Below are 111,150 nucleotides of genomic sequence, written 5' to 3' on the forward strand. Positions count from 1 at the left end.
GACCATACACCTCGATGGCCACCTGAGATTACACCGAAGACGGCGCTGAATTTACACCACGTCCGTGGACGCTACCTTCCTTATCTCACATCGCCTGACGAACATCCGTTCGATAGGGCGCTCTGTCGGCGTGTGCCGACAATTCTGAAGGAGCCATTCATGCCCGCAAAATTCCAGATCGCCGATGTGCGGTTCTTTCCGTGCGCCTCGGCGACAGAGATCGAAAACAGACTTCTGGAGGCGTTTGAGAGGTTTCGGCGCAAGTCTCTTGGGATCAGTGAACAGCAGTTCTATGAACTCGAGAAGGGAGGGGAATGGGCCGAGATCATGGATCTGATCTGCCCGAACCAGAAGCAAACAGCCAGAATGCGTCGACGTGCGCACAGGCTCCTGGATATCCGAGAGCGGGCGTCCGGCATGGGCCATCTCGGCCAGACCGAACGCAAGCGGCTTTCGAGTCTGCGGGGCGGGGTGCGGCTTGTTCAGCTTGAGCGCGAACACCGCGCCGATGAGATCGCGGCGGCGCTGCATGCCGAGATGCCGTGGATGGACAGGGCGACGAGCTTTGTTTGGGATGCCCTGCGCGCGAACCTGCGCTCGGGGGCTGCGACCGTGCGTCTGCCTCCTATGCTGCTGAGCGGTCCGCCGGGCGTTGGCAAGAGCTACTGGGCGCGGAGTCTGGCGGCCTTGATCGGTGCGCCCTTGGAACTCATCGATGCCGGGAATGAGCCCGCAGGGTTTGCGGTGGCAGGAAGCCAGAAAGGATGGGCGACAGCGCAGCCGGGTCGGCCCATCGAGCTGATCCGGCGCCAGCATATCGGCAATCCGATCAGTTCTTGGGTGTTTGCATCATGACCGTCTTGATCCGTTCTGCGATCGCATCGCTGCCAATCGGGGATGGATGCATCCGATCCTTGCTCATGTAGCTTTCCTCTCCGGAGGGAACGAGATCGGCCAGTGAAATAAATATTACATTAGGATCAAGTGCAGCCATACGTTCCGCGCGGCGGTCCATCTCGTCGCCTGTCGGGCCGCAATGCTCTACTGGGCTATCAAAGCCATTGGATCGCAGATACCCAACATAAACCACCCGAGCACCGGTAGCGCGTATTCTCGCTACCGTCGCAGGAATCGCGCCGCTTCGTCCGTCCGATGAGAAAAGACGATCAATCATCGGGCCGCAACCGTTACATCCGCAGCCAAACAAGATATCGTTGCCGCCACCATTCAGCACCACCCAATCGTAGCCGTTATCTCGAAACTGGGCTGGCACGGAGATAGGCAGGTAGTATCCTGCCCCAACGATGGAACGATTGATGACCGGAGTTCCAAGCTTTTGCTCGAGCGCGCTTCCCACATCTTTACCTGAGAGGCGGTTTACCGCGAGCAAGGAGTCTCCCATCACGAGGACATTTGCGTCGTTGGGGGCAGTCACGCCACAGCCACAGATCAACAGAGTTAGCATTGCTAAAATTACACGGATCATTCTGACCTCGAGAGTGCGTGCTTTTGGGTAGTCTCCTTTGGCTTCATCTAGAAAGGTTTAATTTCTCTCTTGATCGTTGGTCAAACTGGAAAAACGTGATGGATTTGTTGTGAGATTCCAAGGCGTCGGAGCTGTTGCGACTGTGACCTCGCCAGAAAGCCGCGCTTCCGTTGATAGATTGTGCATGCCGATCAATAGCCTCGCACAAAGACAACAGGCACGTTGAAACAAAGATTCCGTTCAGAACAGATGACGGACATCTTCGTTTTCAGGCGCAGTCTTACGTTTTGGGGATGAACCGTCTCCCTTGCGGAAATGGCATCGCTCTCGCAAAACGTCGTATAATACATATATTTCAATGGGTTGGTGGCGGAGACGAAGGGATTCGAACCCTCGAGACGGTTTCCCGCCTACTCCCTTAGCAGGGGAGCGCCTTCGACCACTCGGCCACGTCTCCGCCGACCCGTATATTCACCAAGTGCCAGACAAACAAGCGCTTTTCTGCGCACCGTGAATAAGTGGTTCTGCCCGTTGGTTTTGCGGCGTTTCCGCCTCGCCAGACGGAGATGGCGCTTTGCTCGGATCGGGTGGCGTTGGTTCGAATCGTCAGGCCGCGATGGTGTCCGCCCCGGCGCTGCCAAGCACCTGCCGCCGCGCCTGTGAAGCGCGACGGTCCGGGTGTGGTGCTGCGCGGGGTCTTAGCTGGCGATCAGATCAGCGAGGTCTTCTTTGCGGGCTTCCTGATAGTGATCGAAGGCGCTCGTGAACCATGCCGTCCCACGCGTCGCGCCGGCCAAAGCTGCGAAGAGCTCATCCTCGGCCGCCATCGGCAGCAAGAGTTGGAAGACATCCCAACCAGCCGCACTCGGATGGGCCTCGAAGCCAAGCACCTGTCCCTTGAGGCCTGACACGAGCGGCACCAGAGCGCCAGAGAATACCGATGGCACATGGATGTCTATCTTCATGATCGGCTGAAGAAGCTGCGTGCCGACTTCGGTCAGCGCCTCGCGGATCGCGTTCTTGCCTGCCGTTCGGAAGGCATAGTCGGAACTGTCGACCGAATGCGTCTTGCCGTCTTTCAGCTCCACCGAGACATCGACCACCGGAAAACCGTTCGGTCCTTCCGCCAGTGCCTCGCGCGCGCCTGCCTCGACCGAGGGGATATAGTTGCGCGGAACCGCGCCGCCTTTCACGCTCTCGGTGAAAGTAAACCCCGCGCCTCGGGCCTCGGGGCGAAGCTCCACGACGACATCTGCGAATTGCCCGGCACCCCCGGTCTGCTTGCGATGGCGATGGTGGATTTCCGCGCCGCGCCGGATCGTTTCGCGCAGCGCGGGCGGAACCGGGGCTTCGGTGACTGCAACGCCGAACTCGTCCACGATCTTCGCAAGGATACGGCGCAGATGGAGCGGGCCTTGCGTGGCGAGCACCGGGTTCCCGGTCTTTTCATCCTGCGAGACACGCAGGCCCGGATCGATCTCTGACAGACGCTCCAGTGCGGTCAGCAGGCGGCTGTCGTCTTTTTCATGTTCGGGCGTAACGATGCGCCGATAGGAGGAGGCATGCACCTGCGCCCAGCCGGGCAGCGGGGCGGACGTGTCGTCGCCGCAGGCGCGCCCGGCCGCAAGCTGATCGGATTTCACGGCCAGACCGATCTGCCCGGCAGCGAGCGTTCCAAGGGGACTCTTGGCGTCGAGATCGGTGATCGCGCCAAGATTGCCACCCGCCAATGTGGTGCCACTGGTAACCGCTCCGTCCATTGCGCGCAGAACCACGACCTTACCCAGATGCTTGATGACATCCGCCAGCGCCCCGACCGCCCGCGTTTCGTCTTCCAGCCGCGCCCGCGCCACCTCGACCGAAGGCGCATCGTGACGCAGTGATTTCATCAGCCGCGTGATGCCATGGCGCGCGCTGGCGGACCCCATGAAACAGGCCACGAGGTCATGGTGCTGAACTGTCTTCGAGGCGATCTCGTAGATCTCCTCGACCATCGGTTGCTTGTCCTCGATCAGCTCTTCCATCAGCGTGTCGTCGAAATCGGCATAGCTCTCAAGGAGGTCCGCGCGCGCCTCTTCCTCGCGGTCCTTCACGCTGTCGGGCATCTCGATCAGCACCGAATGTTTGCCGTCCTCGAATTTCCACGCGCGCTCCGAGACCAGATCGACGAAGCCGGTGATCTTGTCACCGTCGCGGATCGGCACTTCGCGCAGCACGATATGGTGGCGTGAATAGGTTTGCAGCGCCGAGACCACCTCGGAGATGCGGCTTTGCGGGCTGTCGATGCGGTTGATGAAAAGGATACAGGGCACGCCCGCCTCTTCTACCATTCGCAGATAGGGGGCCGAGAGGACGGCCGCATCCGCATCCGCAGGCACGCAGATCACGGCGATATCAGAGGCCGCAAGCGCCGGACCCACCGGGCCGAGGTTTTCCGACCCGCCTGCAATGTCGATGGCTGCCCAATCCTCGCCCATGAAGCCGAAGGTCCGCACCGAGGCGGTGTTCGCCACGGTCAGTGTCTTGCCGGGGCTGCCCTCCAGCGCGGCAAGCGCCTCGACGAGAGTGGTTTTGCCGGAATGGGACGGGCCGAGGACGGTGAAGACACGCATGGCAGTTCTCCTTCGCAATGGTGCGTGAAGTCTAGCGGATTACGCGGCCCGGACCTTGAGCGAAGTCAATCTCCGCGTGCGTCCAAATGGCGTCCAAGCATCGGCTCATTCCTGACATTTTTGTCCTCCATAAGTGAACAAACGGGTGTTTGGGCAGAGACAATGATCGGTTTTGGCAACGAAGCGATGGCCGGGAGGGCGCAGGGCGCGCGCGGGATTTCGGGGCTTTGGACCCTGTTGCCCGCGCTGGTCGTCTTGCTGATCGGCGGTGCGGTTCAAGGGCTGACCTTCCTCAACCATGACGTGGCCTGGGTGCTCAATTCCTCTGAGCGCTTGCTGCACGGGGGCACGTTCGGGCAGGATATCGTCGCGGCCAACCCGCCGCTGATCTGGTGGATTTCGGCGCTGGTGGCGGGGCTCGCGGAACTCATTGGCGTAAGCCCCGAGACCACGCTGCGCGTCGTTGTTCTGCTGATCGCCGCCGGGGTTCTTGCGCTGGTTGAACGCGCGCTCGCGCCGCGCATGGGGCATGTCGCGCGCGCTGGCTTCCTTCTGATGCTGGCATTGCTCGTCACGCTGGGCGTGCATCGCGATTTCGCGCAGCGTGAGCATCTGGCGGTGCTGCTTTGCCTGCCATGGCTGCTGGTCGCGGCGCGTCGGATTGAGGGTGAGGACGTTGGACCTTGGGGCGCGGCGCTGGCCGGAATTGCCGCCGGGATCGGTATCGCGTTCAAACCGCATTTCCTCGCCGTGCCCGCGCTGGTGTGGCTCTGTCAGGCGCTCAAGGCGCGCAGCCTGCGTCCGGCGTTGCGCATCGAGACGGCGACGCTGCTGATTACCGGGCTGGCCTATATCGGCGCGGTCTGGCTTTTTGCGCGCCCGTGGCTGACCGAGGTGCTGCCGCTCATTTCGGCGCTCTATTGGGGCTTCAGCTACCCGATCCTCGCCGTGCTTCAGGGCAAGATCGTTGTCATCGGTATCGTCTTGGTCGCGCTTCTGGGCGCGGCGGGCGGGCGCTGGCCCGCGCTGGCAAGCGTGATGGCGATGGCGGGGCTTGGCTTTTTCATCGCGGCACTCGCGCAGTCCAAAGGCTATTCCTATCATTTCTACCCGGCGCTGACCTTCGCGCTCATCGCGCTGATGCTGACGGTGTTGACCGATAGTCCCCGCGCTGCGCGGCTGGGCGCGGGTATTGCGCTCGGCCTTGGGCTCGCCTTTGTTGCGGCGCAGGCGCGCCCGACGCTGACGGATCGCTCCATGGCGGGGGCCTATGGCCAGCGCACGCAATGTCTCGTCGATCTGGTGCAGGCACACGCCGCGCCGGGCGAGGGGTTCATGGCTATCTCGACCCATCCCGATCCGGGCTTCCCGACCGCCAATTACAGCGAGCGGCGCTGGGTGGCCGAGACCAATAGCCGCCTGTTCCTGCCCGCCATCGCGCGGCTGCGCGCGAGCGCTGCGCTCACCCCGGATGAATCGCGCCAGCTTGAACTGGCCGAAGCGACCGAACATGCCGCGATGGGGCGTGACATGGGGCAAGCCCCCGCCGTGGTCCTCGTCGATGCCCGTCCCGACCGCCACGCCATTGGTCCGCTCGAGATGGATTTCGTCGCCTTCTACCGCGAAGATCCCGCCTTCGACCGGATCTGGAGCGGTTACACTGAAATTCCGTCCTGCGCGCCGGGCATCCGTGCCTTCGCCTTGAACAAGGATCGCTGAGCCATGCAAATCTCTTCGCTTTCGACCACTGCCGTCGTGATCCCCTGCTACCGCGCCGCGCGCACCATCCGCGCCGTCATTGCCGAGGTGCCCGCCGAGATCACCCGGATCTACTGCGTGAACGATGCCAGCGACGACAATCTCGCCGAGGTGCTGGACGCGCTGTCCCAAGACGATCGCCGCGTGCAGGTGCTCACCCATGCGGTGAATGGCGGCGTGGGCGCGGCCACGGTCACCGGCTACCGCGCGGCAATCGAGGGCGGCGCGCAGATCATCGTCAAGCTCGACAGCGACGGGCAGATGGACCCGCGTCTGATCCCTGCGCTGATCGAACCAATCCTGCGCGGAGAGGCGGATTATGTGAAAGGCAACCGCTTCTTCGACATCCAGAGCGTGCAGAAAATGCCCAAGATGCGGCTGATCGGGAACGCCGGGTTGTCTTTCCTGAGCAAGCTGTCCTCGGGGCTGTGGCATCTCTTCGATCCGACCAACGGCTTCACCGCGATCCATGCCGAGGTCGCGGCCATCCTGCCGCTCGACAAGCTGCACAAGCGCTACTTCTTTGAAAGCGACATGCTGTTCCGGCTGGGCACGGTGCGGGCCGCGGTCTGCGATGTTCCGATGGAAGCCGTTTACGGCGACGAAAAGAGCAACCTGAGCGAGATGGATGCGCTCTTGAAATTCCCCGGCCTGCATTTGCGCAACCTCGGCAAGCGGGTGATCTACAACTACTTCCTGCGCGATTTCAGCACGGCGAGCCTGAGCCTTCTGGCGGGGGTCGTGCTTTTGATGGGGGGTGGTCTATTCGGCATCGCCCACTGGATCGAGAGCGCGCGCACCGGCATCCCGGCGACGGCGGGGACGGTCATGCTCAGCGCCTTCCCGGTGCTGATCGGCGTGCAGCTTTTGCTCAACTTCCTTGGCTATGACGTGACCGCCTCGCAGCGGCCTGCGCTCTATCCGCAGATCCAACGGGTCCGGGTTCTGCGCGCGCGCAAGGCTCCTCCGCAGATCGAGGGCAGCACCGACGAAAGCGCCGCTGCCGAGCCGGTCAAGCGTCAGCGCTAAGGTCGCCTATCCGAGCGATCCCCTCGATCAGGGCCGAGGCCGCCGCGTTCGACAAAAGCAGGATCGGGCGCGCGATCAGCGCGATCCCGGTGGCTTCTGCAAGGGGCAGGCCAAGGAGGGTCAGCACGCCTGCGGCGCCCGCTTCGGCCACGCCCAGCCCCGCGACCGAGAGCGCAAGCGCGCCCGCGATATTCAGCCCTGCCAGCATGACCCATGCCTCCGAAAGGCTCAGCGGATGGCCCGCGGCGCGGAAGCCCGCCATGATCCCGCCCGAGGCGAAGAGCCAGAGCAGGATCGGCAGTAGAACCGGCAAGACGCGGGTGCGAATTGCGGGCCCGGTTGCGGGTGGGGGCGGTGGTGCCCGGCGCAGTTTGCGCAGGAGCGCGGCGATCAGGGTGACGCTCAGGTCTGCGCGATAAAGTGCAGCGGCGGCGAGCGCCGTGCCCAGCAGAACGAAAGGGGGCGCGAGCCCCGCACCGACAAGCCCCGCAGCCCCTAGCCCCAGAACCACAAGCATATCGCGCACCCGCGCCTCGGCGATGAGCCGGGTGGCCGCGCTGGTCGTGAGCCCCGTCATTCGCCCGGCGAGAAGCGGAAAGGCCAGATCGCCCGATCCGGACGGCGCGAGGATGAACACAAGCTGGTGCCGTGCGGCGAGCGTGATCCAGCGCCCAAGCGGCAGATCGTGCGCGGGGGCAGGGGCCATGGCCCTCAGGGCGGCCCCACGCAGCACAAGAACCGCGCCATAGGCAAGGAGCGTCGGGATCAGATAGGCGGGGCGGAGCGCGCTCAGATCAATCGCGGGCAGGTCCGCCACCCAAAGCACGATCCCCAGAAGCAGTGCGCTGATCGCACCCGCCTTGAGATATCGCCGGGCCTCAGAGGTCATAACCGTAGCGCCGCGCAAGCGGGCCGCAGATCGTCCGCACGGCTTGGGCGTCGCGCAGATCGTGACCGGAGGGCGCGGGATTCACCTTTTGCCCGAAGATCGCCGGGTCGATCTCGGACGGGGCCTCAAGGCCCAGCGTGTCGAAGATCGCCGTCAAAGCTGCCGCGCGGCGGTCCGCATCGGGACTAAAGACATCCTCCGCACGCACCACCGCGTAGCGCTCCGCCTGCGGCGCCAGCGCCTCGATCCGGGCGTTGCACCAGTTCCAGCGATGCAGGCTTTTCTCGAAGGGGCTAAGCCCCCGCCAGCCCGGCGGGCGCGGGGACGGGAAGGGCTTGGCGAAGGGGACGAAGTCGATGATGTGGCGGTATTTGCTCGACGCCTTGAACGTGGTCATCGACTGCGCCCATTCGCCCGGATCGCGCACCATATGAACGATGTGCAGCGGGCGGGTCGTATGCGGCAACAGGTCGGTCACCGGACAGAGGAAGGGGTTCAGCTCGATATGCGGGCGGGCGCGGTCGTGTTGTGCCGCCTGATGACGGCGCGCAAAGGCCCGCGTCGCGCCCTTGAGCAGCCCGGTATCGTTACGCAGATTTCCCAGCATCAGCAGGTAGCGCGAGGGCGATGGCTCATGCGTCGCGTCGATCTGTGGGAAGTAGCGCCGGATCAGCTTTTCCATGAACACGGTGCCGGTGCGCCCGGCCGAGAGCACATAAAGCAGTGGCCTGCCGGTCTGCTCGCTTTGCGGTTCCTGTGAAACGCCCATGGCCTGTGTTCTGCCTGCCTCTGATGCTCTTTGCCCGGACCATAACGAGGCGAGGCGCGTGACGGAACAGTTCACCGGTGGGCCGGACGCGCCAAAAGGCGTGACCGTGGCGGTAGGGCCACCGATAGGGGCGTCAGGCGGGCGCGGTGCCGGGCGCCTCCTCGGTGCGTTCGTGCCGATAGAGGCCCAGATCGTTGAGCACGAGAACCATCGCCGGCGTCACGAACAGCGCAAGCAGCGTCGACGCGCTGAGCCCGAACGCCAGGCTCGCCACGATCGGGCGCAAGAATTGCGCCTGCGTGCTTTGCTCCAGAAGCAGCGGCCCAAGCCCCGCAACCGTCGTCAGCGAGGTCAGGAAGATAGCCCGGAACCGGTCGGCTACGGCGGCCTGCGCGCTTTCAAGCAGATCGGCGCCCTCCTCGAACCGTTCCTCGATGAAGGCCACCAGCAGGATCGAGTTGTTCACGACCACCCCCATCAGCGTGGCCAACCCGACGAGGCTCGGCAGCGAGATTTGCAGCCCAAGCGCCATGTGCCCCCAAACCACCCCGATCACCGAAAGCGGGATCGCGACCAGCACCACCACCGGCAGCATGAAGCTACGGAACTGGAAGGCGAGGATCAGATAGACCCCGATCAGCCCGATCACCATGTTGCGCAGAAGCGACGAGCCGGTTTCGGCGGTGTCCTCGGCCTCGCCAAGGATCGAGACGTGCACGTCGGGGCGTTTCTCGGAGAGACCCGGCAGATACTCGGTCTTGAGCGCGACCATCAATTCGCGCGCGTTCGCCACATCGGGATTGATCGAGCCCTGCACGCTGACGGCGCGCTGCCCGTTCACCCGGTTGATCGTGGCGTAACCGCGTGCAAGCGTCACATCGGCCACGGCCGACAGCGGCACCTGCGCGCCGGAATTCGCGCTGATCGGCAGATCGAGGATATCCGCGAGGCCCGCACGAGAGTCGGGGGAAAGACCCACGACCACATCGACGCCACCCAGCCGGTCCTGGAATTCAAGCGCGGTGTCGCCCCGGAAGGCCGCGCGCAATTCGGCGGCGATGGATTGCGCACTCACACCAAGTGCATTGGCTGCCGCAGGGCGGGGCGTGACGATGAACTCTGGCTTGCCGGGCTGCAGGTCGTAGGTCACGTCGCGCACACCTTCGAACTCTCGGAAGAACTTGCGCATCTCTTTGGCCGTGGCGAAGAGGGCATCCAGATCCGGCCCTTGCAGCCGAATGTCGATGGGCTTGCCGCCCGCGCCGCGTTCCTTATCGGTGAAGCGCAGCGCCGCCATGTCGGGCAGGGGGCCGGTCAGCTTCTTCCAGCGGTCGAGGATTTCGGTGACCTCGGTCGTGCGCACGCCTGCGGGCAAGAGTTTCGCGCTGATCGTCGCCATATGCGGTCCGATCTCGGGCGTGTCGGCATTCGACGAATAGGTGATCGTGTAGCTCTGCACGAGGGACTGGCCGTCAGGCTGGTCGGGGCTCAGTTCGTCGTTCATCTGCTCAAGCGCGGCTGTCACCTTGGCGACGCGTGCCTCGGTGCGGGCCAGCGGCGAGCCCTGCGACAGGAGAAGCCGCGCCTCGACCGTGTCGCTTTCGAGGCTGGGGAAGGACTGATACTTGATGAAGCCGCCCGTGTAAGGCGCGACCGAGAACAGCACGAGCCCAAGCGCCACCCCAAGCGTGAGATACCGCGCACGCAGCGCCTTGCCTGCAAACGGCACGATCACCCGGTCGCGCAGCCGGTCAAAGGCGCCATTTACGGCCCGCGAGACCCGACCGGGCCGCAGATCATGACGCAGCGAGTGGCGCATGTGCGAGGGCAGGATCAGAAAGGCCTCGGCCAAGCTGACAAGCAGCGTCAGCACGAGAACGATCGGGATGTATTTCAACACGCCGCCCACGGCCCCGGTCAGGAAGCCGAGCGGGCCGACGATCATCGCGGTGGTCAGGAAGGAGGCGATGACCCCCGGCGCCACCTGCTTCACGCCGTTGATCGCGGCAACGGCGGGCGACTCTCCATTCTGGCGGCGGCGCACGATGTTCTCGGAGATGACGATACTGTCATCCATCAACAGACCCGTCGCCACCAAGAGCGCAACCATGGTCATCATGTTGATCGTATAGCCCAAAAGCTGCATCGCAAAGATCGCGCCGAGGAACGAGACCGGCAGCCCGAGCGCGACCCAGAAGCTCAGCCGGAAGCCGAAGAACAGCCAAATCACCACAAGCACGAGCAGCAAGCCCTGCGCGCCGTTCTCGGCGATGATGCGCAGCCGGTCGCGGATGTTCGAGGTCGAATCCTGCGAGATCGCAAGCGTGATGCCTGCGGGTGCGTTGGCCTGTGCACGCTCGATCTGGCGGTCGAGCGCGGCCTTGACGCGCAGCGCGTCCTGTGTCGCGGTCTTGCTGACGGCAAGGATCGCGGCGGGGCGGTTGTTGAAGAGCGCCTTTTGCGCGGGATCGCTAAAGGCGGGGCGGATCGTCGCCACATCGCTCAGCAGAACGGTGCCGCCCTCGGCGGTGCCGGCAAGGGGGATACGCGCGAGTTCGGCCGGGCTGCGTTTCTCGCCCAGAAAGCGCAGTGCGGCATCGCCCGCGTTCCCCTCGACGGTGCCTGCGGGCATGTCGAGGCTGTCGCGCCCGATCAGCGCCGCCACGTCCGAGATCTCCAGCCCGAAGCGCTCCAACGCGACCCGGTCGATTTCGACCGTGATTTCGCGGTCGGAAAAGCCCGAAATCTCGACCTGCGTGATCGCGGGGTCTGCGCGCAGGCGTTCGGCCAGATCGTCGGCATAGGCGAGCAGCACGGTGCGGTCTTCAGGGCCGGTCACGGCGACCGACGCGACCGAGGCCACCCGCTCGACGATGCGCGTCACCGGGTCTTCGACCTTGTCCGGGAAACGCGAGATGCCCTCGATGGCGGCTTTCGTGTCATTGTGAAAGCGGGTCATGTCCGCGCCTTCACGCATCTCGGCGGTGATGATCGCCATATTGTCGCGCGACAGGCATGTCAGTTCGACGAGGTTGTCGACACTGCGCAGCGGGTCCTCAGCCACCTGACAGATGCCGCGCTCAACCTCGGCGGGGGCAGCGCCCGGATAGGCCACGCGGATTTCGACCTCGGTCGGGGGCACCAGCGGGAAGGTGTCGCGCTGAAGCATCGGCAGGGCCACGACCCCCAGCAGGATCAGCGCAATCATCAGGATGTTCGCGGCGGTCGCGTGACCGGAGAACAGGCGGATCATTGTGCGCTGTCCTTCTTCTTGCCACCGCCGCCGCCTCCGGTTCCCGCGCCTGCGGCGGCGGGCTGACCCGTCGCTTCGGCCACCAATTGCGCCAGCGTTGCCGCATCTTCCATCGGCTTCACATCCATGCCCGGCACCGCAATCGTCGGATCGGTCACGACAAGCTTGTCGCCCGCAGCCAGACCCGAGGTCACTACCGCCAGATCGCCCATCGTGAAGCCGATACTGACCGGACGTTTCTCCAGCGTGTTGTCGGCACCCACCACGAGGGCGCTGCCTTCGGCCACGGCAGCGCGCGGCACGATCAGCGCGCGGGTTTTCGGCGCGCCGAGCGTCACCTCGACGAACATGTTCCGGCGCAGCGGCGGTCGCGAACCTGCCGCGGCTTGGCTGAGCGGGTCTTCTGCACGCACGACGATGGCGCTCGACTGCGTGCGGGCGTCGATGGCTTCGCCCTGACGGACGACCTCTGCTTTCCAGGTCACATCGTGATCGGCCGCCGGGAGCGAGACACGCGCGTTCAGGTCCAAAACCGTCCCGCCGCCCTCGATCGTGCGTAAGAGCGGGCCGATGCGCCCGATCGGAAACTGCGCGGCAATCTCGACGGCCTCGGTGCCCTCGCCAGACAAGAGCGTCTGACCACGCGCCATGTATTGCCCGATCTCGGCATTGGTTTCGGTGATGCGCAGATCGTAGGGCGCGCGGATTTCCACAAAGCCCAGATCACGCTCCAGCGCGGAGCGCGCGGTGCGCAGGACATTTCGTTCGGCCCCGGTCAGAGCCAGCTGGTTCTCGGCCTCGACCGCCTTGGCGCGCGCCGAGAGTTCCTGCCGACGGGTGGCCTCAAGGCTTGCGGCGGTGGCGACGCCCTGCTGGGTGAGCCGCTCTTGCCGCGCCAGATCGGCTTGGGCCAGTTCAAGATCGGCGCGCGCGATCTCCAGCGAGGCGCGGATCGTCGCTTCCTTGACATCGAGCGAGGCAAGTTGCGCGTCGATTTGCGCGAGGTCGAGCTTCAGATCGCTGTCATCCAGACGCAGCAGGAGCGTCCCTGCCGGGTAAACCTGACCGGGTGCGAGCGCTTCGGCGGTCTCGATGACCTCGCCCTCAACCCGCGCAACGGCACGCCAATCACGCGCCGGCGCGACCGTGCCGTAGCCGGTGACACGCGGGATCAGGTCTTGCTCGGCAAGTGTGATGACGCGCACCGGGGTCGGGGGGCGCGTGGTGGTCTTCGATCCGGGCGCGCCTGCGAGACTATCGGAGAGCACAATGCTTCCGGCTCCGAGCATAACTGGAATGGCAAAGGCGAGCCCACGCAGTGCCGCCGTCTTGAGTGAAGCCATTTGGTCCTCCCGGAGTCGTATTCATATTTTGATATATTTTCCTCGCATCATTGTGGGGGCCATGATTTCGATCAAGGGAAATCTCTTGAGTGGCGATTTGTGCTTTGCATTCGGGAATTTTGCCGGAATATCGCTTTGGCTAAATCTGATAGGAAAATCCTATGATCTCCAAGCTCGAGATGTTTCTCGCTCTCGCCAAAACACGTCATTTTGGCCGTGCGGCTGAAAGTCTGGGGATCACCCAGCCCACGCTGTCCACCGGGATACGCCAGCTTGAAGCGCAGCTTGGGGTGAAACTGGTCGAGCGTGGCGCGCGGTTTGGCGGGCTGACTCCCGAAGGACAACGCGCGCTGGAATGGGCGCGCAAGATTGTCGGTGACACGCGGCGCCTGCGCGAGGAGATGCGCGCGCGCCATGCCGGACTTGCGGGTCATGTACGGCTTGCGGTGATCCCGACGGCGCTCACTTGGGCAGCGCGGCTGACGGCGCGTTTTGCCAAGACCCATCCGAATGTGAGCTTTACGATCCTCTCGCGCTCGTCGGTCGAAATCCTCGGCATGATCGAGAATCTCGATGCCGATCTGGGGATCACGTATCTGGATAACGAACCTCTGGGGCGTGTCACTGCGCGCCCGATCTACCATGAGCATTATGCGCTGGTCTGTCACAAGGACCACCCTTTCGCCCAGCATGACCGAGTGCGCTGGGCCGATGTGGCCGCGCAGCGACTCGCGCTGCTGACGCCGGACATGCAGAACCGCCGGATCATCAATCGCTATTTCATGGAGGCGGGGACTGTGCCGAAGGCGCTGATCGAGTCTAACTCAACCATCGTGCTGGCGCGACAGGTGCTCGAAGGCGATTTCGTGACCGTGCTGCCCGAGGATCTGGCGGGCTTTCTGGTGCAAGGACAGGATTTGCGCATGGTCCCGATCGAGGGCAGCGGAGCGGGTCCCAGCGTCGGGCTGATCGCGCTGCATCAGGAGCCTTACACGCCTGTGGTGCAGGCGCTTGTCAGGACGGCGCAGGGATTGGGTGCGGGCAATCGCAAGTGATAGTGATTTCCTATTGCCTGACGGAAATGCAATATTGAAATTGCTATGATGCACGGGCAGTGACGGGGCGATAACCGGGAGGACCACATGCCCAAGGACATGCCGCAGGATATGCTCGAGACGCTGACGCGTCTGATCACGGGCCAGCTTCATCTGGAGGGGCCGCTGTTGCCGATCCTTCAGGCGATTCAGGCCGAGCTGGACCATGTGCCTGAGCAGGCGATTCCGATGATCGCGGATGCGCTGAACATCTCCGCCGCCGAGGTGCATGGCGTGATGAGTTTCTACCATGATTTCCGCAGCGCACCCGCTGGACGGCACATCGTGAAGATCTGTCGGGCCGAGGCTTGTCAGGCAGTGGGTGGTGCTGCGCTGGCCGATGCGGTGCTCGCAGATCTGGGCGTGGCATGGCATGGCACCACCGCAAGCGGCGCAGTGACGGTCGAGCCGGTTTACTGTCTGGGTCTTTGCGCGTGCGGTCCGGCGGCGATGATCGACGAGCGTCCGGTCGGGCGCATCGACGCGGCAGGGCTCAAACGCATGATCGCGGAGTTGGACCAATGAAGATTTATCTTTCCCAGGACAGCGCGGCCAAAGCGCTGGGCGCCGAAGAGGTCGCCGCCGCGATCCGCACCGAGGCAGAGGCGCGCGGTCAGGAGATTACGCTGGTCCGCACCGGCTCACGCGGGATGATCTGGCTTGAGCCGCTGGTCGAGATCGAGCGCGAAGGCATCCGTATTGGCTATGGCCCGATGACTGCGGACGGGGTGTCGGGGCTCTTCGACGGCTCGGCCCCCGATCTTGGTCCGGTCGAGGATATTCCCTTCTTCGCGGCGCAAACGCGGCTGACCTTCGCCCGTGTCGGGCGTATCGACCCGCTCGATCTGGCGGCCTACGAGGCCGAGGGCGGACTCTCGGGTCTGCGCCGGGCGCTTGAGATGACGCCTGAGGCTATCGTCGAAGAGGTCAAGGCGTCCGGTTTGCGCGGTCGTGGCGGCGCGGGTTTCCCGACCGGGATCAAATGGGACACGGTCCGTCAGGCCGAGGGCGCGCGCAAATATATCGTGTGCAACGCCGATGAGGGCGACAGCGGCACCTTCGCCGACCGGATGCTGATCGAGGGCGACCCGATGGCGCTTATTGAGGGGATGGTGATTGCGGGGCTGGCGGTCGGTGCGACCAAGGGCTTCGTCTACCTGCGTTCGGAATACCCGGACGCCATTGCCGTGCTGCGCGCGGCCATCGCGCGGGCGGAGGGCGCGGGCATTCTGGGCGATGTGATGGGCTCGGGCCGGCAGTTCGATCTCGAGGTGCGCGTCGGCGCGGGGGCCTATGTCTGCGGCGAGGAGACCTCGCTTCTGAACTCGATCGAGGGCAAGCGCGCGGTGGTGCGCGCCAAGCCCCCGCTCCCTGCCATCGAGGGCCTGTTTGGCCGTCCGACCGTGGTCAACAACGTGCTGTCCCTCGCCACGATCCCGGTGATCTTCGAGAAGGGCGCGGGCCATTACGCGGGCTTCGGGTTGGGCCGGTCACTGGGCACGATGCCGATCCAGATTGCGGGCAATGTGCGTTTCGGCGGGCTTTTCGAGACCGCCTTTGGCATGCCGCTTGGTCGGCTTGTTGAAGAGATCGCGGGCGGCACCGCGTCGGGACGCCCGGTCAAGGCGGTGCAGGTCGGCGGCCCCTTGGGCGCCTATCTTACGCCCGGCCAGTTCGACACGCCCTTCGGTTACGAAGAGTTCGACCGCGAGGGCGCGCTGATCGGTCATGCGGGCATCGTGGTCTTTGACGAGAGCGCCGACATGCGCGCGATGGCGCGGTTCGCGATGGAGTTCTGCGCGGTCGAGAGCTGTGGCAAATGCACGCCCTGCCGGATCGGCGCGGTGCGCGGCGTCGAGGTGATCGACCGGATCGGCGCGGGCGATGCGAGCGCCGTGCCGATTCTGCGCGATCTGTGCGAGGTGATGCGCGATGGCTCGCTCTGCGCGCTGGGCGGCTTCACCCCTTATCCGGTGCTTTCGGCGCTGGATCATTTCCCCGAAGAATTCGGTCAGCAACGGGAGGCGGCGGAATGAAGGACTTCATTATCCCCTGGGAGATGCGCGACAAGGGCACGCCCGCTAAAACGGGCGCACCCGTTACGCTGACCATCGACGGGATCGCGGTCACCGTTCCCGAAGGCACGAGCGTCATGCGCGCCGCCTCGGAAGCTGGCATCCAGGTGCCGAAACTCTGCGCCACCGACAGCGTCGAGGCGTTCGGCTCCTGCCGTTTGTGCGTGGTCGAAATCGAGGGGCGGCGCGGCACGCCCGCCTCATGCACGACCCCGGTGGCTCCGGGTATGGTGGTGCATACGCAAAACGACAAGCTGCGGCGCCTGCGCCGGGGCGTGATGGAGCTGTATATCTCCGACCACCCGCTCGACTGTCTGACCTGCGCGGCCAATGGCGATTGCGAGTTGCAGGACATGGCAGGCGCGGTCGGCCTGCGCGATGTGCGCTACGAGCCGCAAGCGACCCATTTCGAGACCCGCTCGGGCGAGGCGCCCAATGCGCGCTATATCCCCAAGGACGAGAGCAACCCCTATTTCACATATGATCCGTCGAAATGCATCGTCTGCTCGCGCTGCGTGCGGGCCTGCGAAGAGGTGCAGGGGACCTTCGCGCTCACCATTCAGGGGCGAGGCTTTGACAGCCGCGTGTCTGCGGGCATGGCGGGGCAGGATTTCCTGTCGTCCGACTGCGTGAGCTGTGGTGCCTGCGTGCAGGCCTGCCCGACGGCGACGCTTCAGGAGAAATCCGTGATCGACCTTGGCACGCCCACGCGCTCGGTCGTGACCACCTGTGCCTATTGCGGCGTCGGCTGTTCGTTCCGCGCCGAGATCAATGGCGACCAACTCGTCCGCATGGTCCCCCACAAGGGCGGCGAAGCGAACCGGGGTCATTCCTGTGTCAAAGGCCGGTTTGCCTATGGTTACGCGACCCACCCGGATCGTATCCTCAAGCCGATGATCCGCGAGCGGATCGAGGACCCGTGGCGCGAAGTGTCGTGGGAGGAGGCGTTGAGTTTCGCCGCTGGGCGTCTGCGCGCGGCGCAAGAGAAGCACGGGCCGCGTTCGATCGGCGTGATCACCTCGTCGCGCTGCACCAACGAGGAAACCTTCCTCGTGCAGAAACTGACCCGCGCGGTTTTCGGCAACAACAACACCGATACCTGCGCGCGGGTTTGCCACTCGCCCACCGGCTACGGTCTGGGCCAGACCTTCGGCACGTCTGCGGGCACGCAGGATTTCGACAGCGTCGAGCACACCGACGTGGTGATCGTGATCGGGGCCAACCCGACCGACGGACACCCGGTCTTTGGGAGCCGGTTGAAGAAGCGGCTGCGCGCGGGCGCCAAGCTCATCGTGATCGACCCGCGCCGGATCGACCTTGTGAAGTCGGCCCATGTTGCGGCCTCGCATCATCTTGCGCTCCGTCCCGGCACCAACGTGGCCGTGGTCAGCGCGCTCGCCCATGTGATCGTGACCGAGGGACTCGCGGACGAGGCCTTCATCCGCGAGCGCTGCGACTGGGACGACTATCAACACTATGTCGAGTTCATCCGCGATCCGCGTCACGCGCCGGAGGCGACCGAGGCGCTGACCGGGGTTCCGGCGGCGGAACTGCGCGCGGCGGCCCGGCTTTTTGCGACCGGCGGCAACGGTGCGATCTATTACGGTCTGGGCGTGACCGAGCACAGTCAGGGCTCGACCACCGTGATGGGCATCGCCAACCTCGCCATGCTGACCGGCAATATCGGGCGCAAGGGCGTGGGCGTGAACCCGCTGCGCGGCCAGAACAACGTGCAGGGGTCCTGCGACATGGGGTCCTTCCCGCATGAGCTTCCGGGCTATCGCCATGTGAAGAACGCCGATGTGCGCGCGATCTTCGAGGCGGCCTGGGGCGTCAGCATCGACCCTGAGCCGGGCCTGCGGATTCCCAACATGCTCGACGCGGCGGTCGAGGGGACGTTCAAGGGCATCTACATTCAGGGGGAGGATATCCTGCAATCGGACCCCGACACGAAACATGTCGCGGCAGGTCTGGCGGCGATGGATTGCGTCGTCGTGCATGACCTCTTCCTCAACGAGACTGCCAACTACGCCCATGTGTTCCTGCCGGGTTCGACCTTCCTCGAGAAAGACGGGACCTTCACCAATGCCGAGCGCCGGATCAACCGCGTGCGTCGTGTGATGACGCCGCTCAACGGAATGGCGGACTGGGAAGTGACGCAGGCGCTTGCCAATGCGATGGGGGCGAACTGGTCCTATGGGCATCCGTCCGAGATCATGGCCGAGATCGCGGCCACCACGCCGAGCTTTGCCCGCGTGACCTATGATTTGCTGGAGGAGAAAGGCTCGGTCCAATGGCCCTGCAACGACGCGGCTCCGGACGGCACGCCGCTGATGCATGTGGACGGGTTCGTGCGCGGCAAGGGGCGGTTCATCGTCACCGAATATGTCGCCACCGACGAGCGCACCGGCCCGCGCTTCCCGCTGCTTCTGACGACCGGGCGCATCCTTTCGCAGTATAACGTGGGCGCGCAGACACGGCGCACGGAGAACACGGCGTGGCATGACGAAGACGTGCTGGAAATCCACCCGCATGACGCCGAGAACCGCGGTCTGCATGACGGCGACTGGGTCCGGCTGGCGTCGCGCGCGGGCGAGACGACGCTGCGCGCGCAGATCACCGACCGGGTCAGCCCCGGCGTGGTCTACACGACCTTCCACCACCCCGACACGCAGGCCAACGTGGTCACCACCGACTATTCCGACTGGGCGACGAACTGCCCGGAATACAAGGTGACGGCGGTGCAGGTGAGCGCGTCGAACGGGCCGAGCGAATGGCAGGAAGACTACGCCGCCCAAGCGGCGCTTGCGCGCCGGATCGAGGCCGCGGAATGAGCGAGATGCCGCATCCGACTGTGGCCGAGGTCACAGGGCTCGCGCTGCGGCGCGGGCAGGGGCGGCATGTGGCGCGGGCCCTGCCCGAAGAGGTGCCGGTGGCGGTTGTCTGCAACGGCACAACGCAGGCGGTGATGATGGCGAGCCCCGCCGATCTCGAAGATTTCGCGCTGGGTTTTGCCTTGAGCGAAGGGTTCATCACGGATCCCGCCCAGATCGAGCGCTTGGAAATCGCGGATCACGCGCAAGGGATCGAGGCGCGGCTCTGGCTCGATGCCGAGCGTGCCGAGGCGCTGGCCGCGCGTCGGCGTGCGATGGCCGGGCCGGTTGGCTGCGGGTTGTGCGGAATCGACAGTCTGGATCAGGCCACGCGGCCTTTGCCGCATCTCCCGGCACCGGGCTGGACGATGACGCCGACGGCGCTTCTGGGGGCAGCCGAGGCGCTGCGCGCCCATCAGCCGATCCACGACCGGACGCTGGGCGTTCACGCCGCGGGGTTCGTGGCCCCAGACGGCACGATCCGCCTCGCGCGTGAGGATGTCGGGCGGCACAATGCGCTCGACAAGCTGATCGGGGCCTTGCGGCGCGCAGGGATTGACCCGGCGGGTGGCGCGGTGGTGATGACCTCTCGGCTGTCGATGGAGCTGGTGCAAAAGACGGTGGTCGCGGGGGTGCCCGTGCTGGCTGCGGTCTCGGTGCCCACCGGCTACGCGGTGCGGCTTGCCGAGGCGGCGGGCCTGACTTTGGTAGGATGCGCGCGTGGCGGTGGGCTCGAGGTCTTTACCCATCCCGCGCGGATCGAAACGGGAGAGAACGATGTCGCCTGACAAGATGGTGCGAATGGCCAACCAGATCGCGAAGTTCTTCGCTTCGCAGCCCGAGGCGGCGCGGGTGCCGGGGGTGGCGAACCATATCAATGACTTCTGGGAACCGCGGATGCGCGCGGCGCTGTTGGCCCATATCGCGGCGGGCGGCGAGGGGCTTGATCCTCTGGTGATCGAGGCCTCGGCGCAGCTACACGCCCCGGCCTGAACCGGGGCGCGAATGCCATCCCTCAGGCGGCGCGCATGAAGTTGGCGCGCGGTCCGATCGAGACCCAATTCGTGTCGACCGCGATATCGCCATCGCCCAAACCGTTGAGCGCCAGCGGCGAATTGCCAGCCGCGACCGGGTCGTAGCCATAGATACGCACCCCTTCGACATAGAATTCATGCGCCGGGAACCCGTCGTGATTGCCATGCAGCCGCGCCTCGACCTGTCCGCCATTGGCGCGCAGCAAGAGGCGCAGCCGTGCGTTGATATTGGGCGTCACCGAGGGCAAGAGCGGCAACCCGCCATCGACGTGATAGGTGAACATCGAGTCGTCCGAAATCACGCCATAGACCGCGTCCTGCGTGCCAAACCCGCCGGCCTCTACGCCCAGATTGTCGGGCGTGCGCGGCAGGGTTGCGCGCTCCAGCACGCGTGGGTTCTCGACCGTGTCACGCCACCAGCTTGGTTTACCGGGCACTTCGAGCACGTCCTCCATCGGGTAGCGCTTGCTCTCGCCCCAGCGGGCGGTTGAACTGACGACACGCGCATTCACGCCGCCGCCGCGCAACTGCACCCGCGCGTCAATCTGCGCGCGTGACGTGCCCGAGCCGTGCGAGAAGCTGCGCCCATCCCCCGAGAAGGCGCGCAGGTCCGTGCCGATCCCCGGCAACTCGACCATGATCGCGGGCGAGGGGATGAAGGCGCGGTAGCGCGTATCGAGTTGCAGCGTGGTGGCGGTTTGCGCACGCCCCAGATAGGCGGGCGCTGCGAGCCCGGCCCGGTGCAGGCTGCGCGCCTGAACCGTGCGCGAGCGGGTTTCCCATTCGCCGCGGAAGACCTCGATTGGAGACAGCCCCGCAGAGAGGGAAATCTCGCCGGTGATGCCGATGAACTCGCCCGAGGTCGAGAATATCTCATGGAAGCCGCCGCCGGGGCTGATCGGCTCGGCGGGGTTTTCGACGCCGGCAGTCACGCCCAAGGTGACCGAGCGCCCGTTGAAGGCGGCCAACCCGCCCCGGACGATGGACACTGTGACCGAAGCCGAGGCGGAGGCGACCCAGCCCATCACCGTGCCAAAGCTCGAGAAATAGCCGACGCGGCGCCCTGGTGCGAAGACGATGCCTACCGCCGATCCGCCACCCGCACCAAACCCGACGAGGTAGCCAACCCCGATCGAGATTGCCACGTCCAGCTCGTCGCACAACATAAAGAGCCCGTTGATCCACAGGCCCATCGGCGTCAGGCTGAGCGCATTGATGAAGGCACCCGCCGCGATTTCCGAAGCCTCGGTTGCGGTTGGCATCGTGACTTGTGGCGCCGAAAGCGCGCGCCCGAGGCTTTGGCTCTCGGCGGTTTGGGCCGCGTTGATCTGCTCGATCAGAGCCTGCGCCTGATCGGCTGGAACCCCGCGTGCGATCAGCTTTTGTGCGATCTCCGAGCCGAGATCACCCGACATCGCGCGCCCTTTGCGCAGACTCATGGCCGCGCCACGCCGCCGCGCAAGCGCTGCCGGGGCGGGGGTGTTGGCGGGTGCTGCTATGGGGTGCCGGGGTGCCTGGGCACCCAGTCCGTTGCGGCGGCGCTTGCCGTTCACACGGCTCTGAAGGTCGGTCAGCCTGAGTGCCATTTTAATCTCTCCCTGTGCTGTCGGCGCGGCGCGCGGGCGCAGCGTCGGATCTCTGTGATGTGTCGGGGGCGCTTGGATCGTCTATCCCCGCCTCGGCGGCGTCGAGCATCGCGTCGATTGCGTCGGTGGCTTCCTGCGGTGTGGCCTCGGCGGGGGACTTCGAACCATCTTGACGCGCGGGGATGGCCGCATTGTCGGTTTCTCGGGCGTCCTCGGTCGGCGTGCGCAGGTGGGCAGCCGGGTCCGAAGGCGCCTTAGCGCCGGGCTCGATATCGCCGCCCGCGCGCAGGGTCGCTTTGCGGATTTCCCCCTCGTCATCTCGCGCACGTTCGGGCGCCTGTGCGATTCCGGCGATGTCTTCGGGGCTGCCCGGGTTGGCGGCGGCGAACAACGCGTCAGGGGTTGAAAGTTCCTCGCCGAGCGAGGCGATTTCGCTCAGCAGGTCGAGATCAGCCATCGGATCGGCCTCGGCGGGGGGGAGCGGTGCCGGGGCGTCGCGGGATGCCTCGCGCGACAGCGCGCGCTCGATCCGGTCGAGATGCGCGTCGATATCAATGCTGCCCAGATCGAAACTGCGGGCGAGGCTCTGACCCTCGCCCATGCGCTCAAAGACCGAATGGGCTTCGGGCGTGGGCAGCGCGGGCGGGGCGGCGGGTTCGAACGAAGGCTCGTGCATCGGGGCTGGCATGGCGCGTGGCTGGGCCGCGTCGATTGAAAAGAGCGTGGCTTGACCCGGCACGGCGTTTTGCTCCGGGGGCTCCGTCGCGCCGATCCCGGACGGGGGCAGCGACCAGTCCGAAGCCGCGCGCGGGCCCGCAAAGGATTGGGCGCGGGCCGGTGCTGCGCGGATGACGGGAGCGGACGGATGGGAGATGGGACGTGGCGCAGAACAGGGCTGATCGGCGGCGAAGAAGGCGCTGGCAGAGAAGGGCGCAGGCGCGCGCGCCTCATGCTGGCGGGCGGCCATTTCGGACAGATGGGCGCGGCGCGGGCTCATGTCTTTGGCCCTCCGCGCTTCAGGTCGAGCCGCAGCTCTGCAAACGGATCAAGCGCGACACTCAGCGGATTCGAACCTGCGCGCAGGTTCTCGGGTCCGAGCGCGATCACCACACGTTCCGGGCGCGCCTCGGTCAGCTCTGCCGCCACCCCGTTCAGCGTCGCGCGCGGGTAGCCCTCGGGCGCGATGTCCGGGGCCAGATGCGATCCGGTCAGCACCAGCGACAGACGTCCATCGCTCCCCGGTTCCAGCGTCATCGACTTCACCATCGGTTGCGCCTTGCCGCGTTTGGCGGCGTTGATCTTGTCCGCGAGGTCCGCGTAATCGACCTTGGCCCGGCCCTCGGTGCGGTCCTGCACCACGGCCCCCAGATCGACATTGCGCTGCTCCAGCCGTTCGAGATCGCGCGCCGAGGTGACGCCGACTTTCTTAAGCTCCTGCTTCACCTCCGGCTCGATGCCCTCGATCTCGTCCAGCGTCAGGTCGTCGCCCGAGACGGGCGCCGTCGAGGTCTCGGTGATCTGGCGGTCAGTGATCGAGCCAAGCTGAAACGCGATCCGCGAGGCCCCCTCGTCACCGGGGCGCGCCACCCGGAACCGCAGCGCGCCACGGTCGTATTGCGGAAAGACATGCAGGTCGAAGCTGACATCCTGAACCGCGTAGGAGAGCTTGCGTGTTATCCCCTTGAGCGAAAGCGTGTCGCGCGCCTTGTCGAGCTCGTGGACGAGCGAGTCGATGAAGGATTCGAGTTTCCAGCTTTCGGCCGCCTCAGCCATCGTTCTGCACTCCTATCCGAAGCCGGACCCGATGCCAGACCGGCAGCACCGATGTCGCGATCTGCTGCGTGGGCGCGGACCCGAACAGCCCGAGCCGCCCCGCGTCTTCCGTCAGTTGCAGCTCGACCGGCAGATCGACGGTCATCTCTTCGACGCTCAGATCGCCCTCGGTCGCGAGCGCAGGTTCGACGAGCATCTCGATCAGTTCCGACAGGCCCGGCAGAAGGGTTTCGGGGGCGTAGTCACGCGACATGGCGGGCCCTCCGGCTGTGGGGGCGGGCGCGGCGCGATTGGGTGGCGACGAGATCGCTACGCGCAAGTGCCACGTCGGTCTGCGCGATCCAGGTGCCGTCGCCAAGCGCGCGTCCGGCCGTTCCACCCGTGTCCAGCGATCCGACCCGGAGCGCGAGCCTGCGCGGCACCGGCAGGCGGAAGCGCGCCTCGCCCATCGCGAGGACCTGCCCATGCGGGTCGATTTCGGAGGGCGTGCGGAAGACGCAGGTATCGAGCCCCATGACCGGGTAGGCGAAGACCTCGAACGGGTCCCCGATCTGGCCGCGGAAGGTCAGCCGCGCATGGCCCGCGCGGTTGAGGGCCTGCGAGAATTCAGGTGCGTGGAGGGCTGCCTGCGCGCGGGTGGGAAGCGCCTCGCCCGACGGGTCGAGCATCGTCCCAAGCCGCGAGAGGGCGGCGGGCGACAGCTCCATGCCGCTGCGCAACCGGGCCTGCATCCGCGCGATAGAGGACTCGACGGGTTGCTCGGCCAGCGTGGTCTCGATCCGGCGATGGGTGTCGCGGGACTCGGGCGGGATCACGTAGAGATAGCGGGTCTCGAGGTCGTAGCTCTTGGCGCCGTCCGCGAAACGCCCGGCCCAGATCTTGTGCCAGTAATCCCCGAACTTCGCCCGGTCCGAGAGCGCGACTTCCTCGGCGCCGGGTTCGAGCCGGTCAAAGATCATGCCCGGCGCGATCCGCCCGCGATGCTGGATCGGAGCCCCGCGCAGAGCCCCTTGCGCGTTCGGCCAGATCAGCGTGAAGCAGAAGATCAGGTCGCTGTCCGAGGGTAGCGTGGCCGAGACATCGGCGGGGATTTCCGGCACGCGGGGCAGCCGGCCCGACCCTTCGACCGTGCCGATTGCGAGTGTCGCATGGTGCAGGATTTCTAGCGTCTGGGCATGCTTCACCTGAAGCTGCACACGCGCATCCCGCAGCTTCGGCGTGCGACCGTCGGACAGCGTCGGCAGCGTCACCGACAGCGGGAAGGCGAGCCGCTGCCCCTGCGCGTGGAGGCTGATCTCGCGCCCGGCGACGGGCAGAGTCCGGATCTCGGGCAGTTTGAGCGAAACCGAGGCCGCGCGCACCCAGTCCGCGCCCGGATCATGCGCCGAGAGGCTGAGGCTCATCGAGGCCAGCAACTGGTCGAGCGCGGCATCGTCGACGCCGGGGTTCAACTCGCGCAGATGGCGCAAGTCCTGCTCATGGCTCTCGATGCCGAGCCGTGCGGCGTCGCGCATCGCGTTAAAGATCGTCTGCATGTGCTGGTTCGGCATTTGCAGGATCTGCTGCACCGTTTCGGGGGTGAGCACGTTTTGCAGGATCGGGCCGAGAACCTGCCCGGCGAGCGCCCCGGTGACGATGCCGCCGTCGATGATCATAGCGCGCGAGCGCGTGGAACTGCGGGCCAGCGGCTGCCAGCTTCCGCGCCGGGCGGCGGCGCGGGATTTTGCGCGCATCCGCATCAGGCTGGCGGAGCCGGACGCGGGCGCAGGTGCCGGCGCCGGGGCGCTCGCGGCGGCAGGGGCAGTGGCTGCGGCGGGCGCGCGTTGCGTCTCGCGCAGGATCTCGGTCAGGGCGCTGATGTCGCGGCGCAACTGCTCGTTCGACAGCCCGCCGAGTGCCTGCCCCGCCTCGCGCGCTTGCTGGCCACCCTGGCCCGGCAGAAGCGCGCCGAGAAGCTGGCCAACGACCGGGGCCGCGCCCCCCACGATGCCCGAAATCGAGGGCAGCGCCTGCAAGAGGACCGGACCGATCTGCGACAGGAGCGGGCCGATTGCGGCAGCAAGCCCGCTGGCGGCGCCGGTCAGCGCGCCAAGGAACATCGCGTTCGACTGCGGCACCTGCGGGCGGGTCCGCCAGCGCATCGGCACCGGCTCGGGCGCGGTATGGGCGCGGGCAAAGACCGGGCCGCGCGACATTGGGATCGGCCGGGGCGGGAAAATGGGTAGCTCAGCCCCGTTTCCGGGTTGAGGCCCGCGGATCGGCGGCAGGACGCGCAGCGCGGGTGAAAGTGGGGCGATGTCGGACACGGCGGGACCGTTCCGCTCGGCATCCGCATAGCTCATGAGCTGGATCGCCTCGGCCTCGTCTGAAAGGGCGGCGTCGGGCAGTTGGAACTGCGCGCGCCCCATGGCTTCGGCCGGCAGCGGACCGTGGAGTTCCGAAACCCAAACCGGGTCTGCCAGCAACTCGACCCCGTCGACCGTCTGGCGCCGGTCCGGTCCAACCGCCACGCGCCAGAACCGGTTCGCGCCGATCTCGATGCGAAATGCGCGCGGGTCCGGGTCGGTCGGGTCCTGTTCAATCCACGCCAGCGCCATGACTTAGCCTCCGCCGCCCTGTCCGCCGGAGCCGCCCGTGCCGCCGCCCCCGGCCGCGTTGCGGTCGGCATTGGTGACGGGACCATACATCTCGGCGAAGTTGTCGAGTTTGAAGTAGTCGGACTTGAAGGTGATATCGACGCTGCCCGCAATTTTCGCGGCCAGATCGGTCGAGGCCTCGCTCTTGACCGAGGACAGGCTGATCCGGGTCTTGCGCCGCGACCGCGTCGTCCCGGCATTGCCGCCGCCGATGATCTTGCCGATAAGACCCGTGCCGATGCTACCGCTGCGAGAACTGGACATCGACTCCTTCAAGGCCGCCTTGTCGCCCTTCTGGATCTGCTCAGACGCCTTGATGTCGAACAGCACCGAGGCCTTGACGTTACCACGCTCGACCACGAGCCGGGTGACGCCCATCAAGATCACCTCGCGCAGGAGCGCACGCTGCTCCTTGGCCATGGCGATCTTGGCATCCATGATCCGCGATTTGACCTCGTTGTCACCGATATCGAGGGGCTGGCCCGAACTGTCGGTCAGGATCGCGGCGGGCTGGCCGCTTGCATCGGTCTCGTCATCCGAGAAGTCGATGTTGAACTCGTCCGAATTGTTCTCGGCGAGGTAGCCGAAGGCGGCGGTGTCGTCGATCGCGTTCACGAATTTCGAGACACTCTCGGTCGCGGTCTTCAGCAGATCCTGAAACGAGTTCATCTGTTGCAGGGTCACCTCGAGGTTGGCATCAAAGACGCCCTTCAGGAGATCACGAACAAATCCAGGAAAATCAACATTTTGCACGAAATCCCCGGCCAGTTCGCCGGCCTGTTCGATGCGTTCGTTCTGGTGGCGCGCGTCATTGATCATGTCACCTGCGTTTTCCGCCATGGCGCGGGCGGGCAGACGGCTTTGCGACTGCGCGCGGGCGGGCGGTGCGGCGCCGTAGCTTTGCGCCAGATCGCGGTAATTCGCCTGATAAATGTCCTGGAACAGCGATTTCTGCTCGGCGACATCCAGCGTCATGAAACTGCGCGAGCGGCGCAGCGCATCGCGGGTGCGGGCGCGGGCGAGTTCCTTTAGGGCTTCGTGGTCCTGCATGGTCTGGCCTGTCCGTTCAAGGGCGCGGGCGCGCGGCCCGCAGGAGGAGTCAGAAATCGTCGAAATCTGCGAATTCGCTTTCGAAATCCTCGAACTCCGCGTCATCGGGGGCGGTCTCTGGCTCGCCGATCAGGCTGGAATTGATGATGTAGCTTTCGCCCATGCTCACCAGTTCCACGAGATCGTCGGGCGAGAAGGTCGCCTCGTCGAACCCGGCCGCGATCTGGTAGATGCGGTTGCCGTCGACCGCGACCCGGACCAGCGGCGCGACGGGCATGGTCGAGCCGAAGGTGCGCCGCGAGAGTTCCGAGATCACCGTCCACATATTGCGCCGCCGCACGCCGCCGAAGCTTGCGATCACGTCGGGATCGTTGAGCACTTCGAACGCGTCGTTGAGCTGCGCGTAGAGCTCTTGCGTCTGCATGAAGGCCATCCCGGTGCAATGTTCCGAGAGGTTGTATTGCAGCTCGCGCAGCGCCTGATAGATCGGCTTCGGCGAGACAGGCGACACGTCCGAGCGCCCGCTTTCGATCTTTTCGGACTTGTCGATATAGTCCGCGATCTCGCCCATGAGCGCGCCCCAGACGGTCGGGAAGCCCTTGTTGACGACGGCCCGGTCGAGCACACCCATGCCGCCTTTGTTCAACACGCGCTTGTAGAGCATCGCGCGCTCGTCGGGGGCGGAGCGGTCGTCGAGGAGCTTCCAGTAGCGGTAGAGTTTTGCGGCCGCCGGACCCTCGGCCACATCCACGGCCCCCGACGCCCAGTCGAGCACCAGCGCCTCGGCCAGATCGAAGATCCTCAGCCGCTCGCCCATTTCATAGATATAGTCGATGGCCCCTGCCGCCTTGATCGACACCGGCAGAACGCCTTGCTCTTCGATCGTCTCGAAGGTGTTGACCGAGAAATCCCAACTGCCGGGAACGCCCCCGCCATGCAGCGCCGAGAGCGGATCGGTTCCGCCCGTGCGGGCACGCAACGCCGTGTCATAGGCCGAGTAAAGAATCTCGTCATAGATGCCCTGATCGAGCTTACCCTGATCGAAGCCCGTGCGGATATTCGCGCCGCTCTTGTCGAGGTAGCTCCACATCCGGCGCTGAAGCGCGAGCGGGTCGTCGGTCACGCGGTCGATATCGACCTCGTTCTTGGCGATATAGCCCGAGACCCAAGCCGGGATCGCACCGAGCGAGGTCACCTCCGAAAGCGCGCCCTTCAGGCTGCTTTCGAACTGGCCGTCCGTGAATTTGATAGTCTCTGCCATGTCGATCACTCCTTACCGACGCTCAGGTGCTGGCGCAGATTTTGGCCTTGAGGATTTCGAAGCTCGCGCTCCCGGCAGGGGCGTCGAGTTTCATGTTGCGAACCGCGATGCCCGCGACGAGCCCGGCGAAGCGGTCGCGCATCGAGCCCGGCTCCTTGCTGTCGAGATCAAGCACGATTGTATCGGCGAGCCCGGTCACGTCCTTGGCGACCTCGACCTTGATCGGGAAGGTCTGCTCGGGGCGGCGCGGGACGGCTTGGGCGATGCGCTCGCGCAGCAGGACCGGATAGGCGCGGGCGAGGATCTCGCGGCGGATGTCCTTGATGCGGCGGCGGTTGAGTTGCTTGGTGACCTCACCGCAGGCGGAGCCGACGCCTGCTTCGAGCGCCGAGGCGCGCACGGCTTGCGTGGTGGCGGTTTGCTCCATCTCATCGGCAAAGGCGGCGAGCGCCTCGGTGATCCACGCGTCGAAATTGATCTTGCGGGTGCGGATCGAGAGAAAGTCGATCCGGCTGCCTTCGCCCTCTTTCTGGAATAGCTCCACCAGCTTCGACAGATGCGGCGGCATGGCTGCTGCGCCAAGTTCATTGCCCAGCTCGCGCATCGCGGCTTCGAGCGCATCATGCAGCGCCTCGGCCTCTTTGTCCTTGGCGGCTGCGGCACGGCGCGCGGCGGCGGCGGCCTTTCGGGCCGCGTCCAGCGCCGTGCCCTCGTCGCCAAGCGCGATCTCGATCTCCTGAACCATCTCATCCGCCGCCTCGAAGCGCTTCTCATAAGCTGCGAATTGCTCGCGGTTCTTCACATGGGCGGCGTGGCTTTCGATCAGCGCCTTGTAGAGGGGGGCGACGTCCTTATCGGAAATGCCTTTGCTGGCAGCGCCCTTCTCGAAGGCCGTCTTGGCGGCGTCCAGCGCCGTCGCGCTCTCTTCGAGCTGCTTTTGCTCTTTGGTCATCAGACCCTGCGCATTGGCGCGGCGTCTTTTGCTGACCTCATGCGCGCCGTCGAGTTGGGCGATACGGGCGCTGATCGCCCCGGCCTCGCTCTCGGCCTGCATCATCGCCTTGAGCGCGTCATCGCGCGCGGCGCGGGCCGCGTCGAACTGGCCCTCCAGATCGACCAGGGTTTGGAACTTTATCTTGGCGTCGCTCATGGTTTGCTCCGTCAGTTGATGCGCGCGCGCGCCAGCCGCATAGCGTCGGCTGCGTTGAGACGTCCGAACCCGGCGCGGCGATCGCGATAGCGCGGCCCCGGACGGTCGGCGGTGGAAATCAGGATCTCGGTCAGGTCGCGGGCGCTGAACCGCCCGCCCGCGCGATGCGCGAGGGATTGCAGGAGGGCCGCGGCACCCGCCACGAAGGGCGCGGCCTGCGAGGTCCCCGAGGCCGCCGCATAGCCACCGCCGGGCCTGGCCGAGACGATCTCTTCGCCCGGCGCGATCAGCTTCACCTGCGGCCCGAAGGTCGAGAACCCGGCGACGCGACCATCCTCGCCCGAGGCGCCGATCGCCATCACGCTCTCGAACGCGCCGGGGTAATAGAGGGTCTCGGTCCCGTCATTGCCCGATGCCGCGACGATCAGAACGCCCTTGCGGCGCGCGTAATCCACAACCTCCTGATGGGGCAGGCCGCCACCCTCATGGCGCACGCCGAGGCTCATGTTGATGATCTGCGCGCCGTGGTCGATGGCGTACTTGACGCCGGTGTTGATGTTTTCGATGAGGCCCGCACCAAGCTTCTCGCCGTCGCGTTCCATCGTGGCGAGCACGCGCACCGGCATCACCGTGCAGCCCGGCGCCACGCCGCTCGACATGCCAAGCCCGCGCGCGGCGATGATGCCCGAGACATGGGTCCCGTGACCGACCTCGTCGGCGGGGTCATGATCCGCGCCGATGACATCGCCGATGAACTCTTCGGCGCCCGAGAGGATATTCACGAAATCCGCGCCGTCGCGCATCCGGCCCTCGAATTCGGGGTGGCCGATATCGACGCCGGTATCGAGCACCGCCACCGTGACGGTGGGCTCGCCGCGCCCCATGCGATGCGCCAGATCGAGACCGATCTGCGCCTGTGGGCGGCGTTGGCGGCGGCTTTGGGCGACGCTTTGGCGCGGCGCGAGGCGCTCTGCGCCGATCTGACCCACGCGCAGGTCTTCGACTTCGGGCAGGAGCCGGATCTCGTCGATGAGCGCGGGCGGGATGCGTCCGTTGCGCTCCAGCACGAGCCGGTAGATCCGGTCGAGCCCGGCGGCCCGTTCGTCTTCCGACCACTGGCCACCAGCGCCGGGGCGATACTCGGCGGTGGTCCAAACGGGCAGGCCATGGCGTGCAAGGGCGGCGCCGATGGCGGGCGAGAGTGGCGCGGTCAGGGATTTGTCACGGATCGCCTCGGTCCAATGCGCGCGCCGGGGCGGCGGCGTGTCCGAGCGGGCAAGGCGCAGGATGAGATGCGGTTTCATGGGCCTTTGCGGCGTCGCCCGCCGCCCTCCGGCTCGTCCGTATCGAGTCCGATCCGCTGCGCGAGGAATTGCGTGAGGCCGGGCAGGTAGTTGAAGACCCAGCGGTCCTTGGTCTTGGGGTCGATGACGGTCGCAAACCATTCGAGCGTCTTGCCGCCCGCCGTCTGCGTGAGCTGAAAGCGCAAGGTGTAGCTGGCATGACGGGTGCGGATGGTGTTCTCCGCCTCCGGGCCGCCGATGGCTGTGCGCTTCGACATTCAGGGTCATCTCCCGTCCTCCGAATCAGACTTTCAGCGTGGCATGGCGGTGACACGGCGCTGTCACGGCGGGTCACCGAAGTGTCACGGGTTTGAAAGCAAAAGAAAAACCCGCGCTTTGGGGCGCGGGTTGCGGGTAGGGGACGGGCTGTGCGTGGCTTAGTCGGTAATCCGCGAGATCATCTCGAGCGCATCGTCGAGACCCGTCCGCGTCATGGTGAGCGAGCGCTTGGTGCTGCGCAGGCGTTGGGCCACGGCGCGCGCGATTTCGAGCGCGCGGCGGCTTTCGTCGGGGGCGCGACGACGGTCGGCGCGGGCGATCATCCGCTCGTAGAGCGCGCGGGTCTCCTCCATCGGTTCGAGCCCGAGGGCGCTGGCCAATTCGCCCTGACAGATGCGGTATTGCGCGATGGCCTTTGCGCGGGCGCCCAGCTCCAGATAAGAGCGCATCAGCAGCCGGTGGATGTCCTCACGCAGGGGTTCAAGTTGCGCCAGCCGCGCGCCGAAGCGCACCGAGCTGGCGGGGTCGCCTGCGCGCTCCGAGATCCGGGCGAGCAGGCCGAGGCCGTCGACAAAGACCATCCGCAACCGCTCGCGTTCGAGATCGGCCCAATCGGCATCGATCTGCTCGAAAGCGTCGCCCCGATACAGCGCGACGGCCTCGGTCGCCCGTGCGATCTGTTGAGCGTCGGGGGCATCGCGGTGATGGAGCAGCACCTCCATCGCGTCCTCGAACTCGATCAGATCGACCCGGATGCGGGCCTCATCATTGAGACGCAGCCGGGTGCTGGACGACGTATCGAACAGGTCCTCGAGCCCCGGGATCGTGCGGATGCGCCAGAGCGCGGTGGCAAGGCAGCGCCGCGCCCGCCGTCCTGGCTTGTCCGGCCAGAGCCGGTCGGCCAGCGCCTTGCGGTCGGCAGGGCGGTCGCGGTGACACAGCAGATAGGCGATGACGGGCGCGCAGGAATCCGGGATCGAGAGGGTCTCGCCCCGCTCCTGTTCGAGATCAAAAGCGCCCAGAAGGCGTAGAACAGCCATGCTTGCGATCCCCTCGTGCGCCCCAGTTCGGGGCAGCATCGCAACGCGGGTCGCTTACTCAAAATGCAAACCGGTATCGCCCGGCTTTTCGACAGAAAAGACCCAGTGTCGTTCGATGGTTTCGAATGTGAATTGTTCCCTGATCGCACAATCTTTGCGCGAGTCGGACCCTACGTCAAGCGGTCATCCGGCTGCGCCATTCGGATCGGCGGAAAGGCCCGGAAGGCTAGGGCATGGACAAATCCAGCCGAGATGACATTCTGCGAATGGGAGGGCTGGCGCAGGTTTTGTCTGGCCGGGAGTGAGGATCGCAGGATGAAGACACGCATTGCGCTTTTGCGCGCCATGGGCGCGGCGCGCCCCTATGACCAAAGCCGACCGCTCGAGATCGTCGAGGCGGAGCTGGCCGAGCCGGGACCGGGGGAGCTGCGGGTCAAGATGGCGGCGGCGGGGCTGTGCCACTCCGACCTGTCGGTGATCAACGGGGATCGTCCGCGCGATATGCCAGTGGCGCTTGGTCATGAGGCCTCGGGCGTGGTGGATGCGGTCGGTCCGGGTGTCACGCGTTTCGCGCCGGGCGATCACATCGTGCTGGTCTTCGTGCCGTCCTGCGGCCATTGCGTGCCCTGTGCCGAAGGGCGCCCGGCGCTCTGCGAACCGGCAGCGGTCGCGGCGGGGCATGGCACGCTTTTGAGTGGCGCGCGCCGGATCACGGCCGAGGGCGCGCCACTCAACCATCATATCGGCGTATCTGCATTTTCCGATTACGCGGTCGTCTCCGAGAATTCCTGCGTGAAGATCGACAAGGACATTCCGCTCGACCTTGCGGCGCTTCTGGGATGTGCGGTTCTGACCGGGGTTGGCGCGGTGCTCAATTCGGGCGATCTGCGCCCGGGCCAGTCCTGCGCGGTTATCGGGCTGGGCGGCGTCGGTCTGGCGGGTCTTTTGGGCGCGGTTGCGGGCGGTGCCGGGGCTGTCGTCGCTGTAGACCTTGCCGAGGACAAGCGCGCGCTTGCGCTCGACCTTGGGGCGACTCATGCCATCGACCCATCCGCACTCGGTGCAGTCGAGGAGGTTCGCAACCTGACGGGCGGGGGTGTCGATCTGGCGGTGGAACTGGCGGGTGCGGTGCCCGCGCTGCAATTCGCCTATGCCATCACCCGGCGCGGCGGAACGACGGTGACGGCGGGTTTGCCCAACCCTGCGCATGAACTCAAGATTCCGGCCGTATCTCTGACGGCGGGCGAGCAGGTGCTCAAGGGGTCTTATGTTGGCTCCTGCGTGCCCGTGCGCGATATCCCGCGCTATGCCCGGATGATGGTGCAGGGGCAGCTTCCGGTTGAACGGCTGCTGACGCATCGGATCAAGCTCGACGAGATCAACGAGGGGTTCGAGCGGCTGGCCTCTGGGGCGGCGATCCGGCAGGTGGTCATCTTTGACTGACGCATGAAGCCCGAGACCTTTCCTCGCGCGGCCATCCGCCTACATGCGGGGAAAGAGTTTCGCAGGAGGACCCCATGTCGCGCTATGCAAAAACCCCGGATGCGCTCGCCCGGCTGACGCCGGAGCAGTATCGCGTGACCCAGCAGAACGGCACAGAACGCCCCGGAACCGGAGAGCATCTGGGTGAGAAACGACGCGGCATCTATGTTGATATCGTCTCGGGGGAGCCGCTCTTTGCCTCTTCTGCGAAATACGAGTCCGGTTGCGGTTGGCCGTCTTTTACCCGGCCCCTTGTGAACGAGCATGTGGTCGAGCTGCGCGACACGAGCCACGGGATGGTGCGGACCGAGGTGCGCTCGCAGCATGGGGACAGCCATCTCGGGCATGTCTTCAATGACGGTCCGCCCGAGGAGGGCGGGCTGCGCTACTGCATCAACTCGGCGGCCCTGCGTTTCATCCCCTATGAGGAGATGGAGGCCGAGGGCTACGGCGCGTTTATGGCGCAGGTCGACTGATCGCCTCGTGTGAGCCACGCGCGAAGGCCCCGGATGGGGCCTTTTGTTTGTGCAATCCCTGTGGCAGGGTCGCGCCCAAACCACGAACAGGAGAAACGCATGCGCAAGATCGAACTGGGGCGCACCGGGCTGATGGTGAGCGAAATCTGTCTGGGCTCGATGACGTGGGGCTCGCAGAACACCGAAAGCGAGGGCCATGCCCAGTTGGACGCGGCGTTGGAGCGGGGCGTCGATTTCATTGACACCGCCGAGATGTATCCCGTGAACCCGGTGCGTGCAGAGACGGCCGGGCGGACCGAAGACATCATCGGCACGTGGCTGGCCAAGCGCGGCAAACGCGACGATGTGGTGATTGCGACCAAGATCGTGGGCGCCGGGTCGGTGGTTGCGGGCGGTGCGCCGATCGCGCCCAAACGGCTGCGGGAGGCCCTCGACGCTTCGCTTGCGCGGCTGAAAACGGATTACGTCGATCTGTATCAGCTGCACTGGCCGAACCGCGGTTCGTATCACTTCCGCAAGACCTGGAGCTTTGACCCGACCGGGCAGAAGACCGCGCAGGTGCGCGAGAATATGGAAGAGGTGATCGACACGCTGGGCGAGTTGGTGCGTGAGGGCAAGATCCGTCATGTCGGGCTCTCGAATGAAAGCGCATGGGGCACCGCGGAATGGCTGCGCCTCGCCGAAGCGGGCAAGGGGCCGCGCATGGCCGCGATCCAGAACGAATACTCGCTGATGTGCCGCTATTTCGATCTCGATCTGGCGGAGCTGTGCCACCATGAGGATGTGACGCTGCTGGCCTATTCGCCGCTCGCGGCGGGCATCTTGAGCGGCAAGTATTCCGGCGATGTCACGCCCGCGCCGTCGCGCCGGGCGCTGGTGCATGATCTGGGCGGTCGCGCCAATCCGCGCGCCTTCGAGATCGCCGATATTTACGCGGGCATTGCGCGCGAGGCGGGGCTCGACCCGGTGACGATGGCGGTGCGCTGGGTGATGGAACGCCCGGTGCGCACGATCCCGATCATCGGTGCGACGACGCTCGATCAGTTGCGGGTGAATATCGACGCGGCCGAGATTGCGCTGCCCAAGGATGTCTCGGACGAGATCGCGCGCGTTCACCGTGCGCATCCGATGCCGTTCTGAGGAGGGCGGTCTCGATGCGCGCAGTCATTCTCGGAGCGTTGACGGTTCTGGCGTTGGCGGCGTGCAAACCGCAATCCAACGCCCCCGATGCTCTCGAACCCGTGGGCGAGGCGCGCGTGGCGTTTGATCGTGCCAATTGCGAGGCCGCTGGCGGGGCTTGGCGGACCGGTGAGCGGGTCGCGTTCTGTCAGTATCAGACGCGCGACGGCGGCAAGTCCTGCACCAACGGTACCCAATGCGAGGGCGCTTGCCTCGCGCGCGCCCAAAGCTGCGCGCCGATCCGTCCTCTGATTGGCTGCAACGAGGTCATCACCGGTGCTGGACTACGGGTGACCGAATGCGTCGAGTGACCCCGCGCCTCGGCTGGCTTGCAATGCTCGCGCTGGCGGGCTGCATTGGGGCGAAGCCCGCGCCGCCCGATTATCTGGTGACGCAGGGGCGCATGTCCTCGGCGGCGTTGTTCGATCCTGCACGGTTCGGCGGTGACTGGCGGGTGATCCGCAGCGGGGCCGGGGGCTGTGCGGGCGCGCAGCAATCCTGGGGTTTCGACGGGGCGCAGACTTATTCGTTGAGCGGTGTCGATTGCTCCGGGGCGCGGCCTGCTGTGCTTGAGGGCACGGCGGTGGTGACCGGCCCCGGCGGGCGGCTGATGGCCCGGGGGGCTGCGTATCAGTCCAAGCCCGTCTGGCTGCTTTGGGTGGATCAGGACTACCGCATAGCGGTTTTGGGAACCCCGGACGGCAGTTTCGCGGTCGTCTTGGCCCGAGAAAACGTTGCGGCGCGTGGAGACCTGACGCGCGCGGCGCTGGAAGTACTTGATTTCAACGGCTACGATCTCGGGAAGCTGCCTGAATGAGTGCGGGCATCGGCTGGGCACTCTTGGTCGTGCTGGCTTCCGCGCTACAAACCGCGCGCTTCGTCTTACAAAAGATCCTCGCGGGGAGTGGCCTCTCGACCGGGGGCGCGACGTTTTCCCGGTTCCTGTTCGGCGCGCCCATCGCGACGGCGGCGGCCTTGGCGCTGGTCCTTGGCACCGGCGTATCTGTGCCCGAGCTGACGCCGCGTTTCTGGGGTTTCGTTCTCGCGGGCGGCGCGGGGCAAGTCTTTGCGACCTTCCTGACCGTCGCGCTCTTTCAGCTGCGCAATTTCGCCGTGGGTGTCGCCTTTACCAAGACCGAGACCGTGCAGGTCGCGCTGTTCTCGGCGCTGATCCTTGGCGAGGCGGTGTCGGGGCTGGGCTGGGTGGCGATCCTGATGGGGTTCGCGGGGGTGCTCTTGATGTCGCGGCCACCACAGGGCGGGCGTTGGCTGGGCCGCTCGGCGCTTTATGGGGTGCTGGCGGGGGCGGGTTTCGCCATCGCAGCGATCGGGTATCGCGGTGCCACGGTCGAGCTGGAACCGCTGCCCTTCGTGCTGCGCGCGATGATTGCGCTGGCGGCGGCGACCTGTTCGCAAAGCCTTGGCATGGCGCTTTATCTGCGGTTTTTCGAGCCCGGAGAACTGACCCGCGTGCTCCGGGCATGGCGGCGCACGGTCTGGGTCGGGATCACGGGGGTTGGCGGCTCGGCGGGCTGGTTTTGCGCCTTTGCGCTTCAGAACGCGGCCTATGTGCGCGCCTTCGGGCAGATTGAGATGATCTTCACGCTGATGGCTTCGGTGCTCTTCTTCAACGAGCGGCTGCACCGGCGCGAGGGTCTGGGGATCGCTCTGGTGGTGCTGTCGCTCTTGCTGTTGGTGTTGGGGGCGCGCGGCTAGATCAGGCGATCCGGCGGAACTCGGAGCGGGGGCCGGAATTATCGAAGAAGGGCACGCTTTCGGGCGGGGTGATCCGGGCGCCCGAGGCATCGAGCAACGCCTGCACTTCGGCCAGAACGACCTCGGTGATGAAGGGCAGGTTGAGCGCGCGCGCCTCGGCCATCGGCACCCAATGCAGGTGAGACAGCTCATCGCAGGCGCGCGAGAAATCCTCGGGGTCGCCGCAGATATCGGCCACGTCGCACAGGAAGAAGCGCGCGTCGAAGCGGCGCGGGCGACCCGGCGGGGTGATCGCGCGGAACACGAAATGCAAGGGCGCTGCGGCGGGCAACTGCCCCAAGGCGGCGAACTCGGCCCAATCGCCGGGCGGCGTGCCGGGCCAGCGGCCCTCAGTGCCCAGAACGAGGCCGGTCTCCTCCCAGAGCTCGCGCACCGCGGCGGTGGCGAGTGCCGGGCCAATCGCGTCGGGTGCCTCAAAGGCAAGCCTGCGCGCGCAGGTCTCGGAGAGGGCGGAGCCAAGCGGAATATCCCAGTCCTCGGCATCGAGCGCACCGCCCGGGAAGACGTATTTCGACGGCATGAAGGCCGCGCCCGCGCCGCGCATCCCCATCAGCACCGCGGGCCCGTCCGTCGCGTCGCGTCGCACGATCAGCACGGTCGCCGCATGCCGCAGCGCGGTTTTGTCGATCGGGGCGGTGGGGCGCAGCTCAGTCATGGACGATCTCGCCTGCGCCAAAGCCATGCATCCGCCGCGACCATTGGATCGCAACGATCATCCCCTTGAACATCGGCAGCAGCAGCAGCGAGAGCGCGAGCGTGCCCGCGCCGAACATTGCGATCATTGTCATCGGCGAAGGCCGATAGGCGATGAATACCCACAGGATTGCGGGCGCGAGGATATGCCCGACCACGAGGATCGTCAGATAGGCAGGCCCGTCATCGGCGCGGTGATGCGAATAGGTCTCGCCGCATTCGGGACAAGTGTCGCGCACCTTGAGGTAGCCATCCAGCATTCGGCCTTTGCCGCAATTCGGGCAGCGGCAGCGCAACCCGCGCAGGATGGCGGTCTTGACCGGGCGGTCGTCGATCATGTCGTCGCGGTAATTGTCCATGCGCTCTCCCTTTCGCTTCCTCTTTAGAGCCGAAATCGTCGGTCGGGAAAAGAGGGTGCTTGCGATCACGCCGTGTCACGGATGCGTGTGGTGATTGCCGGGTGCGACGGAAAGCCGGAACTGGGGCGTTTGTCGGATGTAAGCGGCGCAGGGGCCGCATGAAACAGGAGATGACAATGAAACTGAGCAGCAAATCCGTCATGCTGGCCCTTCTGATGGCCGGGACGAGCATCGCCGCCGTGGCGCCAGTCATGGCGCAGGACCAGACCCCGCCGCGTGTTCAGGCGCAGGACGGGACCGGGCCGGGCAATGGTCCGGGTGCGGGCAATGGTCCGGGCGCGGGGAACGGGCCGGGCGCAGGTCCGATGGATGGCACCGGTTCCGGCCCGATGGGGCGCATGCCGATGGGCGCGATGCCGGGCATGATGGACGGGCCGGGAATGGTCTTCGAGAGCTTTGACGCGGATGGCGACGGCAAGGTCACGGCCGAGGAGTTTCAGGCAAAGCGCCAAAACGACATCGCCGGGCTTGACGCGAATGGTGATGGCAAACTGAGCGCCGAAGAACTCGTCGCGCAAGAGATGAAGCGGGCGCAGGTTCAGGCCGAAGCACGCGTCAAGGCGCGCATCTCGGCGCAGGATATTGACGGGGACGGGCTGCTGTCGGTCGAAGAACTGGCGACGCGTTCTGTTCCGGCGGCGATGTTCTCGCGTCTCGACCGCGATGGCGACGGTGCCGTGAGCGCCGAGGAAATGGCTGCGGCCAGGGCGATGATGCAGTCGCGGATGGGCAGCCGCGATCAACGCGGCGACCGGATGGAGCGTGGGCGCGATGGGGGCCGCATGGGCGGGTATGATCATCACGGCGGCAAAATGATGCGCGGCGGGCACGATCATGGTGGTCAGCGCGGCCAGCGTATGGGCGGAAATGGTCCGGGCATGGGGCCGCAAGGCAATGACGGTTGGGGGCAGTTCTTCCAGCGCAACGCGCCCGGTCAGAGCGACTACTGAGACCGGCGGGACCCGGGCGCAACCGTCCGGGGCCCCCGATTGCGCCCTTTCCGCTTTCGCGTTAGGCCAGAGGCAGAATGGATATGGCACTCGATGCGCTCACCGATGTCTCGGACGAGACACTTCTGGTTCTCTATGGCAATGGGGACCGGGATGCGGCGCGCAGCCTGACGCTGAGGATGGGGCCGCTGGCCTATCGGGTGGCCTACCGAATGCTGTCGGATGCCGCGGAAGCCGAGGATGTGGCGCAAGAGGCGCTATTGAGGCTTTGGCGGATCGCACCCGAATGGCGCAACGGCGAGGCCAAGGTTTCGACCTGGCTCTACCGGGTCGTGACCAACCTTGCGACGGATCGGCTGCGCAAACGGCGCGGTGTCGGGCTGGACGAAGCGCCCGAGGTCGAAGATGGCGCGCCGTCGGTCGTGCAGGCAATGATCGCGCGAGACCGGATGAACGCGCTTGAGGCAGCGCTGTCGCAATTGCCGGACCGGCAGCGGCAAGCGGTCGTTTTGCGCCATATCGAGGGGCTTTCGAACCCCGAGATCGCCGAAGCGATGGAAATCGGCGTTGAGGCCGTAGAAAGTTTGACGGCACGCGGCAAGAAGGGGCTGGCGAAACTGCTGGCGGGCCAGCGTGCGGAATTGGGGTTTGGCGATGACTGAGCACAAGCAAGATCGAGATCACGGGTTGAACGCCCTGTTCGAGACAGCCCGCGCTGACGCGCCGATGCCGTCCGCGGCGTTCCTCGCGCGGGTTCTGCAAGACGCGGAGGCCGAGCAGCAAGCCTTTGGCGCGCGCGGACGGGACCAGACGGGTGTCCGCGATGACGGGCTCGGGCTTTGGGGAGCGGTCATGGGCCTGTTCGGCGGCTGGCGCGGAGTTGGTGGCATGGCGACGGCTGCGCTTGCGGGGGTCTGGATCGGCTTCTCGGGCGTTGATACGCTGAGCGGCTATCTGGGAACGAGCAGCACCGCGACGGCGAGCCTTGGTACGGTCGAGCTCTTGCCCGAAGGGGACGAATTCGCGGCATTGTTCGGCGAGGAGGGATGAGATGAGCACGCAGGCTACCGGGGCGGCCCCGAAAATGCGTGGATGGGTGCGGGTGCTGTTGATTGCATCGGTGACGCTCAACCTGTTGGTGGCTGGGGTCGTGATCGGTGGCGTGCTGCGCCATGACCGACATCCGCCCGCGCCGAATGTTGGCGAGGTATCTCTCGGCCCGCTGACCGAAGCGTTCAGCCGCGAGGATCGTGCGGCATTGCGCGACAGGGCGCAGGAGCGGGGGCAGAATTTCCGTGACATGCGCCAGCAAGCCAAGGCCGATATGGAGGCGCTGATCGCAGCGATCGAGGCGGAGCCTTATGATCCGCAGCGCGTGAGCGATCTGCTTGCGCGTCAGCGGGAGCGTACGCTTGAGCGCGCACAGATCGGTGGCGCGCTGATTGCGGAACGGCTGGAGGCGATGGGGCCGGAGGCGCGGCGCGCCTTGGCAGAACGGTTACGCCGGGGCGGGCGTCACTTTGGACCGCCGCGCGACAAGCCGGATAATCGCTGACGTCACCCGTTCAGGCCGCGCTCGCATTGACGAGTTGTACCTGATTGCGCCCGCCCGCCTTGCACCCCAGCAGTGCGCGGTCGGCCAGCGATATCAGCGTATCGACCGAGCCTTCGCGGGCCCGCCCGCCGCCAAGCGCCAAGCCGATCGACAAGGTGACCATGATCCGGGTGCCATCTGCGAGCTCGACGGGGCTGTGCTCGATTATGGCGCGCAGCCGTTCGGCCGCGCCATGCGCCTCTTCGAGTGTGGTTTCCGGGAGTGCGACGAGAAACTCTTCCCCGCCGATCCGCGCGATCAGGTCCATCGACCGCAAATTGGCACTCAGCCGACGCGCAACCTCGGTCAGGACGGTGTCGCCGGCTGCATGGCCAAATGTGTCATTGACCGATTTGAACCGATCCAGATCAAGCACCATCACCGCGAAAAGCCGACCCGTCTGTTCGGAGCGTTCGGCCATGCGCGCCAGATGGGGCATTGCGTAGCGCCGGTTGAAAAGCCCGGTCAGCGGGTCGATCATCGCCAAACGCAGGCCATCGGCGAGGTTGCTGCGATGCCGGTCATACCGGCGTTTGCGCCGCAGTTGCGCGCTGAGTCGCAGCGCGGCTTCCTGAGCCGCGAGATCATCGCTGAGGGCAAGGGGCAGCAGGTCGCTCGCCCCGAGATCAAGCGCCACGGCTGCGGTTTCGCGCGCCGTTTCGGCCGCAGCGATACAAATCACCGCATGGCGCGAGCCCGGACGTGAGCGCAGCTCCGACATCAGCCGAAGCCCTTCTGCGGGTTGCGCGAGATCGGCGGCGATGACGAAGGCGTCGGGCGGAGATTCACCACTGGTCGCGCTCAGCGCTGTGTTGCGGTCAAGGATCGAGATGTTGTCATTGGGTAAGCTGCGCTTGAGTGCCGCGCGCCACGTGATCGCACGTTCAGGGCGGTCAGCGATCAGGGCGATGCGCGCCGCAGGCACGAAGTCTTGCGCCTGCTCGGAAAAGCCGAGTTCACGGAAGGTTTGCTCGCGCTGGAACAGCTCTTCGTCGGTTTCTCGGGTGCGGAGCAGGCCACGCAAACGCGCGAGGAGCACCAACTCGTCAAAAGGTTTGCCGATATAATCCGCCGCCCCCGCGCGCAATGCCTCGATCCGGGCTTCGGAGGAGGGGCGCGCGGTGACGATGATAATCGGAATCGACGCCGTTGCTGGGTGTTTCATCAGCTCCCGGCAGACCTCGATACCATGAATGTCGGGCAGCTCGGCATCGAGCAGAATGAGATTGGGTCGCTCCGACCGTGCGGCGCGGAGCGCTTCGACGCCGTTGCGCGCCTGAACTGTCTCATAGCGCGCCCCCTTGAGCTTGGCTTTGAGCACAATTCGGTTGGTCGCAACGTCGTCCACGATCAGGATCTTGCCTGCCATGGCGCATCACACTCCTTTGACCCACTCGAAATCTACGGCCATCATGGCTACCAAGAGGTTAACAAATTGTTTCTATGAGGCGAGCGAATATGACGGATCGGCGGGATTCGGCTCACGTTTTGGCGATAAAGGCCCTTGGCTGGCTCGCCGCGCGCGATGATCTGTTCGAGGCATTTCTTGCGAATTCGGGTGCAAGTGCTTCTGATGTCAGGGAAAATGCTGCGAGTCCGGCGTTCTTATGTGGCGCGCTGGACTTTGTTCTGATGCAGGATCAATGGGTGTTGGACTGTGCCGGGGCGCTTGCCATAGAGCCGCAGAGCCTTGTCGAGGCCCGTGCGATTCTGGGCGGCGGCGATATGCGGCACTGGACCTGAGCGGAGAGGATATTAACGAATGCAGATCGCGGCGATCCTGTTCGACAAGGACGGAACCCTGTTTGATTTCGATGCAAGCTGGGGTGTCTGGGCGCGGGGGCAACTGGAACGGCTGGGCGCCGGAGATGCTGCGCTGACGGGGCGGCTGGCCAATGCGATCGGCTTCGATCTGGCGTTGGCGCGCTTTGCGCCAAGCTCTCCGGTCATTGCGGGCACGTCGGAAGAAGTCGCCGATTACCTGCTGCCGCATCTCGCCGGGCAAGATCGCGCAGCGCTGATCGCGGATCTGAACGCCGCGGCCGAGGATGTGCCGCTGGCCTCTCCAGTCGATCTTACCGCTTGCCTGAACGGGTTGCGTGCGCGCGGGTTGCGCCTGGGTGTGGCCACGAACGATTCCGAGGCCACAGCGTGGTCGCATTTGCGGCAGGCCGGGGTCGAGACAGCCTTCGACTTTGTGGCCGGATATGACAGTGGGTTTGGTGCTAAACCGGAGCCCGGGCCGCTTCTTGCCTTTGCCCGCGAGATCGGGATTGCTCCGGCACAGGTGGCGATGGTCGGCGACAGCCGGCACGACCTGCACGCGGCCCGTGCGGCAGGGATGCGGGCCGTGGCGGTGCTCTCGGGGCCTGCGACACATGCGGACCTTGCGCCGCATGCAGATGTCGTCCTGCCGCATATCGGAGCGTTAGAGCACTGGCTCGACGCGGGCACCTGAGCGAGAGGCTGTTCAGCCCCGCGGGACGCGGTTAGGCTGGCCCAAAATCTGGAGGCCGGGAATGAATTCCATTCGTATGCAGCATCTTATGCTTGGAGCGCTGGCAGGGCTGGGCCTTTGGGCGCTGATCGAACATGTCGATCTGACGGGGCGGCTCGATTTCGCGGCGCTGGTCTTTGCGATCATCTTTTTTGGCGGAGGCCTGGTCATGGCGGGACCGCTTGGGGTCTGTCGCGCCTTGATCGGCGCGGCTGGCGTCGCATTGCCGGTCGCCCTTCTGGCGCTTTGGGAAAGCACGAATTTTGCTACTCCGGAAGAGATGATGGAGAGCGGCCATGCCGTTCTGGCGCTTGTCGTACTGGGCGCGCTGCCGCTACCTTTCGCGATGTCGCTCCTGCGCCATGGGCGGGACGGTCTTTCCGAGTATCCGACCTTGTTCATGGAGTCCTGGGGCGTCGTTGTGCGCTATGCGGCTGCGGCCCTGTTCGTGGGCGTCGTTATCGCGGTGCTGTTCCTTTCGGCGCAGCTTCTCAAGCTGGTCGGGCTCGATATGGTCGAAGACTGGCTCGAGGAGCCGGTGGTGATCTGGACGCTGAGTGGCGCGGTGCTCGGCCTTGGGCTTGCGATCGTTTATGAACTCTCGGACATGATCTCTCCGGTGTTGGTACTGCGACTGCTTCGGCTCTTGTTGCCGGTTGTTCTTTTGGTTGTGCTGGCCTTCGTGCTGGCGCTGCCGCTGCGCGGATTGTCTTCGCTCTTTGGCCATATGTCGGCGGCGGGTATTCTGATCGTGACGGCGCTGGGAGCGATCTCGCTGATTTCGATTGCGGTCGATCAGGATGATGTCGAGGCGGTTCAGGCCCCGATCATGCAGTGGTGCGCGCGTGGGCTGGCCTTTCTGGTGCCGGTGCTCGGGGCGATTGCACTTTGGGCGCTGCATTTGCGGATCAGGGAGTATGGCTGGACGCCCGCGCGCGTGTCGGGCGTTGTGGGCGGGTTGGCCGTAATGGGCTATGGCATCGCCTACGCGGGGGCGGCTCTGGGCGGGCGGCATTGGATGGGCTGGACGCGGCGGGTGAATATCGCCATGGCATGCGCCTTGATCGCGACAGCGACGCTCTGGATGACGCCGCTCATCAATCCCGAGGCGATTTCGGCGCGCGATCAGATGCAGCGCCTTCAAGACGGGCGGTTGGCCTCGACGCAGGCACCGCTGTGGGAGTTCGCGCATGACTGGGGTGTGCCGGGGCGTGCCGCGCTAGCGACGTTGCGCGCCGAGAAGGCGCCGCAGGACCCGGAGTTCGCGGCGCTTCTGGAGCGCTTGGACGCGTCTGACCATCGTTGGACCTTTGAGCGCGCGCCCGAGACTGTGGCGGATGACCGGCTGGCCGGGTTTCGCGCCGAGCTTGGGGTCTGGCCCGAAGGCGCGAAGGTTCCGGACGGCGTCTTGCGTGAGGCGCTGCGTCTCGATCCGCGGCGCAGCGGTGATAGCTGCGCGGCATTGCGTCGCGGAGAGGTTCCCGGCTGTCTCGTGATCGTGGCCGATCTGATCCCGGGCGCGGAGCTTGAGGCGATTTTGATCACCGCGCGCGATGTCGGGCGGTTCTCCGGCGGAGAGCTCTATGTGTTCCGTGGGGGCGTCTGGGCGCGTGAGGGGGCGTTGACAGTGCCTTCACGCTTCGCGGCGAGCGACGCCGAGGTGATCGCGCAGCTTTGGTCCGGGGCGGGGGCCATCGTTCCGGCCGGGATTCAGGCGCTGTCGCTCGGGGACACGACACTGGTGCCGCAGGTCTATTCGCCGCTTGACCCCTAAGCGTTTCATGGGCTTGTGGCTTTTGGCGGTTTCTTAACCCGTGCGCGCTAACCTCCCGTCACGGAGGCGAAGATGCATGGTTTGATTAACAAGTCTATTCAGTGTTTTTTACGTGATTCTTATGGCACGGCCCTGTGGGAGGCGGTCGCGCGGGAGACCGGTCTCGATACTGTCGGGTTCGAGGCCATGTTGCATTACGACGATGCGGTGACGGAACGCATGATCGGTGCGGCTGCGGCGCTCAAGAACCGTCCGCGCGCGGCGCTCTTGGAGGATCTTGGCGCCTATCTGGCCTCGGTCGAGGGTTTGCGGCGCTTGCTCCGTTTCGGAGGAGGGGATTACTGGGATTTCCTGCGCTCGCTCGATGAGTTGCCCGGGCGTAGCCTTATGGCATTGGTCGATCTGGAGTTGCCCGAGCTGGATCTGCGCGAAGACGGGGGCGGACATTTCTCTCTTGTCGTTTCGGGTAAGGTGCCCGGCTGGGGCGCGGTCATGGCGGGGTTGTTGCGTGCCATGGCCGATGATTACGGCGCCCTCGCGGTGATCGAATGGGAAGATTCAGGAAGGGAGGAGCGGATCGATGTGACGCTCCTTGAGGCGCGCTATACCGACGGCCGAAGCTTCGAACTCGCCCGCCCGCAGCGCGAGGAGGCCCCGGCATGAGCTATATTCGCACAGGCATAGCGCGGCCAGAAAGTGGCGAGGATCAGGGTGGCCTTGGCAGCGGCCCCCGGCATGATCCGGCTCTTGCTGGCGTCACGCTTTCGGTGAAGGGCATCGCGCAACTGATGCCGATGTTCCTGAGGCTTGATCGGGATGGGCGCATTGTCGAAGTCGGCTCTACTCTGGAGAAAGTTCTGGGGGAAAACGTGTCTGGCCAGCCTATGGAGAAGGTCTTCAGGGTGGGGCGCGGCTGGGCACCGAATGGCGGGTTCAGGGGAGAGCCGGGGCACACCATGGGGGATGCTCAGTTCGAAGCATTGCCTGATCCGTTGCGAATTGGCGACTGGAGCGCGTTGCCGGGGCGGCGGGTGTATCTTGGCCTGACGCGGCATCCCGATATCCAGCTCCGCGGGGTTTGCGTTCCGCTGGGCAGTGACGCGGATGGCGTGCTGCTCAATCTGTCTTTTGGCATTCATCTGTCCGATGCGGTGCGCCGCTTCGCGCTGAGTGATGCGGATTTTGCCCCGACCGATCTGGCGATGGAGCTATTGTATCTGCAAGAGGCCAAGGCGGCGGTCCTTGGAGAGTTGCGCGGTCTGACAACCCGGCTGGAGGCTGCGCGCGCGGCTGCGCATGACAAGGCGATGACGGACGCGCTGACGGGCCTTGCCAATCGGAGGGCGTTTGATTTCGCGCTCGGGCGCTCTGTGGCCGGGGTCCGGCATGGTGGCGCGCCTTTTGCGGTCGCGCATCTCGATCTTGATCACTTCAAGGCGGTGAACGACACGCTGGGTCATGCCGCTGGCGATTTCATCCTCGAACAGGTGTCGCGCATTTTACGGGAGGAGACACGGCAGGGTGATCTGGCCGCGCGTGTCGGAGGGGATGAATTCATCCTTCTGCTGCGCAGTCCCGTCGATCCGGGGGCGATTGAAGCCATGACGCAGCGCATCATCGGACGGCTGGAGCGACCGGTGACGTTCGAAGGCCGCGAATGCCGGATCTCCGGGTCGTTCGGCGTCGCGCTATCCAGCCAGTTGGAGGTGTTAGAGGCAGAGCGGCTTCTGGCCATGGCCGACGCGGCGCTCTACCGGTCCAAGAGCGCCGGGCGTGGCTGTTGTTCATTTGCGGGCGATAACGCGTTGGAGGCATAGGCGCGGCGGGCTTGCCTTTGTGATATGTGCAGCCTGCCAATATGGGCTTTTCAGCCGGGCCTCGGATCGGATAGGGCTGGTTGCGATGAAACGCGGCTTTCCCATCGCCCGACCGGGGCAACGTATTGGCATCCTCGGCGGGTCGTTTGACCCGGCGCATGAGGGGCACGCGCATATCACGCGTGCGGCGCTCAAGCTCTTCGGTCTGGATCGGGTCTGGTGGCTGGTCAGTCCGGGGAATCCGTTAAAGGCCGAGGGTCCGGCGCCGATGCGCAGGCGTCTTGCGCAGGCACGCCGGGTGATGCCCGATCCGCGGGTCGATATTACCGATCTCGAATGTCGGCTTGGCACACGATACACGGCGCAAACCTTGCGCCGTCTGCGCGCCTTGTATCCGGGGGTAAGATTCGTCTGGCTGATGGGCGGAGACAACCTAGTGCAATTCGATCGCTGGGACCGCTGGCGCGAGATCATGGAGATGGTGCCGGTCGGGGTCATGGCCCGTCCGGGTGCGCGGATGCGGGGCCGCCGCGCGCGGGCCGCGCGCATCTTCCGTCGTGCGCAACTGCGACGTGCCAAGGCGCGCAATCTGGCGCTGGCCAACACGCCAGCCTGGGCCTTTCTTGACGTGCCGCTGAGCGATCTTTCCTCGTCGGAAATCCGTGCGCGCGGGGAATGGAAGCGGCATTCGCCTTGAAGCCCGAACCGCGCCCGAGATAGGGTGAGGGTAACGGGCTTGGGGAGCAGGGTACACGATGGACCGGCGGCGTTTTCTTGGCGGAACTGCGGGGTGTCTGATCGGCGCGGCCGGTCTCGTCAGCCCGGCTCTGGTGCGGGCGCAAACTGTCCAGGTGCGCGCGGGAAGCGACCTTATACGGACCGCGCAACTGGGCGGAGACGTCGGGTATCTGGTTGCGGATCTGCGTAGCGGGCTGGTTCTGGAGGAGCATAACGCCCGCAAGGCGCTTCCGCCGGCCTCGACCGCCAAGGCGATCACTTCGCTCTATGCGCTTGAGGCACTGGGGGCGGGCTACCGGTTCGTCACACGGGTGATTGCGACGGGGCCAATCTCGGGCGGAGTATTGCAAGGGGATTTGATCCTTGCGGGCGGTGCGGATGCGACGCTTTCAACCGATGATCTGGGAGCGATGGCCGCGCGGCTCGCCGCCACAGGCTTGCGTCGGATCACGGGTCGGTTTCAGGTCTGGGGCGGTGCGATCCCCTATGCTGAAGAGATCGCCACGGATCAGCCGATCCATGTCGGCTACAACCCGGCGATTTCGGGGATGATCCTGAATTACAACCGGGTCCATTTCGAGTGGCGGCGCGCGGGCAACGGCTATGATCTTGCGATGGATGCGCGTGGGGAGAGCCACCGCCCGCGCGCCTATACGGCCAGCGCCGCGCTGGCGAACCGACGCGATCCGCTGTTCACCTATCGCCAGCAGGGCGGCAAGGAGCAGTGGACGGTAGCCGCCGCACGGTTGGGGAAGGGCGGCAGCCGTTGGTTGCCGGTGCGCCAGCCGGAGCTTTATGCGGGCGATGTGTTTCAGACCTTGGCACGTGCGCAAGGCGTCGATTTGCCTGCGCCGCAGCCGGTGCGCAATCTGGCGGGCGGTACGGTTCTGGTCAGCCACGCGAGCGAAGCACTGCCCGGTATCCTGCGTGACATGATGAAATACTCGACCAACCTCACCGCAGAAGCCGTGGGCATGACCGCGAGCGCTGCGCGCGGCGCGAACCCGGCGCTGGGGCGGTCGGGCGCCGCGATGAGTGACTGGCTCGCTGCTCGTGCGGGCATACGCGGCGCGAAATTCGTCGATCACTCGGGCCTGAATGTTCAGACCCGTGTCTCGGCGGCGGACATGGTGCATGCGCTGCGCGTTGTGGGCGCGCCGATGGGGCTGCGCGGTTTGATGAAAGGTTTCAGTTTGCGTGACGATCAGGGGCGCACGATCAAAAACCATCCGATCCGCGTGGACGCCAAGACCGGCACGTTGAATTTTGTGTCGACCTTGGCTGGCTATCTGACCGCAAGGGATGGCACAGAGCTCGTATTCGCAATCTTCACCGGTGATGTGGCGCGGCGCGCGCGCGCGAAGAATGCCGAGGCCCCGGAAGGCGCTGGTGAGTGGGTGAAGCGCTCAAAGATCCTGCAAAGCCGGCTCGTAGAGCGCTGGGGGCTGCTTTACGGCTGAGCGATCAGACCGTGATGTGACGCACCCGAGCGCCCCACTCGATGGCGACGGCATGCAGACGGTCGATGGCCAACTCGCCGCGAATTTCTTCGAGCATACGCAATTCGGGTTGATGCAGAACGCCATCCGCAGCCGCGACATCGCAGGCCAGCGCATAGGCGGTTTCATAGAGGCGCTCGGGCAGGCCGTCTCGGACGAGACCGAAGAGCGCTTCGAGCCCTTCTTCCTCTTCAAAGAGCGCATAGACGGTTTGGGCCACTGTCGAGATGCGGTCGATGTCGTAGCTGGCGAAGATCGGCATGTGGTTGACCATGCGCTCGATCGCCACGAGTTCGGAGGTGCGGATATTTTCATCCGAGACGGAGACGGCGACCATGACGGCGACCAGCGCGTCCTGAGGCGAAAGCGAAGACAAAGAGTTGGACACGTTGAGCAGCCTCCTAAGGGGATTTGAGTGCAAATTATTGACGATCCGCCCCCCGTTCAATAGGTGGAGCGCGGATGGGCGCATTGGGCGCCCCGAAGAGGTATGACATGAGCACTTTGCGCGACGCAGCGATGAACTCCAAGGCTTGGCCCTTTGAAGAGGCGCGCCGGGTGCTCAAACGTTACGAAAAAGCCCCGCCTGAGAAGGGGTTCGTGCTTTTCGAGACGGGTTATGGCCCGTCGGGACTGCCGCATATCGGCACCTTTGGCGAGGTGGCTCGGACGACGATGATCAAGCACGCGTTCGAGGCGATCTCGGACCTGCCGACCCGGCTCATCTGCTTCTCTGACGACCTTGATGGTATGCGCAAGGTGCCGACGAACGTTCCGAACCAAGAGATGTTGCGCGAGCATGAGCAGAAGCCGCTCACCTCGGTGCCGGACCCGTTCGAGGAGTTTGAGAGCTTCGGGCATCATAACAACGCAATGCTGCGCCGCTTCCTCGATACGTTCGGCTTCGAATATGAGTTCTACTCGGCCACCGAATTCTACAAGTCGGGCCAGTTCGACGAGGTGCTCAAGCGCGCCGTCGAGCGCTATGACGATATCATGAAGGTCATGCTGAAGTCGCTGCGCGAGGAGCGTCAGCAGACCTATTCGATCTTCCTGCCGATCCATCCTGAGACGGGGCGTGTGCTTTACGTTCCGATGAAGGAAGTGAACGCACAGGATTACACGATCACTTTCGACGACCCTGACGGGCGCGAATGGACCCTCCCGGTGACGGGCGGAAATGTGAAGCTGCAATGGAAGCCGGATTTCGGCGCGCGCTGGGCGGCGCTGGATGTCGATTTCGAGATGTATGGCAAGGATCACTCGACCAACACGCCGATCTATGACCGGATTTGTGAAATTCTGGGTGGCAAGAAGCCCGAGCACTTCACCTATGAGCTGTTCCTCGATGCCAATGGCGAGAAGATTTCCAAGTCGAAGGGCAATGGCCTGTCGATTGATGAATGGCTGACCTATGCTTCGACCGAGAGCCTCGCCTATTTCATGTTCCTCAAGCCCAAGACCGCGAAGCGGCTCTGGTGGGACGTGATCCCGAAGATGGTGGACGAGTATCACCAGCAACTGCGGGCCTATCCCGATCAGACGCTCGAACAGCAGGTAGCGAACCCGGTCTGGCACATTCATGGCGGCAACCCGCCGGAGTCGAAAATGGTGGTGCCGTTCTCGATGCTGCTCAACCTCGCGTCGGTTGCGGGGGCTGCGGACAAGAGCGGGCTGTGGGGTTTCATCAAGCGTTATGCACCCGAGGCCAGCCCCGAGACCCATCCCGATCTGGATCAGGCGGCGGGTTTTGCCGTGCGCTACTTCAATGACTTCGTGAAGCCGGACCTAGCCTTCCGTGCGCCCGATGCGCAAGAGCGCGCGGCGCTGGAGGATCTGGCAGCGGCGCTGCGCAGCGAAGACGCGGCGCTGGCGGCGATTGCCAAGAAGAACGCGGCGATGGGCAATGACGAGCCGCTTCCGGTGGCGGATTTCCATAGCGACGAGTTCCTGCAATCGGTGGTCTTTGCCATCGGCAAGAACAATGGGTTCGAGAACCTGCGCGACTGGTTCAAGGCGCTTTACGAGACGCTGCTCGGCCAGAGCCAGGGCCCCCGCTTTGGTGGGTTCATAGCCCTTTACGGTGTTGCCGAAACCATCGCCCTGATCGAGCGGGCGCTGGCGGGTGAGCTGGTTCAAGGCTAACCCGGACACGGGAATGGATTGACGGGGCGAGGGCGCAGGCTCTCGCCCCGTTTCATTTGGAGCGCACGCTTCGGTCAGCACTTCTTTAACCTTTCGGGCTAGTTCTTGTCATGCGGAGGCAAGGCGCCGCCGCGGCACTCCCAGCATGAGACATGTCGCTTGAAGCGGTCGCGCGGGCCTCAGTTCGCGCCCGGCCTTGCTTTGCGCCGTGATCCTCAGGCGGGCCGGAACACCACGAGAGGATTTCTTGGATGAACAAGGCGATTACCGATGGGCTGGTGCTGACCCCGCCCGCATTCGAACTGGGGCTGGACGTGTGGTCGAGCGAAGATGGCACGCCGGGTTCGGATACCTATGACGGCGCGCCGAATGCGGCGATTGCAACGGCGGATGCGGATTTTGGCAACTGCCTTGAACTGATCAAGACGCGGAATGTGCAGAAGCTGCGCTATATGGGGCAGACCCCGATCATTCCGGGCTGCTATCTGCGGATCAAGGCGCGCGTAAAGGCGATCTCGGGGAACCTGCCGGAAGTGCGGGTCGCGGGCTATGCTTGCGCAGCGAATGGCACTCATGTCGCGGGGCTGACCGAGGTCGGGGATACGGTCGCGCTGCAAACCTATGGTTCGGTCGTCGAAGTGACGGGAATCGTTGGGACGGGCAGCCGCGGCGGGGTCGATATGCCCTGGGGGCGCACGCCGATTTATGGGCATTTCGGGCTTGATCTGACCGGCGCCAATGGCGGAACGGTGCGCATCGAGAATATCGAGATCGAGGATATCACCTCGGCCTTCCTGCGCGACATGATGGATTGGGTCGATGTGAAGGATTTCGGCGCGCTGGGCGATGGCAGCACCGATGACACGGCGGCGTTCCAGGCGGCAGATGCCGCAGCGAACGGGCGGCAGATCCTTGTACCCGCCGGGCAATATTATCTTGGGGCCTCTCTCGCGATCCAGTCGCCGATCCGTTTTGAGGGGACGCTGGTCATGCCGACCGCGGCGCGTCTGTCTTTGCTGGCAAGTTACGACTTCCCGACCTATGCCGAAGCCTTCGGGGATGAGCTTCTGGGCTTCAAGAAGGCGCTTCAGGCGCTGTTTGGCTATACCGATCACAATGCGCTCGACCTTAAGGGGCGGCGGGTGGAGGTGTCCGAACCGATCGTCATCAAGGATATCGCGCCCGACCTGAGCTCATTCTCCAACCGTCGCGTGCTGCGCAATGGCCAGATCAACGTGATCGAAGGGCCGACTTGGGATGACGCCGTGGTCACCTCCCAGGCGACCTATTCGACGGCTCAACAGACGCAGCTGACCAATGTCGCCAATATCGCCAATATCGAGGTGGGTGCGCTTGTCACCGGAGCGGGCGTCGGACGCGAGGTCTATGTGAAGGCGAAGAACGTGGGGGCGGGGACGCTTACGCTGTCGCAGCCGCTTTATGGCGGTTCGGGAACGCGGACCTTTACCTTCCGACGGTTCAAATATGTGCTCGACTTCTCGGGGATGGCGAAACTCGACCGGTTTAACATCGACGATGTGGAATTCCTGTGCAACGGCGCGGCGAGCTGCATCATGCTTCCGCCCGACGGGCAGATGTTCCAGATCCGCGACTCCTATGTCGTGCGGCCGAAGGACCGTGTCATCACCTCGATCGGGCGCGGCTGTCAGGACATTCTGGTGGACCGCTGCCAGTTCCTTTCGAACGAGATGCTGGTGCCTGCGCAGGACCGCACGTCGATCGTGATGAATGTCAACGCCAATGACAGCAAGATTCGCGACTCGCGCTTCGTGCGGTTCGGGACGACCTTCGTGCTGAACGGGTCGGGGCATCTCATCGTGGGCAACCATTGGTTCCAGGGCGATGAAGAGACCAATGGCGTCCGCGTTGCGGGTCTGGTGTTCACCCAGACCAACGTGCAGTCGGCGGTGACCGGCAACTATATCGACAACTCGGTGATCGAGTGGACCAACGAACATTCGGCAGAGCCCGATTTCGGCAATCAGTACTCCTTCGGGGGGCTGACGGTGACCGGAAACACCTTTGTCTGCATCAACGTCGCGCCCTGGTTCACCTGGTTCTCGGTCAAGCCCTATGGGGCAGGGCATTTCATTCACGGGCTGACCATTTCGGGGAACGTGTTCAAATCGCTCAACGCGATGGTGGATCGGATCGAGAAGGTCGATACGACCTTCGCTGCCCTCGACAACGGCCGGATGCGCAATATCGAAGTTCAGGGCAATATGTTCAACGCCGTGCGGGAGGTGGTATCGAACCCTGTGTTCCTCGAAGTCGAGCAGAACACTGCCCAGAGCACCTGGACGGCTGAGCCGGGTCCGTATCTGCCTTTCGGTGGCTGGGCGCGCAATGTCGAGAGCCTCGTGGCCGAAGGGATGATCACCGGAGCAGGTGGTCAGCGCGTCACGGCAATGCCCTTCATCAATGTCGAGCAGGGGCCGGTCTCGCAGAACGTAACCGTGCATTGGCCCGAAGCCGCGAAGGGGCGGGTGCATCTCAAGGTGCGGATGGACAACCCGAACTGAGCGAAATGATCGCGCCCTCTGTTGCGGGCCGGTGCCCCGGAATGGGGCGGATGCGGGCGCCTCAGGGCGCCCGCTTTGTCATGCGCGCAGGTCCTCGGCTTCAAGCCGATAGGCGCGGGCGAACCCGCCGTTGAGCATCGCGTCTTGCGGCTCGAAACGGACAAAAAAGAAATCCGGCAGGTCGATGTAGATCTTGGACTTCGGATGGCTCGCCAGCCACCATGCTCGCAGCGCTCCGGTGCGGGGGGCGCTTGGGGGGATCAGGGTTGCGTTGGCGCGCAGCGAGAGTCGGGGATGCGTGAGTGGGTCCCCTTTTGCGCCGGGCTCTCCGATCAGCAGGCTCGCGCGTGGGTCGGCGCGTAGGGCGCTGCTATGTACCGAGAGGCCAGAGACGAAGGTATAAAGGTCCCCGTTCGGATCGGTGCCGAACGCAATCCGTGTCACCATGGGAAAGCCTGTATCAGGATCGATGGTGCCAAGGCTCGCATGGCGAGCGCCTGCGATCAGATCATGCGCAAGCGCACGGGCCTCGGGATCGAGATCGCGTATCGGGTTGATGGGCTGGGTCATGGAACTGCACCTTCGGACCATTGTGTAATGCGCCAACGCTGCGACGCGGTGCCGGGCGCGTCAACCGCTCGATTCGAGTTCGTGGTGTCGTCCCGTCAGGGTGCTGGCAATGAGATGCTGCGGCGCGGCGTAAATCTTGATTTAAAGGTCAAGAAAAATGCTGCGCCGCTCTTCACCAGCTTGTGAACAGGCAAGCGCTTGAAAGATCATGTCAAAATAATGTCCGCCCGAAAAAAGTTTACAACGTTATCGCTACCTGTGTCAAAAACTTAACAGAAAAAATCAATACACATGGGGGGTTACATGGAGATTAAATTCTGGTTTACAATGGCGTCGGGGTAGAGCGTCTCCGGTTCCCCGGGGGCAGGGAGCGACTGGAAACGGTCGCGTGAGGAATTCTAGGGAGGTTGCCACATGGCCACTCAGGAACAGGCGAGCGTCGTGCCCGAAATCAAAGAGATTCCGGCAGGTTTTGAAAACGCTCACGCAGATACCGCGAAATACCGTTCGATGTATCAGGAATCGGTCACGAACCCGGAGGAGTTCTGGGGCCGTGAGGGCAAGCGCCTCGACTGGATCACGCCCTACACCAAGGTGAAGAACACCGATTTCACCTTTGGTCACGTCTCGATCAAGTGGTTTGAGGATGGCGTGCTGAACGCGTCCTACAACTGCATCGACCGCCATCTGGCAACCCGTGGCGACCAGACCGCGATCATCTTCGAGCCCGACGATCCCAAGGACCCGGCGCAGCACATCACGTATCGTGAACTCGCGGAAAAAGTGAACCGCATGGCCAACGTTCTGCTCTCGCAGGGCGTAATGCGCGGTGACCGCGTGGTGATCTACCTTCCGATGATTCCGGAAGCCGCCTATGCCATGCTGGCCTGTGCCCGCATCGGCGCGATCCACTCGATCGTCTTCGCGGGCTTCTCGCCGGACGCGCTGGCCAACCGGATCAACGATTGCGGCGCCAAGGTGGTGATCACCGCCGACACCGCACCGCGCGGTGGCCGTCGCACGCCGCTCAAGGCCAATACCGACGCCGCCCTTCTGCACTGCTCGGACAAGGTGCGCTGCCTCGTGGTCAAGCACACCGGCGACCAGACCTCTTGGGTCCAAGGCCGTGACGTCGACCTGAAATACCTGATGGAGCATGCGAGCCCCGAATGCCCGCCGCGCCCGATGAACGCCGAAGATCCGCTGTTCATCCTTTATACCTCGGGTTCGACCGGCAAGCCGAAGGGCGTTGTCCACTCGACCGGCGGCTACCTCGTCTACGCGTCGATGACGCATCAATACACCTTCGACTACCAAGACGGCGACGTGTTCTGGTGCACGGCGGATGTGGGCTGGGTCACCGGCCACAGCTACATCGTCTATGGCCCGCTCGCCAACGGCGCGACCACGATCATGTTCGAAGGCGTTCCGACCTTCCCGGATGCGGGCCGCTTCTGGGAAGTCTGTGAAAAGCACAAGGTCAACCAGTTCTACACCGCCCCCACCGCGATCCGCTCGCTGATGGGTCAGGGTCCGGAATGGGTCGAGAAATACGACCTGAGCTCGCTGCGCGTGCTGGGTTCGGTCGGCGAGCCGATCAACCCCGAAGCCTGGGCCTGGTATGACAAGTTCGTTGGCAAGGGCAAATGCCCGATCGTCGACACCTTCTGGCAGACCGAGACCGGCGGCCACATGCTCACCCCGCTTCCGGGCGCGACCCCCACGAAGCCGGGTTCGGCAACGCGCCCGTTCTTCGGCGTGAAGCCGGTCGTCCTCGACCCGCAGACCGCCGTGCGTCAGGACGAGACCGAGGCCGAAGGCGTGCTCTGCATCTCCGACAGCTGGCCGGGCCAGATGCGCACGCTCTGGGGCGATCACGAGCGCTTCCAGGAAGCCTATTTCTCGCAATATCGCGGCTATTACTTCACCGGTGACGGCTGCCGCCGCGACAAGGACGGCTACTACTGGATCACTGGCCGCGTCGATGACGTGATCAACGTGTCGGGCCACCGCATGGGCACTGCGGAAGTCGAATCCGCGCTCGTCGCTCACGCAGCGGTCGCAGAAGCTGCCGTGGTTGGCTTCCCGCATGAACTCAAGGGGCAAGGCATCTACGCCTATGTCACCCTGATGAATGATGTGGAGCCCTCCGACGATCTGCGCAAAGAGCTGGAGAAATGGGTCCGCACCGAGATCGGTCCGATCGCGAAGCCCGACTGCATCCAGTGGGCGCCGGGCCTTCCGAAAACCCGCTCGGGCAAGATCATGCGCCGCATCCTGCGCAAGATCGCCGAGAACGATTTCGGCGCGCTGGGCGACATCTCGACGCTGGCCGATCCGTCGGTCGTCGAAGAGCTTATCGAAAACCGTATGAACCGGGGCTGAGTGATGAGCACGGCAGATAACACCGTAGCCACCAAATCGGCGGTTCTGATCCTTCTCGGTCCTCCGGGCGCCGGGAAGGGCACGCAGGCCCGGATGCTCGAAGAGCAGTTCGGTCTGGTGCAGCTTTCGACGGGGGACCTGCTTCGGGCCGCCGTCGCGGCGGGCACCGAGGCTGGTCTCGCGGCGAAAGCGGTCATGGAGGCGGGCGGTCTCGTCTCGGACGAGATCGTGCTCGCGATCCTCAAGGACCGCATGGCCGAGCCCGACACCGCCAATGGCGTGATCCTCGACGGCTTCCCGCGCACTGCGGGTCAGGCGGCATCGCTCGATGCTCTGCTGGCCGATCAGGGTCAGGCGGTCACGGCCGCGATCAGCCTTGAGGTCGATGACGAGGCGATGATCAAGCGCGTCTCGGGCCGCTACACCTGCGCGGCCTGCGGCGAAGGCTATCATGATGAATTCAAGCAGCCCGCCGTTGCGGGCACTTGTGACAAATGCGGCGGCACGGAGTTCAAGCGTCGTGCCGACGATAATGCCGAGACGGCGCGTGCGCGGCTGGAAGCCTACCACGCCCAGACGGCTCCGCTGATCGCCCATTACGGGCAGCTCGGCGTTCTCGAAACGATCGACGCGATGGGTTCCATCGACGAGATCGCTTCGGGTCTTGGGTCGATCGTAAGACGCGTTTCGGCTTGATTTTGGGGAGGGGCGGGCCTGTGAGGGGCCCGTCTGGAGGATAACAACAGGGAGTTACGCTCATGGCGGACAAATCTTCGTCCAACGCCTACTGGAAAGCGAACATCAAGACGATCCAGGTTTTCCTGGTCATCTGGTTCGTGTGTTCCTTTGGCTTTGGCATCCTGCTTCGTCCGATGCTCGCAGGCATTGGTATCGGCGGCACTGATCTGGGCTTCTGGTTTGCCCAGCAAGGCTCGATCCTCGTGTTCCTGGTTCTCATCTTCGCCTATGCCGCGCGGATGAACAAACTGGACAAAGAACACGGCGTGGAAGAGTAAGGGAGAGCAGGGACAATGGATCAGTTTACCCTCAACCTGCTGGTGGTCGGCGCGACTTTCGCGCTCTACATCGGCATCGCGATCTGGGCCCGCGCGGGTTCGACCGCAGAGTTCTATGCCGCTGGTCGCGGCGTTAACCCCATCGTCAACGGTATGGCGACCGGCGCAGACTGGATGTCGGCCGCGTCGTTCATCTCGATGGCCGGGATCATCGCGTTCGGTGGCTACGACACCTCGGCCTACCTGATGGGTTGGACCGGTGGCTACGTGCTGCTCGCCATGCTTCTCGCGCCTTACCTGCGCAAGTTCGGCAAGTTCACGGTTCCGGAATTCATCGGCGACCGTTTCTACTCGCAGACCGCCCGTACCGTGGCTGTTATCTGCCTCATCGTTGCGTCGGTGACCTACGTTATCGGTCAGATGACCGGCGTGGGCGTGGCCTTCTCGCGCTTCCTCGAAGTGGATAACGCGACCGGCCTCTACATCGGTGCTGCGATCGTGTTCGCCTATGCCGTTCTTGGCGGCATGAAAGGCATCACCTACACGCAGGTTGCGCAGTACGTCGTTCTGATCATCGCCTACACCATCCCGGCGATCTTCATTTCGCTGCAACTGACGGGTAACCCGCTGCCGCCGCTCGGCCTGTTCTCGGATGCGAAAGCAACCGGCGAGCCGATCCTGACGACCCTGAACGGTCTGATGAACGACCTCGGCTTCGGCTCCTACACCGATCAGAAAGACACCACGCTGAACATGTTCCTGTTCACCGTCTCGCTGATGATCGGGACCGCGGGTCTGCCGCACGTGATCGTTCGCTTCTTCACCGTTCCGACCGTGAAGGACGCACGTTCGTCGGCTGGCTGGGCGCTGGTCTTCATCGCGCTGCTCTACCTCACCGCTCCGGCAGTGGCGGCCATGGCGCGCATGAACCTGATCAACACCGTCTACCCGGAAGGCACGCAAGCGGCTCCGCTCGCTTACGAAGCGCGTCCGGATTGGGTGAAGAACTGGGAAAAAACCGGTCTGCTGACCTTCGAAGACAAGAACGGCGACGGCCTCATCCAGTATGTGGCTGATGCGAACGCGAACGAGTTCACCGTGAACCGTGACATCATCACGCTGGCGAACCCGGAAATCGCGAACCTGCCGGGCTGGGTTATCGCTCTGGTCGCCGCGGGTGGTCTTGCCGCCGCGCTCTCGACCGCAGCGGGTCTTCTGATGGCGATCTCGTCGGCCGTGTCTCACGACCTCATCAAGTCGCAGATCAATCCGAACATCTCGGAAAAAGGCGAACTGCTCTCGGCGCGTATCGCGATGGCCGTGGCAATCGCTGTTGCGACCTACCTGGGTCTGAACCCGCCCGGCTTCGCGGCGCAAACCGTGGCACTCGCCTTCGGTCTGGCAGCCGCGTCGATCTTCCCGGCACTGATGATGGGCATCTTCTCGAAGCGCATCAACAACAAGGGCGCCGTGGCTGGCATGCTGGCCGGTCTGGTGGTGACGATCGTCTACATCTTCCTGCACAAAGGCTGGTTCTTCATCGCAGACACCGCGTCCTTCTCGGATAGCGATCCGCTGCTGTTCTCGATCAAGTCGACCTCGTTCGGCGCGATCGGTGCTCTGGTGAACTTCGTCGTGGCCTATGTGGTCTCCGGTGCAACCGAAGACACCCCGGAAGAAATCCAGGAACTGGTCGAGTCGATCCGCATCCCGCGTGGTGCTGGTGCGGCAGTTGACCACTGAGTCACGCTTCGGGCGGAGTGTTAAGCTCTGCCCGAACACTTAATGCCGGAGGCGCCCGACGGCGTTGGGCGCCTCCATCAGTTTCGGAGCAGGTCATGGGCGCGGATCTTCAGCCAGTTATCGCTTTTCTCGAAGGCGTCCATCCCTACGATACCCTGACGCGGGACGAATTGGTGCGGGTCGCCGGTTTCTTCAGCCGCAGGGTGCTTGCCAAAGGCGAGGCGGTTTACCGCCTGAACGAACCGCTCGAAGGCCTCTATCTTGTGAAGGCAGGCGGCGTCGAAATCACCGATGAGAACGGGGCGCTCGTCTCGATCCTCGGGCCGCGCAACTCCTTCGGTGAGCGTGGCCTGATGCGCGAAGGGCTCGCGCTGACCAATGCGGTCACCGCCGAGGACAGCGTGCTCCTCGAACTTCCCTCCAATGAATTCCTGCGCCTGCTCGAGACCGCGCCAAGCTTCAAGCGGTTCTTCGACCGCTCGCGCCGCGTCGAACCGCGCAAGAATGATATTGCGACGATGAAGGTCTCGGACCTGTTGGCGCGCAAGCCGCTCTCCTGCACGCCCGAAACGACGGTGCAGCAAGCGGCGCAGATCATGCGGGACGCTCGGGTGTCCTCGCTCGGGGTTACCAGCGAAGAGAACGGCGCGGGCGCGTTGCGCGGCGTCATCACCGTGCGGGATATGTCGAACAAGGTTCTCGCCGGCGGTATGGCGCCCGAGACCCCGGTGGCAACGGTGATGACCCCGGACCCGATCTCGCTGCCGCCTGATGCGCTTGGCTCGGATATTCTGCACATCATGCTCGAGCGCAAGATCGGGCACCTGCCGATCGTCGATCACGGGCGTTTTGCCGGCATGATCACCCAGACCGACCTGACCCGGTTCCAGGCCGTGTCCTCGGCGGTTCTGATCCGCGATATCGCCTCGTCGACCTCCATTGCAGACATGGCGCGGGTGACCGCACAGATTCCGCAGCTTCTGGTGCAGCTCGTCGGCGGGCACCAAAGCCATGAGGTCGTCACACGGCTGATCACCGACATCGCCGATGCAGTGACACGACGCCTGTTGCGGATGGCCGAAGAGCAACTTCGCGCGCCGCCCGTGGCGTATCTGTGGCTGGCCTGTGGCTCACAGGGGCGGCAGGAACAGACCGGTGTGTCGGATCAGGACAACTGCCTGATCCTCGACGATGCGGTGACGCCCGACGATATGGAGTATTTCCGCCAGCTGGCGAAATTCGTTTCGGACGGGCTCAACGCGTGCGGCTATATCTATTGTCCCGGCGACATGATGGCCACCGCCGAGCGCTGGTGCCAGCCGGTGCGCGTCTGGCGCAAGTATTTCGACGGCTGGATCAATAAGCCTAACCCCGAGGCACAGATGCTCGCCTCGGTGATGTTCGACCTGCGCGCCATCGGCGGGCCGGGCGCGCATCTGTTCCAGGACCTTCAGGCGGAAACGCTGGACAAAGCCGCGCAGAACTCGATCTTCGTGGCGCATATGGTGTCGAACTCGCTCAAGCATGCTCCGCCGCTCGGGCTGCTGCGTGGCTTTGCGACGATCCGCTCGGGCGAGCATCGCAACCATATCGACATGAAGCATAACGGTGTCGTGCCGGTGGCCGATCTTGCGCGCGTCTATGCCCTCAAGGGACGACTGACCGAGGTCAATACGCGCGCCCGGCTGCACGCCGCCGAAGAGGCCGGCGTCATCTCGGCCTCGGGCGCGCGCGACCTGATCGAAGCCTATGACCTGATTGCGACGATGCGGCTTGAGAACCAGGCGCATCTCGTCCGCTCGGGCCGCAAACCCGATAATTTCCTTGCCCCTTCCGATCTGAGCGATTTCGAGCGCTCGCACCTGCGCGACGCCTTCGTGGTGGTGCGCACGATGCAATCCGCGATCGGACATGGCAAAGGCTCCGTCAGCTAAAGGACCAGACCGCCGATGATCAACGACTTCATTTCGATGCTGGCAGCCGGTTTTCTGGCCGTGGCGATCGTCTATGCGGCGAACCATGCGGTGCGGAAAGTGACCGGCTCCAGGCTGCCGAAATGGGTGATGCCGGCGGCGGCGGGTCTCGCCATGCTGGGCTATACGATCTACGCGGAATACGACTGGTATCCCAAGACCCGCGCCAATCTGAATGAGGGAGTCGAGGTCATTATGTCGGCGGGCGAAAGCTCCTGGTGGCGGCCCTGGACCTATGTCGCGCCGATCACCACGCGCTTCATGGCGATCGACCGGAATGGGCTGACCCATCCGGGCGGCTCGGCGACGCTGGTTCGGGGCGAGTTGCTGCTTGTGCAACGCTGGGCGCCGGTGCGTGCGGTTCCGGTCGCTTTCGACTGCCTCGCCAATGCGCGGGCGGATCTGATCGACGGAACCGAACTCGACGCCACCGGGGCGTTGCGCGGAGGAGACTGGTTGCCGCTGGAGCGCGATGACGCCGCTCTGCGTGTGGCATGTAACGGAGGGTAAGATGGCCGATGGGGGGAGAAAGCATCGCGTCCTGATCGTGGAGGATGAGGACAATATTGCGATCGCGCTCGACTATCTGATGAGCCGCGAAGGCTTTGAGCATGACCGGATTGCGACCGGGGCGGGCGCGCTCGACAAGATCCGTGAATTGCACCCCGATCTGGTGCTCCTCGATGTCATGCTGCCCGAAGTGTCGGGCTATGAAATCTGTCAGGAAGTGCGGGCGGATGAGGGTCTGGCGGATGTGAAGATCCTGATGATGACCGCGCGCGGCTCCGCGATGGAACGGCGCAAGGGGCTTGCGCTCGGGGCGGATGGCTTCATCGCGAAACCCTTCGAATTGAAGGAGTTGCGCGAAGAACTTCACCGGATACTGGACCGGGAGGGCGCGTGATGGATCTGACGCGGTTGAGCCTGAGAATAAGGGTGTTCCTGTTCTTCGCGGCTCTCGCGGCAGGCAATATCGCGGCGCTCGTCGCGGGGCTTTTCTATGGCTATGAGCGTCTGGGCGATCCGTCGGTGCTCAATGCCTTCATCATCGGCGGCACGGTCGCAGGGTTTGTCATCCTCGGCCTGATTGCCGGGGTCTGGTTCCTGTTCGACGAGAATGTCTCGAAACCGATCGAACGTCTTGCGGGCGTGATGCGGGCGCGGACCCATGCCGAGATCGAGGGGGAACTGGACCAGCAGGCGGCGCGCTATCTGGGCGATCTGGCCCCGGCTGCGGCCGCCGTGACACAGCACCTCGCTGAAACCCGGTCGGCACTGACCGAGGCCGTGCAGCGCGAAACGTCGCGTCTGGCCGCCGAGAAGGAGCGCCTCGAGGCGTTGCTGTCGGACGTGCCCGTGGGGGTGCTGCTGTGCTCCGCGGACCATCAGCTTGTGTTCTACAACGGACAGGCGGTTGACCTGTTGGGCAGCAGCCACGCGCCCGGCCTTGACCGGCGGGTCTTCGACTACTTGCACCAACAGCCCATTGCGCATGCCTATCAGCGGCTGATGGAGATCGAAGATCCCGACGCGGCCTCGGATCTCCTCTGTGCGACCAAAGCCGACGGCAAGGTGCTGGCCGCGCGGATGCGGCTCTTGTCGGAGGGCGAGGATCACCATCTGGCGAAGCGTCCGGGCTATGTGCTGACGCTGCGCGACGTGTCGGGCGATATGCGGGCACATGCGCAGCGTGAGCAGTTGATGGATGAGCTGTTCGACCGTATCCGCCGCCCGGCGGCGGCGCTGCAATCGCTCACGGGCGTGCTCACCGACGATAATGGTCCAACCGGGCCAGAGCGTGATCGCGTGCGTGTCGCGGCCCGCTCAGAAGCGCGCCATCTGGCCGAGGCGATCCACACGCTCTTTGAGCGCCACGAGCAGAACCGTGCCGATTGGTGGCCGCTGGCGATGATCCGGGCGTCCGATCTGGGCGATGCTGTGCGCGCGCGGGTGGCGGCGGAGGGCGGCGAGATTCTCTCGGTGACGGCGGCGCTGATGCTGCGCTGCGAGGGGTTCGAGATGGTTGCGCTTCTGGCGAAACTGGTCGGGCATCTCACCGGGCGCAAGGATATCCGGCTTGAGATCACCGAGGATGGCGCCGGGGCGCTGATCGCTATCGAATGGGTCGGTGCGCCTGTTGGTGTGTCCGAGCTGGAACGCTGGCTCGAGGAACCGCTCGATACCGGGATGCCGGATGTGACCGGGCGGCGGGTGCTGACCAGCCATGCCTCGGAGCTGTGGCCCGAACCTTTGCCGGATGGGCGCGGACGTCTCTGTCTGCCGCTGCGTGAGGCGCGGCTTGTGACCTCGCGCCCGGCCCCGGTGCCGCGCGCGGTGGTCTATGATTTCGACCTGCTGGCCAAGGCGCGCGAGGCCGAGATCGTCGATAGCAAGCTCGAAGACCTGACCTATGTCGTTTTCGACACCGAGACCACGGGGCTTCTGCCGACCGAGGGCGATGAGATCGTGCAGATCGCTGCCGTGCGGATCGTGAACGGGCGTCGGGTCGAGACCGAGATTTTCGACACCCTGGTCAATCCCGGGCGCAAGATCCCCCCCGCCTCAACCGCCGTGCACGGGATTTCCGATGCGATGGTCGAGGGCGCCCCGGATATCGTCGAGGTCGGGCGGCGCTTCCATAAATTCGTCGAAGGCGCGGTTCTGGTGGCGCATAACGCGCCTTTCGACATGGAGTTTCTGCGTCGCAAGGAGTTGTTGATTGGCGAGAATTTCGACAATCCGACGCTTGATACGGTGCTGTTGTCCGCCGTGGTGTTTGGGCAATCCGAGACCCACAGCCTCGACGCGCTGACCCACCGGCTGGGGATCACCATCCCCGAAGAGGCGCGCCACACGGCCATCGGAGATACGGTGGCAACCGCGGATGCGTTCCTAAAGCTGTTGCCAGCCTTGCGGGCACGCGGTCTCACGACCTTTGGCGAGGTGGTGGCCGAGGTGCGCAAGCATGGGCGGTTGATCCGCGACCTGAACGACTGAGTCAGGGCGGGGCGCGCTGCCCTCTCTGGCGTTTGGCCATTCATCCCCGGCGTATTTCGGGCCTGATGAAATCAGAGAATATCGAGAACCGCTTCGGGCGGGCGCCCGATCCGGGCAACCGTGTCCGTCAGAACCACGGGACGCTCGATCAGTCGCGGATTGGCGCAGAGTGCATCTAGGATTTCGGCGTCGCTTGCGTCTTTGCTCAGCGCGGTGGGGCGGTCTTTTTCGCCCCAGCGCAGCAGATCGGCGGCTGGGCGGCCGAGTTTGCGCAGGGTCTCTTCAAGTTCCGTCCGGGTGGGCGGCATGTCCAGATAGAGCCGCACCTCGGGGGCAAGCCCCCGCTCGGTCAGAAGTGCGAGCGTCGCACGTGATTTCGAGCAGCGCGGGTTGTGCCAGATCGTCAAAGCCATGTGCTGCGCCCGGTTCCAACGGCCTCGGAGACCGAAGCGAAGCCGTCACGCGCCAGCAGCGCATCGAGGCCGCGCGCGATCTCTGCGGCCAGTGACAGACCGCCATAGACCATCGCCGTGTAAAGCTGCACCGCGGAGGCGCCCGCGCGGATCTTCTCATAGGCTTGGTCCGCGCTCGAAATGCCGCCCACACCGATCAGCGGCAGTTTCCCGGCGGTCAGGTGCGACATCTGTGCCAGCACGCGCGTGGACTTTTCGAACAAAGGCGCGCCAGACAGCCCGCCTTGTTGGTCGCGATGAGCAGATTTCAAACCTTCGCGCGAGAGGGTCGTGTTCGTCGTGATCACACCGTCGATGCCCGAACTCAGCGCGACTTCGGCGATTTCTTCCAGTTCTGCAGTGCTCAGGTCAGGTGCGATCTTGAGGAAGACCGGCACGCGTCGGTCGAGTTCCGCACGTGCGGCAATCACGCCCGCCAAGAGCGCCTCAAGTGCGGCGCGGCCCTGAAGATCGCGCAGCTTCTCGGTATTGGGCGAAGACACATTCACCGTCGCGAAATCGACATGCGGCCCGGCATGGGCGAGCACACGGGCGAAGTCGGCGGCCCGGTCGGCGCTGTCCTTGTTGGCCCCGAGGTTGAGGCCTACGGGGATGCCTGCCGGGCGCGCCGCGAGGCGGCGGGTGATCGGCTCCATCCCTTCATTGTTAAAGCCGAACCGGTTGATCGCGGCGCGATCTTCCTTGAGACGCCACAGGCGCGGACGCGGATTACCCTCTTGCGGGCGGGGCGTGGCCGCGCCGACCTCGAGAAAGCCGAAGCCTGCCCGCATCAGTTGCGGAAGCGCGACGGCATTTTTGTCGAAACCAGCCGCGAGCCCCACCGGGTTCGGCAGGTCAAGCCCGGCAAGCTGACATTTGAGCCGCGCCCCGGTGACCGGGCCCGGGAGCGAGACCAGTCCCGAGCGCAGCGCCTTGAGCGAAAGCCCGTGGGCGGTTTCGGGGTCGATCTGGTGAAACAGCGCCAGCCCGGCGCGTTCGAGAATGCTCACAGCAGGGCCTCGGGAAAGATATGGCCGGACGCGCCGAGCGGCAGGGATTTGTCCCAGACCACCTCGGAGAGTTCGAGCTTGCGGTAGAGATGCGGGAACAGCGCGCCGCCGCGCGACGGTTCCCATTTGAGGGCGGGGCCAAGGCGATCGGCGTCAATGGCGAGCAGCACGAGATCGCTTTCCGTGGCGAAGTGCTTGGCCGCCGTTTCGGCGACCTGCCCGGCGGTCGAGAAATGGATATAGCCATCGGCCAGATCGACCGGCGCGCCGGCGGTCTGTCCGGCCGCGCGGAACGCATCCCATTCGGGGCGGCGGAAAATCTTGTAGATCAGCATGAGGCCTCATTGCCCTGTGCCTGCGAAATGGTCAATCCCGCCTTTTGCCGAGAGGGGCCGTAACGTCATCTGCCCGTTACGGGCGGCTTGCACTCTGCGCCCCGCACGAGCCCTTTGACTCGTCACGCCAATGGCCGCAAGCTGTCGGCAGTCCAATAAGAACCGGAGGTTTCCATGCTCGCCCGCTATTTCGCGTCCGCCGCCGTCCTCGCGCTCAGCGCTGGTGCCGCGTCCGCCGATTACACGCTGCATGTTCTGCATATCAACGACCTGCACAGCCGTATCGAGTCGATCAACAAATACGACTCGACCTGCGGCGCCGAGGATGAGGCCGAGGGCAAGTGCTTCGGCGGCATCGCGCGGGTTGCCACCAAGATCAACGAACTGCGCGGCGAATTGACCGCCGCCGGTGAGAACGTGATCGTGCTCGATGCGGGCGACCAGTTCCAAGGCTCGCTCTTTTATTCGACCTACAAAGGCGCCGAAGTGGCCGAGTTCATGTCGAAGATCGGCTTCGACGCGATGGCGGTCGGCAACCATGAATTCGACGATGGTCCCGAGGGTCTTGCCGGCCTGATCGAGAAGGTGGAGTTCCCGGTGATTTCGGGCAACCTCGACCTGTCGCAGTCGAACCTGTTGAATGAAAAGGTGCGCGATCATGTCGTGCTCGAGGTCGGTGGCGAGAAGATCGGTCTGGTCTCGGTGCTTGCGACCGATACGGTCGAGACCTCTTCGCCGGGCCCGGCGGTCCTGTTCCAGGATGAAATCGAGAGCCTCAAGGCCGATGTGGCCGCGCTCGAAGCAGAGGGTGTCACCAAGATCATTGCGCTGACCCATGTCGGCTATAACAAGGATCAGGAGATCGCGGCGCAGGTGCCGGGGATCGACGCCGTCGTGGGCGGGCACTCGCACACCTATCTTTCGGCCAGCGATCCGAACCGTGCGGGCGCCTATCCGACTTGGGTCGATCAGGGCGAAGGCAAGATGGTCCCTGTCGTGCAGGCCTATGCCTATTCGAAATATCTCGGCCATCTGGAACTGACTTTCGATGACGCGGGCAATCTCAAATTCGCGGATGGCGACACGCTGGTGCTTGACGCCTCGGTGACCCCGGACCCGGAAATCGCCGCGCGCGTGGCCGAAATGGGTGCGCCCATCGAGGAGCTGAAAGCCAAGATCGTCGCCGAAGCTACCGCCGATATCGACGGCTCGCGCGACACATGCCGTCAGGTGGAATGCGCCATGGGGAACCTCGTGGCTGAGGCGATGCTCGACCGCGTTAAGGAACAGGGTGTGAGTATCGCGATCCAGAACGGTGGCGGTCTGCGCGCCTCGATCGGGGCAGGCGAGGTTTCGATGGGGGATGTGCTCACCGTCCTGCCGTTCCAGAACACGCTGTCCACCTTCGAAGCCAAAGGCTCGACCGTCGTGAAGGCTCTGGAAAATGGCGCGAGCCAGCTTGAGGACGGCGCTGGCCGTTTCGCGCAAGTGGCGGGTCTGAAATACACGCTCGACTCGACCGCCGCGCCGGGCAGCCGGATTTCGGAAGTGATGGTGATGGACGGCGGCGCGTGGGTGCCGATCGACCCGGAGAAAGTCTACGGCGTCGTCACCAACAACTACGTCCGTCAGGGTGGCGATGGTTATAAGATGTTCGATGCCGAGGGCATGAATGCCTATGACTACGGCCCGGACCTCGCGGATGTCACCGCCGAGTATATGGCCAAGGTCGGGCCCTACACGCCCGCGCTCGACGGGCGCATCACCCGCAAGTAAGCGCTTTGAGAAATGGATCGGCCCCCGCTAGTCTGGCGGGGGCTTTTCATTGGGGATACCATGGATCATCCGCTGATCGACCTGATCAACCAGCGTATCGCCGAGGCGGAAGCCGAGGGCGCCTTTGACAATCTCGAAGGCGCGGGCAAGCCTTTGCCCCCCTGCGATGATCCCGAAAACGCGGTGCTCAACCGGATCGTGAAGGAAAATGGCGGCACGCCCGAATTCGTCCTTCTGGCCCGCGAACTCGAGAAACTGCGCGCCGAGCTGCGTGAGACCGGGGATCGCACCAAGCGGCATGATCTGATGAAGGAAATGTCGATGATGGAAGCCCGCATCGAAATCGCGCGGGCGGCGTGGCGCCGCTGAGCCGGGCCGGGCGATACGCCCTTGCACTGGCGGTAAGGCGCGGCTAAATCAGGGGCAGAGCGCGGGTATGGTGTAGTGGTAGCGCCTCAGCCTTCCAAGCTGATGGGGCGGGTTCGATTCCCGCTACCCGCTCCAGAATTTCCTTTGATCATGGGTCGGGATACGAAAAGAGGGCCGGCGAACCGACCCTCTTCGGGACGCGTGGCGGTCTGTGGTGATCCGCCCGCAGGGATTACTTCGTCAAGATCAGCTTGCCCGCGCGGGTGATGCGCAGCGTGTAGACCTGACCGTGCAGCAGGATATGCGCCTGTCGACCACCCTCGGTCAGCGTTTCGGCATCATGGGCGGGCAGGGCCTGCGACAGGGCCTGAGTAAAATCGGCATTGATGGTCATGACACGCTCTCGATCCGGTCAAGCATCTGCTCAAGCCCTTCGGCACTGGGGCTCAGCCCCGCGCAGAGCGCCTGCACGATATCGGCTAGGCGCAGCGGGTCGTTGTGTCTGGTCATCGGGGCCCGGTCGGCCGGGCCGGGGAAGGGGGCGCGTTTCATCCTCGGTCTCCTGAATGTCTGAATGTCCGGCTGGTCGGTGTGACTGGCGATGCGGATAATCTGAGTGAAAGAATCGGATTTGTAAAGCCTGATTTTTTTACTCAGAAATAATTTTGCCCGCAACGAGAAGCCCCGCCGGAATGCGGCGGGGTCTCAAAGGGACTTGAAAGGGTTTAGAACCACTGACCCGGCTCCATCAGCCCCAGATCCATGAGCTGTTGGCTGCTCCATTCGAACGGCACTGAATTGTGCCATTTGAAACTGTGGATGTCATAGGTCGAGCCGGGGTTGTATTTCAGCGCCTTGGCCACGCGGAAGGACACGATCGCAGCCGTCAGGTTGTGGTGCCACGGGCAGGAATAGGTATTGTATTCCTCGACGTTGAACGTGTGATCGGGGCGCAGCCTGAGACCGGGCCGGGCGCGGAACAGCGCAATGCGGTCGATCTTGCGCCGGGCCTCGGGGATATGTTCCTCAAATCGCCAGCGCAACCCGCCATGGAAATCGAGCTGGCGTTCCTTGGGGTGATTGTCATTGGCCGGATCGGGGCGGGCCAGCGCGTAATAGCCCGCGCGGTCCAGCATCGCCTCGTCGAGATTGACCGCGTTCGGGTTCTTCGAGAGGTCCGGCGCATAGAGGTCAATGACATAGCTCAGCATCGCGCTGCGCCGTTCCTCGGTGTGGAAGGTCAGCAATTCGCGGATATTGCGGGTCTCGGAGAACGGGTAGAACAGATACTCGCCGTTGAAACAATAATAGAGCCATGTGCCGGGCGCGCAGGCCTCGTTGACCTTGTTGACGGCTTGCGCCACCGCATCCGTGCGATGCGCGTCATAGGGGATCTTGTGGACCCGCAGGTCGATTTCGGGCGGCAGTGACAGGTCTTGCGGCCCGAGCACCAGCACCGTCGGGAACCCCGCCCGCATATGGTGGCGCAGTGTCGAGACGACCTCGACCTGATCTTCGACGAAGATCATCGCAACCGGCCCGGGGGCAAGCACCTCCTTGGCCTCGGTCAGAAACGCGTCGAGAGATTGATAGTCCATGCCTGTCCCGGTTCGCCCTCTGTGGGGCCTCAGATTTGGCGCAGGATCGGCCAATGCGCGTGCCATTGCAAGACCTGCGCGCGGCAATGGTTGCGGCGTGGGCGGCTTTCGCAGTATCACGCGCCCTGCAACCGAGTTGGGAGGCCCGCGATGGCTGACGCGCCGAAGAAGCTGCATATCAAGACCTATGGCTGTCAGATGAATGTCTATGACAGCGAGCGTATGGCCGAGGCCATGGGCGGCGAGGGCTATGTGCTGACGGATGATGTTGCCGAGGCCGATATGGTGCTGCTCAACACCTGCCATATCCGGGAAAAGGCCGCCGAAAAGGTCTATTCCGATCTCGGGCGGTTGCGCCCCTTCAAAGAGGCAAAGCCCGATCTCAAGATCGGTGTCGCCGGTTGCGTCGCGCAGGCCGAGGGCGAAGAGATCCAACGCCGTATGCCATTGGTCGATCTGGTGGTCGGCTCGCAGAATTACCACCGCCTGCCCGCGATGGTGAAGGCGGTCGATGCAGGCGAGAAGCCGGTCGACACCGAATTCCCCGCCGAGGACAAGTTCGACCACCTGCCGCAGCGCCCGGTTTCGGCGCGTCCCACGGCGTTTCTGACGGTGCAGGAAGGTTGCGACAAGTTCTGCGCCTTCTGCGTTGTGCCCTACACCCGCGGTTCCGAGATTTCGCGCCCCGTCTCGAAGGTTCTGAGCGAAGCGCAAAAGCTCGTGGACAAGGGTGTGCGCGAAATCACCCTGCTTGGTCAGAACGTGAATGGCTATCACGGTGAAGGCCCGGACGGGGACTGGGGCTTGGGGCGTCTGGTGCGCGAACTGGCCCGGATCGAAGGGCTGGAGCGCATCCGCTACACCACCTCCCATCCCAACGACATGGATGATGACCTGATCGCGGCCCATGGCGAAGAGCCCAAGCTGATGCCCTATCTGCACCTGCCGGTGCAGTCCGGCTCGGATCGCATCCTCAAGGCGATGAACCGCAAGCACAGCGCCGAAGCCTATATCCGCCTGATCGAGAAGATCCGGGCCGCGCGCCCCGACATGATGCTTTCGGGCGATTTCATCGTCGGCTTTCCGGGCGAGACCGATCAGGATTTCGAGGACACGCTCGCGCTCATCCGCGAGGTGCGCTACGGCGCGGCCTTCTCCTTCAAATATTCCGCGCGGCCCGGCACCCCGGCGGCCGATCGCCCTCCGGTTGAGGCCGCGATTGCCGATCAGCGGTTGCAGGCGCTTCAGGCGCTTGTCACCGAGCAACAACGGGCGGCGCAACTGGCGATGGTCGGGCGTGAGGTCTCGGTGCTTTTTGAAAAACCGGGCCGCCTTCCCGGACAATGGGTCGGCAAGTCCGATTACCTGCAAGCCGTGCATGTCGCGGGCGAGGGGATCGGACCGGGTAGCCTGCGCCGGGTCCGCATCACGGCCAGTGCGCCCAACTCTCTGGCTGGTGAGTTGACTGCCGGGTGAGTCGCGCTGCGCTAGGCGAAAGGTGCGGCAAAAACATGACCTGATGTTTCCACTTCGACTGTGATGCCGCGTTTTTTGTTCATTTGTCCTGTGTTCGGCTACGATATGTTGCGGAAGTGGCTTTCTAAATTGCTGGATTTTGATAAATTCCGGCTGGAAATGTGCGGATCGTCACCTTGGCGACCCGCATTGTCTCATTCCGAGGAGGCGAATGCTGTGGATATGACGATTACCCGATTTCTCAAGCCGATCGCGGCGCTGACGGCTGTGGCCGCTGTGGCCGTATCCAGCCTTGCGGCGCCTGCCATGGCGCAGAGCGGGCAACAGGTGAGCCGTGACGAACGCTATATTCCGACCATCTGGATCGATCCCGATGGCTGTGAGCATTGGGTGATGGACGACGGTGCCGAAGGGTATATGGATGCCCGCAAGACCCGCGACGGTCGCCCGGTTTGCCACCGGAACGTGTGCGGTGTCGTGCCGACCGATCAGCTTTTCGCCACCGACAAATCGGCGATTTCGGCTTCGGGCCGCAAGTATCTCGAAAGCTTCTTCCGTAACGCGCAGGCCCGCGCCTTCATCATCACCGGGCACACCGACAGTCGCGCCTCGGACGAATACAACATGCGCCTGTCCAAGCGCCGTGCCGAAGCGGTTGCGTCGGTGGCCTCGTCGATCGGGGCAAATGTGCTCTCGGTCAACTGGTATGGCGAGCGTCAGCCGCGTGCCACCAACGGCACTGCCGCCGGCATGGCGCAGAACCGCCGCGTTGAAATCATTTGTGTGAAGTGAGGCAGGCCATGAAAACGATTTCCAAACTCGCCCTGCTCGGTGCGGCTCTTGGACTGGCGGCCTGTGATGGCGTGTCGATCGACAAGACCTTTGACCGCGGCACCGACCGCAAGCACCTGAGCCAACTTCAGGCGGGCGTCTGGATCGACCCCGAAGGATGCGATCACTGGATCATTGACGATGGTGTTGAGGGCTACCTGACCGCCCGAGTCGACGACTATGGTCGTCCGATCTGCTCGGGCGCAGGTCCGGCCTCGACGGCGGTTGGCCCCTACAAATCGGGTTCGGCAGTCCGCGACCCGCTGTGAGATCGTGCAACTGCACAAAAAACAGGCCGTGCGGGTTCCGCGCGGCCTGTTTCATTGCAGAAACATGAAATCTGGGGCGTGATGGGCGAAGATCAAAACAAGGGCTTGCGTGAAAAGGGGGGTGAAGGCACCATATCTTTACCAACCTCTGCCAGGGAGACGTATTTGGGCTTTAGCGCGATCACACCCCCGCCGAACACTCAGGACACGCATGAGACGCTTCTTGAGTTCCCCGACAACCGGCTTCTGATCGACCTGTGCGGTGAATTCGACCGCAACCTGTCCCAGATTGAGCACAAACTCGGCGTGCATATCCTGCGACGCGGCAACCAGCTTGCCATCGTTGGGGCCCCCGAAGCGAAGATGCAAGCCGCGGGCATCCTCCACCACCTCTATCAGCGCCTCGAACAGGGCAAGCCGATCGACGCTGAGGAAATCGACGCCTCGATCCGCATGGCCGATCTGGGCGGTGCGGGTGTCAGCGTGGACGAACAACTCGAAATGTTCGCCGCCGGAAAATACGAGATCCGCACCCGTAAGAAACAGGTTGAGCCCCGCACCGAGGCGCAAAAGCAATACGTCAAGCATCTCTTCGAGCATGAGATGGCCTTCGGGATCGGCCCCGCCGGGACCGGGAAGACCTATCTCGCGGTGGCGGTCGGCGTGACCATGCTCATCGGCGGTCACGTGGACAAGATCATCCTTTCGCGCCCGGCGGTCGAGGCGGGCGAGCGACTGGGCTTCCTGCCCGGAGACATGAAGGACAAGGTCGATCCCTACATGCAGCCGCTTTATGATGCGCTGAACGACTTCCTGCCTGCCAAGCAGCTGGCCAAGCTGATGGAGGAGAAGCGGATCGAGATCGCGCCGCTGGCCTTCATGCGCGGCCGCACCCTGTCGAACGCCTTCGTCGTTCTCGACGAGGCGCAGAACGCGACAACGATGCAGATGAAGATGTTTCTGACGCGTCTGGGGCAGGGCTCGCGCATGGTCATCACCGGCGACCGCAGCCAGGTCGACCTGCCGCGCGGGATGCCCTCGGGGCTCGCGGATGCCGAACGTATTCTGGGCGATGTGTCGGGGATTTCGTTCAACTACTTCACCGCCAAGGATGTCGTGCGCCACCCGCTCGTGGCCAAGATCATCGACGCCTATGAGAAGGGCGAGGAAAACATCTGAGAGAGGGGCGCTGCCCCTCTTCGCCTGACGGCGAATTCACCCCGGGATATTTCCCGCGATTGGAGCCATGCGTTTAACTTCCAATTGCTCCAAATATCCCGGGGGTGAGGCCGCAGGCCGAGGGGGCAGCGCCCCCTTTCCTTTTTTCGGTGGGCGCAGTAACGCGGGCATATGGATATGCAGATCGACATCGACCTTGAGGACCCGCGCTGGGCGACGCTCGACCTTGCGACTCTGGCGGCGCGCGCGGCAATGGGCGTGGCGGCGGATCGTGCCCTTGCGCCGGATCAGTGCGAATTGTCGGTGTTGGGATGCGACGATGCGCGGATCGCCGAGCTGAACGCCGAGTTTCGGGGCAAGCCGGCGCCGACCAACGTGCTAAGCTGGCCCGCCGAGGAGCGAGGCGTCGACCTGCCGGGGCAGGTTCCCGCGGCGCCGGTGCCCGATATGTTCGGCATGATCGCGCTTGGCGATGTGGCTATTGCCTATGAAACATGCCTGCGCGAGGCCGAGGAGCAGCAAAAAACGGCGCAGGACCATGTGACTCATCTTTTGGTCCATGCGATCCTGCATTTATTGGGATACGATCACATCGACGACCAAGATGCCGCACTTATGGAAGAAACTGAGCGGCGTATCCTTGATCGGATGGGGATTGTTAACCCATATGAGTAAGACTGGCGGTCAATCTGGCGGCCTGACGCAATAAATTTGGAAAGGATTCATGGGACAAGTCGCTGACGGAGCATCCTCCGCCAACGCGCCCTCGTCGGAGACCGACGCGGGCGAGAGTTCGTCCGAGCCCGCCTCGCGCGGGTTCTTGGGACGCATTTTTGATGCCTTCGGCTCGGGCGAGGCCGAACCCGCGTCGGCTCCGCTGATCGAGGTGGCCAAGGTCGGCCCGCTGCCCGGTCTGGGCAATCTGCGCCGGATGCGGGTGGGTGATGTCGCGATCCCCAAAGTGGAGATCGTGGCCGTTTCCTCGGACATCACCCGTGATGCCCTTGTCGATGTGTTCCGTGAGCATGGCTATTCGCGCCTGCCGGTCTTCAAGGACACGCTCGACACGCCGCTCGGGCTTGTGCACCTCAAGGATCTCGCGCTGGAGCATGGTTTTGGAAAATCCGGCTCTGGCCGGTTCTCCGTGCGCAAGATCCTGCGTCCGTTGCTTTACGTTCCGCCGTCGATGCCGATCGGCGTTCTGCTTCAGAAGATGCAGGTTCAGCGCATCCACATGGCCCTTGTCATTGACGAATATGGCGGCGTGGACGGGTTGGTCACGCTTGAGGACCTGATCGAGCAGGTCATCGGCGAGATCGAGGACGAGCACGACGAGGCCGAGGGGCTTTACTGGAAAGAGGAAAAACCGGGCCAGTATCTTGTGCAGGCCCGCGCGCCGCTGAGCGAGTTCGAGACCGAGATCGGCCTCAAGCTCGCGCGCCCCGAAGAGGATGACGAGGTCGACTCGCTTGGCGGGCTGGTCTTCATGCAGATCGGTCGCGTGCCCGCGCGCGGCGAGGTGATCGTTGCCGAGAACGGGGTCGAGTATGAGGTGATCGACGCCGATCCGCGCCGGATCAAGCGGCTTCGGGTGCGACTTCCGGGCGTGGCGCCGGCCGAGTGATCATGCAGCTTGCGCGCCTTTTTCGGCCCCCGCTGCGCCCGTGCTGGGCGTCTTTGGGCATGGCTTTGGGTGCGGGTTCGGCGGTGGGCTTGGGGCAGGCGCCGTTGGGCTGGTGGCCAGTGGCGCTGATCGGTCTCGCGGGACTTCTTCGCATGATGGCCGCATCCTTGCGTCCGGGCCAAGTCGCGTGGCTCGGTTTCGCGGCGGGGTTTGGCTATGCGCTCAGCACGCTCTACTGGATCGTGGAGCCCTTCTTCGTCGAGCCGGAGATTTACGGCTGGATGGCACCTTTCGCGCTGGTTCTCATGGCGGCGGGCATGGGGGCGTTCTGGGCGCTGGGAGCAGGTATCGGTGCCTTGGCCGGACAGGGGCGCGCGGCGCGAGGGCTGGGTGCGGCGCTTGGCTTGGCGGGGATGGATGCGCTGCGATCCTATGTTTTCACCGGGTTTCCATGGGCGCTTTTGGGACATGTCTGGATTGATACGCCGGTGGCGCAGGCCGCGGGCTGGATCGGGCCTTTGGGGCTTGGGGCGCTGACGGTCTTGCTCGCGGGCGGTCCGATTGCCGTCTCGACGCGGGGTGCCCGATTGGGCGCGGGCGCGGCTGGAGTGGCCGTCCTCGCGGGGCTTTGGATGTGGGGGGCAGAGCGGCTTTCCGAACCGATGCCTGAACGTTTCGATGCGCCGGTGATCCGCATCGTGCAGCCGAATGCCGAGCAGCATCTCAAATGGTTGCCCGAGCATCGGCTGGAATATTTCTATCGCCATCTCGACCTGACCGCTGCACCGCCCGCCGAGGGTGAGCCGCGCCCCGATCTGATCGTTTGGCCCGAGACGGCCGTGCCTTTCCTGCTTGATCGGGCGGGCGAGGGGCTGGAGATGATCGCGGAGGCCGCAAATGGACGACCTGTCGCGTTGGGCATTCAGCGTTCGGAAGGCGCGCGGTACTACAACTCGCTTGCGGTGATCGCGCCCGATGCAACGGTCGCGGGCCTCTATGACAAGGCGCATCTGGTGCCCTTCGGCGAGTATATCCCCTTTGGCGACGTGATGGCGCGGTTCGGGATCGCCGCCTTTGCCGCACAGCAGGGCAATGGGTATAGCGCCGGTCCGGGCGCGCGGTTGCTCGATCTCGGGGCCTTGGGGAAGGTTGCACCGCTGATCTGCTACGAGGCGATTTTCCCGCAGGATTTGCGTGGCCTTGGCGCGCGGCCCGACTGGCTGTTGCAGGTGACCAATGACGCGTGGTTCGGCAATACCTCCGGCCCGTGGCAGCACCTCGCGCAGGCACGGATGCGGGCGATCGAGCAGGGGCTGCCCATGATGCGCGCGGCCAATACCGGCATCTCGGCCCTGATCGACGCGCGCGGGCAGGTGGTCAAGATGCTGGGCCTTGGCGAGATCGGCACGATTGACGCGCGCCTGCCGCCGGGGCTCGATCAGCCGCCCTATGCCCGCTGGGGGGATTGGCCCGCGCTGGGCTTTATTGTCGCGCTTTGGGCTTTCCTTGCGTTCACCGCGCGAAATCGCGTTGACCGAAAATCAACCTCCCTGTAGGCAAGCTCATCGAACCGTCACAACGGCTTCCTGGCGTGACGGGGATCAACCAATGGAGCACCTCCCAATGACCCGACAGAATTACATCTTCACTTCCGAATCCGTTTCGGAAGGGCACCCCGACAAGGTCTGCGACCGGATTTCCGACGCCGTTCTGGATGCCTTCCTCGCTGAGGAACCCAATGCCCGCGTCGCCTGTGAGACCTTTGCCACCACCAATCAGGTCGTTGTGGGGGGTGAGGTCGGCCTGTCCGATCAGGCGCGCCTCGCCGAGTTCATGGGCCGGATCGACACGATCGTGCGCGATTGCGTCAAGGATATCGGATACGAGCAGGACAAGTTCCACTGGGCGACGCTGCAATTCGCCAACTACCTGCACCCGCAATCGGCCCATATCAGCCAAGGCGTCGACAAGGACGGGGCGGGCGATCAGGGCATCATGTTCGGCTATGCGACCGATGAGACGCCCGAGCTGATGCCGGCGCCGATCCAATATGCCCACGCGATCCTGCGTCGTCTGGCCGAGGCCCGCAAATCGGGCGCCGAGCCGACGCTTGGCCCCGATGCCAAGTCACAGCTTTCGGTGCGCTACGAAGGCGGTAAACCCGTCGGCGTGAGCTCGATCGTGCTCTCGACCCAGCATATGTATGAGAGCCAGACCTCGGACGACATTCGGCAGATCGTCGAGCCCTATATCCGCGAGACCCTGCCCGAGGGCTGGATCACCGAGGAGACCGAGTGGTGGGTGAACCCCACCGGCACTTTCGTGATCGGCGGGCCGGATGGCGATGCGGGTCTGACGGGCCGCAAGATCATCGTCGACACTTATGGTGGGGCCGCACCTCATGGTGGCGGCGCGTTCTCGGGTAAGGACCCGACCAAGGTGGACCGCTCGGCTGCCTATGCCGCGCGCTACCTGGCCAAGAACGTCGTCGCGGCGGGTCTGGCGAAGAAATGCCTCATTCAGGTTTCCTACGCGATCGGCGTGGCGAAACCGCTCTCGATCTACGCTGACACCTACGGCACGGGCGAGGTTCCGGACGAAGAGATCGAGCGCATCGTTGGCCAGTGCATGGACCTGACGCCGCGCGGCATCCGCGAGCATCTGGACCTGCGCCGCCCGATCTACGCGCGCACTGCCGCCTACGGCCATTTCGGTCGCGCGCCCGAGGCGGATGGCGGTTTCTCCTGGGAGAAGACTGACCTCACCGAAGCGCTGAAAAAGGCGCTTTGAGGGGTTTGGCAATGAGATGAAAAGGCGGGCTTCGGCCCGCCTTTTTGTTTGGGCGGAACCCGGGGGGCGCTTCTCCCGGGTTCCGCCTTCGTCCGGAGTAATTCGGGCTTGATGAAAAGGCTTGTTTGCGGGGGGCGGCGCGGGCAGGGTGTGCCGACTGATGAGGGAGGGAACGATGGGTGAGACGGTGCGCTATGCCGCGATCATGTTGGCGGCAGGGATCGGCATTCCGGTTCTCGCGGCGCTCAATGCGCAGCTTGGCGGGCGGATCGGGTCCCCGGTCGTGGCGGCGGTGGTGCTGTTTTGCGTGGCGCTGACGGGGGCGGTGATCGTGATGTTCGCGACCCAGGGGCCACTTGCCTTCCGCCATGTTCCCGCGCAGCCCAAGCATCTGTTCCTTGCGGGGCTTCTGGTGTGCTTCTACGTGCTCTCGGTCACTTGGGTCGCGCCGAAATTCGGGGTGGGCAACGCGGTCTTCTTCGTGCTGATGGGCCAGATGATTTCCGCCGCCATGATCGACCAGTTCGGGTTGTTCGGCGCGATCGAGCGTCCGATCACGCTCATGCGGGCGGCGGGGCTCGGGTCGATGGCGATGGGGCTTGTGTTGATCCTCAAGGCTTGACCGGCGGGCGGGGCGGCGCTAGAGGCGCGGGCCATGAGTGACACGCCCAAAACCCCCGATCATCCCGAGCGCGGCTGGCGCAATTTCTATGGCCGCCGCCATGGGAAAACGCTCAATCAGGCGCAAAAAGACTATCTCGACGAGGATCTCGCCGCGCTGTCTCCCGGTGCGGTGAGCTGGGAGGCGAACCCGACCCGCGAGCCTCTGGACATGGCCGCGCGGTTCCACGGCAAGCCGGTCTGGCTCGAGGTCGGCTTCGGAGGCGGCGAACATCTGGTGCATATGGCCGAGACCTACCCGGAGGTCGAGATCATCGGCTGCGAGCCTTTCATAAACGGTGTCGCGATGCTGCTGGGCAAGATCCGGCGGCTGGCCGTTCAGAACGTGTCCGTGCATCCGGGCGATGCGCGCGACCTGCTGGATGTGCTGCCGGATGGGTCACTAGAGAAGGCGTTTCTGCTTTACCCCGATCCCTGGCCGAAAAAGCGCCACCACCGTCGCCGGTTTGTCACGCAAGAGCATCTGGAACCCCTCTTCCGCAAGCTCAAGCCCGGCGCCGAGTTCCGCATCGCCACCGACATCCCCGATTACGTGCGTCAAAGCATCGAGGAAGTCCCGCAAGCTGGCTTCGTGGCCGAGTTCGAAGTGCCCGCCGCCTTCGATCCCGAGAACCCGGCGGAGGTCTCGGGCGACTGGGACACGCCTTGGTCCGACTGGATCTCGACGCGCTATGAGCAAAAGGCGCTGCGCGAGGGCCGCAAGCCGCATTACCTGACCTATCGCCGCCCCTGAGGGATCGGTTTTTTCGTCGGGGCCAAGGGGCGGGAATTGCCGCCCCTTTTTTCATGCGCTAACAGGGGTCGACCAAAAGGGAGTGAGTGCATGTCCGGCCATGGCGATCCGATTCCGATGACGTCCCGCAAGGGAGGGGCGCTCCGTGGCGTGGCCGAGGTGCCGGGCGACAAGTCGATCAGCCACCGCGCGCTGATCCTTGGGGCGCTGTCCGTTGGCCGGACCGAGATCACCGGGCTTCTTGAAGGGCAGGACGTGCTCGATACGGCCAAGGCGATGCGGGCCTTTGGCGCGACCGTGACCCAGCACGGGCCGGGCGCGTGGTGGGTCGAGGGCGTGGGCGTCGGCGGTTTCGCAGAACCCGATCACGTCATTGATTGCGGCAACTCGGGCACCGGGGTGCGGCTCATCATGGGTTGCATGGCGACAAGCCCGATCACCGCGACTTTCACGGGCGATGCGAGCCTGCGCAAGCGGCCGATGGGGCGGGTGACCGACCCGATCGCGCTGTTCGGGGCGCAGTCCTATGGGCGCGCGGGCGGGCGGCTGCCGATGACCATCGTTGGCGCGGCGGAGCCGGTTCCAGTCAGCTACACCACGCCGATGGCCTCGGCGCAGGTAAAATCGGCGGTTCTGCTGGCGGGGCTGAACGCGCCGGGGCAGACCGTTGTGATCGAGAAGACGCCGACGCGCGATCACACCGAGCGCATGCTGCGCGGCTTTGGCGCCGAGATTACGGTTGAGGATACTGCCGAAGGCCACAAGATCACGCTTCAGGGTCAGCCGGAGCTCAAGGCGCAAACGGTTGCCGTCCCGCGCGATCCCAGTTCGGCGGCCTTCCCGGTCTGTGCGGCGCTTCTGGTGCCGGGTTCGGATATCCTCGTGCCGGGGGTGAGCCAGAACCCGACCCGAAACGGGTTGTTCCTGACGCTCAAGGAAATGGGCGCGGATATCGAATTCCTCAATGAGCGCGAAGAGGGCGGCGAGCCCGTCGCAGACCTGCGCGTCCGTTATTCGGAGCTCCACGGGATCACCGTGCCCGCCGAGCGTGCGGCGGCACAGATTGACGAATATCCGGTGCTTTCGGTGGTCGCGGCCTGCGCGACCGGCACCACGATCATGCCCGGCGTGCATGAGTTGCGCGTCAAGGAAAGTGACCGGATCGACGCCATGGCGCGCGGGCTCGAGGCCTGTGGCGTGCGCATCGAAGAGGATGAGGACACGCTGATCGTGCATGGCATGGGGCCGGGCAATGTGCCGGGTGGGGCGACCTGCGCGACCCATATCGACCACCGGATCGCAATGTCCTTCCTTGTTCTGGGGCTGGCCTCGCAACAACCGATTTCGGTCGATGATGGCTCGCCCATCGCGACCTCCTTCCCGGTCTTTGAGGATCTGATGGCGGGGCTCGGCGCCACCATCGAGCGGGGTGTGGCATGATCACCGGGCACTGCCTCTGTGGCGCGGTCAGCTACCGCGCCGAGGGTTTTGCCAGAGGCGTTCTCGCGTGCCATTGCAGCCAGTGCCGCCGCCAGTCCGGGCATTACGCGGCCTCGATCAAGGTCGACGGACCGCTTGAGGTCACGGGGGACATTCGCTGGTATCACGCTTCGCCAGAGGCGCGGCGCGGCTTTTGCCCCAATTGCGGCTCATACCTGATCTGGACCGATCACGTAGCGAGCTGGGTTACGGCGGGCACGCTGGATGCGCCGACGGGGCTTGAGATCGAGGATCATATCTTCGTTGCCGACAAAGGCGATTACTATGAGATTTGCGACGGTCGCCCGCAATATCCGGGCACGCGCCACGGGGGGACGCCATGAAATTTACCGTGGCCATCGACGGGCCGGCCGCTGCTGGCAAGGGGACGATCTCGCGGCTGATCGCAGCGCGGTTCGGCTTCGCGCATCTCGATACCGGGCTGCTATACCGTGCCGTGGGTGCGAAGGTGGCCGAGGGTGCGGAGGCTATCGAGGCGGCGCAATCTTTGTCCGAGTCTGACCTCGCGCGGGACGATCTGCGCTCGCTCGAGGCAGGGCAGGCGGCCTCGAAAGTAGCGGCGATCCCCGAGGTGCGCAGGGCGCTTCTGGAATTTCAGCGCCGGTTCGCGCGCGCCGAGGGCGGCGCCGTGCTCGACGGGCGCGATATCGGCACGGTGATTTGCCCCGAAGCCGATGTGAAGCTGTTCGTGACTGCGAGCGCCGAAGTTCGGGCGCATCGCCGCTGGCTCGAGGTGGGTGGCGATGAGGCGCAGGTTCTGGCCGAGGTGCGTGAGCGCGACGAGCGCGATATGAACCGCGCCGATGCGCCGCTGCGACCCGCCGAGGATGCGGTGATCATCGACACCTCGGATCTGAGCATCGACGAGGCGGCTGATCGCGCCTGTGCCGAGGTCTTGCGCCACCGCGGGTGATCGGAGACGAAAGGCCACTCAACGGGAAAAGGCTCTTTGCCGGACCCGCGCACGGCGGTATGACTCTGCTCTCTAGATGTTTCGAGGCCCCGCATGTCCCGTTCGACAGGTTACCGCCGCATTCTGTATCGCTCGATTCCGGCAGAGGCGGATTTTCACCGCTCTGATATCGCTATCCTGCGCAGCGCGATCCGTAACAATGCGCGGGTGGGTATCACCGGCTATCTGTGGCGCGCGAATGGTCAGTTCTTTCAGGCGCTTCACGGACCGGAGGCCGCGCTCGAGGTATTGATCGCGAAGATCAAATCCGATCCGCGCCATGCGGAGATGGAGATCCTGCTCGATACCGAGGCTGATCCGCAGACCCCGTTCGCGGAGTGGTCCATGGGGTATGATCACTTTCTGGCGATGGAGCTGGGGGTCGATCTGGAGGAGGGTGACGAACGCCCGTCGCTCTCGCGCGCACAGGCCGAGGAGATCTACGCCCGCATCGCCAGCGCCGCCGAGACCGCGCGGCTGTTCGGATCGGGCTTTCCCTATGCGCGGCGAAGCGGCGAGACCACGGAGTCCTATCTCGAACGTCTGGCTGAAATCGGCTGAGCAGAGCGGCGCGAGAAAAACCACGAAACCCCTTGTGACATTGGTCGATCGCGCCTATACGGGCGCGGTCCGGCAGGGAATGGCGAGTCCATTCCCCGTTTGGCATTTGGATAAGAGACCGGCGGAGCCAACCGCATGGCCAGAAAACTCATGTAAAGGAAACTGAGACGCATGTGCGCTAAAGCAACCATGGAAGAATTCGAAGCCCTCTTGAACGAGAGCCTCGAGATCGACACCCCCCAAGAGGGTTCGGTCGTCAAAGGCAAGGTCATCGCCATCGAGGCGGGCCAGGCCATCATCGATGTCGGCTACAAGATGGAAGGCCGCGTCGAACTCAAAGAATTCGCAAACCCGGGCGAGGCCCCCTCGATCGCCGTTGGCGACGAAGTGGAAGTGTTCCTCGACCGCGTTGAAAACGCCCGCGGCGAAGCCGTCATCTCGCGCGAGAAAGCTCGCCGCGAAGAGGCTTGGGATCGTCTGGAGCAAGCCTATGCGAAAGAAGAGCGCGTCGACGGCGCCATCTTCGGCCGCGTCAAAGGCGGCTTCACGGTCGATCTGGGCGGTGCTGTGGCCTTCCTGCCCGGCTCGCAAGTCGACGTGCGCCCCGTGCGCGACGCTGGCCCGCTCATGGGTCTGAAACAGCCGTTCCAGATCCTGAAAATGGACCGTCGCCGTGGCAACATCGTTGTGTCGCGTCGCGCGATCCTCGAAGAGAGCCGTGCCGAACAGCGCGCCGAAGTCATCGCCAACCTCACCGAAGGCCAAGTGGTCGACGGCGTGGTCAAGAACATCACCGAATACGGTGCGTTCGTTGACCTGGGCGGCGTGGACGGCCTGCTGCACGTCACCGACATGGCATGGCGCCGTGTGAACCACCCGTCGGAAATCCTGACGATCGGCGAAACCGTCAAGGTTCAAGTCGTCAAGATCAACAAAGACACCCACCGCATCTCGCTGGGTATGAAGCAGCTCCAGAACGATCCGTGGGATTCGGTCGAAGACAAGTTCCCGCTGGGTTCGGTCCACAAAGGCCGCGTCACCAACATCACCGACTACGGCGCATTCGTCGAACTCGAAGCCGGTGTCGAAGGTCTGGTCCACGTGTCCGAAATGTCCTGGACCAAGAAAAACGTGCACCCCGGCAAGATCGTTTCGACCTCGCAGGAAGTCGACGTCATGGTGCTCGAGATCGACACCGCCAAGCGTCGCGTGTCGCTCGGCCTCAAGCAAACCATGCGCAACCCGTGGGAAGTCTTTGCTGAGACCCACCCGGTTGGCACCGTCATCGAAGGCGAAGTCAAGAACATCACCGAATTCGGTCTGTTCATCGGCCTCGAGAACGACATTGACGGCATGGTTCACCTGTCGGATCTGAGCTGGGAACAGCGCGGCGAAGACGCGATCCAGAACTACCGCAAAGGCGACATGGTCAAGGCCGCTGTCACCGAAGTGGACGTCGAGAAAGAGCGTATCTCGCTCTCGATCAAGGCGCTCGATGCCGACACGTTCTCGGATGCGGTTGACGGCGTGAAGCGCGGTTCGGTCATCACCGTCGAAGTGACGGCGATCGAAGAGGGTGGCGTCGAAGTCGACTACAACGGCATGAAGTCCTTCATCCGCCGTTCGGACCTCGCCCGTGACCGTGCCGACCAGCGCCCCGAGCGCTTCCAGGTCGGTGACAAGGTCGACGTGCGCGTGACCAACGTGGACTCGAAAACCCGCCGTCTGGGCGTGTCGATCAAGGCCCGCGAGATCGCAGAAGAGAAAGAAGCCGTGGAACAATACGGCTCGTCGGACTCGGGTGCATCGCTGGGTGATATCCTCGGCGCAGCGCTCAAAGGCGACAACTAATCGGCCCCACAGGTCGGTTGCAGCCCCGCCCCTCGCAAGGGGGCGGGGCTTTTCCATGCGATTCGCAGATCGTGGTGCAGCGGCCCCGTTGCGCCGCTTCAAGCGGCCCTTCGATGCGGCCTTTCCCGACGGCAACCGGCGCCAATGCGCCGATCTATCCATTCGGCACCCGCGAATTGGATAGTATTTCAAGCCTTTGCTGTTTGTGCGGCGAAAACTTTTCCGTATAGTCAGCAAAACAGAAAAAGATCCGGGTTCTGCCGCCCGGGGGCCCTTGGGGGGAAACCAGATGATCCGATCCGAATTGATCGCCAAGATTTCGGAAGAAAACCCGCACCTGTTTCAGCGGGATGTCGAGAAGATCGTGAACACCATTTTCGAAGAGATCGTTTCGGCGCTCTCGCGGGGCGACCGGGTCGAACTGCGGGGCTTCGGGGCGTTCTCGGTGAAGAAGCGCGACGCGCGCACCGGGCGCAATCCGCGCACCGGCACCGCCGTTCAGGTCGATGAAAAGCACGTGCCCTTCTTCAAGACCGGCAAACTGCTGCGCGACCGGCTGAACGGTGACGAGGGCTGAGATGTTCAAACTGCTTCGCCTGCTGTTTCTGGGCGCGATTGCCCTGATCCTGATCGCGGTGGCGCTGGCCAACCGCTCGGTGGTGACGTTGCAACTCCTGCCCGATGAGATCGCGCCCTATGTCGGTTCGAACTGGTCGCTGCCGGTGCCGCTGTTTCTTGTGATTTTTGCGAGCATTCTGGTCGGGCTGCTGATCGGCTTTGTCTGGGAATGGCTGCGCGAATACAAGATCCGCTCGACCGCAGTGAAGGCGACGCGCAAGGCGCAGTATCTCGAGAAAGAGGTCGACCGGCTCAAGACCCGGACCCAAGGTCCCAAGGACGAGGTTCTGGCGCTCCTCGACGCGCCCTCGCGCTGATCCGATGACCACCCGTGTCAAGATCTGCGGGCTGCGAGAACCGGCCCATGTGGCCGTGGCCGCAGAGGCGGGCGCGGCCTATATCGGGCTTGTGTTCTTCGAGAAATCCCCGCGCCATGTGAGCATTACCGAAGCACGTAATCTGGCCCTCGAAGTGCCGCCGGGTGTGGCCAAGGTCGCGCTGGTCGTGAATGCGAGCGACGAAGAGCTCGGGGCGATTCTGGATCGCGTGCCGCTCGATATGCTCCAACTGCACGGCCGCGAGACGCCCGCACGTGTGGCAGAGATCCGCGCGCGTTTCGGTCTGCCGGTGATGAAGGCTCTGGGCGTGGCCGAGGCGTCCGATCTTGCGGTGCTGCCCGACTACGAGGCCGTGGCCGATCAGATCCTGCTCGACGCCAAGGCTCCCAAGGGCGCGGCGCTGCCCGGCGGGAATGGGCTGGCCTTTGACTGGCGGCTGGTCGCAGGGCAGGTCTTCGAGAAGCCTTGGATGCTCGCGGGCGGCTTGACGCCCGACAACGTTGCCGAAGCCATCGCCCGCACTGGCGCGCGTCAGGTCGATGTCTCCTCTGGCGTCGAAAGCGCCCCCGGCGTCAAGGACCCGGCCTTGATCCGTGCCTTTATCGCCGCGGCGCAGGGCTGAGCCCGCTTTACCCCGCGGCCCATTCGCAGTAATCCCGCTAGAACCCAAGCGCGAGGAAGTCCCATGCCCGAAGATCGCCCCAACAGCTACATGACCGCGCCCGACGAGAATGGCCGTTTCGGCATTCATGGCGGTCGCTTCGTGTCGGAAACGCTGATGCCGCTGATCCTCGAACTCGAGGCGCAGTACGAACATGCCAAGACCGACGCGACCTTCTGGGCGCAGATGGACGATCTGTGGAAGCACTATGTCGGGCGGCCTTCGCCGCTCTACTATGCGCCGCGCCTGACCGAGCATCTGGGCGGGGCCAAGGTCTATCTCAAGCGCGACGAGCTGAACCATACCGGCGCGCATAAGATCAACAATGTGCTGGGGCAGATCCTTCTGGCGATGCGTATGGGCAAGACCCGGATCATCGCGGAAACCGGCGCGGGTCAGCACGGCGTTGCGACGGCGACGGTCTGCGCGCGCTTCGGGCTGAAATGTGTGGTCTATATGGGCGCGACCGATGTCGAGCGGCAGGCACCGAACGTGTTCCGCATGCGGCTCTTGGGCGCCGAGGTGGTTCCGGTGACCTCTGGGCGCGGCACCCTCAAGGATGCGATGAACGACGCGCTGCGCGACTGGGTGACGAATGTGCGCGACACGTTCTATTGCATCGGCACCGTGGCAGGGCCCGCGCCCTATCCGGCGATGGTGCGCGACTTCCAGTCGATCATTGGCAAGGAAGTTCGCTGGCAACTGGCAGAGCAAGAGGGCGAGGGGCGACTGCCCGACACGGTGATCGCCGCGATCGGGGGCGGCTCGAACGCGATGGGCCTGTTCTACGAATTCCTCGATGAGCCGAGCGTGAATATCGTCGGCGTCGAGGCGGGCGGCAAGGGCGTTGACGAGAAGATGGAGCATTGCGCTTCGCTGACCGGCGGCCGTCCGGGCGTGCTCCATGGCAACCGCACCTATCTGCTTCAGGACGAGGACGGGCAAATCCTCGAGGGGCACTCGATCTCGGCGGGTCTCGATTATCCGGGCATCGGGCCGGAGCATAGCTGGCTCCATGACACCGGCCGCGCGACCTATGTCAACGCGACCGACAAGGAAGCGCTCGAGGCGTTCCAGCTCTTGTGCAAGCTGGAGGGAATCATCCCCGCACTGGAGCCGAGCCACGCGCTCGCGCATGTGATCAAGCTCGCGCCGACGCTCCCCAAGGACCATATCATCGTGATGAACATGTGTGGGCGAGGCGACAAGGATATCTTCACCGTGGCGAAGCATCTTGGCTTCGATATGTCAGTCTGATCCGAAAATACAAACAATTACAGGGGCCTGCGTCAAAAGCGCGGGCCTTTTTCATGTCATAACCCTGAGTTTATCCGCGTCCTCCAGTGGGTTAAATCCGGCCTCTACCCCGTTTGGCGGATAGCGGCGTCGGGTGCGGCGCGTCCAACTGGTCTCACAGCGCGGCCAGCGGGGCCGCCAACCAAAGGGAGACCAGACATGAAACGCAAACTGACTATCCTCGCAGCGGCCGCCGCCTTGATCGGCACTGCCGCATTCGCCGAAGTGTCCACCCAGTCGATCATCGACGATCTGACCAGCAAAGGCTTCGACCGGATCGAGATCAAGCGCGGCCCGACCCAGGTCAAAGTCGAAGCGATCAACGGGACTACGCAGGTCGAGGTCGTCTATGACCGCGCCACGGGCCAGATCATGAAGCAGGAACAGCATCGCGTCCGCGCCGGTGAAGATATGGGCCGCGGCGTCACCGTCCGGGATCGCAATGACGATTTCATTGATGACGATGATCGCGATGACGACGACAGCGACGATGACCGTCGCAGCGGGCGCGACGATGACGATGATGACGATGATCGCTCGGGTTCGGACGATGGCCCCGATCACGATGCCAATGACGACCATGGCGGGGATCGTGACGACAGCGATGACGACAGCGACGATGACGACGATTCCGGCTCGGATGACGACGATTCGGATGACGATTGATCGAGCAGGCGCCTTGCAGACTTGCGGGGCTGCCCCGCGCCCCCGCATAATGGGGGCGCGGTTATCTGCGGTTAGGGAACCTGAGGCGGGATGATGGACAGGCGCGTATTCCTATTGCGACTGAGCGGTGCGGGCGCGGGGCTGATGCTTGGCGCGGGGGCCGCAATGGCCGAAGCTCCGGTGGACGCGGTGATCCGGCAACTCGAGTCCTTTGGCTATCGGAATGTGCGGGTGAGCCGCACGCTTCTGGGCCGGATGCGGGTGACGGGCCGGCGCGGGCAATCCAGCCGTGAGATCGTTCTCGACCCGCGCACCGGGGAAATCCTGCGCGATCTCGTGCGGGAGGGCGGCGGCGGCGGACGCGCGCCTGAGTTACGTGATGACCGTGGCACCAGTTTCTCGGATGACGGTGATGACGACCGTGACAACGAGGATCGGGACGACGATGATCGGGACGACCGCGACGATGATCGGGACGACGACCGGGATAATTCCGGCTCGGGCAACAGCAATGACGACGACGATGACGACGACAATTCCGGCTCTGGCGGAGGGTCGGATGACGACGATGATGACGATTGATCCGGTTCAGGCGATCGAGGGCCTGCGATGAAGCGGGTGCTGCCTCTGGTCCTTGTGCTGCTGATCCAGCTTGTCTGCGCGCTGTTCTTCGTGTCGGACATCCTGCTGTCGATACTGGGGCTCTACGTCGCCCCGCTGAGCTGGCAAAGCCGGGAGATACTGGAGATCGGGGCGGCGATCGGGTTGATCCTCGGGCTCGTATTGGGGGGCTGGATGCTCTGGCGCGCGATTGGCGAGAGCCGCCTTGCGCGCGAAAAGCTGCGTCGCGCTTCGACAGCCTTTGCCGAGGTTCTGGAGGAGCATTTCACCCAATGGGGCCTGACCCCGGCGGAGCGTGACGTGGCGCTGTTCGCAATCAAAGGGATGAGCACCGCCGAGATCGCCGGGCTGCGCAACACCTCGGAAGGGACGGTCAAGGCGCAGACCGCCGCCATCTATCGCAAGGCGGGGGTGAATGGCCGGAGCCAGTTGCTCAGCCTGTTCATCGAAGACCTGCTTGAGGAGATGCCCGAGACCGCCGCGCCAGGCGCGCCGCTGACGGGCGCTGTCGTGCCGATGGCGCGCGAGGGCTAGAGCGCGCTGGCGCGTGCCAGCCCTGCGTGCAGCGCAGCCTCCCCCGAACCCAGCGTCAGCGGCACGCCCTGCGCTTCGAGCGCGGCGGCGCAAAGGGTTGCCCAACCGGGTGCACGCGGGTGATCGAGTACGATCACTCTTTGGCCGAGCCACCAAGGCCGGGCCGCTGCCAGTTCTGCGCCCAGTATGGCACCGCTTGCCGCATCCGCGCCTTCGAACCCCTGCGCGGCATTTGCCAGCATGCGCAGCATCCGTTCGGGCCGCGACAGGCAGGTTGCGCAGCTTTCCGAGAAGGCGGCGCCATCCGTCGGCACGATCCCCAGCCCGCTAAGCGTCGCGTAACTCGCGGCACGGGTGACGCTCACGATCTCTTCTGCGGATACATGCGCCCAAAGGCTGGTCGGTCCGGCCAGCCAGATCACCCCGTCGAAATTGGGTTGCACGGCCAGCAGGCCGGCGATCCGCGCGGCTTCGACCGGGTGGATGCGCTCGGGCGGATTGGCTTGGGTCAGGGCGGAGATATGGCCCTGCGTTACCGAGAGCGGCTTTGCGGGCAGGGCGCGCGGGGCAGGGGCGTCGGGGCCCGTCGTGGCCCAAAGCCGGGTGACCCCGGTCGCCTGTAACGGCGGGGCCGCGTCAAGCGGGGCCTGCGCGGTCTCGACCACGGTCCCGCGATGATCGAAGGCGCGCGCCGTCCAGCGCCCGCCTTCGTCGTCAATGCTGATGAAGCTGATCGTGCTCATGCGCCCTAGAAACCATGTCCGGGCCGCGCGTTCAATCCTGCCCGAGGCAGTCCGCAATCGCCGCGCCCATGCCCCGGATCAGGGCATCATACAAGCCGGGACCGGGGTCTTGCGCGCTGCCCGCAGGGTCAAGCGTCGCCCCAAGGCGCACCGCGCTGCCCTCGACGAGCTGTGCGAGCAGCTTGGGGTCGTGTTGCGCCTCGGGGAAGGCGCAGACCACACCCGCCTGCGCCAGCGTTTCGCGCAATTCGCCCAGATGCTGCGCCCCCGGAGCCGCCGCATCGCCAAGCGCGACCGCCCCCGCCACATGCAGCTCGAAACGTCCCGCGAAATAGCCATAGGCGTCGTGGAACACCACGAAGGGCTTATCGGCCACCGGCTCCAGCATCGCGGTCAGATCTGCCAAAAGCTGATCGGTGCGGTCCTGCGCCGCTTGGGCATTCGCGCGATAGATGGCCGCGTTGGGCGCATCGAGATGGGCAAGTTCTTCGGCGATCAGGCCAAGCCAGATCCGGGCATTCGCAGGGTCGAGCCAGGCATGCGGGTCCAGCCCGTCGTGATCATGCTCCGCCGCGTCATGCGTGTCATGCGCATGGGTGTCGTGCTCGGCATGGTCCTCTGCGTCATGGGCTTCGGCTTCGCTCTCATGGCCGAATTCGCGGATCAAGGTGCCCGGCGCGTGCAGGAGCGACAGCGCGTGCCGGTCGCCATCCGAGGCATTCCGGGCAAGCCATGGCGTCATTTCCGGCCCGATCCAGATCAGCAGATCCGCCTTGGAGAGCGCGCGGGCCTGCGACGGCCGAAGCTGGTAATTATGCGCATTGGCCCCCTTCTCAAGCAGCACAGTGGGCGTCCCGAGATCGCCCATGACCTGGGCGACAAGCGATTGCACGGCGGGAATATCGGTCACCACCGCGGGCGGCGCGGCAGCGGCGAGACCGGGCAGGGCAAGAAGGGGGAGCGAAAGCAGGGTGGGACGCATGAAAACCTCTGTCATCTTCGGCTTGTGGATCGGGTGCTTGTTATTTATGTTATATCGTAACAGGTCAAGAGAAATGTGATAAAATAACATGCCCGCTGCTGAAACTCCGCTCGATCCGCCGCTTGCTTTCGCCCATCACGACCATGCGCATTGCGCGGATGCGCTTCTGGCCAAGGCCGAGGCGGTCGCAGCGGATCGTGGGGCGCGGCTGACGCCGGTGCGGCGCCGCACGCTTGAAATCCTGCTCGAAGCGCATCGGGCCATGGGGGCGTATGAGGTGCTCGAACGGCTGGCCGAGGAGGGCTTTGGCAGCCAGCCGCCGGTCGCCTATCGCGCGCTCGAATTTCTTGTAGATCAAGGTCTTGCACATCGCGTTCGACGGCTGAATGCGTTTGCCGCCTGTATGCATCCGGGGCAGGATCATGCGCCGGTCTTTCTGATCTGTCGGGCCTGTAACGCGGTGGCCGAAGCTGCGGGCGGGGCGACCCGCGCGGCGCTTGATGCCGCCGCCGCCGAAGTCGGCTTTACCGTCGAACGCAGCAATATCGAGGCGCTCGGGCTTTGCCCGGCCTGCGCGGAGACCGAGGCATGACCCCCCTGATCGCGGCGCGGGGCCTCAGCATCCGGCATGGCGAGACAACGGTGCTTGCCCATGTCGATTTCACGATCCATCCGGGCGAAATCGTGACCGTGGTCGGGCCGAACGGGTCGGGCAAATCGACCCTGATCCGGGCGCTGATCGGCTTGGAACCGGCGGCAGAGGGGCGGGTAGACCGGGCCTCCGGCCTGCGGATCGGATATGTGCCGCAAAAGCTGCATATTGATGCGAGCCTGCCGATGACCGTGCGCCGTTTCCTCTCGCTCCCCAAACGTGTGTCCGACCGCGCGGCGCGGGCGGCGCTTGCGCGGACGGGCGTCGAGGGGCTGGAGATGCGCCAGCTTGCGCGTCTTTCGGGCGGGCAGTTTCAGCGGGTTCTGCTGGCTCGGGCGCTTCTGGCGGAGCCGCAGATCCTGATCCTCGATGAGCCGACGCAGGGCCTCGACCAGCCCGCCACGGCGGCCTTCTACCACCTGATCGAAGAGGTGCGCGCACAGACCGATTGCGCGGTGCTTCTGGTAAGCCATGACCTGCATGTGGTCATGTCCGCCTCTGATCGGGTGATCTGTCTGAATGGCCATGTCTGCTGCGAGGGCACACCAAAGGTCGTATCGGCTGCGCCCGAGTATCGCGCGCTCTTCGGCCATGGCACCGGCGGGGCCTTTGCGCTTTATCGCCACGAACATGACCACGATCACGAGGCGGGCGCTTGCGCGCATGACCACGGCGACCACGATCACCATGAGCACCATCATGACCCTGCTTGACGATTTCCTGATCCGCGCGGCCCTCGCGGGCATCGGCCTGACCCTGGCGACCGGGCCGCTCGGCGCATTCGTGGTCTGGCGCCGGATGGCCTATTTTGGCGACGCCACGGCGCATGCCGCGATCCTCGGGGTCGCGCTGAGCTTTGGTTTTGGCCTGTCGGTCTATATCGGCACGCTGGCCGTGGCGCTTGGCATGGCGCTGACGGTCGCGAGCCTGTCGGGACGGGGGCACGCGATGGATACGGTGCTGGGCGTGCTGGCCCATTCCGCGCTGGCCTTCGGGCTTGTGGCGGCGTCCTTTTTCTCGGGGCTTCGCGTCGATCTGAGCGCCTGGCTTTTTGGCGATATCCTCGCGGTCAGCCGCGCCGATCTGGCCATCGTCTGGGGCGGGGCGTTGGCGGTGCTGGGGCTGATGCTTTGGCGCTGGCAGGGATTGTTGACGGCGACGCTTAATGAGGAGCTGGCGCAGGCTTCGGGGCTGAACCCACGTCGGGAGCGGCTGGCGCTGACGCTGGCGCTTGCGCTGACGGTGGCGGTGTCGATCAAGATTGTCGGAGCGTTGCTGATTGCCGCGCTGCTGATCATCCCGGCCGCGACCGCGCGTCAGCTCGCCCGCACGCCCGAGGCAATGGCCATGGGCGCGGTCGGTTGCGGGGCGGCATCGGTGATGGCGGGGCTGCTGGCATCGATGCAGTTCGACACACCGGCGGGGCCGTCGATCGTGGCCGCCGCCGCCTGTCTCTTTGTGCTCTCTCTGGGGGTTCGGCGCAGGGCGTGAGGCCCTGCGCGACCTTCAGCGCCCGACGCCGGTATAGGCTTCGAACCCGGCCTTCTTGGCGTCCTTCGGGTGGTAGATATTCCGCAGGTCGGCCATGCGCGGGCTCGCCATCTTTTTGGCGAGCTTTTTCAGATCGAGGCCCCGGAACTCGTTCCATTCGGTCAGGATGACGATGCAATCGGCCTTGGCTGCGGCCTTGTAAGGGTCCTGCACCCAATGCACGCCGGGCAGCAGATGCTCGCCCTCGGTGCGGCCCTGCGGATCAACCACCTTGACCTTGGCCCCCGCACCCACAAGGGCGGGCACGATGGTCAGCGACGGCGCATCGCGCATGTCATCGGTATTCGGCTTGAAGGTCACGCCGAACACCGCGATGGTCTTGCCATTGACAGAGCCGTCACAAAGATCCTCGATCTTGTCGATCATCCGGCGCTTGATGTCCTCATTGACCTTGATCACCGTCTCGACGATTTCCATCGGGCAGGAATAGTCTTGCCCGATCCGGGCCAAGGCTTTGGTATCCTTGGGGAAACACGACCCGCCATAGCCCGGTCCGGCATGCAGGAACTTATTGCCGATCCGCCCGTCGAGCCCCATGCCCCGCGCCACCTGTTTCACATCGGCGCCGGTTTTCTCGCACAGCCGCGCGATTTCATTCACGAAGGTGATCTTGGTCGCAAGGAAGGCGTTGGCGGCGTATTTGATCATCTCGGCGGTTTCGAGATCGGTATACTGGATCGGGAATTCACGCAGGAAAAGGGGGCGGTAAATCTCGCCCATGACCTCTTGCGCGCGCTCCGAGGTGACGCCCACGACGACGCGGTCAGGACGCATGAAGTCGTCGATTGCCGCGCCTTCACGCAGGAATTCCGGGTTCGAGGCGACATCGAATTCGAGATCGGGGCGGGCCTTCTTGATGACCTGTTTCACCTGCCGGTTGGTGCCCACCGGAACGGTCGATTTGGTGACCACGACCGCGTAATCGGTCATCGCATGCGCGATCTCTTCAGCGGCGGCCATCACATAGCTCAGGTCCGCATGCCCATCGCCGCGCCGTGTGGGCGTCCCCACCGCGATGAAGATCGCCTCCGCGCCATCGACAGCCGCCGCAAGATCGCCGGTAAAGGACAACCGCCCCGCCGCCACGTTCTTGGCCATCAGCTGATCGAGCCCCGGCTCATAGATCGGCACCTGCCCGGCTTCGAGCATCTCGATCTTGCGCGGGTCCTTGTCGACACAGATCACCTCATGGCCGAAATCCGAGAAGCACACCCCGGAAACGAGCCCGACATAGCCGGTGCCGATCATCACGATTTTCATGACATAGCCTTTATTGCGGAAACACTATCCTAAAGTTGATTCTCGCGTTCCGGGTGTCAATCGCCCAACGTTCCGCAAGCCGCCGGAATCATTTTATTTTCTGGTCCGATGCGCAAAAATGGGCAGGTCTTCGTGCCGTGCCTTGCGCGGTTGAAGGTTTCTCTCGTCAAAATCTGCCCTGAAAACGTTAAAGCCGTGCTAAACTGCAACAGTATTGATCGCACTGTTTTCGTGCGCAGCGATTCCCCCTTTGCAATTCACAGAGTGTATGCAACTGTCCCTTCGATGCTGCCGAGCGTTGGCGGCTCTCTACAGTAATGACGGAGATTACTATGAAAAAAATCGCTACCCTCGCCCTGGCCCTCGGCCTCACCGCGTCGACCGCTTTTGCTGGCGGCTACACCGCGCCGGTCGTTGAAGCAGAACCGATCGTCACCGAAGGTGCATCGTCGTCGAACGCTTCGCTCCTCGTCCCGCTGCTGCTGCTCGTCGGCATCGCAGTCGTGGCTTCGGGCGACTAATCTTTTGGCGTAAGCCAAATGAAGGGCCGGGAAGCACCGCTTCCCGGCCTTCTCATTTTCGGCTGAGGTGCTGGCTGGATGGCGAGCGACCGACAGGCCTATCCACCGCGCGTCGCGCGGTTTTTTCATGCGTGGGAGTCGGAAATCAGTCGCGCAGGACCTGAAGCGACAGGTAGCCCAGCTTGGGGCCGATCCATTGCCGAGAGGCGACGATCTGCCCGGCCTCATTGACCAGATAGCTGTTCTGAGCATCAACCGGGGCGCAAAGTTCGATCATCTGCGTGGCGGTGATCGGGCCTTGGGTGACTGTCTCGCCGCGGCGGATTTCACAGGTCATCGGAACGGGGCGCTCGGTGCCGCTGCCATCGAGATAGCGCTGCACGCGGCGCGCGGTGCCTTCCTGACGCGCGAGGATCAGCGCCGCACTTTCCTCGGTCTCGGAGGACATCAGATCGCGGCCAAATCCGCGCGTCGCCGCCAGCATCCCGTCACGCAGAACCAGCCCGCGATTGTCGGGTGTCGCATAGCTGCGCATCGCGCCGTTGCGGCCTTGCTGGCCGAAAACGGTGGTTGCCCCTGCGGCTTCCAGCGTCGCGAGAAGCACCGGGCCCTTGATCGACTGGAGTGCTGCGGCGGCGATTTGCTCGGGCGTCACGGCTTGCGCCGCTTCGGCCTGTGCCTTGGCCTCGCGGCTGGGCAGCACCTTGGAAACGGTCGCCTTGACCACGCCACCTGCGGAGGGACTGCCACCGCCGATATCGGCGCTGTCACGGCTACAGGCGCTTGCCAGAAGCGCCGCGCAGAGGAGAAGAGGGAGGGGGCGCATCACGGAACCGCTCAGCGCCAAACCCGGCCCCAATCCTCATACAGCGCGCCAACATGGCCATCGCGGATCGTCTCGTAGAGGCGGCCCTCGACCTCGACGCGCGCGCCACCATCCCCCGTGAACGGGCGGATTGTCTGATCGAAGGTGGCCAGCGTCGGCTTACCCGAGGCCCAGCTCAGCGGGATCGAGATGCGCAGGCCCTTGTCGAAGGAACCCGGCCCGAAATCGGCACTATCCATATCGGTGACGGTCGCAAAGGCGCCCACGGTCCAGCCATTGGCCAGACGGCGATCAACCGAAACCGTCGCGCCCCAGTCCTCTGCGAGGTAGCGGCCGACATCAAGCTGACCGGTGATGCCTTTGCCGAAATCGTAATAGGCCGAGAGGTGCCCGCTCACCGTGTCATAGTCGCGGAAGCCGAAATGCTGGTCGAAATCGCGCTGCTTGACGTAGTTCACCTCGGCTCCGAGCGCGAGACGGCTGTCGACCGGCTTCCACAGGATCTCACCCGAGACGCCGCCATACATCCGCTCCAGATAACCCGCGGTCACGCGCGCATAGAGGTTCTCGGCCGGGCGGCCATACCAGGCGAGCGTCAGGTTCTGAACCGTCAGATCGCCCTCTTTCTGGTATTCCGCGAACTCCGAACGCACATGCGGCACCGGCGAAGGCGAGACATAGGTCGACTCGTCAAGGTTGCCGAGCGCCTTCTGGCGCAGCGTGCCTGACAGCACGAGATTCGGCGCGAGTTCGTAGCGGCCCTTGAATTGCAGCCCGACATCGGCGCGCTGATCCTGACCCTCGACATGGTTCGACAGTTCGAGATAGGGCGAGATTGCCCATTTCAGGCGCGGATAAAGGTCGTCGTTCGGCGAGAAGGCCGCGCCCGTGACACTCGCCGCCCCTGCTTCGCCGATCTCGGCGCGGGCGAGCAATTCGTTCGAAGCCCCGTTTTCCAGCGCTTCGATATCGCTGCGCTTGAGCGTGGTCGAGGACACCGGCATGCCGCGCTCGACCAGCGTGATGGTGAAGGTCTCGACGGTTGCGGGCATCGCGCGGGTGAGCATCCGGGCGATATGGCCGATGGCCTGCGGACGCGCGTCATAGGTTTCGTTGCGCACGCGCAGTTCGACCGCGTCGGTGCTCAGCGCCATCGCCTCAAGGACTTGGCCGTCCTTGGCCATCGCTTCGGCCAACGTGCGCTGGATCACCGGGCGGGCGGTCGGATCGGCGCTCCACGCACCGGACCATGCTTCGGCATCGGCGCCCGGCGCGGGGCGCGGGCGGACCGGGAGGGGTGCCTTTTCCAGCCCCGAGGGCGCGGGCGGGTCGCGCGGATCGAGCGCGATGTTGAATTGCAGCCCAACCTCGGAGCCATGCAGGTAATAGGCCCCGAGCGAGAGCATCTTGTTGAAGCGGTAATCCGCGCCAAGGTTCACCGAGGTCTTGCGGTCGAAGCCCGCGCCAACCTCGTCGAGATAGGCGTCAGAGCTGACCTCGGCCTTGAGGGTGAGTTTGTCGGTCGCCTGCCATGCGAGGCCCGCAAAGGGCGCGACCGGGCCACGGAACCATGCGTCAGAGTTCAGGCCGCCATTCGCATCCGCCGCCGGGCGCGTGCCGCCGCCCGACCCGCCCTTGGTCGCAAGCCGACCCCAGCCAAGGCCCGCCGTCGCGCGCAGGCGTGGCGAAAGCGTCTTGGTCGCAACCAGATACTCGCTGCCGTAATGCGCATCGCCCAGAATATCGCGCATGCCGATGGCGACGGCGGGGCGCCAGCCATCCTCTTCGAGCACTTGCCAATGCAGGTCAAAGCTGCGGTCGTCACGCGTGGTGCCGCCGGGCCCCAGATCGTCGCTGGTCGAGAAATGCAGAGCGCCGCTCAGCCGCGGAAGGATCTGAAACGCGAAAGAGCCGCGCGTATCGCCCGAGCGCGCCGCGACCGTTGCCCCGAATTCGCCATCGGGCCGGGTTTCGGCGGTCGGCATGTCGATCAGGCCGGGGGTGCCGAACGTGCCATAGCCGAAGCTGGTCAGCGGCTCTGCGCCCGCGCGCAGGCCAATCGCCAGCGGCGCCGTGCCCGCCAGAAGTGCGATCACGCCAACGGAGCTGAATTTGCGCAAGTTGCCAGCCATCGGTCCCTCCACGATTTTGCCCTCTTTAACGTGCTTCGCGCCCGCGCGCGAGGGGGCAGGGAGGCAAAAACCGGAGTTTCGCGCGATGTGTTGCGCGAGATGCGCACCGCCCGGTATCGTCGCCGGGCAGTGCGATCTGTCTCAGAGGCAGGCCTCGAACAGCGCGCGGGTGTTCTCGCGCGTCATCTCGATCGGGTTGCCGCCACAGGACGGGTCCTCGAGCGCCATCTCGGTCAACTCGTCAAGACGGCTGGCTTCAACGCCCATTTCCGAGAGGCTCTCGGGGATCGACAGTTCCGAGCGCAGCGAGATGATCCGGGCGCGGAAACCGTCGAACCCGCCAGCGATGCCCAGATAGGCGGCTGCGCGGGTGATCCGGTCCTCGATCGCGGAGCGGTTGAAGTCGAGCACCATCGGCATCACCACGGCGTTGGTCGTGCCGTGATGGGTGTTGTAGACCGCGCCGATCGGGTGGCTGAGCGAGTGGATCGCGCCGAGGCCCTTCTGGAAGGCCACCGCCCCCATCGCCGCCGCCGACATCATATGCGCGCGCGCCTCGAGGTCGGTCGGATTGGCATAGGCGCGGGGCAGGTTCTCGAAGACCAGCCGCATGCCTTCAAGCGCGATGCCCTGGCTCATCGGGTGGTAGAAGGGCGAGCAATAGGCCTCAAGGCAATGCGCGAGCGCGTCCATCCCGGTGCCTGCGGTGATGAAGGCGGGCATGCCGACGGTCAGTTCCGGGTCGCAGATGGTGACCACGGGCAGCAGTTTCGGATGGAAGATGATCTTCTTCTTATGCGTCGCCGAATTGGTCAGAACGCCCGCGCGCCCGACCTCGGAGCCGGTTCCGGCAGTGGTCGGCACGGCCACGATGGGCGCGATTTTCGAGCTGTCCGCGCGGGTCCACCAATCGCCGATATCCTCCAGATCCCAGACGCTGAGCGCGGCGTCCTGATCGGCCATCAGTGCGATCATCTTGCCAAGATCCAGCGCCGAACCGCCGCCAAAGCAGATAACGCCGTCATGGCCGCCTGCCTTATAGGCCGCGATGCCCGAGGCCATGTTCGCTTCGTTCGGGTTCGGATCGACCTCGGAGAATACCGCGCGACCCAGCCCGGCCGCGTCGAGGATATCGAGCGCAGCCGCCGTGATCGGCAGGCTCGCCAGCGCCTTGTCGGTGACCAGAAGCGGGCGCGCGATGCCCGCCGCCTTGCAGTGATCGGCGAGTTCCTTGATCCGGCCCGCGCCGAATTTGATCGCGGTCGGATAGGACCAGTTCATCGTGGGAACGCTCATTTCGTCACCTTCTTGAGATGGTAGGATTTCGGGCGCGTGACCGAATAGAAGCCGAGCACCGACAAGGAGCCGCCCCGGCCCGTGTCCTTGCAGCCGGTCCAGCACAGTGCCGGGTCGAGATAGTCGCAGCGGTTCATGAACACGGTTCCGGTCTCGATCCGTGCACCGATGGCCTCGGCCCGCGCCGGGTCCGAGGTCCAGAGCGAGCAGGTCAGCCCGTAATCGCAGTCATTCATCACCGCGATGGCCTCTTCGTCGTCCTTGACCTTCATGATGCCGACGACCGGGCCAAAGCTTTCCTCGCGCATCACCCGCATCTCGTGGTTCACATCGACGAGGATCTGCGGCGCGAGATAGGCGCCCCCGTCATCCGCCGGGAAAAGTGCCGGGTCGATCAGCGCGGTCGCGCCCTCGGCCACGGCTTCGGCGATCTGGGCGCGCACGATATCCGCAAAGCGCTTGTTGGCCATCGGGCCGATGGTGCTGTCGGCGTCGAACGGGTTGCCGAGTTTTAGCGTCTTCACCCAAGCCACGGCCTTTTCGACGAAGGCGTCATACAGGCTTTCGTGGACATAGATCCGCTCGATCCCGCAGCAGCACTGGCCCGCGTTGAACATCGCGCCATCCATAAGACTGTCGACGGCGGCGTCGAGATCGGCGTCGTCCATCACGTAGCCCGGGTCCTTGCCGCCGAGTTCAAGGCCGAGGCCCACGAAAGTGCCCGCCGCCGCGCGCTCGATGGCCGCACCCCCGCCGACCGAGCCGGTGAAGTTGATGAAGTTGAACGCGCGGTTGCCGATCAGCGCCTCGGTCACGTCATGCGAGAGGAAGACGTTCTGGAACACGTCCTCGGGGATGCCTGCCGCGTGGAAGGCTTCGGCGATACGCTCGCCCACCAGCATGGTTTGCGTGGCGTGCTTGAGCACCACCGTATTACCCGCGATCAGCGCCGGAACCAGCGTGTTGATCGTGGTGAGATAGGGGTAGTTCCACGGCGCGATGATCAGCACCACGCCCACCGGCTCACGCGCGATCTGGCGTTTGAAGGCGGGGCTTTCCTCGACCACCATCGGCGCGAGCGCCTCGGCTGCGATCTCGGACATATAGGCGGTGCGGTCGTTCACGCCGCCGAATTCGCCGCCAAAGCGGGTTGGGCGGCCCATCTGCCAGGCGAGTTCCTCGACCACCTGATCCTTCATCTCGTTGAGCTTCGCGACCCCGGCCTGGACCAGCGCGATACGCTCGGCCAGAGGGCGCGCGGCCCATGCGGGTTGAGCGGCGCGCGCGCGGGCCGCCATCGCCTCGGCATCGGCAAGCGAGAGAGTGGCGCGCTCGGCATAGACGCTCCCATCCACCGGCGAGATACACTGTAGCGTTTTCGTCATCATGACCTTCCTTTGGCCGCGCGCCCTGCGCAGCCCTGTCCTCATCACGCCCCCTTGGCGGGCGCTGCCATTCTGTTTCGGCCCTCAGGCCCGTTCGAACCCGCGCGCGCGCTCGTAATCGGTGACGGCGCGTTCGAATTCCTCGATTTCCCAGCGGGCGGCATGGGCATAATGACCGACCACATCGGCCCCGAAGGCGCGCGCCAGCATATCGCTTTGCTCAAGCGCGGCGACCGCCTCATGAAGCGTGCCGGGCACAGAGGGCGCCTCGCCCGCCTGATAGACATCGCCCTCGATCGCAGGGCCCGGATCGAGTTTCTTCTCGATCCCGTCGAGCCCCGCCGCCAGAAGCGCCGCGCAGGCGAGATAGGGGTTCAGGTCCGCCCCGCCGATCCGGCACTCGACGCGCACGGCTTTGGTATGCTCGCCGCAAATGCGGAAGCCCGCAGTCCGGTTGTCGAGCGACCAAACGATCTTGGTCGGCGCAAACAGCCCCACGCAGAACCGCTTGTAGCTGTTGATATAGGGCGCGAGGAAATAGGTGATATCGCGCGCATGGGCGAGCTGCCCGGCGAGGAAATGCCGCATCAGATCGGACATGCCATGCGGCTTGGTGTCATCGACAAAAGCGTTCTGACCGTCTTTCCAGAGCGACTGATGAACGTGGCTCGACGAACCCGCCTTGCCGGTCTGATATTTCGCCATAAAGGTCACGCTCGCGCCATGGGCCTGCGCGATTTCCTTGACGCCCTGCTTGATGAGCGTGTGCATGTCGGCCGTGTCCATCGCGTCCGAATATTTCGCGTTGACCTCTTCCTGCCCGCGCTCGGCCTCGCCCTTCGAGCACTCGATGGGAATGCCCGCGCCATAAAGCCCGTTGCGGATGTCGCGCATGATCGGCTCGCCGCGCGCATTGCCGAAGATCGAATAGTCCACATTGTAGCGCGCGATCGGAGTGGGCGTCGGGTAGCCCGCGTCGAACAGTTCGGGGAAGCTTTCCTCGAAGAGAAAGAATTCCAGCTCGGTCGCCATCATCGGCTCGAAGTCCATCGCGCGGGCGCGCTCGATCTGGCGGGTGAGGACGGTGCGCGGCGCGTGCGGCACAAGCTCATGCGTGTGATGGTCGAGCACATCGCACATCACCAGCGCCGTGCCAGCGACCCACGGGATACGGCGCAGCGTGCTCAGATCGGGGCGCATCACATAGTCGCCATAGCCCCGCGACCAGCTCGACGCCTCGTAGCCCTCGACGGTATACATCTCGAGATCGGTGGCGAGCAGGTAGTTGCAGCAATGGGTTTCTTCCCAGGCGCCATCGACGAAATGCTGCGCGTGGAACCGCTTGCCCTGCAGCCGGCCCTGCATGTCGACGAGGCAGGCGATCACAGTGTCGATTTCACCCTCCGACACGGCCTGTTTCAAGGCATCGAAGCTCAGATTGGCGGGCATTCACGAGTCCTCCTGAAACGCGCCGCCCACGGCTTGGGGCGGCGTCCTAGTTTGATCTTGCGCGCGGGACGGTCAAGGCCCCGCGCGCCTTGGTGCGGTGATTAGCCGTAGCGATAGGGCCGCCCGGCTTTGGTCATCGTGTCGTTATATTTCTTGATGATCTCGACGACCTTGGCCTTGGTCTCGGACTCGGCCGCGATTTCGTCCCAGAAGGTGGCGGCGGCCGCTTCGACCTGCGCCCATTCGGCATCGGGGATCGTGGTGAGTTGCATATCGGTGCCTTCGACGCGCAGCTTCGCCTCTCCCGCCCAATACCAGTGCTGGCGGTAGTAATGCGACTGCTCGAAGCAGACCTTCAGCAGCTCTTGCAGATGCGGCGGCACCGCGTCCCAACGCTCCATATTGGCGAAGAAATGCCCGATCCACGCGCCCGAGATGTTGTTGGTCAGGAAATAGGGCGCGACCTTGGACCAGCCGACGGTATAGTCCTCGGTGATGCCCGACCACGCGATGCCGTCCAGCTCGCCGGTCTGCATCGCGACCTCGACGTCTTCCCACGGCACGGTGACCGGCACGACGCCGAACTGCGCGAGGAAGCGGCCTGCGGTCGGGAAGGTGAAGACGCGCTTGCCTTGCAGGTCCGCGAGCGAGTTCACCGGCTCTTTCATGGCAAAGTGGCACGGGTCCCACGAGCCTGCCGAGATGTGCTTGACGCCGACCTTGGCGTATTCCTCGCCCCAGATCTCGTTCAGGCCCCATTCGTTGAACAGCGCCGGCACGTCGAGCGAATAGCGCAGCCCGAGCGGGAAATAGCCGCCGAACACGGTGACCTCGGTGGGGGACGCCATCGAGTCGTCGTCCGACTGGACCGCGTCGATGGTGCCGTTTTGCATTGCGCGGAACAGCTCTGAGGTTGGTACGAGCTGATCCGCATAGAACAGCTCGATCTCCATCTGGCCGTTGGCGATGGTATTGAACGCGTCGATGGCGGGCTTGACCACATGCTCGGCCAGCGCCGGGCCGGCATAGGTTTGCATCCGCCACTTGATCGTCTCCTGCGCACGCGCAGGCGCTGCGAGCCCCGCAGCCGCGGCCCCCAACGCGCCGGTGGCGAGGAACTTCCGTCTTGTCGTCGTCATCTTCTCTCTCCTTGTTGGTTACGCCCCTGATTTTGCGGGGTCTGTTATCGTCCAAGAACCGTTTGCGGCAGCCAAAGCGCGAGCTGCGGGAACACCATCACGAGGATCAGCGTCAGCACCATGACCAGCACGAAGGGAAAGACCGAGCGGTAGATCACCGGCAGCGTGAACTCCGGCGGGGCCATCGCCTTCATCAGGAACAGATTATAGCCGAAGGGCGGCGTGAGATACGCGATCTGGCAGGTGATCGTGTAAAGCACGCCATACCAGATCATATCGAAGCCAAGCGCGCGGGCGAGGCTCACATAGACCGGGGCCACGATCACCAGCATCGCCGTGTCGTCGAGGAACATCCCCATCACGAGGAAGCTCAGCTGCATCAGGATCAGGATTTGCCACGGGCCGAGGCCCAGATCCTTGAGGAAGAAATTCTCGATCGCGCGGCCTGCGCCCAGCCCGTCGAACACCGCGCCAAAACTGAGCGCCGCCGTGATGATGAGCATGAACATCACCGTGATGGCGAGCGTGTTGCGGGTGGCGGTCTCGAACACGGCCCATGTGAAGCGGCGCTTCACGACCGCCGCCAGCACCGCCGACAGCGCGCCGATCACCGAGGCCTCGGTCAGGCTCGCCCAGCCGTTCAGGAAGGGCACCATCATCGCGGCGAAAATGAAGATCGGCAGCAGCCCCGCGCGCAGGAGCCGCAGCTTTTCGGGCCAGGTGATCTGCGCGCGTTCCGCGGCGGACATGGCGGGCGCAAGTGCGGGGTTCAGGCGGCAGCGGATGGTGATATAGGCGATGAACAGCACCGCCATCAGCAACCCCGGCACCGCGCCTGCGAGCCAAAGTTCCGACACCGGCTGGCGCGCGATCAGCGAGAACAGCACCAGCACCACTGAAGGCGGGATCAGGATGCCAAGGCTCGATCCCGCCTGAATGACGCCCGAAATCATCAGCTTGTCATAGTTGCGCCGCAACAGTTCCGGCAGCGCAATCGTCGCTCCGATCGCCATGCCCGCGACCGACAGCCCGTTCATCACCGAGATCATCACCATCAGCAGGATCGTCCCGATGGCAAGCCCGCCCGGCATCGGCCCGAACCAGACATGGAACATGCGGTAAAGGTCCTCGGCCAGTCGGCTCTCGGACATGACGTAGCCCATATAGACGAACATCGGCAGCGTGAGCAGCGGCGTCCATTTCATCAGCTTCATCACGGCGGAGAAGCCCATATCCGTGCCGCCCGGCCCCCAAAGCGCCATCGCCGCGACCACCGCCACAAAGCCGATGGCGCCAAAGACCCGCTGCCCCGTCAGCATCATCAGGAGCATCGTCGAGAACATCAAAAGCGCGATCAGATTGTAGTCCATCAGATCTCCTCCCCGCGGATCACGGCGATGTCGCGGATCAGATGGACACTCGCCTGCAACAGCATCAGCAGGAACGAGACCGAGATGATGACCTTGATCGGCCAGAGCGGCGGCCGCCAGGCGGTCGGGTTGCGTTCATTGAATTCAATGGCATAGGCGGTAGAGTCCACCGCGCCGTAGAGCATCACGCCGAGGTAGAACATCAACGCGAAGATCGTGAACACGTCCCAGATCGCCTGCCCCTTCGGCGAGAACCGCGAATAGAGCAGGTCCATGCGCACATTGGTGCCCAGTTGCAGGGAGTAGGGCGCGCCCAGCATGTAATAGGCGACCAGCGTGAACTGCGCCATTTCCAGCGTCCAGAGCGCGGGGATATGGATGAATTTCGTGACCGACGACCAGAGCAGGATCGCCATCATCGCGTAGAGCAGATACATCGCGAACCGTCCGACGCGATAGTTCAGCGCCTCGATCCAGCGGACATAGGTCTTGGTCCAGCCCGGCATCACGCGGCCCCCTCGACATTTGCGGCCCGCGCCAGCGCGCCTTCCAATACCGGGGCAAGGCGATCAGCCATCTCGACCTGCGCCTCGGGCGTTGCGATTAGATCGTTGCGCAGCTCCAGCATGACATTGGCGATCCCCATCGGGGTCGCATGAAGCGCGAGGGTATGGGTGACCTCATCGGCGGCGGAATAGGGTTCGTTCAGGCGCGTGACGAGCGGCGTACGCGCCTCGGCCTCGGCCAGAACGGCACGCGCCAGCGTGGGGTCGGCATCGTGAATCACGCCCAGCTCGACCGCGCGAGGCTTCCCGGCATAGACGGGGGTGAAGCTGTGCACCGTGACCAGAACCGGATCGAGCCCCAGCGCCAGCCGCCGCGCGATCTCGGCCCGGACCGTCGCGTGGAAGGGGACATATAGCGCCTCGGTCCGCATCAGACGGGTCTCTGGCGCAAGCGCGCGGTTGCCGGGGATGTCATGGATCTCGGAGCGTTCGGCCATAGCACCCCGCGACTGGGGCGGGCGGTTCAGATCATAGATCAACCGCGAGGCCCCGGCATGGATCAGCACCGATCCAAGCCGCTCCGCCAATCCCCGCGCGAGCCCAAGCGCCCCCGGGTCCCACGCGATATGCGCCGCGCGCTGCGCATCACTCAGCCCAAGCGCGCCCCACGGCTCGGGAAAGGCGTTCGAAGCGTGCTCGCACACGATCACGCACCGCCCCGCAGCGTCGCGGTTCTCAATGGCAACAGCCAAAGGATGCGCGTGTCCCGTCATGTCTCTCCCAGCGTCGATTCTGATTTTTGATCTTTTGATCAGGCTGTGCGCTGGAAACGTGTCTGTCAACATTATTTCAAAAATGAAAATTCTGTTACAATCTGTTCTCTGGCGAGTCGCTTCCCGCGGAGCGCCCCGGATCGAAAGGTGCTCAATTTGGCGGCAGTCACGCAAACGATCGAAGACATGCTGCGCGGGTCCATCGACACGATGACCCGGGCCGAGCGGCAATTGGCGGGCCACATCCTGCGCCACTATCCAGTGGCGCTTCTGGGGTCGGTCACGCAGCTCGCAAAGGCCGCCGAGGTCAGTTCGCCTACGGTCGTCCGGCTCGCGCAGAAGATGGGGTTCGGCGGCTATCCGGGCCTGCAATCGGCCGTGCGCGACGAGGTCGAGGCGCGGCTCGAAAGCCCGCTGGCCAAGCATGACCGCTGGGCGGGCGACGCGCCCGATACGCATGTCCTCAACCGATTTGCCGATGCGGTGCTGGGCAACCTTCAGGCGACACTGGCCCAAATCGACCACGCGCAATTCGACGCGACCGCCCAACTGCTCGCCGATCCGGCCCGTAAGGTCTTTGCCACGGGCGGGCGGATTACGCTCGCCATGGCGGAGTATTTCGTGGCCCATATGAAGGTGATCCGCTCGAACGTGGAACTCTTGCCTCCAGTCTCGAACGCCTGGCCGCCCGCACTTCTGGAAATGAAAGCCGGCGATGTGCTGCTCGTCTTCGACATCCGCCGCTACGAGAACAACGTGCTGCAACTCGTGGAGCTTGCTGCCGAGCAAGGGGCCGAGGTGATCCTGATCACCGACCCTTGGGTGAGCCCCGCCGCCGCCCATGCCCGCTACCGCTTCTCGGCTCAGATCGAGGTCCCCTCGGCCTGGGACTCGACGGTGGCCATTCAGGTGCTGGTCGAAACGCTGCTCTCGGCAGTGCAGTCGCTCACATGGTCGGAGACCGAGGCGCGAATGAAACGCCTCGAAGACCTCTACGCCCGCGCCCGGTTCTTCCGGGGGCGCAAGTAAGCCTTCCAATCGCGTCAAATATCCCGGGGGTGAATGGCGCTCTGCGCCAGAGGGGGCAGGGCCCCCTCACGGCTCGCCTTTCACCCCTCGATGACCAGAAGGTCGCCCGCGTCGATCCCCAACTCAACCCGATCCCCGACTTTCGGCGGCGCAATGCGGTTGGTGTTGAACGTATCGAAGGCGAGCGATTGCCCACCCAGATCAGCGCGCAAGCGGATCACCGAGCCAAGGAAATCCACCTCGGTGATCGTCCCGCTCAGAGCGGTGTCATGCGTGCCGCGCCCAAGGCTCACCATCTCGGGACGCAGGCCCAGCGTCGCGGTCGGGCCGGGCAGGGGCCGGTTCAGCGCGATCTCCGTCTGCCCAAGCGTCACCCGCCCGCTCGCCGGATCGAGAACCCGCGCTTCGAGCGTGTTCAGCGTGCCCACGAAATTTGCCACGAAGCGGGTGGCGGGGGCGTTGTAGATCTCGAACGGCGTGCCGACCTGATCCGCGATGCCCTCGTGCATCACCACGACCCGGTCCGACATCGACAGCGCCTCTTCCTGATCGTGGGTCACAAAGATCGTCGTGATGCCAAGGCGGCGCTGGATCTCGCGGATTTCGTTGCGCAAAGAAACGCGGATCTTGGCGTCGAGCGCCGAGAGCGGTTCATCGAGCAGCAGGACCTGCGGACGCGGCGCCAGCGCGCGGGCCAGCGCCACGCGCTGCTGCTGCCCGCCCGATAGTTGGAACGGATAGCGTCCGCCCAGATCCGACAACCCGATCAGGTCCAGCATCTCAGCCACGCGCGTGTCGATCTCAGATTTCGGAGTGCCCTTCACCTTGAGGCCAAAGCCCACATTCTGCGCAACCGTCAGGTTCGGGAACAGCGCATAGGCCTGAAACACCATGCCGATATTGCGCTGGTTGGGCTTGAGGCGCACGACCTCTTGCCCGTCGATCCGGATTATGCCCGAGGAAGGCGTCTCGAACCCGGCCACCATGCGCAGCACGGTGGTCTTGCCGCAGCCCGATGGCCCGAGCAGCGAGATGAACTCGCCCTTCTCGACGCTCAGGTCGAAATCCTTCACGACGCGGTTCGCGCCAAAGGATTTCTCTAGGTTTTCAATCGTCAGAAAGGACATCAGCCGGCCGCCTTGGTGTGTTTCGAGAAGCGCGTGACAAGCTGGAAGAGCCCCATACAGGCCCAGGTGATGGCAAATGCGATCACGGCCAGTGCAAAGGGCTCATAGGCCTTGTTCGCGCCCATGAGTTGCAGATAAGGCCCGAAGGCCGGTCGGTTCAGAAGCGCCGCCATGGTGAACTCGCCCATGACGATGGCGAAGGTCACGAAGGCGCCCGACAGCACCGCCACCAGCACGTTCGGCATGATGACGCGTGCGAGGATCAGCACCCAGCCTGCGCCAAGGCTCTGCGCCGCTTCGGTCAGCGTGCGCACGTCGATGGCCCTCAGCCCGGTATCGACCGCGCGATACATATAGGGCAGGGAAAGCGTCGAATACCCCATGAGCAGCAGGAAGTTGGTGCCCCAGAGCGAGCCTGTTAGCGGCAGCCAGCTTGAGGTGTTATACAGCCGGATATAGCCGAACACCGTGACGATGGCCGGGATCACCAGCGGCAGGAGCGTGATGAACTCGATCAGCGGCCGAATTTGGGGCAGGCGCAACTGCACCCAAAAGGCCGTGGGCACCACCAGCAGCACGCCCACGGCGATGGTCATCAGCGACATGATCACCGAATAGCCGAAGGTTTGGCGGAATTGTGGGTCGGCAAGGACCTTTGCATAGGCGTCGAAGCTGTATTCTCCGCGTCGCATCGAGAGCGAAAACTCGGTCATGCCGATCAGCGGCAGGACAAAATAGGTGACCCCGAGCAGCAAGATGGCCCAGGCTGCGAACTTCTTCATTTGAGCCACCTCTCGGCGCGCAGCCGCAGCCAGATATAGATCACGTTGGCCGTCGCGGTGACCACGATCATGCCAAGCGCCATCGCGTAGCCCAGATGCGGATTGCCCAGCACATCGCCCCGGATTTGCGCGAACAGCATGATCGGCACGATGTTGAGGCTCGACCCGGTGAGCGCGATTGCCGTGGCCACGGCGCCAAAGGCGTTGGCGAACAAAAGCGCGAAGGTGCCAAGGATCGAGGGGAACAGGATCGGCAGCGCGACCATGCGCCAATATTGCGCCCCCGTGGCGCCGAGCACCTGCGCCGCTTCGCGCCACTCGCGCTTCAGCCCGTCAATGGCGGGGGTGATGATCAGGATCATCAGCGGGATCTGGAAGAACAGATAGGTAATCGTCAGGCCCCAGAAGGACAGGATGTTGAACCCCATCGCGCGCAGGTTGATGCCGAACTGCGTCTTGAGGAACACCGTCACAAGCCCCAGCGGCCCAAGCGTCGCAAGGAATGCGAAGGCCAGCGGCACGCCCGCGAAGTTGGAGGCCACCCCCGAGAAGGTCAGCAGCGGCGAGCGGATGCCTTTGGGCAGACCGCCAAGGATCACGGCGGCCGCCATCAGAAAGCCCACAAGGCAGCCAAGCGCCGAAGAGGCAACCGAGATTTTAATAGAGATCCAGTAGCTGGACAGGATCGAAGGGGTGAACAGCCCCGCGATATTCTCGAAGGTAAAGCTGCCATCGGCGCGCTGAAACGCGCCAAAGACGATCTTCATCGTGGGCGCGAACAGAAACAGGATCACGAAGGCCGCGAAGGGCAAGAGTCCGAGCCATGTCAGCGAGGGCCGGAACCGGCGCATCCGCGGCGGGGGCGCTGCGGGCTCTGCGTCGGGGGGGGCAAGAGAAGTTTCGGTCACGCGGGTCTTTCAGTCGGTGAGGGACGAAGAAGGAGCCCCACCCCGGCGCGAAACCGGGGCGGGAGAGCGGGGCCAGTGGCCCCGCGCAAGGCGTTACTGAACGTTCGCGCCCACCACGGCATCCCAGCCGCCAGTGACCACTTCCTTATTGGCGTTCTGCTCGTCGATCGTCGGGAAATAGGCCGCCTCATAGGCTTCGGCCGGCGGCAGCGCGTCGAGCAGCTCTTGCGGGATCTTGCCCGCTGCCGACATCGCGTTGAAGCGTGCCGGGTGGCAATACCCCTTGAGCCAGGCGGTCTGGCCCTCGTCGGAATAGAGATACTCCATCCACAGCTTGGCCGCGTTCGGATGCGGCGCATGGGCCGAGATGGCCTGAACATAGACACCCGCCGTCACGCCGGTTTTCGGCACGACGATGTCAACCGGCGGGTTGCCGTTCAGCTCATCACGCCACGACAGCGCATTATAGTCCCACGCCAGAACGATCGGCGTCGCACCCTGCGCAAGCGTCCCGGCCTTGCCGATGACGGGGACGAAATTGCCGTTCTCGTTCAGGGTCTTGAAGAATTCGAGGCCCTTCTCGCCCGACTCCGCCCCGGCGGCGCCACCTGCGGCCATACCCGCCGCCAGAACGCCCATGATCGCCTGGCTCGAGGCGCGCGGGTCACCCGCAAGCGCGACTTGCCCGGCATATTCGGGCTTGGTCAGGTCGGCCCAGTCGGTGGGCGTGTTATCGACCAGATCCTTGTTCACCATGAAGGACATGACGCCGTAATAGTCGCCATACCAGTAGCCATCGGGGTCTTTGATGCTTTCCGGGATCTCGTCCCAGGTGGCGACTTTGTAGGGCTGGATCAGCCCTTCGTCCTTGGCGGCGGGGCCGAAGGCGAGGCCCACGTCGATCACGTCGGGCGCCTGCGGGCCGGTGTTGCCGATATTGGCGCGGATCGCCTCAAGCTCGTCCGCCGAGCCCGCATCCGGGTTCAGCTCGTTCACGGTGATCTCGGGATACTTCGCCTTGAAGCCCGCGATCACATCGCCATAGCCGCACCAGCTATGGGGCAGGGCGATGGTGGTCAGCATGCCCTCTGCTTTTGCGGCAGCTTCCAGCGCGGCCATGTCCTGCGCCTGAACCATGGCGCTCGTGGCGAGCAGCGCCGCGACACCCGCGAGACCACCGGTCAGCCAGTGCTTTGTAGTCGTATTCATAGATCAACTCCCCATTGAGTATCTGAGCCAGCGCGGGTTGGCCGCGCGTGACGCACTTACGCGCCTTATTGTGACAGTCTCGCGACATGGCGCCTTGTCCGGCAAATCTTTTGACCGGCTGGGCAAGATTTGCCCGATTCTGAGGTTCGCGCAACAATTCCGTTACAACCCCGTTACATTGCCTGTGCCTTGCCCGGAAAAGTGGCGTTGCCGGGGGCAGGCATGTTCTGGTCATTGCGCAGGGATGACA

Annotated in this window: 109 protein-coding genes, 2 tRNA genes and 1 riboswitch; of the genes, 66 read left to right on the forward strand and 45 right to left on the reverse strand. The window is 64.4% G+C overall.

Annotated features, from left to right (window positions below):
• Nucleotides 1-855: AAA family ATPase (locus tag P0X85_RS11090; RefSeq protein WP_338030530.1), on the forward strand; the 855-nt coding region annotated here is incomplete at its 5' end.
• Here the strand turns inward: P0X85_RS11090 and P0X85_RS11095 are convergent.
• The 3 genes from P0X85_RS11095 to P0X85_RS11105 form a co-directional block, all read right to left on the reverse strand.
• Entirely contained in the window at nt 830-1,486 is a 657-nt protein-coding gene (locus tag P0X85_RS11095) for an SGNH/GDSL hydrolase family protein (RefSeq protein ID WP_275812951.1), read from the reverse strand. The two genes, P0X85_RS11090 and P0X85_RS11095, sit on opposite strands and share 26 nt — an antisense overlap.
• Before the next feature lie 367 nt (nt 1,487-1,853).
• Nucleotides 1,854-1,943: transfer RNA gene (locus P0X85_RS11100), tRNA-Ser, on the reverse strand.
• A 241-nt stretch (nt 1,944-2,184) separates the two neighbouring features.
• Complete coding sequence (locus tag P0X85_RS11105) at nt 2,185-4,098, reverse strand: elongation factor G (protein WP_275812954.1); 1,914 nt, start codon at nt 4,096-4,098, stop codon at nt 2,185-2,187.
• Between the two features lie 162 nt (nt 4,099-4,260).
• On the opposite strand from P0X85_RS11105, the gene P0X85_RS11110 reads away from it, so the two are divergent.
• On the forward strand, nt 4,261-5,817 hold the full coding sequence (locus tag P0X85_RS11110) for a hypothetical protein (RefSeq protein WP_275812958.1): 1,557 nt from the start codon (nt 4,261-4,263) through the stop codon (nt 5,815-5,817).
• Between the two features lie 3 nt (nt 5,818-5,820).
• Entirely contained in the window at nt 5,821-6,885 is a 1,065-nt protein-coding gene (locus P0X85_RS11115; RefSeq protein ID WP_275812961.1) for a glycosyltransferase family 2 protein, read from the forward strand.
• On the opposite strand, the gene P0X85_RS11120 is transcribed toward P0X85_RS11115, so the two are convergent.
• The 4 genes from P0X85_RS11120 to P0X85_RS11135 all read right to left on the reverse strand — a co-directional run bounded on the left by P0X85_RS11120 (nt 6,869) and on the right by P0X85_RS11135 (nt 13,139).
• A complete protein-coding gene (locus P0X85_RS11120) occupies nt 6,869-7,774 on the reverse strand; it encodes a lysylphosphatidylglycerol synthase domain-containing protein (RefSeq protein WP_275812964.1) in 906 nt (301 codons plus the stop codon). The two genes, P0X85_RS11115 and P0X85_RS11120, sit on opposite strands and share 17 nt — an antisense overlap.
• The gene (locus tag P0X85_RS11125) at nt 7,764-8,543 is read right to left on the reverse strand and encodes a hypothetical protein (RefSeq protein WP_275812966.1); all 780 of its coding nucleotides are present in this window, start codon (nt 8,541-8,543) and stop codon (nt 7,764-7,766) included. Before P0X85_RS11125 ends, P0X85_RS11120 begins: the two co-directional genes overlap by 11 nt.
• A gap of 133 nt (nt 8,544-8,676) precedes the next feature.
• Nucleotides 8,677-11,796, reverse strand: a complete 3,120-nt coding sequence (locus P0X85_RS11130; protein WP_275812968.1) for an efflux RND transporter permease subunit — start codon at nt 11,794-11,796, stop codon at nt 8,677-8,679.
• Entirely contained in the window at nt 11,793-13,139 is a 1,347-nt protein-coding gene (locus tag P0X85_RS11135; protein ID WP_275812970.1) for an efflux RND transporter periplasmic adaptor subunit, read from the reverse strand. Before P0X85_RS11135 ends, P0X85_RS11130 begins: the two co-directional genes overlap by 4 nt.
• Nucleotides 13,140-13,300: 161 nt before the next feature.
• Between P0X85_RS11135 and P0X85_RS11140 the strand changes: the two genes are divergently transcribed.
• The 6 genes from P0X85_RS11140 (at nt 13,301) to P0X85_RS11165 (ending at nt 20,174) form a co-directional block, all read left to right on the forward strand.
• Nucleotides 13,301-14,194, forward strand: a complete 894-nt coding sequence (locus P0X85_RS11140) for a LysR family transcriptional regulator (protein ID WP_275812972.1) — start codon at nt 13,301-13,303, stop codon at nt 14,192-14,194.
• A 99-nt stretch (nt 14,195-14,293) separates the two neighbouring features.
• Nucleotides 14,294-14,758 (forward strand): formate dehydrogenase subunit gamma, encoded by a 465-nt coding sequence (locus P0X85_RS11145; RefSeq protein ID WP_275813304.1) that lies wholly within the window; start codon nt 14,294-14,296, stop codon nt 14,756-14,758.
• On the forward strand, nt 14,755-16,269 hold the full coding sequence (locus tag P0X85_RS11150) for a formate dehydrogenase beta subunit (RefSeq protein ID WP_275812976.1): 1,515 nt from the start codon (nt 14,755-14,757) through the stop codon (nt 16,267-16,269). Before P0X85_RS11145 ends, P0X85_RS11150 begins: the two co-directional genes overlap by 4 nt.
• Entirely contained in the window at nt 16,266-19,142 is a 2,877-nt protein-coding gene (gene fdhF / locus P0X85_RS11155) for a formate dehydrogenase subunit alpha (RefSeq protein ID WP_275812979.1), read from the forward strand. The genes P0X85_RS11150 and fdhF overlap by 4 nt, the downstream gene beginning before the upstream one ends.
• The gene (fdhD, locus tag P0X85_RS11160; RefSeq protein ID WP_420851827.1) at nt 19,139-19,969 is read left to right on the forward strand and encodes a formate dehydrogenase accessory sulfurtransferase FdhD; all 831 of its coding nucleotides are present in this window, start codon (nt 19,139-19,141) and stop codon (nt 19,967-19,969) included. Before fdhF ends, fdhD begins: the two co-directional genes overlap by 4 nt.
• Entirely contained in the window at nt 19,959-20,174 is a 216-nt protein-coding gene (locus P0X85_RS11165; protein ID WP_275812982.1) for a formate dehydrogenase subunit delta, read from the forward strand. Before fdhD ends, P0X85_RS11165 begins: the two co-directional genes overlap by 11 nt.
• Nucleotides 20,175-20,196: 22 nt before the next feature.
• Here P0X85_RS11165 and P0X85_RS11170 read toward each other — a convergent pair whose 3' ends face one another.
• The 11 genes from P0X85_RS11170 to P0X85_RS11220 all read right to left on the reverse strand — a co-directional run bounded on the left by P0X85_RS11170 (nt 20,197) and on the right by P0X85_RS11220 (nt 32,273).
• Entirely contained in the window at nt 20,197-21,801 is a 1,605-nt protein-coding gene (locus tag P0X85_RS11170; RefSeq protein ID WP_275812985.1) for a hypothetical protein, read from the reverse strand.
• A 1-nt stretch (nt 21,802) separates the two neighbouring features.
• Nucleotides 21,803-22,798 (reverse strand): hypothetical protein, encoded by a 996-nt coding sequence (locus tag P0X85_RS11175; protein WP_275812988.1) that lies wholly within the window; start codon nt 22,796-22,798, stop codon nt 21,803-21,805.
• A complete protein-coding gene (locus P0X85_RS11180) occupies nt 22,795-23,574 on the reverse strand; it encodes a hypothetical protein (RefSeq protein ID WP_275812991.1) in 780 nt (259 codons plus the stop codon). The genes P0X85_RS11175 and P0X85_RS11180 overlap by 4 nt, the downstream gene beginning before the upstream one ends.
• On the reverse strand, nt 23,567-23,827 hold the full coding sequence (locus P0X85_RS11185; protein WP_275812994.1) for a hypothetical protein: 261 nt from the start codon (nt 23,825-23,827) through the stop codon (nt 23,567-23,569). Before P0X85_RS11185 ends, P0X85_RS11180 begins: the two co-directional genes overlap by 8 nt.
• A complete protein-coding gene (locus P0X85_RS11190; protein ID WP_275812997.1) occupies nt 23,817-26,171 on the reverse strand; it encodes a hypothetical protein in 2,355 nt (784 codons plus the stop codon). The genes P0X85_RS11185 and P0X85_RS11190 overlap by 11 nt, the downstream gene beginning before the upstream one ends.
• 3 nt (nt 26,172-26,174) lie before the next feature.
• A complete protein-coding gene (locus tag P0X85_RS11195) occupies nt 26,175-27,260 on the reverse strand; it encodes a hypothetical protein (RefSeq protein WP_275813000.1) in 1,086 nt (361 codons plus the stop codon).
• A 49-nt stretch (nt 27,261-27,309) separates the two neighbouring features.
• Complete coding sequence (locus tag P0X85_RS11200; protein ID WP_275813002.1) at nt 27,310-28,521, reverse strand: hypothetical protein; 1,212 nt, start codon at nt 28,519-28,521, stop codon at nt 27,310-27,312.
• Between the two features lie 22 nt (nt 28,522-28,543).
• Nucleotides 28,544-29,671, reverse strand: a complete 1,128-nt coding sequence (locus P0X85_RS11205; protein ID WP_275813005.1) for a hypothetical protein — start codon at nt 29,669-29,671, stop codon at nt 28,544-28,546.
• A gap of 11 nt (nt 29,672-29,682) precedes the next feature.
• The gene (locus tag P0X85_RS11210) at nt 29,683-30,975 is read right to left on the reverse strand and encodes a S8 family serine peptidase (RefSeq protein WP_275813008.1); all 1,293 of its coding nucleotides are present in this window, start codon (nt 30,973-30,975) and stop codon (nt 29,683-29,685) included.
• Nucleotides 30,972-31,232, reverse strand: a complete 261-nt coding sequence (locus tag P0X85_RS11215; protein ID WP_275813011.1) for a hypothetical protein — start codon at nt 31,230-31,232, stop codon at nt 30,972-30,974. The genes P0X85_RS11210 and P0X85_RS11215 overlap by 4 nt, the downstream gene beginning before the upstream one ends.
• A gap of 159 nt (nt 31,233-31,391) precedes the next feature.
• Nucleotides 31,392-32,273, reverse strand: coding sequence for an AfsR/SARP family transcriptional regulator (locus P0X85_RS11220; protein ID WP_275813014.1), 882 nt, complete (start codon nt 32,271-32,273; stop codon nt 31,392-31,394).
• Nucleotides 32,274-32,588: 315 nt separating this feature from the next.
• Between P0X85_RS11220 and P0X85_RS11225 the strand changes: the two genes are divergently transcribed.
• From P0X85_RS11225 to P0X85_RS11250, 6 genes are all read left to right on the forward strand, one after another.
• Complete coding sequence (locus P0X85_RS11225; RefSeq protein ID WP_275813017.1) at nt 32,589-33,716, forward strand: zinc-dependent alcohol dehydrogenase family protein; 1,128 nt, start codon at nt 32,589-32,591, stop codon at nt 33,714-33,716.
• 74 nt (nt 33,717-33,790) lie between these two features.
• On the forward strand, nt 33,791-34,231 hold the full coding sequence (msrB, locus tag P0X85_RS11230) for a peptide-methionine (R)-S-oxide reductase MsrB (protein WP_275813020.1): 441 nt from the start codon (nt 33,791-33,793) through the stop codon (nt 34,229-34,231).
• Between the two features lie 99 nt (nt 34,232-34,330).
• The gene (locus P0X85_RS11235) at nt 34,331-35,371 is read left to right on the forward strand and encodes an aldo/keto reductase (RefSeq protein WP_275813023.1); all 1,041 of its coding nucleotides are present in this window, start codon (nt 34,331-34,333) and stop codon (nt 35,369-35,371) included.
• A gap of 14 nt (nt 35,372-35,385) precedes the next feature.
• Complete coding sequence (locus P0X85_RS11240; protein WP_275813026.1) at nt 35,386-35,721, forward strand: hypothetical protein; 336 nt, start codon at nt 35,386-35,388, stop codon at nt 35,719-35,721.
• Nucleotides 35,709-36,227, forward strand: coding sequence for a lipocalin/fatty acid-binding family protein (locus P0X85_RS11245; protein ID WP_275813029.1), 519 nt, complete (start codon nt 35,709-35,711; stop codon nt 36,225-36,227). The genes P0X85_RS11240 and P0X85_RS11245 overlap by 13 nt, the downstream gene beginning before the upstream one ends.
• Nucleotides 36,224-37,126, forward strand: coding sequence for a DMT family transporter (locus tag P0X85_RS11250; RefSeq protein WP_275813031.1), 903 nt, complete (start codon nt 36,224-36,226; stop codon nt 37,124-37,126). Before P0X85_RS11245 ends, P0X85_RS11250 begins: the two co-directional genes overlap by 4 nt.
• Before the next feature lies 1 nt (nt 37,127).
• Here the strand turns inward: P0X85_RS11250 and P0X85_RS11255 are convergent, their stop codons facing one another.
• Nucleotides 37,128-37,841 carry an NUDIX hydrolase gene (locus tag P0X85_RS11255; protein ID WP_275813034.1) on the reverse strand — a complete coding sequence of 238 codons (714 nt, stop codon included), beginning with the start codon at nt 37,839-37,841 and terminating at the stop codon, nt 37,128-37,130.
• Entirely contained in the window at nt 37,834-38,238 is a 405-nt protein-coding gene (locus P0X85_RS11260) for a DUF983 domain-containing protein (RefSeq protein ID WP_275813037.1), read from the reverse strand. Before P0X85_RS11260 ends, P0X85_RS11255 begins: the two co-directional genes overlap by 8 nt.
• A 176-nt stretch (nt 38,239-38,414) precedes the next feature.
• Here P0X85_RS11260 and P0X85_RS11265 point away from each other — a divergent pair, with 176 nt between their 5' ends.
• From P0X85_RS11265 to P0X85_RS11280, 4 genes are all read left to right on the forward strand, one after another.
• Nucleotides 38,415-39,248, forward strand: coding sequence for an EF-hand domain-containing protein (locus P0X85_RS11265; RefSeq protein WP_275813040.1), 834 nt, complete (start codon nt 38,415-38,417; stop codon nt 39,246-39,248).
• A 77-nt stretch (nt 39,249-39,325) separates the two neighbouring features.
• Nucleotides 39,326-39,910, forward strand: a complete 585-nt coding sequence (locus tag P0X85_RS11270) for an RNA polymerase sigma factor (RefSeq protein ID WP_275813043.1) — start codon at nt 39,326-39,328, stop codon at nt 39,908-39,910.
• On the forward strand, nt 39,903-40,298 hold the full coding sequence (locus tag P0X85_RS11275; protein WP_275813045.1) for a dihydroorotate dehydrogenase: 396 nt from the start codon (nt 39,903-39,905) through the stop codon (nt 40,296-40,298). Before P0X85_RS11270 ends, P0X85_RS11275 begins: the two co-directional genes overlap by 8 nt.
• Nucleotide 40,299: 1 nt before the next feature.
• Nucleotides 40,300-40,803 (forward strand): periplasmic heavy metal sensor, encoded by a 504-nt coding sequence (locus tag P0X85_RS11280; protein ID WP_275813048.1) that lies wholly within the window; start codon nt 40,300-40,302, stop codon nt 40,801-40,803.
• A 10-nt stretch (nt 40,804-40,813) separates the two neighbouring features.
• Here P0X85_RS11280 and P0X85_RS11285 read toward each other — a convergent pair whose 3' ends face one another.
• Nucleotides 40,814-42,211 carry a diguanylate cyclase gene (locus P0X85_RS11285; RefSeq protein ID WP_275813051.1) on the reverse strand — a complete coding sequence of 466 codons (1,398 nt, stop codon included), beginning with the start codon at nt 42,209-42,211 and terminating at the stop codon, nt 40,814-40,816.
• Between the two features lie 89 nt (nt 42,212-42,300).
• Here P0X85_RS11285 and P0X85_RS11290 point away from each other — a divergent pair, with 89 nt between their 5' ends.
• From P0X85_RS11290 to dacB, 7 genes are all read left to right on the forward strand, one after another.
• Nucleotides 42,301-42,585 (forward strand): DUF3572 domain-containing protein, encoded by a 285-nt coding sequence (locus P0X85_RS11290; protein ID WP_275813054.1) that lies wholly within the window; start codon nt 42,301-42,303, stop codon nt 42,583-42,585.
• Nucleotides 42,586-42,604: 19 nt separating this feature from the next.
• On the forward strand, nt 42,605-43,300 hold the full coding sequence (locus tag P0X85_RS11295) for an HAD family hydrolase (RefSeq protein WP_275813057.1): 696 nt from the start codon (nt 42,605-42,607) through the stop codon (nt 43,298-43,300).
• 61 nt (nt 43,301-43,361) lie between these two features.
• Nucleotides 43,362-45,113, forward strand: coding sequence for a DUF4153 domain-containing protein (locus P0X85_RS11300; RefSeq protein WP_275813060.1), 1,752 nt, complete (start codon nt 43,362-43,364; stop codon nt 45,111-45,113).
• Between the two features lie 72 nt (nt 45,114-45,185).
• A complete protein-coding gene (locus P0X85_RS11305; protein ID WP_275813063.1) occupies nt 45,186-45,776 on the forward strand; it encodes a heme NO-binding domain-containing protein in 591 nt (196 codons plus the stop codon).
• Nucleotides 45,773-46,930 carry a GGDEF domain-containing protein gene (locus P0X85_RS11310; RefSeq protein ID WP_275813066.1) on the forward strand — a complete coding sequence of 386 codons (1,158 nt, stop codon included), beginning with the start codon at nt 45,773-45,775 and terminating at the stop codon, nt 46,928-46,930. Before P0X85_RS11305 ends, P0X85_RS11310 begins: the two co-directional genes overlap by 4 nt.
• An 85-nt stretch (nt 46,931-47,015) precedes the next feature.
• Nucleotides 47,016-47,627, forward strand: a complete 612-nt coding sequence (locus P0X85_RS11315; protein ID WP_275813069.1) for a nicotinate-nucleotide adenylyltransferase — start codon at nt 47,016-47,018, stop codon at nt 47,625-47,627.
• Nucleotides 47,628-47,685: 58 nt separating this feature from the next.
• Nucleotides 47,686-49,128 carry a D-alanyl-D-alanine carboxypeptidase/D-alanyl-D-alanine endopeptidase gene (gene dacB, locus P0X85_RS11320; RefSeq protein WP_275813073.1) on the forward strand — a complete coding sequence of 481 codons (1,443 nt, stop codon included), beginning with the start codon at nt 47,686-47,688 and terminating at the stop codon, nt 49,126-49,128.
• Nucleotides 49,129-49,132: 4 nt separating this feature from the next.
• On the opposite strand, the gene P0X85_RS11325 is transcribed toward dacB, so the two are convergent.
• Nucleotides 49,133-49,555, reverse strand: coding sequence for a tellurite resistance TerB family protein (locus tag P0X85_RS11325; RefSeq protein WP_275813076.1), 423 nt, complete (start codon nt 49,553-49,555; stop codon nt 49,133-49,135).
• Between the two features lie 107 nt (nt 49,556-49,662).
• On the opposite strand from P0X85_RS11325, the gene P0X85_RS11330 reads away from it, so the two are divergent.
• Nucleotides 49,663-51,312 carry a lysine--tRNA ligase gene (locus P0X85_RS11330; protein ID WP_275813080.1) on the forward strand — a complete coding sequence of 550 codons (1,650 nt, stop codon included), beginning with the start codon at nt 49,663-49,665 and terminating at the stop codon, nt 51,310-51,312.
• A 251-nt stretch (nt 51,313-51,563) separates the two neighbouring features.
• Complete coding sequence (locus P0X85_RS11335; protein ID WP_275813083.1) at nt 51,564-53,855, forward strand: glycosyl hydrolase family 28-related protein; 2,292 nt, start codon at nt 51,564-51,566, stop codon at nt 53,853-53,855.
• Between the two features lie 78 nt (nt 53,856-53,933).
• Here P0X85_RS11335 and P0X85_RS11340 read toward each other — a convergent pair whose 3' ends face one another.
• On the reverse strand, nt 53,934-54,425 hold the full coding sequence (locus tag P0X85_RS11340; RefSeq protein WP_275813086.1) for a HugZ family pyridoxamine 5'-phosphate oxidase: 492 nt from the start codon (nt 54,423-54,425) through the stop codon (nt 53,934-53,936).
• Nucleotides 54,426-54,839: 414 nt separating this feature from the next.
• Here P0X85_RS11340 and acs point away from each other — a divergent pair, with 414 nt between their 5' ends.
• The 8 genes from acs (at nt 54,840) to P0X85_RS11380 (ending at nt 64,539) form a co-directional block, all read left to right on the forward strand.
• The gene (gene acs / locus P0X85_RS11345) at nt 54,840-56,810 is read left to right on the forward strand and encodes an acetate--CoA ligase (protein WP_275813121.1); all 1,971 of its coding nucleotides are present in this window, start codon (nt 54,840-54,842) and stop codon (nt 56,808-56,810) included.
• Nucleotides 56,811-56,813: 3 nt separating this feature from the next.
• Nucleotides 56,814-57,506: an adenylate kinase gene (locus P0X85_RS11350; protein ID WP_275813124.1), complete on the forward strand. Its 693-nt coding sequence runs from the start codon at nt 56,814-56,816 to the stop codon at nt 57,504-57,506.
• Between the two features lie 62 nt (nt 57,507-57,568).
• Entirely contained in the window at nt 57,569-57,826 is a 258-nt protein-coding gene (locus tag P0X85_RS11355; RefSeq protein ID WP_275813126.1) for a DUF4212 domain-containing protein, read from the forward strand.
• 15 nt (nt 57,827-57,841) lie between these two features.
• Nucleotides 57,842-59,569 (forward strand): sodium:solute symporter family protein, encoded by a 1,728-nt coding sequence (locus tag P0X85_RS11360; RefSeq protein ID WP_275813130.1) that lies wholly within the window; start codon nt 57,842-57,844, stop codon nt 59,567-59,569.
• Between the two features lie 95 nt (nt 59,570-59,664).
• A complete protein-coding gene (locus P0X85_RS11365) occupies nt 59,665-61,503 on the forward strand; it encodes a DUF294 nucleotidyltransferase-like domain-containing protein (protein ID WP_275813133.1) in 1,839 nt (612 codons plus the stop codon).
• Between the two features lie 15 nt (nt 61,504-61,518).
• Nucleotides 61,519-62,052 (forward strand): hypothetical protein, encoded by a 534-nt coding sequence (locus P0X85_RS11370; RefSeq protein WP_275813136.1) that lies wholly within the window; start codon nt 61,519-61,521, stop codon nt 62,050-62,052.
• A 1-nt stretch (nt 62,053) separates the two neighbouring features.
• Entirely contained in the window at nt 62,054-62,446 is a 393-nt protein-coding gene (locus tag P0X85_RS11375; RefSeq protein ID WP_275813139.1) for a response regulator transcription factor, read from the forward strand.
• The gene (locus P0X85_RS11380) at nt 62,446-64,539 is read left to right on the forward strand and encodes a 3'-5' exonuclease (RefSeq protein WP_275813142.1); all 2,094 of its coding nucleotides are present in this window, start codon (nt 62,446-62,448) and stop codon (nt 64,537-64,539) included. Before P0X85_RS11375 ends, P0X85_RS11380 begins: the two co-directional genes overlap by 1 nt.
• 71 nt (nt 64,540-64,610) lie before the next feature.
• Here the strand turns inward: P0X85_RS11380 and arsC are convergent, their stop codons facing one another.
• From arsC to P0X85_RS11395, 3 genes are read right to left on the reverse strand one after another with little or no spacing between them, the layout of a single operon-like run.
• Nucleotides 64,611-64,952 carry an arsenate reductase (glutaredoxin) gene (gene arsC, locus P0X85_RS11385; protein WP_275813145.1) on the reverse strand — a complete coding sequence of 114 codons (342 nt, stop codon included), beginning with the start codon at nt 64,950-64,952 and terminating at the stop codon, nt 64,611-64,613.
• A complete protein-coding gene (locus P0X85_RS11390) occupies nt 64,943-66,001 on the reverse strand; it encodes a quinone-dependent dihydroorotate dehydrogenase (RefSeq protein WP_275813148.1) in 1,059 nt (352 codons plus the stop codon). Before P0X85_RS11390 ends, arsC begins: the two co-directional genes overlap by 10 nt.
• Nucleotides 65,998-66,336, reverse strand: coding sequence for a DUF952 domain-containing protein (locus tag P0X85_RS11395; protein ID WP_275813151.1), 339 nt, complete (start codon nt 66,334-66,336; stop codon nt 65,998-66,000). Before P0X85_RS11395 ends, P0X85_RS11390 begins: the two co-directional genes overlap by 4 nt.
• Before the next feature lie 174 nt (nt 66,337-66,510).
• Here P0X85_RS11395 and P0X85_RS11400 point away from each other — a divergent pair, with 174 nt between their 5' ends.
• From P0X85_RS11400 to P0X85_RS11410, 3 genes are all read left to right on the forward strand, one after another.
• Nucleotides 66,511-68,112 carry a bifunctional metallophosphatase/5'-nucleotidase gene (locus P0X85_RS11400; RefSeq protein ID WP_275813154.1) on the forward strand — a complete coding sequence of 534 codons (1,602 nt, stop codon included), beginning with the start codon at nt 66,511-66,513 and terminating at the stop codon, nt 68,110-68,112.
• Between the two features lie 60 nt (nt 68,113-68,172).
• Nucleotides 68,173-68,481 carry a DnaJ family domain-containing protein gene (locus tag P0X85_RS11405; RefSeq protein WP_275813157.1) on the forward strand — a complete coding sequence of 103 codons (309 nt, stop codon included), beginning with the start codon at nt 68,173-68,175 and terminating at the stop codon, nt 68,479-68,481.
• 61 nt (nt 68,482-68,542) lie between these two features.
• Nucleotides 68,543-68,616, forward strand: a tRNA-Gly gene (locus P0X85_RS11410).
• Between the two features lie 97 nt (nt 68,617-68,713).
• On the opposite strand, the gene hemP is transcribed toward P0X85_RS11410, so the two are convergent.
• The 3 genes from hemP to P0X85_RS11425 form a co-directional block, all read right to left on the reverse strand.
• Complete coding sequence (gene hemP / locus P0X85_RS11415) at nt 68,714-68,875, reverse strand: hemin uptake protein HemP (protein WP_275813161.1); 162 nt, start codon at nt 68,873-68,875, stop codon at nt 68,714-68,716.
• Nucleotides 68,872-69,033, reverse strand: a complete 162-nt coding sequence (locus P0X85_RS11420; RefSeq protein WP_275813164.1) for a hypothetical protein — start codon at nt 69,031-69,033, stop codon at nt 68,872-68,874. The genes hemP and P0X85_RS11420 overlap by 4 nt, the downstream gene beginning before the upstream one ends.
• 173 nt (nt 69,034-69,206) lie before the next feature.
• Nucleotides 69,207-70,079 carry a glycosyltransferase family protein gene (locus tag P0X85_RS11425; protein WP_275813167.1) on the reverse strand — a complete coding sequence of 291 codons (873 nt, stop codon included), beginning with the start codon at nt 70,077-70,079 and terminating at the stop codon, nt 69,207-69,209.
• 150 nt (nt 70,080-70,229) lie between these two features.
• Between P0X85_RS11425 and miaB the strand changes: the two genes are divergently transcribed.
• The 22 genes from miaB to P0X85_RS11535 all read left to right on the forward strand — a co-directional run bounded on the left by miaB (nt 70,230) and on the right by P0X85_RS11535 (nt 89,260).
• On the forward strand, nt 70,230-71,555 hold the full coding sequence (gene miaB, locus P0X85_RS11430; RefSeq protein ID WP_275813170.1) for a tRNA (N6-isopentenyl adenosine(37)-C2)-methylthiotransferase MiaB: 1,326 nt from the start codon (nt 70,230-70,232) through the stop codon (nt 71,553-71,555).
• Between the two features lie 222 nt (nt 71,556-71,777).
• Nucleotides 71,778-72,347: an OmpA family protein gene (locus P0X85_RS11435; protein WP_275813174.1), complete on the forward strand. Its 570-nt coding sequence runs from the start codon at nt 71,778-71,780 to the stop codon at nt 72,345-72,347.
• A gap of 8 nt (nt 72,348-72,355) precedes the next feature.
• Nucleotides 72,356-72,655, forward strand: coding sequence for a hypothetical protein (locus P0X85_RS11440; protein ID WP_275813177.1), 300 nt, complete (start codon nt 72,356-72,358; stop codon nt 72,653-72,655).
• Between the two features lie 165 nt (nt 72,656-72,820).
• Entirely contained in the window at nt 72,821-73,834 is a 1,014-nt protein-coding gene (locus tag P0X85_RS11445) for a PhoH family protein (protein ID WP_275813180.1), read from the forward strand.
• 177 nt (nt 73,835-74,011) lie between these two features.
• Nucleotides 74,012-74,509 (forward strand): rRNA maturation RNase YbeY, encoded by a 498-nt coding sequence (ybeY, locus tag P0X85_RS11450; RefSeq protein ID WP_275813311.1) that lies wholly within the window; start codon nt 74,012-74,014, stop codon nt 74,507-74,509.
• Between the two features lie 49 nt (nt 74,510-74,558).
• Nucleotides 74,559-75,458 (forward strand): hemolysin family protein, encoded by a 900-nt coding sequence (locus P0X85_RS11455; protein WP_275813183.1) that lies wholly within the window; start codon nt 74,559-74,561, stop codon nt 75,456-75,458.
• Between the two features lie 59 nt (nt 75,459-75,517).
• The gene (gene lnt / locus P0X85_RS11460) at nt 75,518-77,014 is read left to right on the forward strand and encodes an apolipoprotein N-acyltransferase (protein ID WP_275813186.1); all 1,497 of its coding nucleotides are present in this window, start codon (nt 75,518-75,520) and stop codon (nt 77,012-77,014) included.
• Nucleotides 77,015-77,025: 11 nt separating this feature from the next.
• Nucleotides 77,026-77,074: riboswitch (SAM-SAH riboswitch) on the forward strand.
• A gap of 7 nt (nt 77,075-77,081) precedes the next feature.
• On the forward strand, nt 77,082-78,248 hold the full coding sequence (gene metK / locus P0X85_RS11465) for a methionine adenosyltransferase (protein ID WP_275813189.1): 1,167 nt from the start codon (nt 77,082-77,084) through the stop codon (nt 78,246-78,248).
• 175 nt (nt 78,249-78,423) lie between these two features.
• Nucleotides 78,424-78,870 (forward strand): DMT family transporter, encoded by a 447-nt coding sequence (locus tag P0X85_RS11470; protein WP_275813193.1) that lies wholly within the window; start codon nt 78,424-78,426, stop codon nt 78,868-78,870.
• Nucleotides 78,871-78,903: 33 nt separating this feature from the next.
• Entirely contained in the window at nt 78,904-79,662 is a 759-nt protein-coding gene (gene trmB, locus P0X85_RS11475; protein WP_275813195.1) for a tRNA (guanine(46)-N(7))-methyltransferase TrmB, read from the forward strand.
• A 90-nt stretch (nt 79,663-79,752) separates the two neighbouring features.
• Nucleotides 79,753-81,102, forward strand: a complete 1,350-nt coding sequence (gene aroA, locus P0X85_RS11480) for a 3-phosphoshikimate 1-carboxyvinyltransferase (protein ID WP_275813198.1) — start codon at nt 79,753-79,755, stop codon at nt 81,100-81,102.
• Nucleotides 81,099-81,485, forward strand: coding sequence for a GFA family protein (locus tag P0X85_RS11485; protein ID WP_275813201.1), 387 nt, complete (start codon nt 81,099-81,101; stop codon nt 81,483-81,485). Before aroA ends, P0X85_RS11485 begins: the two co-directional genes overlap by 4 nt.
• Complete coding sequence (locus P0X85_RS11490; protein WP_275813204.1) at nt 81,482-82,075, forward strand: (d)CMP kinase; 594 nt, start codon at nt 81,482-81,484, stop codon at nt 82,073-82,075. The genes P0X85_RS11485 and P0X85_RS11490 overlap by 4 nt, the downstream gene beginning before the upstream one ends.
• A 93-nt stretch (nt 82,076-82,168) precedes the next feature.
• The gene (locus tag P0X85_RS11495) at nt 82,169-82,675 is read left to right on the forward strand and encodes a BLUF domain-containing protein (protein ID WP_275813207.1); all 507 of its coding nucleotides are present in this window, start codon (nt 82,169-82,171) and stop codon (nt 82,673-82,675) included.
• A gap of 171 nt (nt 82,676-82,846) precedes the next feature.
• Entirely contained in the window at nt 82,847-84,526 is a 1,680-nt protein-coding gene (gene rpsA, locus P0X85_RS11500; protein ID WP_275813210.1) for a 30S ribosomal protein S1, read from the forward strand.
• A 289-nt stretch (nt 84,527-84,815) separates the two neighbouring features.
• Nucleotides 84,816-85,103: an integration host factor subunit beta gene (gene ihfB / locus P0X85_RS11505; protein WP_275813213.1), complete on the forward strand. Its 288-nt coding sequence runs from the start codon at nt 84,816-84,818 to the stop codon at nt 85,101-85,103.
• A gap of 1 nt (nt 85,104) precedes the next feature.
• The gene (locus P0X85_RS11510; protein WP_275813216.1) at nt 85,105-85,461 is read left to right on the forward strand and encodes a LapA family protein; all 357 of its coding nucleotides are present in this window, start codon (nt 85,105-85,107) and stop codon (nt 85,459-85,461) included.
• A 4-nt stretch (nt 85,462-85,465) separates the two neighbouring features.
• Nucleotides 85,466-86,104, forward strand: coding sequence for a phosphoribosylanthranilate isomerase (locus tag P0X85_RS11515; protein ID WP_275813219.1), 639 nt, complete (start codon nt 85,466-85,468; stop codon nt 86,102-86,104).
• 63 nt (nt 86,105-86,167) lie between these two features.
• Nucleotides 86,168-87,400 (forward strand): tryptophan synthase subunit beta, encoded by a 1,233-nt coding sequence (gene trpB / locus P0X85_RS11520; RefSeq protein ID WP_275813222.1) that lies wholly within the window; start codon nt 86,168-86,170, stop codon nt 87,398-87,400.
• A 198-nt stretch (nt 87,401-87,598) separates the two neighbouring features.
• Nucleotides 87,599-88,105: a PepSY domain-containing protein gene (locus P0X85_RS11525; protein ID WP_275813225.1), complete on the forward strand. Its 507-nt coding sequence runs from the start codon at nt 87,599-87,601 to the stop codon at nt 88,103-88,105.
• A 93-nt stretch (nt 88,106-88,198) separates the two neighbouring features.
• Nucleotides 88,199-88,687 carry a hypothetical protein gene (locus P0X85_RS11530; protein WP_275813228.1) on the forward strand — a complete coding sequence of 163 codons (489 nt, stop codon included), beginning with the start codon at nt 88,199-88,201 and terminating at the stop codon, nt 88,685-88,687.
• A gap of 27 nt (nt 88,688-88,714) precedes the next feature.
• On the forward strand, nt 88,715-89,260 hold the full coding sequence (locus tag P0X85_RS11535) for a helix-turn-helix transcriptional regulator (protein WP_275813232.1): 546 nt from the start codon (nt 88,715-88,717) through the stop codon (nt 89,258-89,260).
• Here the strand turns inward: P0X85_RS11535 and P0X85_RS11540 are convergent.
• Together P0X85_RS11540 and P0X85_RS11545 are read right to left on the reverse strand one after the other, a co-directional pair.
• Nucleotides 89,257-90,003, reverse strand: coding sequence for a 2-dehydro-3-deoxygalactonokinase (locus tag P0X85_RS11540; protein WP_275813235.1), 747 nt, complete (start codon nt 90,001-90,003; stop codon nt 89,257-89,259). The two genes, P0X85_RS11535 and P0X85_RS11540, sit on opposite strands and share 4 nt — an antisense overlap.
• Nucleotides 90,004-90,034: 31 nt before the next feature.
• A complete protein-coding gene (locus tag P0X85_RS11545) occupies nt 90,035-90,985 on the reverse strand; it encodes a zinc ABC transporter substrate-binding protein (RefSeq protein ID WP_275813239.1) in 951 nt (316 codons plus the stop codon).
• Between the two features lie 88 nt (nt 90,986-91,073).
• On the opposite strand from P0X85_RS11545, the gene P0X85_RS11550 reads away from it, so the two are divergent.
• Genes P0X85_RS11550 through P0X85_RS11560 form a run of 3 tightly spaced genes read left to right on the forward strand, consistent with a single transcriptional unit; the run spans nt 91,074 to nt 93,128 of the window.
• On the forward strand, nt 91,074-91,577 hold the full coding sequence (locus P0X85_RS11550; protein WP_275813243.1) for a Fur family transcriptional regulator: 504 nt from the start codon (nt 91,074-91,076) through the stop codon (nt 91,575-91,577).
• A complete protein-coding gene (locus P0X85_RS11555) occupies nt 91,574-92,350 on the forward strand; it encodes an ATP-binding cassette domain-containing protein (RefSeq protein WP_275813246.1) in 777 nt (258 codons plus the stop codon). Before P0X85_RS11550 ends, P0X85_RS11555 begins: the two co-directional genes overlap by 4 nt.
• Entirely contained in the window at nt 92,343-93,128 is a 786-nt protein-coding gene (locus P0X85_RS11560) for an iron chelate uptake ABC transporter family permease subunit (RefSeq protein WP_275813314.1), read from the forward strand. The genes P0X85_RS11555 and P0X85_RS11560 overlap by 8 nt, the downstream gene beginning before the upstream one ends.
• Before the next feature lie 15 nt (nt 93,129-93,143).
• Here P0X85_RS11560 and P0X85_RS11565 read toward each other — a convergent pair whose 3' ends face one another.
• Nucleotides 93,144-94,448, reverse strand: a complete 1,305-nt coding sequence (locus P0X85_RS11565; RefSeq protein ID WP_275813249.1) for a UDP-glucose dehydrogenase family protein — start codon at nt 94,446-94,448, stop codon at nt 93,144-93,146.
• A gap of 332 nt (nt 94,449-94,780) precedes the next feature.
• On the opposite strand from P0X85_RS11565, the gene P0X85_RS11570 reads away from it, so the two are divergent.
• Complete coding sequence (locus P0X85_RS11570; RefSeq protein ID WP_275813252.1) at nt 94,781-94,969, forward strand: hypothetical protein; 189 nt, start codon at nt 94,781-94,783, stop codon at nt 94,967-94,969.
• 145 nt (nt 94,970-95,114) lie between these two features.
• On the opposite strand, the gene P0X85_RS11575 is transcribed toward P0X85_RS11570, so the two are convergent.
• From P0X85_RS11575 to P0X85_RS11615, 9 genes are all read right to left on the reverse strand, one after another.
• The gene (locus tag P0X85_RS11575; RefSeq protein ID WP_275813256.1) at nt 95,115-95,795 is read right to left on the reverse strand and encodes a YjbF family lipoprotein; all 681 of its coding nucleotides are present in this window, start codon (nt 95,793-95,795) and stop codon (nt 95,115-95,117) included.
• Nucleotides 95,796-95,806: 11 nt separating this feature from the next.
• Nucleotides 95,807-97,927, reverse strand: a complete 2,121-nt coding sequence (locus tag P0X85_RS11580) for a YjbH domain-containing protein (protein WP_275813259.1) — start codon at nt 97,925-97,927, stop codon at nt 95,807-95,809.
• A 141-nt stretch (nt 97,928-98,068) separates the two neighbouring features.
• Nucleotides 98,069-99,223, reverse strand: coding sequence for an iron-containing alcohol dehydrogenase (locus tag P0X85_RS11585; RefSeq protein WP_275813262.1), 1,155 nt, complete (start codon nt 99,221-99,223; stop codon nt 98,069-98,071).
• Complete coding sequence (locus P0X85_RS11590) at nt 99,220-100,608, reverse strand: aldehyde dehydrogenase family protein (protein WP_275813266.1); 1,389 nt, start codon at nt 100,606-100,608, stop codon at nt 99,220-99,222. Before P0X85_RS11590 ends, P0X85_RS11585 begins: the two co-directional genes overlap by 4 nt.
• An 84-nt stretch (nt 100,609-100,692) precedes the next feature.
• Nucleotides 100,693-102,057, reverse strand: a complete 1,365-nt coding sequence (locus P0X85_RS11595; RefSeq protein ID WP_275813269.1) for a glutamine synthetase family protein — start codon at nt 102,055-102,057, stop codon at nt 100,693-100,695.
• A 101-nt stretch (nt 102,058-102,158) separates the two neighbouring features.
• The gene (locus P0X85_RS11600) at nt 102,159-103,196 is read right to left on the reverse strand and encodes a TRAP transporter substrate-binding protein (protein WP_275813271.1); all 1,038 of its coding nucleotides are present in this window, start codon (nt 103,194-103,196) and stop codon (nt 102,159-102,161) included.
• 44 nt (nt 103,197-103,240) lie between these two features.
• Nucleotides 103,241-104,566, reverse strand: coding sequence for a TRAP transporter large permease (locus P0X85_RS11605; RefSeq protein WP_275813273.1), 1,326 nt, complete (start codon nt 104,564-104,566; stop codon nt 103,241-103,243).
• On the reverse strand, nt 104,566-105,072 hold the full coding sequence (locus P0X85_RS11610; protein ID WP_275813276.1) for a TRAP transporter small permease subunit: 507 nt from the start codon (nt 105,070-105,072) through the stop codon (nt 104,566-104,568). The genes P0X85_RS11605 and P0X85_RS11610 overlap by 1 nt, the downstream gene beginning before the upstream one ends.
• A complete protein-coding gene (locus P0X85_RS11615) occupies nt 105,072-105,845 on the reverse strand; it encodes an N-formylglutamate amidohydrolase (RefSeq protein ID WP_275813279.1) in 774 nt (257 codons plus the stop codon). The genes P0X85_RS11610 and P0X85_RS11615 overlap by 1 nt, the downstream gene beginning before the upstream one ends.
• Nucleotides 105,846-106,031: 186 nt before the next feature.
• Between P0X85_RS11615 and P0X85_RS11620 the strand changes: the two genes are divergently transcribed.
• On the forward strand, nt 106,032-106,874 hold the full coding sequence (locus P0X85_RS11620; protein WP_275813317.1) for a MurR/RpiR family transcriptional regulator: 843 nt from the start codon (nt 106,032-106,034) through the stop codon (nt 106,872-106,874).
• A gap of 80 nt (nt 106,875-106,954) precedes the next feature.
• Here P0X85_RS11620 and P0X85_RS11625 read toward each other — a convergent pair whose 3' ends face one another.
• The 4 genes from P0X85_RS11625 to P0X85_RS11640 all read right to left on the reverse strand — a co-directional run bounded on the left by P0X85_RS11625 (nt 106,955) and on the right by P0X85_RS11640 (nt 110,828).
• On the reverse strand, nt 106,955-108,001 hold the full coding sequence (locus P0X85_RS11625) for an ABC transporter ATP-binding protein (RefSeq protein WP_275813282.1): 1,047 nt from the start codon (nt 107,999-108,001) through the stop codon (nt 106,955-106,957).
• On the reverse strand, nt 108,001-108,783 hold the full coding sequence (locus P0X85_RS11630) for an ABC transporter permease (RefSeq protein WP_275813285.1): 783 nt from the start codon (nt 108,781-108,783) through the stop codon (nt 108,001-108,003). Before P0X85_RS11630 ends, P0X85_RS11625 begins: the two co-directional genes overlap by 1 nt.
• Complete coding sequence (locus P0X85_RS11635) at nt 108,780-109,634, reverse strand: ABC transporter permease (RefSeq protein WP_275813320.1); 855 nt, start codon at nt 109,632-109,634, stop codon at nt 108,780-108,782. The genes P0X85_RS11630 and P0X85_RS11635 overlap by 4 nt, the downstream gene beginning before the upstream one ends.
• A 150-nt stretch (nt 109,635-109,784) precedes the next feature.
• Entirely contained in the window at nt 109,785-110,828 is a 1,044-nt protein-coding gene (locus tag P0X85_RS11640; protein WP_275813323.1) for an ABC transporter substrate-binding protein, read from the reverse strand.
• Between the last annotated feature and the right edge of the window lie 322 nt (nt 110,829-111,150).

Source organism: Pseudothioclava nitratireducens (assembly GCF_029210495.1).
GTDB classification, from domain to species: domain Bacteria; phylum Pseudomonadota; class Alphaproteobacteria; order Rhodobacterales; family Rhodobacteraceae; genus Pseudothioclava; species Pseudothioclava nitratireducens.

Excerpts from the sequence above, each read along its gene's own strand:
- P0X85_RS11095 (WP_275812951.1), bottom strand. The coding sequence starts at position 1,486 with ATGATCCGTGTAATTTTAGCAATGCTAACTCTGTTGATCTGTGGCTGT.
- P0X85_RS11105 (WP_275812954.1), bottom strand. The coding sequence starts at position 4,098 with ATGCGTGTCTTCACCGTCCTCGGCCCGTCCCATTCCGGCAAAACCACT.
- P0X85_RS11110 (WP_275812958.1), top strand. The coding sequence starts at position 4,261 with ATGATCGGTTTTGGCAACGAAGCGATGGCCGGGAGGGCGCAGGGCGCG.
- P0X85_RS11115 (WP_275812961.1), top strand. The coding sequence starts at position 5,821 with ATGCAAATCTCTTCGCTTTCGACCACTGCCGTCGTGATCCCCTGCTAC.
- P0X85_RS11120 (WP_275812964.1), bottom strand. The coding sequence starts at position 7,774 with ATGACCTCTGAGGCCCGGCGATATCTCAAGGCGGGTGCGATCAGCGCA.
- P0X85_RS11125 (WP_275812966.1), bottom strand. The coding sequence starts at position 8,543 with ATGGGCGTTTCACAGGAACCGCAAAGCGAGCAGACCGGCAGGCCACTG.
- P0X85_RS11130 (WP_275812968.1), bottom strand. The coding sequence starts at position 11,796 with ATGATCCGCCTGTTCTCCGGTCACGCGACCGCCGCGAACATCCTGATG.
- P0X85_RS11135 (WP_275812970.1), bottom strand. The coding sequence starts at position 13,139 with ATGGCTTCACTCAAGACGGCGGCACTGCGTGGGCTCGCCTTTGCCATT.
- P0X85_RS11140 (WP_275812972.1), top strand. The coding sequence starts at position 13,301 with ATGATCTCCAAGCTCGAGATGTTTCTCGCTCTCGCCAAAACACGTCAT.
- P0X85_RS11145 (WP_275813304.1), top strand. The coding sequence starts at position 14,294 with ATGCCGCAGGATATGCTCGAGACGCTGACGCGTCTGATCACGGGCCAG.
- P0X85_RS11150 (WP_275812976.1), top strand. The coding sequence starts at position 14,755 with ATGAAGATTTATCTTTCCCAGGACAGCGCGGCCAAAGCGCTGGGCGCC.
- fdhF (WP_275812979.1), top strand. The coding sequence starts at position 16,266 with ATGAAGGACTTCATTATCCCCTGGGAGATGCGCGACAAGGGCACGCCC.
- fdhD (WP_420851827.1), top strand. The coding sequence starts at position 19,139 with ATGAGCGAGATGCCGCATCCGACTGTGGCCGAGGTCACAGGGCTCGCG.
- P0X85_RS11165 (WP_275812982.1), top strand. The coding sequence starts at position 19,959 with ATGTCGCCTGACAAGATGGTGCGAATGGCCAACCAGATCGCGAAGTTC.
- P0X85_RS11170 (WP_275812985.1), bottom strand. The coding sequence starts at position 21,801 with ATGGCACTCAGGCTGACCGACCTTCAGAGCCGTGTGAACGGCAAGCGC.
- P0X85_RS11175 (WP_275812988.1), bottom strand. The coding sequence starts at position 22,798 with ATGAGCCCGCGCCGCGCCCATCTGTCCGAAATGGCCGCCCGCCAGCAT.
- P0X85_RS11180 (WP_275812991.1), bottom strand. The coding sequence starts at position 23,574 with ATGGCTGAGGCGGCCGAAAGCTGGAAACTCGAATCCTTCATCGACTCG.
- P0X85_RS11185 (WP_275812994.1), bottom strand. The coding sequence starts at position 23,827 with ATGTCGCGTGACTACGCCCCCGAAACCCTTCTGCCGGGCCTGTCGGAA.
- P0X85_RS11190 (WP_275812997.1), bottom strand. The coding sequence starts at position 26,171 with ATGGCGCTGGCGTGGATTGAACAGGACCCGACCGACCCGGACCCGCGC.
- P0X85_RS11195 (WP_275813000.1), bottom strand. The coding sequence starts at position 27,260 with ATGCAGGACCACGAAGCCCTAAAGGAACTCGCCCGCGCCCGCACCCGC.
- P0X85_RS11200 (WP_275813002.1), bottom strand. The coding sequence starts at position 28,521 with ATGGCAGAGACTATCAAATTCACGGACGGCCAGTTCGAAAGCAGCCTG.
- P0X85_RS11205 (WP_275813005.1), bottom strand. The coding sequence starts at position 29,671 with ATGAGCGACGCCAAGATAAAGTTCCAAACCCTGGTCGATCTGGAGGGC.
- P0X85_RS11210 (WP_275813008.1), bottom strand. The coding sequence starts at position 30,975 with ATGAAACCGCATCTCATCCTGCGCCTTGCCCGCTCGGACACGCCGCCG.
- P0X85_RS11215 (WP_275813011.1), bottom strand. The coding sequence starts at position 31,232 with ATGTCGAAGCGCACAGCCATCGGCGGCCCGGAGGCGGAGAACACCATC.
- P0X85_RS11220 (WP_275813014.1), bottom strand. The coding sequence starts at position 32,273 with ATGGCTGTTCTACGCCTTCTGGGCGCTTTTGATCTCGAACAGGAGCGG.
- P0X85_RS11225 (WP_275813017.1), top strand. The coding sequence starts at position 32,589 with ATGAAGACACGCATTGCGCTTTTGCGCGCCATGGGCGCGGCGCGCCCC.
- msrB (WP_275813020.1), top strand. The coding sequence starts at position 33,791 with ATGTCGCGCTATGCAAAAACCCCGGATGCGCTCGCCCGGCTGACGCCG.
- P0X85_RS11235 (WP_275813023.1), top strand. The coding sequence starts at position 34,331 with ATGCGCAAGATCGAACTGGGGCGCACCGGGCTGATGGTGAGCGAAATC.
- P0X85_RS11240 (WP_275813026.1), top strand. The coding sequence starts at position 35,386 with ATGCGCGCAGTCATTCTCGGAGCGTTGACGGTTCTGGCGTTGGCGGCG.
- P0X85_RS11245 (WP_275813029.1), top strand. The coding sequence starts at position 35,709 with ATGCGTCGAGTGACCCCGCGCCTCGGCTGGCTTGCAATGCTCGCGCTG.
- P0X85_RS11250 (WP_275813031.1), top strand. The coding sequence starts at position 36,224 with ATGAGTGCGGGCATCGGCTGGGCACTCTTGGTCGTGCTGGCTTCCGCG.
- P0X85_RS11255 (WP_275813034.1), bottom strand. The coding sequence starts at position 37,841 with ATGACTGAGCTGCGCCCCACCGCCCCGATCGACAAAACCGCGCTGCGG.
- P0X85_RS11260 (WP_275813037.1), bottom strand. The coding sequence starts at position 38,238 with ATGGACAATTACCGCGACGACATGATCGACGACCGCCCGGTCAAGACC.
- P0X85_RS11265 (WP_275813040.1), top strand. The coding sequence starts at position 38,415 with ATGAAACTGAGCAGCAAATCCGTCATGCTGGCCCTTCTGATGGCCGGG.
- P0X85_RS11270 (WP_275813043.1), top strand. The coding sequence starts at position 39,326 with ATGGATATGGCACTCGATGCGCTCACCGATGTCTCGGACGAGACACTT.
- P0X85_RS11275 (WP_275813045.1), top strand. The coding sequence starts at position 39,903 with ATGACTGAGCACAAGCAAGATCGAGATCACGGGTTGAACGCCCTGTTC.
- P0X85_RS11280 (WP_275813048.1), top strand. The coding sequence starts at position 40,300 with ATGAGCACGCAGGCTACCGGGGCGGCCCCGAAAATGCGTGGATGGGTG.
- P0X85_RS11285 (WP_275813051.1), bottom strand. The coding sequence starts at position 42,211 with ATGGCAGGCAAGATCCTGATCGTGGACGACGTTGCGACCAACCGAATT.
- P0X85_RS11290 (WP_275813054.1), top strand. The coding sequence starts at position 42,301 with ATGACGGATCGGCGGGATTCGGCTCACGTTTTGGCGATAAAGGCCCTT.
- P0X85_RS11295 (WP_275813057.1), top strand. The coding sequence starts at position 42,605 with ATGCAGATCGCGGCGATCCTGTTCGACAAGGACGGAACCCTGTTTGAT.
- P0X85_RS11300 (WP_275813060.1), top strand. The coding sequence starts at position 43,362 with ATGAATTCCATTCGTATGCAGCATCTTATGCTTGGAGCGCTGGCAGGG.
- P0X85_RS11305 (WP_275813063.1), top strand. The coding sequence starts at position 45,186 with ATGCATGGTTTGATTAACAAGTCTATTCAGTGTTTTTTACGTGATTCT.
- P0X85_RS11310 (WP_275813066.1), top strand. The coding sequence starts at position 45,773 with ATGAGCTATATTCGCACAGGCATAGCGCGGCCAGAAAGTGGCGAGGAT.
- P0X85_RS11315 (WP_275813069.1), top strand. The coding sequence starts at position 47,016 with ATGAAACGCGGCTTTCCCATCGCCCGACCGGGGCAACGTATTGGCATC.
- dacB (WP_275813073.1), top strand. The coding sequence starts at position 47,686 with ATGGACCGGCGGCGTTTTCTTGGCGGAACTGCGGGGTGTCTGATCGGC.
- P0X85_RS11330 (WP_275813080.1), top strand. The coding sequence starts at position 49,663 with ATGAGCACTTTGCGCGACGCAGCGATGAACTCCAAGGCTTGGCCCTTT.
- P0X85_RS11335 (WP_275813083.1), top strand. The coding sequence starts at position 51,564 with ATGAACAAGGCGATTACCGATGGGCTGGTGCTGACCCCGCCCGCATTC.
- P0X85_RS11340 (WP_275813086.1), bottom strand. The coding sequence starts at position 54,425 with ATGACCCAGCCCATCAACCCGATACGCGATCTCGATCCCGAGGCCCGT.
- acs (WP_275813121.1), top strand. The coding sequence starts at position 54,840 with ATGGCCACTCAGGAACAGGCGAGCGTCGTGCCCGAAATCAAAGAGATT.
- P0X85_RS11350 (WP_275813124.1), top strand. The coding sequence starts at position 56,814 with ATGAGCACGGCAGATAACACCGTAGCCACCAAATCGGCGGTTCTGATC.
- P0X85_RS11355 (WP_275813126.1), top strand. The coding sequence starts at position 57,569 with ATGGCGGACAAATCTTCGTCCAACGCCTACTGGAAAGCGAACATCAAG.
- P0X85_RS11360 (WP_275813130.1), top strand. The coding sequence starts at position 57,842 with ATGGATCAGTTTACCCTCAACCTGCTGGTGGTCGGCGCGACTTTCGCG.
- P0X85_RS11365 (WP_275813133.1), top strand. The coding sequence starts at position 59,665 with ATGGGCGCGGATCTTCAGCCAGTTATCGCTTTTCTCGAAGGCGTCCAT.
- P0X85_RS11370 (WP_275813136.1), top strand. The coding sequence starts at position 61,519 with ATGATCAACGACTTCATTTCGATGCTGGCAGCCGGTTTTCTGGCCGTG.
- P0X85_RS11375 (WP_275813139.1), top strand. The coding sequence starts at position 62,054 with ATGGCCGATGGGGGGAGAAAGCATCGCGTCCTGATCGTGGAGGATGAG.
- P0X85_RS11380 (WP_275813142.1), top strand. The coding sequence starts at position 62,446 with ATGGATCTGACGCGGTTGAGCCTGAGAATAAGGGTGTTCCTGTTCTTC.
- arsC (WP_275813145.1), bottom strand. The coding sequence starts at position 64,952 with ATGGCTTTGACGATCTGGCACAACCCGCGCTGCTCGAAATCACGTGCG.
- P0X85_RS11395 (WP_275813151.1), bottom strand. The coding sequence starts at position 66,336 with ATGCTGATCTACAAGATTTTCCGCCGCCCCGAATGGGATGCGTTCCGC.
- P0X85_RS11400 (WP_275813154.1), top strand. The coding sequence starts at position 66,511 with ATGCTCGCCCGCTATTTCGCGTCCGCCGCCGTCCTCGCGCTCAGCGCT.
- P0X85_RS11405 (WP_275813157.1), top strand. The coding sequence starts at position 68,173 with ATGGATCATCCGCTGATCGACCTGATCAACCAGCGTATCGCCGAGGCG.
- hemP (WP_275813161.1), bottom strand. The coding sequence starts at position 68,875 with ATGACCATCAATGCCGATTTTACTCAGGCCCTGTCGCAGGCCCTGCCC.
- P0X85_RS11420 (WP_275813164.1), bottom strand. The coding sequence starts at position 69,033 with ATGAAACGCGCCCCCTTCCCCGGCCCGGCCGACCGGGCCCCGATGACC.
- P0X85_RS11425 (WP_275813167.1), bottom strand. The coding sequence starts at position 70,079 with ATGGACTATCAATCTCTCGACGCGTTTCTGACCGAGGCCAAGGAGGTG.
- miaB (WP_275813170.1), top strand. The coding sequence starts at position 70,230 with ATGGCTGACGCGCCGAAGAAGCTGCATATCAAGACCTATGGCTGTCAG.
- P0X85_RS11435 (WP_275813174.1), top strand. The coding sequence starts at position 71,778 with ATGACGATTACCCGATTTCTCAAGCCGATCGCGGCGCTGACGGCTGTG.
- P0X85_RS11440 (WP_275813177.1), top strand. The coding sequence starts at position 72,356 with ATGAAAACGATTTCCAAACTCGCCCTGCTCGGTGCGGCTCTTGGACTG.
- ybeY (WP_275813311.1), top strand. The coding sequence starts at position 74,012 with ATGCAGATCGACATCGACCTTGAGGACCCGCGCTGGGCGACGCTCGAC.
- P0X85_RS11455 (WP_275813183.1), top strand. The coding sequence starts at position 74,559 with ATGGGACAAGTCGCTGACGGAGCATCCTCCGCCAACGCGCCCTCGTCG.
- lnt (WP_275813186.1), top strand. The coding sequence starts at position 75,518 with ATGGCTTTGGGTGCGGGTTCGGCGGTGGGCTTGGGGCAGGCGCCGTTG.
- metK (WP_275813189.1), top strand. The coding sequence starts at position 77,082 with ATGACCCGACAGAATTACATCTTCACTTCCGAATCCGTTTCGGAAGGG.
- P0X85_RS11470 (WP_275813193.1), top strand. The coding sequence starts at position 78,424 with ATGGGTGAGACGGTGCGCTATGCCGCGATCATGTTGGCGGCAGGGATC.
- trmB (WP_275813195.1), top strand. The coding sequence starts at position 78,904 with ATGAGTGACACGCCCAAAACCCCCGATCATCCCGAGCGCGGCTGGCGC.
- aroA (WP_275813198.1), top strand. The coding sequence starts at position 79,753 with ATGTCCGGCCATGGCGATCCGATTCCGATGACGTCCCGCAAGGGAGGG.
- P0X85_RS11485 (WP_275813201.1), top strand. The coding sequence starts at position 81,099 with ATGATCACCGGGCACTGCCTCTGTGGCGCGGTCAGCTACCGCGCCGAG.
- P0X85_RS11490 (WP_275813204.1), top strand. The coding sequence starts at position 81,482 with ATGAAATTTACCGTGGCCATCGACGGGCCGGCCGCTGCTGGCAAGGGG.
- P0X85_RS11495 (WP_275813207.1), top strand. The coding sequence starts at position 82,169 with ATGTCCCGTTCGACAGGTTACCGCCGCATTCTGTATCGCTCGATTCCG.
- rpsA (WP_275813210.1), top strand. The coding sequence starts at position 82,847 with ATGTGCGCTAAAGCAACCATGGAAGAATTCGAAGCCCTCTTGAACGAG.
- ihfB (WP_275813213.1), top strand. The coding sequence starts at position 84,816 with ATGATCCGATCCGAATTGATCGCCAAGATTTCGGAAGAAAACCCGCAC.
- P0X85_RS11510 (WP_275813216.1), top strand. The coding sequence starts at position 85,105 with ATGTTCAAACTGCTTCGCCTGCTGTTTCTGGGCGCGATTGCCCTGATC.
- P0X85_RS11515 (WP_275813219.1), top strand. The coding sequence starts at position 85,466 with ATGACCACCCGTGTCAAGATCTGCGGGCTGCGAGAACCGGCCCATGTG.
- trpB (WP_275813222.1), top strand. The coding sequence starts at position 86,168 with ATGCCCGAAGATCGCCCCAACAGCTACATGACCGCGCCCGACGAGAAT.
- P0X85_RS11525 (WP_275813225.1), top strand. The coding sequence starts at position 87,599 with ATGAAACGCAAACTGACTATCCTCGCAGCGGCCGCCGCCTTGATCGGC.
- P0X85_RS11530 (WP_275813228.1), top strand. The coding sequence starts at position 88,199 with ATGGACAGGCGCGTATTCCTATTGCGACTGAGCGGTGCGGGCGCGGGG.
- P0X85_RS11535 (WP_275813232.1), top strand. The coding sequence starts at position 88,715 with ATGAAGCGGGTGCTGCCTCTGGTCCTTGTGCTGCTGATCCAGCTTGTC.
- P0X85_RS11540 (WP_275813235.1), bottom strand. The coding sequence starts at position 90,003 with ATGAGCACGATCAGCTTCATCAGCATTGACGACGAAGGCGGGCGCTGG.
- P0X85_RS11545 (WP_275813239.1), bottom strand. The coding sequence starts at position 90,985 with ATGCGTCCCACCCTGCTTTCGCTCCCCCTTCTTGCCCTGCCCGGTCTC.
- P0X85_RS11550 (WP_275813243.1), top strand. The coding sequence starts at position 91,074 with ATGCCCGCTGCTGAAACTCCGCTCGATCCGCCGCTTGCTTTCGCCCAT.
- P0X85_RS11555 (WP_275813246.1), top strand. The coding sequence starts at position 91,574 with ATGACCCCCCTGATCGCGGCGCGGGGCCTCAGCATCCGGCATGGCGAG.
- P0X85_RS11565 (WP_275813249.1), bottom strand. The coding sequence starts at position 94,448 with ATGAAAATCGTGATGATCGGCACCGGCTATGTCGGGCTCGTTTCCGGG.
- P0X85_RS11570 (WP_275813252.1), top strand. The coding sequence starts at position 94,781 with ATGAAAAAAATCGCTACCCTCGCCCTGGCCCTCGGCCTCACCGCGTCG.
- P0X85_RS11575 (WP_275813256.1), bottom strand. The coding sequence starts at position 95,795 with ATGCGCCCCCTCCCTCTTCTCCTCTGCGCGGCGCTTCTGGCAAGCGCC.
- P0X85_RS11580 (WP_275813259.1), bottom strand. The coding sequence starts at position 97,927 with ATGGCTGGCAACTTGCGCAAATTCAGCTCCGTTGGCGTGATCGCACTT.
- P0X85_RS11585 (WP_275813262.1), bottom strand. The coding sequence starts at position 99,223 with ATGAGCGTTCCCACGATGAACTGGTCCTATCCGACCGCGATCAAATTC.
- P0X85_RS11590 (WP_275813266.1), bottom strand. The coding sequence starts at position 100,608 with ATGACGAAAACGCTACAGTGTATCTCGCCGGTGGATGGGAGCGTCTAT.
- P0X85_RS11595 (WP_275813269.1), bottom strand. The coding sequence starts at position 102,057 with ATGCCCGCCAATCTGAGCTTCGATGCCTTGAAACAGGCCGTGTCGGAG.
- P0X85_RS11600 (WP_275813271.1), bottom strand. The coding sequence starts at position 103,196 with ATGACGACGACAAGACGGAAGTTCCTCGCCACCGGCGCGTTGGGGGCC.
- P0X85_RS11605 (WP_275813273.1), bottom strand. The coding sequence starts at position 104,566 with ATGGACTACAATCTGATCGCGCTTTTGATGTTCTCGACGATGCTCCTG.
- P0X85_RS11610 (WP_275813276.1), bottom strand. The coding sequence starts at position 105,072 with ATGCCGGGCTGGACCAAGACCTATGTCCGCTGGATCGAGGCGCTGAAC.
- P0X85_RS11615 (WP_275813279.1), bottom strand. The coding sequence starts at position 105,845 with ATGACGGGACACGCGCATCCTTTGGCTGTTGCCATTGAGAACCGCGAC.
- P0X85_RS11620 (WP_275813317.1), top strand. The coding sequence starts at position 106,032 with ATGCTGCGCGGGTCCATCGACACGATGACCCGGGCCGAGCGGCAATTG.
- P0X85_RS11625 (WP_275813282.1), bottom strand. The coding sequence starts at position 108,001 with ATGTCCTTTCTGACGATTGAAAACCTAGAGAAATCCTTTGGCGCGAAC.
- P0X85_RS11630 (WP_275813285.1), bottom strand. The coding sequence starts at position 108,783 with ATGAAGAAGTTCGCAGCCTGGGCCATCTTGCTGCTCGGGGTCACCTAT.
- P0X85_RS11635 (WP_275813320.1), bottom strand. The coding sequence starts at position 109,634 with ATGCGCCGGTTCCGGCCCTCGCTGACATGGCTCGGACTCTTGCCCTTC.
- P0X85_RS11640 (WP_275813323.1), bottom strand. The coding sequence starts at position 110,828 with ATGGTTCAGGCGCAGGACATGGCCGCGCTGGAAGCTGCCGCAAAAGCA.